This is a genomic window from Ruegeria lacuscaerulensis, from assembly GCF_013033355.1.
Lineage (GTDB): Bacteria > Pseudomonadota > Alphaproteobacteria > Rhodobacterales > Rhodobacteraceae > Ruegeria > Ruegeria lacuscaerulensis_A.
Map to the genome: position 1 here is coordinate 56,788 of NZ_WQDY01000005.1, position 115,343 is coordinate 172,130.

Consider the following 115,343-nt stretch of genomic DNA (forward strand, 5'->3'; position numbering starts at 1 on the left):
TGATGCCCTTGATCTTGAACGCCGTTGCAAGGTTCGCCGAGATGGTCGAGCACATGCATTTCGGCACCGCGAACGGCCCGATCCGCTTGGTCGCGCCGTTCTTCAGTACGGTTTGGTGCGCCGTCAGCATCGCACTGGTCGAGGGGCCACCCGAGCCGGCCACCAGACCTGTGCGCGGGTTTACCACCTGATCTTCGGTCAGACCGGAGTCTGCGATCGCCTGGCTCATCGCGATATGCGCATAAGCCGCTCCGGGACCCATGAAACGCAAGGTGCGCTTGTCCACATGCTCGGTCACGTCGATCTTCAGCGAGCCGGCAATCTGGCTGCGGAAACCGTGTTCGACCATCTGGTCGTTGGCCTCAATGCCGGATTTCCCAGCTTTGAGTGAGGCCAGAACCTCTTGGGCATTGTTCCCGATGGAGGAGACAATCCCCAAACCGGTGACAACTACTCGACGCATATGCGTGCTCCTTATTTCGGGCCGGTCAGGCTCAGGCTTCGGACAGGACGACTTTCATGTCCTTGACGTCGTAAATCATTTCACCGTCCGCTTCGACGATGCCATCCGCCACACCCATGGTCAGGCGGCGCGTCTGGATCGCTTTTTTGAAATCAATTTTGTAAGTCAGCATCTTGCGGTCGGGGCGGACCATGCCGGTCAGCTTGACCTCGCCCACGCCAACAGCCATGCCACGCCCCTGCCAGCCGCGCCAGCCGAGGTTAAAGCCGGTCAGCTGCCACAGGCCATCCAGCCCCAAACAGCCAGGCATGATCGGGTTCCCGGGGAAGTGGCAGTCAAAGAACCACAGGTCCGGAGTAATGTCGAATTCGGCCAAAACATGACCTTTGCCATGCGCGCCACCATCGGCTGAGATATCGGTAATCCGGTCCATCATCAGCATCGGCGGGGCGGGCAACTGCGCGTTACCGGGGCCGAATAATTCGCCACGGGCGCATTTCAGCAGATCATCCTTGTCAAAGCTGCTCGGGAATTGGGCCATTCTTGCCGCCTCTCCTGCCAGGGGTCTGTTCATTCAATCTGGCCTCGTCTAGCACCCGTATGCAAGGTCCTGCAAGAGCGGTGGCCAACATCATGCGGTGTTCTGTCCGTTCTTTGCGAATGAATTTCATTTGAAATTACCTGACTTCAGCACCTATATATACTTCAGCAACAAAACGGTATCGGATTCATGACACCAGAAAGCCAGAGCATAGCCACGAACTGGTTGGTTCACGCCGGACTGCGCCCGACGCGTCAGCGTGTGGCCCTGGCCGAGCTTTTGGTCGGGGACGGAAAGCACCGTCATGTGACGGCGGAAAGCCTGTTTGAATCAGCTAAAAAGAACGGCGATGCCGTGTCTTTAGCGACTGTATACAACACTCTGCGGGCATTCTGCGACGCGGGCGTTCTGCAGGAAATCACTGTAGACGGGTCGAAAAGCTATTTCGACACCAACACGCATGATCACCCGCATTTTTTCTGGGAGGATGAAGGGCGCCTGAGCGATGCACCATCCGAACAGCTTGTGATCCAGCGCCTGCCCGAAGCACCCGAAGGGGTCGAGATCGCTTCGGTCGATGTCGTGATCCGGTTGCGAAAGAAGTAACCTTACGTCGTTAATTCCGACAGGATATCTTGCGCTCTGTCCAAGAGGGTGTCCATTGGACCCGTTCCATGCCGTGCGAGCACGACGGGCTCGGCTGCGAAATCATCGGTGACAGGTCGACTAACAAGTGGCATCCCATCGTAGCTAACTGCAGCGGGGATATTCGCATAGGTCATAGCGACTCCTTCATTGTTTGCGGCCAGGCTGCGTTGGATTTCAAGTGATGCAGCGCGGTGTGCGACCTTGGGTGTCTGCCCAGCTTTGCGAAACAAAGTCAGAAAATGTTGGGCAGAAAGTCCTTCGTCCGACAGGATCAAGGGATACGCCGCGATTTCCTTCAACGAGAGATGCCTGTGCTCCGCAAGCGGATGATCCGGAGACATCACCGCGTTCGGGCATGTGATGCAGAGCGACGTGGTCGTGAACCCGGCATCCAGCGTCAGCCCATAGGTAATCGCAAAGTCGATCTCACCCTGAACTAAGCCTGAGATTAAACCTTGGAAATTATCTACCCGGTAAGTCACATGGACATCTGGAAGGCCCTCTCGCAACAGGCGCAAGGCGCGGGCGAGCAGGAAGGGGGCAAGATCGTCGAAACATCCCAATCGCAAACGAGCCGCTGCAGGCCCCGTGGAGGTTGCGTTTTCCAGTTTCGCGGCGCGCGACAGCAATGCCTCGGCCTGTTCGATGAATGAGCGCCCTTGCGGGGTCAGGGTCATCGCAGCACCGCGCTTTCGTGTGAATAATGGGTGCCCCAGTTGGTCTTCGACCCGTGTTAGGGCGTTGGACAAAGCCGGTTGCGAAACATTCAGATGTTGGGCCGCCGCGGACAGGCCGCCGTATCGTCCAATGGCGCAGACATATTCGTATTGTCTAAGTGAAAGGTATAACATGGCTTTATATTTAGCTTCAAAAGATATGACTTGAACAGAGACCAATGCCATGCGCAGATCACAACGCAATCGGCACGGAGACTGACATGACCCATCCCCTTGTGACGCAAGACATGATCGACACCTATCAGCGCGACGGTGTTGTTCTGATCCGGAGACTGTTTGCCGATTATGTGGAAACCTTGCGCGATGGGGTTGCGGCGAACATGGCTGAGCCTGGCCCATACGCTTCGGACAATAAGAAACAGGGCGAGACCGGACTGTTTTTTGACGATTATTGCAATTGGACGAGGGTCGAACAGTTTCAAGATGTGATCCACAACTCTCCGGCAGCTGAGGTTGCCGCCGATCTGATGCAGTCACAAACTGTTCAGATGTTTCACGACCACGTCCTGGTGAAGGAACCGGGCACATCGATGGCAACGCCGTGGCATCAGGATGGGCCGTATTATTTTGTTGAAGGCCAGCAGACGATCAGTTTCTGGTCGCCGCTTGATCCTGTGACAAAAGCGACCTTGCGCTGCGTGGCCGGATCGCACAAGTGGGAGAAAGAGGTTCTACCGACTCGCTGGGTGTCCGAAGAAGGGTTCTTTCCCGATGAGGGCCAATACATTCCTGTCCCTGACCCGGATGCTGAAGGGATGCGCGTGGTCGAGTTCGAGATGCAGCCAGGTGACGCGGTAGCGTTCAACTATCACACGCTGCACGGCGCGCGCGGGAATCACTCTGACAGCCGCCGTCGTGCGTTTTCACTGCGTCTGGTGGGCGATGACGCGCGCTATGTAGAGCGACCCGGTCGAACCTCACCGCCGTTTCCGGGCCATGACATGGTGCCCGGGCAGCGTCTGCGTGAGGATTGGTTTCCGATGGTGTGGCCACGATAGGGGGCTCTGCCCTCGGCGCGGCGGGACCGCACCTCTCCAGGGATATTTTTGGCCAGATGAAGGTTGGATCAGAACCACTGACCGGATTCGATCAGGCCCAAATCCAGCAATTGGGTCGAGTTCCATTCGAACGCGACCGAGTTCCGCCACTTGAAGCTTGGGATGTCGAAGGTCGACCCGGCGTTTGATTTCAGTGCTTTAGCCGCACGGAATGAGCAGATCGCTGCGGTCAGGTTGTGGTGCCAGGGGCAGGAATACGTGTTATATTCTGGTTCGCTAAAGGTGTGATCGGGCAACAGGCGCAGATTTTTGCGGGGCTTGAACAGGCCAATCCTGTCGATGCGGCGGCGTTCATAGGGGATGTGGTCTTCGAACCTCCAGCGCAAACCACCGGACATGTCCAGCTGGCGCTCTAGCGGCTGACCATCAGGAGTGTGGCGAGTGTGGGCATAGTATCCAATGCGGTCCAGCATAGCACGATCCGGAGCCACTCCGTTGGGGAAAGCCGTAAGGTCATCGGCATACAGATCGACCACATGGGTCAACATCGCATCGCGGCGTTCTTCGGTGTGAAAGGCTAGCATCTCACCGATGGTGCGGGTCTCGCAGAAGGGGAAGAACAGGTATTCGGCGTTGTAGCAGTAATACATCCAATTGGATGGAGCGGCTTCAATCACCTTGTTAATCGTGTCGAAAACGACGGTCCGCGGTGCGCAGGTCAACGCAACCCGGTGAATACGTTTTGTCAATTCCTCCGGCAGTGTGAATTCTGCGGGCATAAAGGCGATCAGATTGGTAAACCCAAGTTTCAGGTGATGGCGTATTGTACTTTCAAGTTCGACATCGTCCTCGGCAAAGATCAGGGCAATCGGCCCCTTTTTCAGCGCATCCGTGCCGGATTGCAGGAAAGAGTTTACAGAGTCGTACTGCATGGCCTGTTCGCGCTCGTCTTGCTGGTGTTTTGGGTCAAAATCGGGTAATCGCGCGGGCATTGCAAGCGGCGTTCGTAAGGTATAGATGACGCCGATCCCGCGAACGCAAAAGGCCCTACCCATGTCGGAACCTAAAAAGCTGTACATCAAGACCTATGGTTGCCAGATGAACGTCTATGACAGCGAACGTATGGCCGAAACGCTCGGCGGTCAGGGATATGTAGAGACAAAAAGCCCCGATGACGCTGATATGATCTTGTTGAACACCTGCCACATTCGTGAAAAGGCCGCTGAAAAGGTCTATTCCGAGTTGGGTCGTTTCAAAGGTCTGAAGGCGGAAAAGCCTGATCTTAAGATCGGGGTGGCCGGTTGTGTTGCACAGGCCGAGGGCGAAGAGATCATGCGCCGTCAGCCTCTGGTCGATCTGGTGGTGGGGCCGCAAAGCTATCACCGTCTGCCCGAGATGGAAGCCAAGACCCGCGAGGGTACCAAGGCGCTGGACACCGATTTCCCGGAAGAAGACAAGTTCGAAAAGCTCAAGAACCGACCCAAAGCCAAGCGCGGTCCCACGGCGTTTTTGACCGTTCAGGAAGGTTGCGACAAATTCTGTGCCTTCTGTGTTGTGCCCTATACCCGCGGGGCCGAAGTCAGCCGCCCGGCGGATCGCATCATCCGCGAGGCGCAGGATCTGGTCGAACGCGGCGTGCGCGAAATCACTTTGCTGGGTCAGAACGTCAACGCCTATCACGGGGCTGGCCCGAACGGTGACACGACGCTGGCGGGGTTGATCTGGGAGTTGAACAAGGTTGACGGGCTGGAACGTATCCGATTCACCACGTCGCACCCCAACGACATGGCCGATGACCTGATCGAAGCGCACGGAACCTGCGACAAGCTGATGCCCTATCTGCACCTGCCGGTTCAGTCGGGCTCGGACCGGATTCTGAAACGGATGAATCGCAGCCACACGGCGGACAGCTATCTGCGCCTGATCGAACGCATCCGTGAAGCACGGCCCGATATCATGATGTCGGGCGACTTCATCGTGGGCTTCCCCGAGGAGACAGAAGAGGACTTTCAGGCCACGTTGGATCTGGTGGAGCAGGTGAGGTACGGGTACGCGTATTCGTTCAAGTATTCGACCCGTCCGGGAACGCCGGCGGCCGAACGGTCTCAGGTTGATCCTGAGGTGGCGGATGACCGCCTACAGCGCCTGCAGGCTGTGATCACCCGTCATCAGCGCGAAATTCAGGATGCCATGGTAGGCCGGAATGTCCGTGTTCTGTTCGAAAAGCCGGGTCGCCTGCCTGGCCAAATGGTCGGAAAATCCGAGTATCTTCATTCGGTTCACGTCTCGGGCGCCAATGTCGAGGTGGGTGAGTTGCGCGACGTTCGCATCACCGCGTCGGGGGCAAATTCGCTTGCGGGCGAGCTGCTCTGAACCTGGCTGAAACTGTGGTGAAAACACCAACGCCTGATTCTGAACCGAAAATTAACACTTGATTTATGACTTCGATCTATGCTCGGAGAAATGCTAGATTTTTTAGGGGTCTAGGGTTCCATACGTATCAGGAGTTCTAGTCTCCTAGGCAGATCAGTGTGTCGAGATGTCGGAGAGTGCGAGTGTTTGAATTGACGGTTCTGAAAAGCTCTGGTTTGCGTCTGTTCTGGGGGCTACTTACTTCCATTGTCTTCGGGTCCTGCGCTTTGGCCGGGAATCCAGAACCTGGTCTCACCGATCCGCCAGTAGTCAACCCCAAGCGTTCTAACGGCGACATAAGTGCATTTTACCTGGGCGTTTCCGGTGGATATTCTCTCGGAGGAACAGATGAGTTTGGGTTGGCAACGCCCGGGGCCACATTTCCCGTTGGAGACTTGGATCTGAAGGGGTCATTCGGCGGTGTTCGCGCAGGTTGGCGTGGAGTGCTTCCTGCGCGAAGTGGGCGCGACTACGTATATGGGCTAGAGATTGGGTACGAGTTCGGCTCGATAGATGATGAAGTCACCACCTCGGTCAATGGCGTGTCTGTTACCGGCGGCTCCGAGGTGTCTGATATATTTTCTGTACGGTTTCGCAGTGGCCTGACGAACAAAAGCGGCAGTATTTTGTATTTTGTGTCTGCTGGTTATGTTCGCGGAGATGTCGAAACGACGAACAGCCTTACGTTTGGCCCGACAGCCCAGTCCTTCCAGGAATCCGACAGCAGGAATGGTTTTTCTGTCAGTATCGGAGCTGAGCATAGCCTGAACGACGATTGGTCGATCACTGGTGAATACGAATATGTTCAGTTTGAGGGCAAGGATGTCGAGTTCGGCAACGGGTTTTCGACTCGTTCGACGCCTGAGTATCGCAGTCTTCGGTTTGGCTTGAACTACACGTTCTGACCTCCTTAAGTCTGGTGGCCTTTGGGCCTGAAGTCGGTTCGATATACTCGAGTGCAATCGGCGGTTTTGTCATTCGTTTGCGAAAATTTGAATCTGTGGCTTGCGCCCACCGGCAATTGTTGTCACGCTCGGGGAGAAACGCCAAGACAGGAGAACGGATTGGCCATCGGTGCCCTTACCCCACCGCAAGATGAAATGCCCCAGCGTGAGGCGTTTGTTGAATTTCCCGACAACCGGTTGTTGATTGATTTGTGCGGCGAATATGACCGTAATCTGACCGACATCGAACAAAAACTCTCGGTGCAGATTGTGCGCCGTGGCAACCAGCTTGTGGTCATGGGCGACGAAGACGCCCAGAAACAAGCGATCGAAGTTTTACAGGCGCTTTATACAAGACTGGAAACTGGCAAGGATGTCGAAGCCGCCGACGTGGATCGCGAATTGCGCATGGGCGGGTCCGAGAAGGGAACGGGAAGTCGCGAAGGTGATCAGCTCGAGATGTTCAAGGGCGGAACGGTCGAGATCAAAACCAGAAAGAAATTGGTCGAACCGCGCACAGATGCCCAAAAAGCCTATGTCCAGTCGCTGTTCAACAATGAACTGGCCTTTGGCATCGGACCAGCGGGTACGGGCAAAACCTATCTGGCTGTCGCTGTTGGTGTGTCGATGTTTATCGGCGGACATGTGGACCGTATAATCCTAAGCCGCCCTGCGGTCGAAGCCGGTGAAAAACTGGGCTATCTGCCGGGTGACATGAAGGACAAGGTCGATCCTTATATGCAACCGCTGTACGATGCGTTGAACGATTTCCTTCCGGGTAAACAGTTGGCCAAGCTGATCGAGGAAAAGCGAATCGAAATTGCGCCCTTGGCATTTATGCGCGGTCGAACTTTGGCAAATGCGTTTGTTGTCTTGGACGAGGCACAGAATGCCACGACTATGCAGATGAAGATGTTCCTGACGCGTTTGGGCGAGGGTAGCCGAATGGTGATCACCGGTGACCGCTCGCAGGTGGATTTGCCGCGCGGGGTTCAGTCAGGTCTGGCCGATGCGGAACGGTTGCTTAAGACGATCCCGAATATCAGCTTCAACTATTTCACGTCGAAAGACGTCGTGCGCCATCCGCTTGTCGCCGCGATCATCGAGGCGTATGAGGCCGACGCGGGCCGTGAAACCTGAGAGGTTTCAGGCTACGATGCCCGGGGCTTTGGACGACAGACATGAACCTTGAACTGACGGTGGAAGACACCCGCTGGCAGGGGCTGGAGCCCTTGGCACGCCGCGCCATTCACGCGGTTATGGACCATTGTAACCTTCAAGAAGACTGTGAAATCAGCCTATTGGCCTGCGACGATGTCCGTATCGCGGATCTGAACGCTGAATTCCGGGAAAAACCCTCGGCGACTAATGTACTGAGTTGGCCTGCCGAAGATTTGGCCGCGGACATCGCAGGTCAGCCGCCGTTATCTCCGACCCCGGATTTTACCGGAGAGACAGCTTTGGGGGATATCGCGATCTCATTTGACACCTGTGCACGTGAAGCGGCTGAGGCAGGAAAAGCCATGGATGATCATGTCACACATCTGATCATTCACGGAATGTTGCATTTGTTGGGATACGATCACATCCGTGACCCGGACGCCACTTTGATGGAGGGGGTCGAAGTCGAGATACTTGGCAAATTGGGTATTGATGACCCATATACTGTTTAATAGGGGCCATTTTGGCCGATCATTTGGAATGGGATAATGGGCGATACAGACGGCAGTTCTATGGCAGCGCAAAGCGCGCAACCAAAGGAAGGCACAGAAAACACCAAAGAGAAAGCTGGGTTTTTCTCTCGAATAGTGGATGCATTCTCGTCGCAAGATGATGAGCAGGTTTCGGACGCCAATGGGCATGAAACCGACAAAACGCAACCACGTGGCATGATCAATCTGCGCAGAATGCGAGTTGAGGATGTTGCGATCCCGACAGCAGAAATCGTGTCGGTCCCATCAACCATAACCAAGGACGAACTTGCGCAGGTATTTCGCGAAAGCGGCCTGTCACGTATCCCGGTCTATGACGGCACTCTGGATACGCCTTTAGGGTTTGTGCATCTCAAGGATTTCGCGCTGACCCATGGGTTTAACGGAACCTCATCCACATTCGACCTAATCTCGATGTTACGCACTTTGCTGTTCGTGCCACCCTCGATGCCAATCGGCGTTCTGATGACAAAAATGCAGACCGAGCGCAGACACATGGCGTTGGTGATCGACGAATATGGGGGCGTCGACGGTTTGGTAACGATCGAAGATTTGATCGAACAGGTTGTAGGCGAAATTGCGGATGAGCATGACGCCGATGAAAGCCAGCTTTGGCTGCAGGAAAAGCCGGGTTGCTATATCGTTCAGGCCCGCGTACCGCTCGAGGATTTCGAGGCCGAGATCGGACGTTCCTTGACCAGCCATGAGGACGTCGACGAAGAGGAAATCGATACCCTGGGCGGGCTTGTCTTCATGCTCTCGGGGCGCGTTCCTGCCCGTGGCGAAGTTGTCTTGCATCCCGAGGGGCCCGAGTTCGAAGTCATAGATGCCGATCCGCGCCGGATCAAAAGACTGCGGGTCATGTTGCCGGATCTCGTTGCATGAACCCTGCCGCGAGGTGGCCATTCTGGATGACTTTTGGTTTGGCAGCGTTTCTGGGCGCCATTGCGGCTTTTGGGCTAGCGCCATTCGGTTATTGGTTTGCAACTGTGGCCGCGCTGCTTGGTCTTGGGCCGTTGTTCGTCACTGCGCCTTCTCGGTCACGCGCGGCCTGGATCGGCTGGGCATTTGCCACCGGGTATTTTGCGCATGCTCTCAGCTGGATTGTCGAGCCCTTTCTGGTCGATGCCGAGCGTCACGCCTGGATGGCGCCATTTGCCCTGATTTTCATGGCCGGAGGGCTCGCGCTATTCTGGACCTGCGCTTTTTGGCTGGTGCGCCGTCCGAGCGCGTCTGCACTTGGTCAGGCTGTCTTGCTTGCATTGGCGGTTTCGCTTGCCGAGGGGGCGCGGGGGTATGTTCTGACGGGATTTCCATGGGCTGGATTGGCGCAAGTATGGGTTGACACTCCGGTGGTCCATGTTCTGGCGTTGATCGGCCCTTATGGGTTGGGCGCCGTGACCTTGTTGGCAACGTTACCTCTCGGGGCGGCGTTGGTGCAGCGCTCAAGGATCGGGGCGGCAGCCACGTTGTCTGTTGGTGCTATCGCGCTGGTAGTGGCTAGTGCGTTGTCTGTGCCTGCAGTGACCTTTACCGGTCATGTTGTCCGGATTGTGCAGCCCAATGCGCCGCAACACCAGAAATGGGACCCTGACTACGCTCCGCTTTTCTTTGCACGACAGTTGGAGTTTTCAGCAGCGCAGCCCCGACCGGATATGATTGTTTGGCCTGAAACGTCTGTCCCGGCTTGGTTGGGTAGCGCGCAACCCTATCTGGATGCAATCGCGGATGCAGCCAAGGGTGTGCCAGTTGTCTTTGGGATACAAAGAGGCGAGGGGCCTCGGATCTACAACTCATTGGTCTATCTGGGCGAAAATGGCCAGCAAGACGCGTTGTATGACAAACATCACCTTGCCCCGTTTGGCGAGTATGTTCCTTTTGGCGATTTAATGGCGCGTTTCGGTGTTTACGGGATGGCGACTACAACGGGACATGGTTTCAGTGCAGGACCAGGGGCCGAACTGTTCGAGGCGGGCAAGCTGGGCAAAGCACTGCCATTGATTTGTTATGAGGCCGTCTTTACGCAAGATGTTCTATCGGCTCCGGCGCGGGCTGATTTTTTGCTTCAGATCACAAATGATGCCTGGTTTGGAACCCGTTCGGGACCATATCAGCACCTTGCGCAGGCGCAGATGCGCGCTGTTGAACAGGGTCTTCCGATGATGCGTGCCGCTAATACCGGTGTGTCCGCCATGATCGACCCGCTGGGTCAGGTGACGCAGTCTTTGGCGCTGGGAAACGCGGGTTTCATAGACGCTGAGCTTCCTGCGCCTTTGGCAGCGACCCTTTATTCCAGGCTTGGCGACTATCCTCTTTTCCTTGCACTGTTTTTCGCGACGATCGCACTGTGGCGACCTGCTCGGCGGACTTGATAGCAATTACTGATTGACGCTTTCAAACTCTGAGCGTATCCCCCATGTGCCCGTCACAACGGCTTCCTGGCGTGATGGGGAAATCTTAATGGAGCACTTTTATGTCCCGACAGAACTATACTTTCACTTCGGAGTCCGTATCCGAAGGGCACCCCGACAAGGTCTGTGACCGGATTTCGGATGCGGTACTTGACGCATTTCTGAACGAAGAACCTGAAGCGCGCGTGGCGTGTGAAACTTTTGCCACGACCAACCGGGTTGTTATTGGTGGCGAAGTCGGTTTGTCGGATCAAGACAAACTTCACGATTACATGGGTCGCATCGACGAGATCGCGCGCGACTGTATCAAGGATATTGGCTACGAGCAGGACAAGTTCCACCACGAAACCGTCGAGGTTACAAACCTGCTGCACGAGCAATCTGCCCACATCGCACAGGGCGTTGATGCCTCGGGCGACAAGGACGAAGGCGCCGGCGATCAGGGGATCATGTTCGGCTACGCTACGACCGAAACGTCTGCGCTGATGCCGGCCCCGATTCAGTATTCCCACGCGATCCTGCGCCGTCTGGCAGAGGTCCGTAAAAACGGCACCGAGCCCGCGCTGGGCCCTGACGCGAAATCGCAACTGTCGGTCGTGTACCGCGATGGCAAGCCTGTGGGGGTCAGCTCGATCGTGTTGTCGACCCAGCACCTGGATGCAGCGCTGTCTTCGGATGATATCCGCGCTATTGTCGAGCCTTATATCCGCGAAACCCTGCCCGAAGGCTGGCTGACGGCCGAGACCGAGTGGCACGTGAACCCAACCGGCAAATTCGTGATTGGCGGCCCCGACGGGGATGCGGGCCTGACCGGCCGTAAAATCATCGTCGACACCTATGGTGGTGCCGCACCTCATGGAGGCGGCGCGTTCTCGGGCAAAGACCCGACCAAGGTGGACCGTTCAGCGGCCTATGCGGCGCGCTATCTGGCCAAGAACGTAGTCGCTGCTGGCATGGCGGAACGCTGCACCATTCAGCTGAGCTATGCGATTGGTGTTTCCAAGCCGCTTTCGATCTATGCCGAGACCTATGGCACAGGTCAGGTTTCCGACGCCGAAATCGAAAAGGCCGTTGGACAGGCGATGGACCTGACACCGCGCGGTATTCGTGAACATCTGCAGATGAACAAGCCGATCTACCAGCGCACTGCAGCTTATGGTCACTTTGGCCGTAAACCCGATGCGGATGGCGGTTTCAGCTGGGAACGCACCGACCTTGTGGACGCGCTGAAAGCGGCGGTCTGATCGGTATCCAAAGGTGCGCCCTGACGGGCGCGCTCTTTTCTGGTGCTTTTTGGGGGCGGCGGGTCTGTTGAGTGGACCGGCCGCCTCTTGCGTCTGTGGTGTCTGCGCAGTATGGGCACGGCCATGAGCACCGAGACACCCCAACGCCCCCGCAGGAACTTTTATGGCCGCTTCAAGGGCAAAACCCTGAAGCCCAGTCAAAAGACGTATCTGAGCGAAGACCTCGATGCGCTGTCCCCCGGTGCGGTCGATTGGGAGAGTAACCCCGAACGCGCGCCGCTGGACCTGCAGGCGCTGTTTGGCGGGCGAGATGTCTGGCTTGAGGTTGGCTTTGGCGGCGGTGAGCATCTGGTGCATCAGGCGGCGAACAACCCCGATATCGGCATCATCGGGGCCGAACCCTACATCAACGGCGTCGCCATGTTGCTGGGCAAGATCCGGCAGGCTGGGGTCGAGAACCTCGCTGTGCATCCTGGCGATGCGCGCGACCTGTTCGATGTTTTGCCCGAGGCCAGCATCTCGCGTGCATTCCTGCTCTATCCCGATCCGTGGCCCAAGACGCGGCACCATCGTCGCCGCTTTGTGACACAGGAACATCTGCAACCGCTGGCGCGGGCGCTGAAACCGGGTTCGATTTTTCGGGTCGCGACTGATATTCCCGACTATGTTCGCCAAACGCTTGAGGAAGTGCCACGCGCCGGGTTCGAGTGGCTGGCCGAGCGCCCGGCTGACTGGCGCGAACCATGGGATGATTGGATTTCCACCCGTTACGAACAGAAGGCTCTGCGCGAAGGGCGCACGCCGCATTACCTGACCTTCCTCCGCACAGGCTGATTGCCGCTGGACCAACCGGCCCCAATTCGCTAAGCGGCTAAGGCACTGATAGCGAAAACAGGAGCCCCCATGTCCGGACACGGCACGCCCATCCCGATGACCTCATATCCCTGCGGTCCGCTGACCGGAACGGCAGAGGTGCCCGGCGACAAGTCGATCTCGCACAGGTCGCTGATTTTGGGCGCGATGGCGGTGGGTGAGACGAAGATTTCCGGCCTGCTGGAAGGTGAGGATGTTCTGGACACTGCCAAGGCCATGCGCGCCTTTGGTGCCGAGGTCACGGATCACGGCGGAGGGGAATGGACCGTGCATGGCGTCGGCGTCGGTGGCTTTGCCGAGCCGGATCAGGTGATTGATTGCGGCAATTCTGGCACGGGTGTGCGGCTGATCATGGGTGCGATGGCTACCTGCCCGATCTCAGCCACGTTTACTGGGGATGCCAGCCTGAACAAGCGTCCCATGGCGCGGGTGACGGACCCGCTGGCGCTGTTTGGGGCGCAATCGGTTGGTCGCTCGGGTGGGCGTTTACCGATGACCATCGTGGGCGCGGCCGAACCCGTTCCGGTACGCTATGAGGTGCCGGTGCCGTCAGCGCAGGTGAAATCTGCTGTGCTGCTGGCAGGTCTGAACGCACCGGGCAAAACTGTTGTCGTTGAAAAAGAGGCCACTCGCGACCATTCGGAACGGATGCTGGCCGGGTTCGGCGCAGAGATCACCGTTGAGGATACAGATGAGGGCCGGGTGATCACCCTGACCGGTCGCCCCGAGTTGAAGCCCCAGGTTATTGCCGTTCCGCGCGACCCGTCCAGCGCGGCGTTTCCGGTTTGCGCAGCGCTGATCACGCCCGGTTCGGATGTGTTGGTGCCGGGCATTGGCCTGAACCCGACCCGCGCGGGGCTGTTTACCACGCTGCGCGAGATGGGCGCGGACCTGACTTATGAAAACGAACGCGAAGAAGGCGGCGAGCCCGTTGCCGATCTGCGGGCGAAATACTCGCCTAACATGAAGGGCATCAACGTGCCGCCGGAACGAGCGGCCTCGATGATTGACGAATACCCGGTGCTGTCCGTGGTTGCGGCCAATGCCACCGGCACCACGATGATGGGCGGCGTGAAAGAGCTGCGCGTCAAGGAAAGCGACCGGATCGACGCAATGGCCCGCGGGTTGCGCGCCAATGGTGTGACCGTGGAAGAGGGTGAAGAATGGTGGTCGGTTGACGGTCTGGGCATCGGAAATGTTCCCGGCGGCGGTACCTGCGAGAGCTTTTTGGATCACCGCATCGCCATGTCCTTCATGGTGATGGGCATGGGTGCGAAAACGCCGGTCTCGGTTGATGATGGCGGCCCGATTGCGACCTCGTTCCCGATTTTTGAACCATTGATGGCGACGCTGGGCGCCAAGGTCGAACGCGCGTGAGTTTCACTGTCGCCATCGACGGTCCAGCAGCGGCGGGGAAGGGCACGATCTCTAAGGCCGTCGCGGCGCATTTCGGCTTTGCCCATCTGGATACAGGGCTGCTATACCGCGCGGTTGGCAGGCGGACGCTTGAGGGGATGGAGCCCATCGCGGCGGCGCAAGCCCTGACCGCCGAGGAATTACAGCAGGGTGATCTGCGTACGGCCGAGATCGCGCAGGCGGCCTCGAAAGTGGCGGTGATCCCCGAGGTCCGCGCGGCTCTGGTCGATTTCCAGCGCGCCTTTGCGCGGCGGGTCGGGGGTGCGGTGCTGGACGGGCGCGATATTGGCACTGTCATTTGCCCCAATGCCGAAGCGAAGTTGTTCGTAACCGCCAGTGCCGAGGTACGGGCCGAGCGGCGTTACCTTGAACTGAGTGCCAAGGGGGCCAATGTCACGCGCGATCAGGTTCTGGCCGATGTGCGCGAACGCGATGCGCGGGATGCAGAACGCAGCACGGCCCCGATGAAACCGGCCGAGGATGCGGTGCAACTGGACACATCGCATCTGAGCATCGAGGACGCTTTGGCGCAGGCCATCGAGCTAATCGAACAGAAAAAGCCCGCGACGCCGTAACGCCGCGAGCTTTCGCTTGGAGGTGGGTTAAAGCTCGCCGACTGCGACGCTTTTGATCTTTGACCATTTGCCATCAGCGGTTTTTGCCGTGCCGGGTACGTCTTTCAAAAACGCGGCGCGGGTTTCGGCATTCAGGAACAGGTACAGCTTGCCGTCGGCGACCAGGTATTGATCCGGATCACCGTCAAATTTCTTGCCAACCGACACCCCGAACGAGCAGAACCCACCATGCTGCGGCAGATAGGCGGCGGGGTTTGCCTCGAACGCGGCAAGGTTCTCGGCGGTGGTGAAATAGTAGGAGGCACCGTCATAGGTGGCCGAATGGTTGGCAAAACCATCAACCGGATTGCCGTCATTGACCAGTGCCACCAGATCGACCCCATGTGCGGCCAGAGGAGCGCCCGCCGCCGAGATACCGTTCGAGACGTTGATTTCATCTGCGGCAAAGGCCGGGGCGGCGATCAGGGGCAGGGTGGCGATCAGAGTGGTCAGAACCAGGGATTTCATTGCGTTTCCTTTCATCATTTAAGCTAGGCGCGGCCGGATTGCCCGCCGCTGAAACAAACCTAGGCGTCAGGAGTTGAACGGACTATGATTGATGAGCTTGAAAACATTGCAGATCGTCCGATACTCGGATCGTTTGGAAGGTTCTCCTCACCAAGCTTTGTTTGGCCAGTGTCGTTTGATCCACATATGTTCAATGGGCAACCTGCAGGAGCGATGCGATGATCCGACTAGCCCTTTTTCTGATAGTTCTGGCCACAGGTCTGGCCGCTCAAGAGGCGCAGGACGCTCCTGAGTTGGAACCGCCCATGACCTATGAGCGGCTAGGAAAAATTCTGTTCGCTTTGGACCCGGAGGCGCTGCCGCAGGGGCCTGGTTTTCAGCTGACGGTCGGGGATACTCCGGTTCTGGTCATCACGGATGTGAACGCCGATCGGATGCGGGCCATGGTGTCGATTAGCAGCGCGGCTGATCTGTCACCCGCGGACCTGCAGCGCATGATGCAGGCGAATTTCGACAGTACGCTAGATGCGCGTTATGCGATCGCCAACGGTACCTTGTGGGCGGCCTATATTCATCCGTTGTCCACGTTGGAAAAAGACCAGCTGATCTCGGGTCTGGCCCAAACGGTTAACATCGCCAAGACATACGGCACCCTCTATTCCGGCGGTGCTGCAGAATTCGGTGGTGGTGACAGTCAGGGCCTACAGCGCGAATTGATTGATGAGCTTTTGAAGAAAGGCGAAGAGATCTGAGGCAGGCGCAACTATGCGCGTTCTGATGCTTGTCTGACACGCCGTTTTGGCGCGCTCAACGCCTATGTCATAGGCTCTGGCCCGGTGCGGGAAAACTGTTATAGTTCCCCAAAATAAAAAGGGGGGAGCAGAGCAGAATGAACAATCGATTGCGCAAAATCACCATTGTGGGTGGCGGTACAGCCGGGTGGATGACCGCACTTATCCTTGAGATGGTGTTGTCCCGGACATCGGCGCCAAAAGATCGACCGCGGATATGTCTGATCGAAAGCCCGAATATCTCGACTGTGGGTGTGGGCGAAGCAACGGTTCCTCGTATGCCGGTGACGCTCCGGCAGGCTGGAATAGCTGAACGGGATTTCTTTCGCGAAACCAACGCTTCCTTCAAGCTGGGTGTGAAGTTCTGCAACTGGAACAAGGACGCCAAAGGTAACCGTATCGATTATATGAACCCATTTGCTCATGGCCAAATGCTGGAAGGGCTTGAAGCGGCCGAGTATTACTTGCGATTTGGCAATGGGGATCGGGATTTCACGCAATCGATCGCTCCGCATGACGATTTGGCCCGTCTCTGCAAAGGCGCGCGACCGCTGGGCGCACCAGAATTCGAGCAGCGATTTGGCTATGCGTATCATCTGGATGCGGTGAAATTCGCAGGGATGCTGACCAGGGTCTGCACCAAGCGCGGTGTCGAGCACATTCAGGATGAGGTCCAGTCGGTTGAATTGGACGAACAAGGCAATGTCAGCCACCTGATGTTAGAGCGTAAAGGTCGCCATGACATCGAGATGGTTGTGGATTGCACCGGGTTCCGTGGGTTAATCATCAATCAGGCTCTGGGTGAGCCGTTCATGGATTACTCGGACTATCTGCCCAATGACCGGGCGATGGCATTGCAGATCGAACATCCTGATCCGGACAAGATCGAGAGTGCAACACGGTCCACGGCCCTGGGGGCCGGTTGGACGTGGCGCGTGCCTTTGTTTAACCGAGTGGGCACCGGCTATGTGTATTCCTCGGCGCATCGCACGGATGATCAGGCGGCGGACGAGTATCTTGAATGGTTGGGCGACAGCGGCAAGGGACTGACGCCGCGCGTTATCCCGATGCGCGTTGGGCGGGTGCGAAACGCCTGGGTAAAGAACTGCGTCGCCATCGGCCTGTCTGGCGGTTTCATCGAACCGTTGGAGAGCACTGCGATCCACATGATCGACCATGCGATCCGCTGGTTTGCCGAACACCTGCCGACGCGTGATATCGAGCCGTCACTACGCGCGCGCTACAACCGGCAGATGGACAAGCTCTATGATGAGGTGCTTGAATTCATTTGTCTGCATTACCGGCTGGGCAACCGCACGGATGATCAATATTGGATCGACGCCCGGACCGAGATGAAAATTCCTGACCGGTTGGCTGAGAACCTTGAGCTTTGGCAGCACCGTTTGCCTATGCAGCACGATGTCGAGTTTGCCACTCTGTTCGACCATCGCGTTTTCCAAACAGTGTTACTAGGCAAACAGGTCTACGACACCGGCTATGGAACTGGTATTCGCGACCGCGTTCGTCCGTTGAAAAAACCGATTTGGTTCCAATGGTGGAAGGGTGCGAAGGTGGATCTGGCTCAGATTCTTAAGTCCATGCCAGATCATAAGACATTGCTACGCGACATTCGCGGTGAATTGGAAAAACCGGCCTTCGGTAAGCCGGCAAGGCCGACAGTGGCGATGCCAGGCGTAAAACCGGCGCCTTTGGCCGTCCAGAACATGCCGAACTTTGCTGAAATTCAAAGCGGCGCAAAGGATTTGCAACTCTTTTAGCAGTACCTTGCGCGGTGCAAAAAAATGTTCAGACCAAACTTGGGGGCAGGGCAAAATCCTGCCCCTTTTCTTTGAAGGGGACACTTGTTGGTCGCGATATGGTATGTAATAACATCACAAATTGTGATGAGGCCAACGGTGCATTTTGAAGATGATACACATTTTAAGCGTGGGACGGTCAGGCGAAGCGGCCGTAACCTGCGCAGTAATCTGAAACGCCGGCGGCGGTGCACGTGCCCGATGCAGGCATACGACTCGTTGCCCTCTGAATTACGCGCCTGGCTGGCAGAAGCGTGCTTGCCCTGGAGCCCTTCCTCGGCCCTGAAAATCTGGAATCGTTCGGGTGGATCGGCAAATGCCGCCGAGGCCTTGTCCCGGCTTGATGCAATCGAGCAGTCCATGTTGAGAAGGGACTCGGTTGTCTGGACGGGCAAAGAATGCGCGTAAGCTGGCAATTAAGGGCTTTGCTCTTGCGCATTGTCTGAAATCGGCCTATACGCGCGCTGTCTTAACACGGGCGGTCAACGTCCGGATGACGTATCTGAGCAGGGCCGGGTTACCTCGGCCCTTTGTGTTTGTGTAGTCAGATGCGCACCGGATTACGCTTGCAAGGCACCATGAAACAAGACCGGCGGAGACAACCGCTCGGCCAGAAAAAACACTTGTAAAGGAAAACACTGCCACATGGCTGATACATCCATGGAGGAATTCGAAGCCCTCCTGAACGAAAGCTTCGAAATGGACACGCCCGAAGAGGGCTCTGTTGTCAAAGGCAAGGTTCTGGCGATCGAAGCCGGCCAGGCCATCATCGACGTAGGCTACAAAATGGAAGGCCGCGTTGATCTGAAAGAATTCGCAAATCCCGGCGAAGCCCCTGAAATCGCTGTTGGTGATGAGGTCGAAGTTTACCTGCGCGCCGCAGAAAACGCCCGTGGCGAAGCCGTTATCTCGCGCGAGATGGCCCGCCGTGAAGAGGCATGGGACCGTCTGGAAAAAGCATATGCCGACGACCAGCGCGTCGAAGGTGCAATCTTTGGCCGCGTCAAAGGTGGCTTCACCGTCGATCTGGGTGGCGCAGTTGCGTTCCTGCCCGGTTCGCAAGTTGACGTGCGCCCCGTGCGCGACGCTGGCCCGCTGATGGGTCTGAAGCAGCCGTTCCAGATTCTGAAAATGGACCGCCGCCGTGGCAACATCGTTGTGTCGCGCCGCGCCATCCTGGAAGAATCGCGTGCCGAACAGCGTGCTGAAGTTATCGGCAACCTGTCCGAAGGTCAGACCGTCGAGGGTGTTGTCAAGAACATCACCGAATACGGTGCATTTGTTGACTTGGGCGGCGTTGACGGCCTGCTGCACGTCACCGACATGGCATGGCGCCGTGTGAACCACCCGTCCGAGATCCTGACGATCGGCGAAACCATCAAGGTTCAGGTCATCAAGATCAACAAAGAGACCCACCGCATCAGCCTGGGCATGAAGCAGCTGCAAGAAGATCCGTGGGATCTGGTTGCTGCGAAATACCCGCTGGGCTCGGTTCATCAGGGTCGCGTCACCAACATCACCGACTACGGCGCGTTCGTCGAGCTGGAAGCCGGTGTCGAAGGTCTGGTGCACGTGTCCGAGATGTCCTGGACCAAGAAAAACGTCCACCCCGGCAAGATCGTTTCGACCAGCCAGGAAGTCGACGTCATGGTTTTGGAAATCGACGGCGCCAAGCGTCGCGTGTCTCTGGGCCTGAAGCAGACTCAGCGCAACCCATGGGAAGTGTTTGCAGAAACGCACCCCGAGGGCACCGAGGTCGAAGGCGAAGTCAAGAACATCACCGAATTCGGTCTGTTCATTGGCCTCGAAGGCGACATCGACGGCATGGTTCACCTGTCGGACCTGTCCTGGGACGAGCGTGGCGAGGATGCGATCCAGAACTACCGCAAAGGCGACATGGTTTCGGCCGTCGTTTCGGAAGTTGACGTCGAAAAAGAGCGTATCTCGCTGTCGATCAAAGCCCTGGGCGGTGACAAGTTTGCCGAAGCCGTGGGCGGCGTGAAGCGTGGTTCGGTCATCACCGTTGAGGTCACCGCGATCGAAGATGGTGGTATCGAGGTGGAATACGAAGGCATGAAGTCCTTCATCCGCCGTTCGGACCTTTCACGTGACCGTGCCGAGCAGCGCCCCGAGCGTTTCAACACTGGCGACAAGGTCGACGTCCGCGTCACCAACGTCGACAGCAAGACCCGCCGTCTGGGCCTGTCGATCAAAGCACGCGAAATCGCCGAAGAGAAAGAGGCCGTGGAACAGTACGGTTCCTCCGACTCGGGCGCGTCGCTGGGCGATATCCTGGGCGCAGCGCTGAAGTCGGGCGACTAAGTCCGGACCTCAGTCCAAACAGTTTTACGGCCCCGTACAAGAGTGCGGGGCCGTTTTTGTTGCGAATCAATATGTTCTGAATTTTGAGCTATATTCACCTGCTGTTCATGCTTAAGGGGGGCAATTCCCGTGAACGGGCAAAAAATCGCGTGACTTTGAGGCAGAATCAAGGCTCAGCAGACAGAGTCAACGTTCCCCCGAACTAAGTTTTTTCCTATACTGTTCAGAATAATAGACATGGTAATCCGGTCGCCTGGGAGGGTAACGCACATGATCCGTTCAGAACTGATTCAAAAAATCGCCGACGAGAACCCGCATCTTTACCAACGCGATGTCGAGCGGATCGTGAATACTGTGTTCGAAGAAGTGACCGATGCCATGGCCCGTGGTGATCGGGTTGAACTGCGTGGCTTTGGAGCGTTTTCGGTCAAACAGCGCGACGCGCGGGTGGGCCGAAACCCCCGTACTGGCGAGACCGTTCAGGTCGAAGAAAAAAGTGTTCCGTTTTTCAAGACTGGCAAGTTGCTAAGGGACCGTTTGAACGGTAAAGCCTAAGGCATGATGCGCTACGTTAGATATGCTTTTTTGGCGATCCTCGCGATCGTTCTGATCTCGGTTTCGCTGGCCAACCGCGAAGCCGTTGAGCTGACACTGATGCCTCAGGCGATTGCCGATCTGATTGGGTTCAATATCAGCACCTCTCTGCCCTTGTTCCTTGTGGTTCTGGGCAGCGTTGTTGCGGGCCTGGTTATCGGGTTCCTCTGGGAATGGCTGCGTGAGCATAAGCACCGTGCAGATGCGTCGGCCAAAACCGGTGAAGTTCGCAAACTTGAACGCGAAGTCAAAAAGCTCAAGAAAAAGCAGAACGAAGGCAAGGATGAGGTCCTCGCCATTCTGGACGAGGCCAGCTAAGCTAACATGTCCGATGTAGCGGTCAAAATTTGCGGCCTGACCGCCGCTGACCAAGTGCGCGCCGCAGCGGACGCAGGCGCGCGGTATCTAGGGTTCAACTTCTTTCCGAAATCACCGCGCTATGTCTCGCCGGAGCAAGCCGCCCAACTAACGGATCACGTCCCTGTCGGTGTGGCAAAAGTGGCCTTGGTGGTAAACGCATCTGATACGTTGCTGGACAGCATTACCGCAGCTGCCCCGTTCGACATGTTACAGCTACACGGGTCGGAAAGCGTAGAACGTGTGCAAGAAGTCAAAGCGCGTTACGGTCTGCCCGTCATAAAGGTGGTTGGCGTGGCCGATGCCAAAGACCTGCAAGCAATAGACACCTACAGTGATGTTGCCGACCAGTTGCTGGTTGATGCCAAGGCCCCTAAAAACGCGGTCTTGCCAGGTGGAAACGGGTTGGCCTTTGATTGGCGTTTGCTGGCTGGGCGTAAATACTGGCGTAAGCCTTGGATGCTGGCCGGTGGCTTGAACCCCGATAACGTGGCCGAGGCGATCCGGATGACCGGTGCACGTCAGGTGGACGTTGCCTCGGGTGTGGAGAGCGCGCCGGGTATCAAGGATGCCGATCTGATGCGTGCCTTTATCGCTGCGGCAAACGCGACCGGTTGACGCGTCTGGCAAAGCATCGAGCGAGTGCGTTTTGCCATGGCAAATCCCGCCGCTACCTCCTATGAACGAAAGGTAAGATGACGGAGACAGCCATGGCCAACGATCTTTTCAATTCCTTCATGTCCGGTCCCGATGAGCAGGGCCGTTTTGGCATCTTCGGCGGACGGTTTGTCAGCGAGACCCTGATGCCGCTGATCCTGTCGCTGGAAGAGGAATACGAGAAGGCCAAAGACGATCCGACTTTCTGGGCCGAGATGGATGATCTGTGGGCGAACTATGTGGGCCGCCCCTCGCCGCTGTATTACGCGGAACGTCTGACCGAACACTTGGGCGGCGCGAAGATTTACCTGAAACGTGATGAGCTGAACCACACCGGTGCGCATAAGATCAACAACGTGCTGGGGCAGATCATTCTGGCGCGCCGTATGGGCAAGACCCGGATCATCGCCGAGACCGGCGCAGGGCAGCACGGCGTGGCCACAGCCACCGTTTGCGCCAAGTTCGGCCTGAAATGCATCGTCTACATGGGCGCCCATGATGTGCAGCGTCAGGCCCCCAACGTGTTCCGTATGCGCCTGCTGGGGGCCGAGGTGATTCCGGTCACGTCCGGCCGAGGCACGCTGAAAGACGCGATGAACGATGCGCTGCGCGACTGGGTGACCAATGTGCGCGACACGTTCTATTGCATCGGCACCGTGGCCGGGCCGCACCCGTACCCGGCGATGGTCCGCGATTTCCAGTCGATCATCGGCAAGGAAGCGAAAGAGCAGATGCAAAAGGCCGAAGGCCGTCTGCCCGACACGATCATTGCCGCCATCGGTGGTGGGTCGAACGCGATGGGCCTGTTCTACCCGTTCCTTGACGACAAATCGGTGAATATCATCGGTGTCGAGGCCGGTGGCAAAGGCGTGAACGAGAAGATGGAGCATTGCGCATCATTGACCGGCGGGCGACCCGGTGTGTTGCACGGCAACCGCACCTATCTGCTGCAAGATGATGATGGGCAGATTCTTGAGGGCTACTCGATCTCTGCCGGTCTGGACTATCCGGGCATCGGGCCCGAGCATTCCTGGCTGCACGACATCGGCCGCGCGCAATATGTGTCGATCACCGACAAAGAGGCGCTGGAGGCGTTCCAGCTGTGCTGCGCCACCGAAGGCATCATCCCCGCGCTGGAGCCCAGCCACGCTCTGGCTCACGTTATGAAAATTGCGCCCGAACTTCCGAAGGATCATCTGATCTGTATGAACATGTGTGGGCGGGGCGATAAGGACGTGCAGACCGTAGCCAAGTATCTGAACTTTGACATGTCGGATACAGAAGGCCGTAGCGCCGACTAAACCCGATTTCGAAAACCAGAAAAGGCGCGCCTGCTTGAGCGCGCCTTTTTTGTCCGACTACCTGCTTAAGCCGTGTTGGAATGCTCTGTCAGAATCGTCAGAGATACGATGTCCAAAGCGCGCTGATGGGTTGCTTCAAGGTGCACTTTGGGCGCACACCCTTCGTCATGGGCCTGTAGAAAACGGCTGGCGCAAAGGCACCAACTGTCTCCGGGGTTGAGACCGGGAAAGTTGAACTCGGGGCGCGGTGTGTTGAGGTCGTTGCCGACATACTTGGAAAAGGCCAAAAACTCGGCCGTCATCACGGCGCAGACCGTATGGCTGCCCTGATCTTCGGGGCACGTATTGCAGGCCCCGTCACGAAAGAACCCGGTCAGAGGGTCTTGGGAGCAGGGGGCCAGAACGCCCCCCAGCACGTTGATGCTGTCCTGTTTTTGCATGGCGACACCCTACAGGCTTTGCGCAATACTGCGAAACATTTCGACATTGGCTTCGTTTACGCCATCGTCGCGGAACTTGCGATCTGCGCCGGTCGTCACGATCAAAACGCCGCGGGGTTGGTCGAAATAGATATACTGACCGTAAACGCCCCGTGCGAGAAACTCGCCCTCATGCGCACCTACCGGAATCCACCATTGGTAGCCATAACCGATCTTCCCGGCCTCGGTCGGAGCGCTGGGCAGGACGGATTCGGCGACCCAATCAGCGGGTACGAGTTGCTGATCGTTGTGCTGCCCATTCTGCAGGATCATTTGACCGAACCGGGCAAAATCCCGAGTTGTGAAGTTCAAGCCACCTAGAACAAAGGCAACCCCGGCACCGTCGGTCACGTAATAGCCGTCGTATTCCAGACCCAGCGGCTGAATGATCTTTTCGGTCAGTAAGTCAGTGACGCTGCGCCCGGTTGCGCCTCGGATCACCATTCCAATCACATGGGTGTCGATCGAGACATACTGCCAGGTCTCACCCGGTTTGGTGAAATTGTCCTGCAGCGAGGCTGCAAAATCGTCCAGCTTTCCACCCAACGCCACGACACGCCCCATACGGTTGATGTCTGACTTGGGGTCAAAATAATCCTCGTTGAATGTGACGCCGCTGGCCATATTCAGCACATTGCGCAGGGTCGCGCCGTCATAGGCCGTGCCCTTCAGTTGAGGGGCGTATTGAACCACCTGATCATCCAACGAGGTGATAGCGCCTTCCTCCAGTAGGATACCGAACAGAGCCGAAAGGTAACTTTTGGCGACCGACCAGGAAATCCGACGGTCTTCCGGCGTGGTGCCCAGGTAATACTCCTCGAACCGGATCTGACCATCCTGCATCACCAGAAGAGACGTCACAGCCCGGTCTTCGATCCACTGATCGGTGCCTTCGGGTAGATCAAAGCCAGTGCCATAGGGCAGGTCCCAGGTGGGGCCGTCACCGCGCGGCAGGTCGACCGTCAGGAACGCCTGTTCCATATGCGAGAAGTTATGGACAATCTTGTCTTCGCTGAATAGCGAATTCACTGCCATAAGTCGCTGAATTTCTTCGCGTTTCCAGAACCCAACAACCACGGCGGCCAGTACCAGCATCAATGTGATGCGCAGCACCCACTTCAACAGCGTTCTCATATGTCTCCTCCCATATGCGTGCTGTATTGGACCGCGCCCCGATGCGATCTGCAATCAGGACGTTACGGCAAGACCTATGAGTCTATTTGAACTTATCCAGCAGTTTTTGCATGGCCGATCGTTCATCGACCTCGGGCTCAGGCGCGGGCTTTGGTGCCGATTGGGACGGTTGAGGCGTTTTTGACGATCTCGGTGGCGCAGTCCGTAGGGCAACCGCATTCATGAACTTGCCGCTTTCGTTATCGACAAGATGCGCGGCCCCATCTGATACGCCGCGCAGCACGTCCTCCAGCCAGTCCGAGTCAGCCTTGGCAAAGTCGCCCAGAACGTAAGGAGAGACCATCTCTTTGCGCCCCGGATGCCCGATCCCTAGTCGCACACGATCATAGGCGGGGCTGATATGTTCGTGGATGGATCGCAGCCCATTGTGACCGGCGTGACCACCGCCCGCCTTGACCCGAACCTTACCGGGAGCGAGGTCAAGCTCATCATGAAAGACGGTCACATCAGTCGAGTCTAATTTGTAGAACCGCATCGCTTCGCCAACAGATTGACCCGAGCGGTTCATGAAAGTCTGCGGCTTGATCAACAGCACTTTTTCGCGACCCAGTCGCCCTTCGGCGATCTCGGCCTGAAACTTGGACTTCCAAGGGCCAAAGCTGTGATCTTGGGAGATCCTGTCTACAGCCATAAAGCCGATATTGTGGCGGTTGCGGGCATATTTCGCCCCCGGATTCCCCAAACCGACGAACAGCTTCATGATCTCGTCCCCGTTGCTTTGCACAAGGTTGATGGCACGGATCGCGACCGGTTTTCCACCCCAACCCTGCAAAAGAAAACGGGGCCCATCCGGACCCCGTTTCCAATCCAGTCACTCTAGCGTCTGGACTTATTCTTCTTCCTGACCGACGACTTCAACCTCGTCTGCGGCCACTTCTTCACCTTCTTCGTCGTCGCTGGTCGACAGACCGGTCGGTGCCGAGATGTTCGCGATCACGAAGTCACGGTCGATGGTGGGCTTGGTGCCTGCAGGTAGATCCACGGCCGAGATGGTGACAACATCGTTGATGTTCAGACCGGTCAGATCAATTGTGATCTTCTCGGGGATGTCACCGGCGGTGCAGACCAGCTCAACCTCAGGACGCACAACAGTCAGAACGCCACCCTTCTTGATGCCGGGGGCTGCTTCTTCGTTGACGAACTCAACGGGGATGAACAGCGCAATCTTGGTGGTCCGACGCAGGCGCATCAGGTCCAGGTGGGTCGGCAGGTCTTTGACAACGTCACGCTGAACGTCGCGGCAGATGACGCGGACGTCCTCGTGGCCTTCAACCTTCAGGTTCCACAGAGTGGACTTGAACCGGCCTGCTTTCAGACGCTTGAACAGTTCGTTGAACGGGATCTTGATTGCCAGTGGGTCTTTGTCGCCACCGAATACAACGCCCGGAACCATGCCTTCGCGGCGGGTCTGACGAGCGGCGCCCTTGCCTGTCCCCGTCCGTTCCAGAGCTACGAGATCAGGAATCTCTCCAGCCATGATAATTCTCCAAATGTTAGGGCGGGCATCCTCCAAGGCTGTATGCCCGCGTGAAGCCGCGTCCTTAGCTTGATTCATCTGTTTTGGAAAGGGGTTTTTACAGGTTCAACCATTTGCGAGGCTCTGCCTCGCGCTCCGAGGTATTTTCAGCCAGATGAAGTGCGGATCCCTTGCTTGATCTGGCCACAAATATCTCGGGGGAGTCGCCCGGAACGGGCGGCGCGGGGGCAGAGCCCCCTGACGCCCTGATCACTTGCGCCAACGTCCGCCGAAATCTTCGGGCACCAATAGATTGTGCCGGCCCAGGTCGGTGACTTTTCTTTCACCACACAGTGCCATGGTTGTGTCGAATTCCTTTTGGATGACGTCCAGCGCGGTGGTCACACCTTTTTGTCCCATCGCCCCCAGACCATAGACAAACGCTCGGCCGATATAGGTGCCTTGCGCACCCAGGGCCACTGCTTTCAAAACGTCCTGACCGGACCGGATGCCGCTGTCCAGATGGACCTCAATATCGCCTCCGACCGCGTCCATGATCTCGGGCAGAACACGGATCGAGCTTAGAGCACCGTCCAGTTGCCGTCCACCGTGATTGGATACCACGATGGCATCAGCCCCAAGTTTGGCCGCCATCCGGGCGTCGTCTGCATCCAGGATACCCTTGAGGATGACCTTGCCGCCCCATTGTTCCATCAGCTTTTCGACTTTTTTCCAGTCGAGGCTGGGGTCGAATTGTTCGGCCGTCCACGCGCCCAGCGACGACGCGTCCGAGATACCGTCCACATGGCCAACGATATTGCCGAATTCCCGCCGTTTGGCGCGCAGCATTTCGATCCCCCAGGACCATTTGGTCATCAGGTTCGCGATGGTTTTGGGGGTCAGCTTTGGCGGCGCGGACAGGCCGTTTTTCAGGTCCTTGTGGCGCTGCCCCAGGATCTGCAGGTCCAGCGTGATGACCAAAGCGGAACACTTGGCGTCTTTGGCCCGTTGGATCAGTCGGCTGACGTAATCCTGATCCTTCATGGTGTAAAGCTGGAACCAGAATGGTGCCGAAGTGTGTTCGGCTACATCTTCTATCGAATTGATGGACATGGTGGACAGAGTGAAAGGCACTCCGAAATCTTCGGCGGCCTTGGCGGCCTTCATCTCTCCGTCTGCGTGTTGCATACCGGTCAGACCAACCGGAGCCAGCGCGACTGGCATTGTCACATCCTGCCCGATCATTTTGGACGCAGTTGACCGCCCAGACATGTCAACAGCCACCCGTTGGCGTAGCCGAATATCTTCGAAATCCGAGCTGTTGTCGCGAAAGGTCTGTTCGGTCCAGCTTCCGCTTTCTGCGTAGTCATAGAACATGCGCGGGACACGCCGTTCATAGATGCGTTTGAGATCTTCAATATTCGTGATGACGGGCATGAGGTCAGCTTTCGAAGGATTGGTATAAATTGTTTACCAATACCCGACCCGCGTCGCAACGCTGCATTTGGTGTTGGTAGGTGACTGGATTGTTCAAAGAAAAACCGCAGCGGCATAGGCCAACTGCGGTTTCAAAGCGATTAAGTGGTCGCAAGCCGTCTCAGGCGGAATGTGCCCCATCTGAGAGCGTCTTGACGAAGTCGAGTACCTCGGCGACGGGCTGGCCCTTTGCGATCTGACTGACGATAGCCGAGCCGACCACTGCGCCGTCTGCCACGCTGGCGATGGCCTTCGATTTTTCGGGTGTATTGATCCCAAACCCAACGATGACCGGCAGGTCGGTTGCGGCCTTAATGCGGGCGACTTCGGGGCCGACATTAGTGGCTTGCGCCTCGGCCGCGCCGGTAATTCCGGTAATCGATACGTAATAGACAAAGCCCGAGGTGTTCTGCAGCACACGGGGCAGGCGTTTGTCATCGGTCGTCGGGGTGGCCAATCGGATGAAGTTTAATCCGGCGGCTTGCGCGGGCAGGCACAGCTCGTCATCTTCTTCTGGCGGAAGGTCGACAACGATCAAGCCATCGATGCCTGCGGACTTTGCGTCCTTCAGGAAGCTGTCGACGCCGCGGCTGTAAATCGGATTGTAGTATCCCATCAGAACGATCGGTGTCGTGTCGTCGGTTTCGCGAAAGCTGCGGGCCAAATCCAGCGTGCGCTGCAAGGTCATACCGCCATCCAACGCGCGTTGTCCGGCGGCCTGAATGGTTGGCCCGTCGGCCATTGGGTCGGTAAAGGGCAAGCCAAGCTCGATCACGTCGACGCCCGCTGCCGGAAGGCCCTTAACGATCTCAAGCGAGGTGTCGAAATCTGGATCTCCGGCCATGATATAGGCAACGAATGCCTTTTTACCTTCGGCCTTGAGGGCGGCGAATTTGGCGTCGATACGGGTCATCTGTGATCCTTGCATTCAGGTTTGATCCTGATGTGCAGAAACTTTGGCCGGAAATCAATCCCGACTGACCAGATTGACCTAGAACCCCAGGTGATAGCGTAGGAGCAGCGCATTCACGCCGGGGTTAAAGCTTTCGGTACTGGCGTTCGATTTGTGAGTGACTGCCAGCGAAATGGCGTTGCCGCTGTCCAAGGTATAGCCAAGACCCAAGAGGCTGCGAATCTGAAAGCCACCACCCAAGTCATTGTCGCCATTAGAGGCGTTAAAATAGCCTGGCATCACACTCAACTCAGCGAACCAGCGATCCGAAAAGGAATAGATGCCCACCAAACCTGCGCCGATATGCGTGTCTCCGTCGGTGTCGACGGTCAGCGCCGCACCCAGACCAGCGCTGAAGCGCGTTGCTTCGTAAAACGGACGGTGCTGGTATTCCAGTGAAAACACGCCCTGATCGTCGCCGTTGCCGTTAGAAAAATCCGCAAAACCCGCGCCAAAGATGACAGATTGGGCCTGTGCCGAGGTTGCAGCCACGAGCAAGGCGACAGAAGTAAGTAACGCTTTCATTGGGTTCTTCGTCAATTAATTGTGTGTGAATTCCTACTTGGGGACCATGACCCGCGCGGTTCAACTCACGCAAGTACAAATACCGTAACGGTTTAGTGAAGCTGCGGTGGCCATCTGCCGGTTGCACCGGTTGGGTTGCGCATTTTCCACAACCTGCCTAGAAGACGCCGTCACATCGCTTCAGGAGGCCGCAATGGGCTTTAAAATGGGAATCGTGGGTCTGCCGAATGTAGGCAAGTCGACTCTGTTCAACGCGCTGACCAAGACTGCCGCGGCACAAGCGGCGAATTTCCCGTTCTGCACCATCGAGCCGAATGTGGGCGACGTGGCCGTGCCGGACGAGCGTTTAGACAAGCTGGCGGCAATTGCGTCCTCGAAGCAAATCATCCCGACGCGCATGACCTTCGTGGACATCGCCGGTCTGGTGAAGGGGGCGTCAAGGGGCGAGGGGCTGGGCAATCAGTTTCTGGCCAATATCCGTGAAACAGACGCGATTGCCCATGTGCTGCGCTGTTTCGAAGACGGTGATGTGACCCATGTGGATGGCCGCGTTGACCCGGTGGCCGACGCCGATACCATTGAGACCGAACTGATGTTGGCCGATCTGGAAAGCATCGAAAAGCGGCGTGCCAATCTGGTGCGCAAGCTGAAGGGCAATGACAAAGAGGCGCAGCAGCAGGACCGCCTGCTGGCCGAGGCGCAGGAGATGCTGGAAAACGGCAAACCCGCACGTCTGGTCGAGGTTACGGCCGAGGACGCCAAGGCGTGGAAGATGCTGCAACTGCTGACCACCAAACCGGTTCTGTATGTCTGCAACGTGTCCGAAGAAGAAGCCGCCGAGGGCAATGAATATTCCGCCAAGGTCGCTGAAATGGCTGCCGCGCAGGGCAATTCTCACGTCATCATCAGCGCCAAGATCGAAGAAGAGATTAGCCTGCTGGAAGCGGACGAAGCCGAAATGTTCCTGAGCGAGATGGGCCTGGAAGAACCCGGCCTCGACCGTCTGATCCGCGTCGGTTACGACCTGCTCAAGCTGGAAACCTATTTCACCGTCGGTCCGAAAGAGGCCCGCGCTTGGACCATCCGCACCGGCACCGCCGCGCCGCAAGCTGCAGGCGTGATCCATGGTGACTTCGAAAAAGGCTTCATCCGCGCCGAAACCATCGCCTATGACGACTATATCGCCGCCAATGGCGAGCAAGGAGCCAAAGAGTCAGGCAAGATGCGCGCCGAGGGCAAGGGCTACATCGTCAAAGATGGCGATGTGATGCACTTCTTGTTTAACAACTAAGCACGTCTGGTAAACGTCTGTATCAGAGCTTTTCGTTCAGGCTGCAATGGCTGATCAGCCACCCGTCGTCAGGTTGCCGGTGCAAAACGTTAAGGGATGTCCCGTGACCGGTCGTCCCTTCACTAAAGTGGACAAGGCACCAGCCGATTTGACCGTCGATGCCGGCCTGAACAACCGTAACGATTTTGTCCTCACCACCTTCCTCAACCCATTCAGCATGGGTCGCTTCGATAGCCTTTCGACCGTTGGCTGCAGGACCGTAGGGCGAAAATAGTTGTGCGTTATCCAGGAAGAACGACGCGCAACCAGTTGCATCTTTTGACCGATAGCAATCAACATACCTGTCATACAATTTCTGAAAAACTTCTACAGCGGTCATCCGAAGCCTCTCCGTGTTGCCCTTGCCATGTATTAGAGGCGAGTTTCTTGAGTGAGACAAGAATGCGTTCAAAGGTATGCTCGCATGCAAACGGTGCTTTTCCCGCAGGTTAATACGGCTAAAGTGGTCGTCGGCCCGTTATTGGAAAACTCGAATATGATCGAAATCCGCGACCTCCAACTCCTTAGCGCCCTTGCGCGGCACCAGCATTTTGCCAAAGCGGCCGAGGAATGCGGGATTTCGCAGCCCGCCTTTTCCATGCGCATCCGCAACCTTGAGGACAGGCTTGGCGTCTCGATCGTCCGCCGTGCCAACCGGTTTCAGGGCCTCACCGAAGAAGGCGAGATGATCGTCCAGCGGGCGCGGCGTATTCTGGATGAGACCAAGGCGCTGGAACAGCAGGTTCAGGCGTCCAAGGGTGAGATCACGGGGACGCTGATCCTGGGCGTGATCCCCACCGCAATTGCCTTTACCGGACGTCTGATCAAACGGTTGCAGCAGGCCCACCCGCGCATCCTGTCGCGGATCGAAACCATGTCGGCCACCGCCATTCAGCACCGGTTGGATGAGGGCAGTCTGGATGCGGGCATCACCTATGGTGACAGCATCGGCACCGATCTGCGGCAGGTTCAGCCCCTGTACGAAGAAACCTATGTGCTGCTGGTTCCTGCGCATATGACTGATGAAACCGGGCCGATCCCGTGGGCGCAGGTGGCTGAGTTTCCGATCAGCCTGCTTGAGCCGCAGATGCAGAACCGGCGTATTCTGGACCGGATTTTCGCTGAACAGGGCCTGCACCCGCATGTGGTGGCCGAAACCAGCGGCTTCACCGCTTCGATGGTCATGGCGCGCGAGGGGTTGGCGGCCACGGTTGTTCCCCGCGTGCTGGTACGGGCGCTGGGCGAGTTGAAGGGGACGAAAGTGCTGCCTCTGGTCGATCCGGTCGTCAGCAAGCCGATTTGCCTCGCCACGCTCAGCCGTGATCCGGAATTGCCAACGGTTGAGGCGCTACGGGCGGTTGTCGCCTCCTTACGGTGATAAGGAGTCGTTATCGTGCGATTGAAATATGCGATTTGACGATATGCTAGTCTGATGAGACACGGGGCCTTAATCGGAGGGCATCATGGCACCATTAGACACCAAGCCATCAGGCGCACCCAAGGGCGTCTGGAAGTCAGGTAAAGGCAAAGGGCGGCACACGCCCAAAGGCCGTCAGTTCACGGATGAGGCGCAGGCTAAAATCGCACGCCTGCTGGGCGACCGCCCGCGCCGCCGCGATCTGCTGATCGAATTCCTGCATTTGATTCAAGACGAACACGGCCATATCAGCGCCGACCACATCGCCGCTCTGGCGGTTGAGATGCGCATCGGTCAGGCCGAGATCTATGAGACCGCCACCTTTTATGCCCATTTCGATGTGGTGAAAGAGGATGATACGCCTCCGCCCGCGCTGACCATCCGTGTCTGTGATTCCCTGTCCTGCGAAATGGCCGGTGCCCAGCAGCTGCAAAAGGCGCTGGAGGACGGTCTGGATGCGTCGGAGGTTCGCGTCGTGCGTGCGCCCTGCATGGGCCGCTGCGATACTGCGCCGGTGCTTGAGATCGGTCACAACCATATCGATCATGCGACCCCCGAAAAGGTGCAGGCTGCGATTGCGGCTGATGACACCCACGCGCATCTGCCCGACTACGAAGCCTTTGCTGCTTATGAGGCGAACGGCGGCTATGCCAAGCTGAAAGAGCTGCGCGACGGTGGCGATTGGGAACAAGTTCAGGAAGACATCCTGTCCTCGGGCCTGCGTGGTCTGGGCGGTGCGGGCTTCCCGTCGGGCAAAAAATGGGGCTTTGTTCGTATGAACGAAGGCACCCGCTATCTGGCCGTGAACGGCGACGAGGGCGAACCCGGCACGTTCAAAGACCGCTACTATCTGGAGCGCACGCCGCATGTCTTCCTTGAGGGCATGCTGATCGCCGCATGGGCGGTTGAGGCCGAGACCTGCTTTATCTACATGCGCGACGAATACCCAGCGGTTCTGGAAATTCTGCGCCGTGAGATTGCCGCGCTGGAACGGGCCGGGATCGTCGCGCCTGGCTATATCGACCTGCGCCGGGGGGCCGGTGCCTATATCTGCGGCGAAGAATCCGCGATGATTGAATCGATCGAGGGCAAAAAGGGCCTGCCGCGTCACCGTCCTCCGTTCGTGGCGCAGGTCGGCGTGTTTAACCGCCCGACCTTGGTGCACAATGTCGAGACGCTGTATTGGGTCACTAAAGTGTGCCGCGAAGGTCCGGAATGCCTTAACAGCACCGAAAAGAACGGTCGTAAAGGCCTGCGCAGCTATTCGGTCTCGGGCCGAGTGGCGAAGCCGGGTGTTTACCTGCTGCCCGCCGGTTCGACCATTCTGGATGTGATCGAAGCTGCCGGTGGTATGGCCGAAGGGCAGACCTTCAAAGCCTATCAGCCGGGCGGTCCATCCTCGGGTCTGTTGCCCGCGTCGATGGATGATATCCCTCTGGATTTCGACACGCTGCAACCGCATGGCACCTTCATCGGGTCCGCTGCCGTGGTCGTTTTGTCCGATCAGGACACGGCCCGCGATGCCGCGCTGAACATGCTGCGGTTCTTCGAGGATGAAAGCTGCGGTCAGTGTACGCCCTGCCGCGCGGGCTGCGAAAAGGCGGTCAAGCTGATGCAGGCCGACAAGTGGGATCAGGATCTGCTGGAAGATCTGTGTCAGGTCATGGGCGACGCCTCGATCTGCGGTCTGGGGCAGGCGGCTCCGAACCCGATCCGCCTTGTCATGAAACACTTCGCTGACGAAATCTGAGGGGAGACAGAGCCATGCTAGACGCAAGCCCAACCAAGACCGTCACCTTCAACCTGAACGGCGAAGATGTCACCGTGCCCGAGGGCTGGACCATCTGGGAAGCCGCCAAGGGGCAGGGGTTCACCATTCCGCACCTGTGCCATAAGCCGCAGCCGGGCTACAAACCCGACGGCAACTGCCGCGCCTGTATGGTCGAGGTGGAGGGCGAACGCACACTGGTCGCTTCGTGCATCCGACCCGCAGCGGATGGTATGGTAGTCAAGACAGACAGCGACCGCGCCGAGAAATCGCGCGCCATGGTCATGGAACTGCTGGTCGCTGACCAGCCGGAGGAGGCACATGACGCGTCCAGCCACTTCTGGGACATGGCCAAGCTGAATGATGTCAGCGACAGCCGGTTCCCGGCGAAAGAGGCCGAGAAAATCCCGCTGCTGGATGACAGCCACGTTGCGATGCGCGTCAATCTGGATGCCTGCATCAACTGCAATCTCTGCGTGCGCGCCTGCCGCGACGTGCAGGTGAACGATGTAATTGGCATGGCCGGTCGTGGCCACACAGCGCAGGTGGTTTTCGACCAGAACGACCCGATGGGCGATTCAACTTGTGTCGCCTGTGGTGAATGCGTTCAGGCTTGCCCGACCGGCGCGCTGATGCCTGCGACCGTGCTGGATGACCAGCAGAAGGGTGACAGCAAAAACTACGACTCTGAGACCGAAAGCGTCTGCCCGTTCTGCGGCGTGGGCTGTAAAGTTTCGCTGAAGGTCAAGGACGGCAAGGTCAAGTATGTCGAAGGCATCAACGGTCCGGCTAACGAAGGTCGCCTGTGCGTCAAAGGCCGGTTCGGCTTTGACTACATCCACCACCCGCACCGTTTGACCAAGCCGCTGATCCGGCGCGAGGACGCACCTGCCAAGGGCTTGAACGTCGATCCTTCGAACTTGTCGACCCATTTCCGCGAAGCGACCTGGGAAGAGGCGATGGATCTGGCCGCGACCAAGCTGAAGGAACTGCGCGACGATGATCCGCGCAATATCGCTGGTTTTGGCTCGGCCAAGTGCACGAATGAAGAAGCCTATCTGTTCCAGAAGTTCATCCGTCAGGGTTTCCGCCACAACAACGTCGACCACTGCACCCGTCTGTGCCACGCGTCGTCGGTGGCCGCGCTGATTGAAAACGTTGGATCGGGTGCGGTTACAGCTGCGTTCAACGACATCAAAGACGCGGATGTGGCGATCATCATCGGGGCCAACCCTATCGAGAACCACCCGGTTGCCGCGACCTATTTCAAGCAGTTTACCAAACGCGGTGGCAAGCTGATCGTAATGGACCCGCGCGGTGTCGGGATGCGCAAGTTCGCCGATGAAATGCTGCAGTTCCGACCGGGAGCGGATGTGTCGATGCTGAACGCGATCATGAACGTGATCGTCGAAGAGGAGCTCTACGACAGCCAATACATCCATCGGTGGACCGAGAACTGGGAGGCTGAAAAAGAACACCTGCGCCAGTTCACGCCCGAAGCGATGGCTCCGATCTGCGGTATTGAACCGGATCAGATCCGCCGAGTGGCCCGTACCTTTGCACAGGCCAAGGCCGGCCTGATCTTCTGGGGCATGGGTGTCAGTCAGCATATCCATGGAACGGATAACTCGCGTTGTCTGATCAGCCTCGCGCTGATGACCGGGAATGTTGGTAAACCGGGCGCGGGTCTGCACCCGTTGCGTGGTCAGAACAACGTTCAGGGCGCCTCGGATGCTGGTCTGATCCCGATGTTCCTGCCGGACTACAAAACGGTCACAGACGACAACATCCGGGCGAAGTTCGCCGATGTTTGGGGATCAGAGGATTTCTCGAACGAAAAGGGTTTGACGGTCACCGAAATCATCGACCAGATTTACGCCGGAAATATCAGGGGCATGTATATTCTGGGCGAAAATCCGGCCATGTCTGACCCGGACGTGAACCATGCCCGCGCAGCGCTGGCAAAGCTGGACCTGATGATCGTTCAGGACATCTTCCTGACCGAGACGGCAAACTACGCCGATATCATTCTGCCGGCCTCGGCGCTTTATGAAAAGAACGGCACCGTGTCGAACACCAACCGTCAGGTGCAGCGTGTGCGCCCGGCTGTCGCTCCTCCGGGTGAGGCGCGTGAAGACTGGGCGATCACTGTGGAATTGGCGCAGCGCATCGGTCTCAACTGGGATTACACGGATGTGTCTCAGGTCTTTGCTGAGATGAAGCTGACCATGGAGTCGCTGGACAACATCACGTGGGAACGTCTGGAAAACGAAACTATCACCTACCCGTCCCTGTCCGAAACCGATCCGGGTCAGTCCATCGTGTTCGGCGACGGATTCCCCCGGGCTGATGGCAAAGCCAAATTCACGCCCGCCAGCGTCATCCCGCCGGATGAGGCCCCAGATGCCGAATATCCGATGATCGCCACAACAGGTCGTCAGCTGGAACATTGGCACACCGGGTCGATGACCCGCCGGTCCAACGTTCTGGATGCCGTCGAGCCCGAGGCGAACTGTTCGATGAACCCGCGGACCCTCAAACTGATGGGGATTGAGCCGGGTGAGACGATCCGCCTGACCACCCGGCGCGGCTCGATCGACATTATGGTGCGCGCCGACCGGGCGATTGCCGAGGATATGGTGTTCATTCCGTTTGCCTATGTTGAGGCAGCAGCGAATATCCTGACCAACTCGGCCATCGACCCGTATGGCAAGATCCCCGAGTTCAAGTTCTCGGCCATCAGGGTTGAAAAGATAGAAGACGCCATCGCGGCGGAATAACCGACCACCACTCATGTTGGAAAGGCGGCCCTTGCGGGTCGCCTTTTTCTTTTCTTGACAGAGATTTATTGACGGCCAAACCTGTCACCACTTTTGGTGGTGGAGGGTTCCATGGCGCGCCGCTTTGTCGATTTGTCCGTTCCGCTGGAAACCGGGATCATATCCGACCCGCCGATCATGCTGCCTGAAATCGAATACTTGACCCATGACCAGACTGCAGAACAGGTCATGTCTTTCTTTCCCGGTTTGACAAAGGATGATCTTCCGGGCGGTGAGGGCTGGGCCATAGAACGTTTGCAGATCGCGACCCATAACGGCACTCATCTGGATGCGCCGTACCATCATCACTCGACCATGAATCGAGGAGAACGCGCGATCACGATCGACGAGGTGCCGCTGGAATGGTGCATGAATCCCGGTGTGAAACTGGATTTCCGCCATTTTGATGATGGCTATGTGGTGACGGCCGCAGATGTCGAGGCCGAATTGAAACGCATCGGCCATACGGTGCGGCCATTGGATATCGTGGTCGTCAACACGTCCGCAGGCACGCATTATGGGCAACCTGATTATCTGATGAAAGGTTGCGGCATGGGCCGCGCAGCAACGCTGTATCTGACCGAGCGCGGTGTACGCGTCACCGGCACCGACGCCTGGAGCTGGGATGCACCTTTTGCCCTGACCGCTCAGGAATACGCCGAGACACAGGATGCCTCAATTATCTGGGAAGGCCACCGTGCTTCGATAGACATTGGGTATTGCCACATGGAAAAACTGACCAATCTGGAAAGCCTGCCGCCGACCGGTTTCGAAATCTCGTGTTTTCCGTTCAAGATCAAAGGCGCTTCGGCGGGATTCACGCGCGCCGTCGCCATATTCGAGGATGATGCAGATGACTGAACCATTGGGCGGCCATGATGGTCCCTATGACGCACCTATCGAAATTCACGGATTCAAGGTTCTGCCGGAATGGATCGACTATAATGGCCACATGAATGTGGGCTATTACGGAGTGGCATTTGATATGGCGCTGGAACGGTTGATGGTTGATCATCTGGGACTGGGCGAAGTTCAGGTCAGCGCGTTGGGGCAGGGGCCTTACGTCCTGCAATCGCAAATGTCTTTCCTGCGCGAAGTTCTCGAAGGTCAGTCGTTGACCTTTCGCTTTCGCATGTTGGATGCCGATCACAAACGCGGGCATTATTTTGCCCAGATGCTTTCGGCTTCAGGCGAGGTGTGCGCTACACAAGAAGCGCTTTTCATGAATGTCAGCCATACAACAGGTCGATCTGTTGCGTATCCAGATTGGGCTGCAGCCCGGTTGGCGCGGATGGCGCGTGATCATGCAGAGCTTGAGCCGGCGCCTCAGATCGGTCAACCGATTGCGATCCGGCGTCAGTAATTGCGTTCAAAGAACACACCCAGCCCAGTCTCGCCCCGGCCATCGACAGTGCCCCGGACGGTGAAGTTGTCGGTGACGTCAAGGTTCAGGTTCACTTCGGTGTCGCCTTCTGTGTTGACGGTGAAATCGGTGTAGAGGTTGTCGCTCAGGTAAGCGCCCGCGCCCAAGCGTCCCGCTCCGCCTTCCGTCGCGCCTATATCGACCGTGTCTACCCCTGTGCTGTCACGCAGCCCCTTGGTGGCATCACCACCTGCGCCGCTAAGTTGTGCCAGCGACGCCGCCATCTGGGCAATCACAAAGGGCGACAGTTCCGAGAACCGGTTGCCGAACAACAACATGGCCAGAGCCTCTTCGGCGGGGCGTTCCGGGTCAGAGAATACGTCGACTTCGGGTGAATCCAGCGGCCCGGCGATTTCGATCGTAGCAGTACCGTCCGAGGTGCTGGTTGAAGATTCGAACTCGATATACGGTGTGAGGTCGCCTTGCAGCGTTACGATACCCTTGGTCAACGCCAATCGACGCCCCAGAATATCAAAGTGACCGCGGATCAATTCTATCTGCCCTGACGGGATGACGGATGATGTGGTCCCGCCGATAAACAGCCGCCCACCCAGTTCCGCGTTCACGCCGCGACCGCGCACAAAGACCTCTTTCGGGGCCAGCAATGCGATATCCAAAGCAATGCGCGAGTCGCTTTGTGTGGTCTCTTCGTCCTTAACCAGACCGGCGCGTTCCCGTGTCAGCAGTTCTGCAGCACTTTCGCCAACATGCTGGATGTCGGGGATCGCAGCCGCCCCTACCGCGCCAGAGGCGGCTGCTAGGTTGATGTTTGTTTCAACGAAATTGATCTGCCCTGAAGCCGAGCTGTTTCCTGCCAACGCCCCGGTCATGGCAATTTGTCCAGCCAGTGTGGTCTCATACAAAAGCTGGTCCGTCAGAACCAGGTTATTCAAAGTCGTTACGATATTCGCGTTGAAGGGCGGGGTCAGGTCAACCGGCCCGGCGACCGAGAACGATCCGCCGGCGCGGGTGCCGCCGGAAATGGAAACCGTTGCTCGGCTTTGCGACAGATCGACTGACCCGCTGATGCCAGTGATTGTTTGCGCGGCGCCCGGAATGGCCAGCGATGTGCCAGAGGTGGTGATCGACCCGCTAAGGGCATCAAGCGCTGGCTTGCCCTTAAGAGTAACGTCATACCGGGCAGTTCCGTCGATTTTATTGGGTGAAATGAACAGGTTGGCAATTCCTATGTTCAAACCGCCCACAGCCTTCAGATCCGCTTCACCCGTACTTTCGTCAAACGTACCCGAAACGTCGCTGTTAATCTGCGCGGGGCCTTCGGCGCTGGTGTCGATGGTCCAGATGCCACTTTTGCGTTGCGCAGTTCCCGTGGCAGCGATGGTGCCGGGGAAGTCGGGTGCAAATCGTTCAATGCGATTGAGCTTGGCGTCAAATTCCACATCTGCGTCGCCGTCTGTTTCGACTGTCCCTTTGAGATTGGCATAAGAACTGTCAGGCCCGCTTAAATTTGCAGTTCCTTCCAACCCGGTCCGAGTTGGTGCCACGTTGCCTTCCAAAGTCAGGGGGCCAGACAGAGTCCGGGTCACACGGGCGACGTCGTCCAGTGTCACCGAGTAATCCAGCCCTCCGGCCTCGCGCGAGACCTTGCCCGAGGCGTTTGCAGAGATTGCCGTTCCTGTCAGTCGGAACGTGCGAACATCCAGACCCTCGTCGCCATTTTCAGCGTCTATGGTCAGGGTTGTACGCCCCTCAATCAGCTTGTCGAGCACCTCGATCCCGGCCCGAATGTTGTTGGCGTCCACGTTCCCTTGAACGTCAAAAGCGCGCGCGGCGAGGTCGCCGCTGCCCTGTAGGTTGGCGTTCACCGATCCGGCCAGATCTTGCCCGGCCAGTCCCGAAAAAAGCGACAGGTCAGGCACGGTCAAACGCGCCTGACCCTGGCCCGAGGGTTCTTCGGTCAGGTCATTTATCGTGGCCTGAACCTGCGCGCTCAGGGCTTGGGCGTTGATTGTTGCGCTTCGTATATCAATGGCATCTGCGGTCCGAGCACCATCCCACTGGATTGTAGTCTGACCGGTCAACAGGGGATCAATATCCGCCATGCCCGTTCGTATGTTCCGACCGACGACATTGGCGGTGCCGTCAAACTCCAACGTTTGTACTGTCCCCGTGCCGCTGACTTCTGCCCGTACAGAGCCCCCCAGCTCACGCTGGGCCAAGCCCGAGAACACCGACAAGTCCGCCGCATTTACCCGCGCTTGCCCGTCGATGGTCAGATTGCCATCGGGTGTGGTCACATCGCCGCTTGCCTGAGCCTGCGCAGCTTCGCTGTTCAGATCGAAGGCGCGGATAGTAATGCCGTCTGAATCACGTTTGGCATCCAGCGTGATTGTCGTTTCGCCAGTGATCACCGGGTCGATGTCGTCGCGCCCGGTTGACAGGTCGCTGCCCTCGACAGCCAGCTTGCCGTCAAAGCTGCCTTCCAGTGGCGATCCCGACCCATCAATTCTGGCCGAGACCCGCCCCCCAAGGTCCATCTGTGCGAGGTCCGAAAATCGGGCCAAGTCAGACGCTTCGAGCGTAGCTGAACCGTCCACGTTCAAACCGCTGTTCAGGCCATCGACCAAAGCATCCAGCGCAAGCGTATAATCCGATCCGACCAGTTCGAACCCCGATAGGTTCAGCGACTGATCACTGCCATAGTCAAACTGGCCGTCCAGCGTGATGCGTTGGCCGATGGCCGTGTTCAAAGCAGGATCAGTCAAATCAACACCGGTGACGCTGGCTTGAAGGTCGCCACTTACTGACAGGGTTTCGGCCTGATCCAGAACTCCTTGCGCCGTAATCCGGGCGTTTTGCAGGTTGGCTTGAGGGGATTTAAAGCCGTTCGCCGTCAGGCTCAGGTCCCAAAGGTTGCCGTTTTTCTGATCGAAAAGTGCGGAAATTTGTGCGGCCTGAAGGGATGTATCCCCGCCCGCCACAGGCAGGATCACAGCCTGACCGTCTGGCGGCGTGATACGTCCCTGCAAAGCCGCAAGTGCCAGTGTTCCGCCTTGGGCCAGTTGCAACTCGCCCTTCAAGTCCAACGCTTGCGTGGTCAGTTCCAGGTCTGAGACATCCAGCGCCCCTTCGGGTTTGGTTTGGCCGTTTACGAAAAGTCGTGTCTGGGTGCCAAAGAACGGATCGATATCGGCTGATAGAAATGGGGTCAGATCACCACTGAGGTCGGTGGTAAACGCAATGCCTTCTGATGCTCCTTCGGTGGCCGCGCGCAGGCGAATCTGACCGGTCAGGCGTTGCTGGTTGTCGCTGCTCAGGCCGATATCGGCGCTGAAATCCGTCAGCGGGCCGGACCCTTTGGCGGATAATCCGATAGGTGGGCTGTCGGGAATGTTCAGGGCGGTAGAAATCAGACCGCCGGATGCTTCGGTCACATTCAGATCAAGGGTGATCTCGCTGGTGGCGTTCTGGAACCCGGCGGTCAGAGTGATTTCGTCGCCCGCGCGGTCCAGCCGGGTGATATCGAGATTGGTGTCCAACGTTCCGTCGGCCAGGGAAAGATTGCCGGTAACCGAAAGGTCCGCAGCCACGCCTATCAACGGCTCACCCAGGGAAATCTCGTCTATACGAATTTCGCCGATCTCGATGGAAACGGGCAGTTCAGGAAGTTGAAATGGCTGAGTTTCGGCAGAAGGTGCAGGTTCGTCCGGTGCGGTTGTCGCGCCGGGCGCGCGAGCGATGTCGATTTCCTGCGCTGTCAACGCGTTAACCGAGAATCTGCCTCGGATCAGCGCCAGGCGGTTCCAGTCCAGTTGCGCGTCCTTGATGGTCAACCAGACGCCTTCATCATCCGCGACTGTGATTTCCTCTATTGTGGCGCGCGCGCTCAGTGCGCCTTGCAGACCCTTGACCGTAACGTTCTGATTGTCACCTGACAGCGTGTCTTGCAGGAAATTCTCAAGCATACTGCCACCGCTGTCTTCCTCCGCGGCCAGAGGAGGGGCATAGAGGACCAGCGTGGCGGTCAGGACTGTGTATGAATATCGCCTTATCAAAATGCCTGTCCGATCCCGATGTAGAACTGCAGCCCATCGCCGGTGTCGCCCTGAACGGGAACGGCGAGGTCAAGACGCAATGGGCCAAAGCCACCCAAATCGTATCTGACGCCTAGACCTGCGCCAGAATGGGACGCTGCGGCGCTGGTGACGAATGAGGACGAATCCACCACGCCGTAATCATAGAACCCGACCAGCGATATCGCATCGTTTATCTTGCCCCTGATTTCTCCGGAGAGTCCAAGGAAGGATTTGCCGCCGGCAATTTCGTCTCCGACCGGAATGCCGAGGCTTTCGAACGGTTGCCCACGTACGGTGCCGGCGCCACCGGAAAAAAACAGGAAGTCTGGGGTAACTGCGTTCAGTGACGGCCCCAGGACTGAACCCGCTTGCACCCGCCCAGCAAGTACAATGCGCCCGCCAGTTCCCAGGCTGGTATAGGTGCGCGCGTCAGCAAAGAACCTGATGCCGGTCTCAGTTTCTGAAATTCCCAGAAAGGGCATGATCTGTGCGTCCAGATAAAACCCTTTCGTCGCACTGACCTTGCTGTCGCGCTGATCCCACTCGGTGCGGGTGGGGACAATAAAGTATCGGAACTTGCGCCCGTCGCCGAACGCGTCATCCGCGTCGGACCATTGAAACCCGGCCGAAGCTTCGGCGTATAGCCGATCCGAGAAAGTACGTCGCGCACCATACGCCAGCGATGTTATAGTAACGTTGTAATTGTCGGTGTTGCGGCGTTCCAGCAGGGCGTTCCAGAACGTGTTGTCATCTGGTCCCAGCCGATCTGGCTGGTCCAGTCGAAGACCGATGCGCCCGTCCAGATCCTCGGCGCCGCCGATATTGCGCAGCGCTGCTTCGAACCGCAGCCGTTCTGCCCGCCGAAACACGTTGCGATGGGTCCAGGTTGCGGTCAGATCGATCCCATCCCGAGAGGCGATCTCGAATCCGAAAGTCAGGCGGCGTTTGGGCAGATCTTCGAAATAGGCGTCGAAATCCAGCGTGCCATCAGGGTTCGGGGTCTCGCGTTCTTCAAGCGCGACAACGTTAAAAGTTCCGGTCCTGCGCAGACGGGTCCCGACCTTTTGGATGTCCTCGGGGGAATAAACCTCGCCCTCTGGGAAACCCGCGATCTTTTCGATCGACGAGTGTTTCACATCCGTATCGCCCGAGATGATCATTTTCCCGAACGTCAAGCGCGGCCCCGGAGCCAGATCAATCTGAGCGTCCAACTGGGCCTGCGCGTGTCGGGCGATGACTCTTTGACCTTGAATATCGGCTTTGGCATGGCCTGCATTGCGCCAGCCTTGAACCCCTGCGGAACCGGCACGCTGAATCGCCCCGGTGGTGGCCAGTTCGCCGATCGCGAATTCTTCGGGCAGGACGGTCTGTGGGGCCAAAGGCTGTACGATCGCTTCACCAAACCGGAACTTAGGTCCGGTCTGCACAGTGATGGCGGCGCGGTTGATCTGCGTCGGTACGCTCAGGGAACTCAGTTCGGCCGCTTCCTGACCGTCCAGCTTGATGCTGACGACCGGGCTGAAATACCCCTCGTCGTATAGAATCTGAACAATGGTCCGATAATCCGACAACGCGGCCGATAAAATTTCCAGCGGTGTGCCCAGTCCGCGCGACTCGGCGGTGGCAACGGATGAGGTCTCTTCAAGACGCTCGATCAGAGCTTTGGGCGCGCCTGGAGCGGTCAGAGTTGTCTCTAGCGCAATTAGCGAAGTGGGCAGAACCGCAGCCAGCAGGCCAAACAGGCAAGTTCTCACACAAGCGCGCGGTCCGGTCTTCTGCATCAATTGGCCTCAACTGCCCCAAGTTGAAATCAGTTTTCGCCGTCATGGAAGAAGCGGCGCTTCATGACATTCATGTTAGAGCATTCATCGCCGGTCAGGGGGAAAAATAATCGAAACAGACCAGAAATTAGCGGGTTGTGTGATCAGAGAGTCGCTGGATCAGGACCCCACACTGCGGAACCAGCGAATGATGGCTTCGCGATCTTCGGGTTCCATATAAGTGACGTTGGCTGGAGGCATGGCGTGGCTGACACCAGCCTGCAAGTAGATTTGCCTGGCGTTGCGGGCAATGTCGCCTTCGGTTTCAAGCAAAACGCCCTTCGGAGCCCATTGGATACCCTCCCAGACCGGTTCGCGCGCGTGGCACATAGAGCATCTTCCCAGAACGACGTCATGTGCCTCCTCAAAACCCTCTGCCGCGGCGAATTTCTGTTCATATCGCGTAAGGGGTTGCGCTTCGGCATCTTCCACAGGTTTGTACATCGGCGCAGTCGACAGCCACATGATCCCAATGAAAAGCAGCGCTGTGGCCAGCCATGTCCACGTCGGGTTTCCAGCGCGTGCGTGGCGCGTGTTGAAATAGTGCCGGATGGTAACGCCCATCAGGAAAACCAACGACGCAATGATCCAGTTATATTGAGTCGCAAAGGCCAGCGGGTAATGGTTCGACAGCATCAGAAATACAACAGGAAGCGTCAGGTAGTTGTTGTGCGTCGACCGCAGCTTGGCGATCTTGCCGTATTTCGGGTCCGGCGTTCGGCCATTCTTCAGATCATCGACCACGATGCGCTGGTTGGGCATGATGATGAAGAACACATTCGCTGTCATGATCGTTGCGGTGAACGCCCCCAGATGCAGCATCATCGCGCGGCCCGTGAAAATCTGGTTGTATGCCCAGCCCATCGCCACCAGCAGCGCGAACAACAGCACCATCAGCAGGGTGGGACGCTGCCCCAGCTTGGATTTGCATAAAAAGTCATAGATCAGCCAACCCACAGTCAGCGAAGCCGCCGAAATCGCAATGCCCTGCCACAGCGCCAGATCGGCCTTTTGCGCATCAATCAGATACAGCTCTCCGCCGACCCAATAGACGATCATCAGCAGCGCCGCGCCGCTCAGCCAGGTGGCATAGCTTTCCCATTTGAACCAGGTCAGGTGATCGGGCATCCGCTCAGGCGCGACCAGATATTTCTGGATGTGATAGAAGCCGCCGCCATGTACCTGCCACTCCTCACCATCTGCCGGGCCTGAAATGTCGCGGTTCAGGCCAAGGTCCAGTGCGATGAAGTAAAAAGACGATCCGATCCAGGCAATGGCGGTGATCACGTGCAACCAGCGCACGGCGAATGCCATCCAATCCCAGAACACGGCAAATTCGAACATGTGGGGTCTCTCCGATTGGTTAGGGCCACACTAGGCAAACCGCTTTTTATTCGGTATTCCCGTATATTGCCAAACTGTATCAAAAAAAACGATAAGATGTCCTATCTCGACAATATCCGAACCTTCGTCCGCGTCTATGATTTAGGCAGTATGTCTGCAGCTGGTCGGGATTTGCGTATTTCCCCAGCGGTGACTTCGGCGCGGATATCGCAACTTGAAGATCACCTAGGCGTGCGCCTGTTCCAGCGCACCACACGCAACCTTTCCCCAACCGAGCAGGGCCGGGCGTTCTATCCAGGCGCAGTGGCCGTTCTTGACGCAGTGGATGAAGCCGAGGCGCAGGTGGTGCATCTGACCGAAGCACCGCGCGGGTCACTTTTCGTTGCTGCTCCGTTAGGGGTGGGGCGGCGATTGTTGGCCCCGCATGTGCCTGATTTCCTGTCAGAATACCCCGAGATTGACGTTCGGCTGCGTTTAACGGATCGATCGGTTGACCTGACGACTGAAGGCTTGGATCTGGCGTTCTTTATTGGTCAGCCCGAAGACAGCACATTGCGTATCCGCAAGATCGCAGACTGCCCGCGTGTTCTGTGCGCCGCGCCGGAATATGTCTCTCGACGGGGGATGCCGCGCACCGGTGCTGATCTTGTTTCGGACAAACATGAATGCCTGAACCTGCGGTTTCCGGGCGCGACCGAGTTCCAGTGGCTGCTGGAAACGCAAGACGGTCCTCGGCGGTTTGCGGTTTCCGGACGGTTCGAATGCGACGATGGCGACGTTCTGACGGATTGGGCCTTGTCTGGGCAGGGTATTGCAATGAAACCGGTGTTCGAAGTCGCCGAACACCTGAAATCAGGTCAACTTGTTCCAGTTGCGGTCGAGACGCCCCCGGTCGCGGTGCAAATGGCCTGCCTGTACACGCATAGGCGCCATCAGGACCCGAAGGCACGTCTGTTTATGGATTTTATGATCGCGAGAATTGGTAAGATCGTCAACGCGTTGGGCGAAGGGGGTTGATTGGGGCTCCCGCCACTGTTCGCGCCCTTCGGGCGCTGCACAGCGTTGGGCCCGGCGCTGCGGCATGGCCGCAGCGTGGGAACGCCCTTGAGTTGCGGAACGCCTAGATCAGGAGAAACCGCGCCGTACCTGAAAGGTGCGGCGCCCGGCCCAACGGGAGGAACCCGGCAGGGTGATCGACGGGCGGGAGGGGACCTGCGTTAACTGCCGCGATAGGTCGAATAGCCAAAAGGTGAAAGCAGCAGCGGTACGTGATAGTGCGCATCAGGATCTGACATGCCGAAACGTATTGGGATCTTGTCCAGAAACAGCGGATCTTCTGCCGATTGCCCCGTTGTGCGCAGATAATCGCCAGCGTCAAACACCAATTCGTATGTACCGATCGCAAAGGCGTCCTTTGGCAAAATGGGACTATCCGTTCGGCCATCAGCGTTTGTTGTCATCTGGGCGAGGATATGGCGCGCCTCACCCGCTACGCTGTAGAGCGTGATGCTCAACCCTTGGGCCGGACAGCCGCGCGCGGTGTCCAGAACGTGCGTTGTCAGATAGCCTGCCACGGCATTCTCCTGTGATCTGCAATTTGCTTTGCCACAGTCTGGCGCAAAGTTCTAAAATATGGAAATGCCAAAAGAACCGGAAACTGCGTTCGGATTAGTTTGATAATCATCCGGCTGTTTCTGGGCTATGGCTGAGGACAAACAAAAGAACGGACACCCATATGCAGCCCCCTCGTTATCCTCGCGACATGATCGGATACGGTTTGACACCGCCCGATGCTCAATGGCCCGACGGTGCCAAGATCGCGGTTCAAATCGTGCTGAATTACGAAGAAGGCGGGGAAAACAACATACTTCACGGCGATGCGGCCTCCGAAGCTTTTCTGTCTGAAATCGTCGGGGCCGCGCAATGGCCGGGTCAGCGGCATTGGAACATGGAGTCGATTTACGAATACGGCGCACGCGCCGGGTTCTGGCGGTTGCACCGGCTTATGAAAGACCTGCCAATTACGGTCTATGGTGTCGCGACCGCGCTGGCCCGGTCCCCAGACCAAGTTGCTGCAATGAAGTCTGCGGGATGGGAGATCGCCAGCCACGGTCTGAAATGGGTTGAGCACAAGGATATGCCCGAAGCAGAGGAACGCGCCCAGATTACCGAAGCGATCCGCCTGCATACCGAAGTCGTCGGCCATCGTCCGCGCGGCTGGTACACGGGGCGCTGTTCCGAGAATACGGTTCGATTGGTCGCTGAAGAGGGCGGGTTTGACTATGTCGCTGACACCTATGCAGATGATCTTCCCTACTGGATCCACGCAGGCGAAAGGGATCAGCTGATCGTTCCATATACCTTGGATTGCAACGACATGCGCTTTGCCACCCCACAGGGTTTTAACGCGGGCGACCAGTTTTATTCCTATCTCAAGGACAGTTTCGACGCGCTCTATGCCGAAGGCCAAGAGGGCGCGCCCAAGATGTTGTCAATCGGGCTGCATTGCAGGCTGATCGGGCGTCCCGGCCGGGTTATGGCGCTGAAACGGTTTCTCGACTATGCGCAGAGTTTTGAGGACGTATGGTTCGCGACCCGCCTGCAAATCGCACAGCATTGGGCCGCACATCACCCGCCGAGCCGCCATCCGAAACCGTCCCAGATGGACCGCGCAACATTCGTCGGAACTTATGGCGGCATCTTTGAACATTCGGCCTGGATTGCCGAGCGCGCGTTCGAGTTGGAGCTTGGCCGGGCTCATGACACTGCGGGTGGATTGCACAATGCGCTGACGCGAATGTTCCGGTCTGCCTCGGATCACGAAAGACTGAGCGTTCTGACCGCGCACCCGGATTTGGCCGGCAAACTGGCGCAGGCGAAACGTCTGACACAGGAAAGCACGTCTGAACAAGCATCAGCCGGGTTGGATGCGTTGACAGACGCCGAGCGCGCGGCGTTTACGGACCTGAATACTCGTTACACCGAGACGTTTGGGTTCCCTTTCATCATCGCGGTGCGGGATCACGACAAAGCCTCGATCCTGCAGGCGTTTCAGCGGCGGATTGAGCAGGATCGCGAAACGGAATTCCGCGAAGCCTGCCGTCAGGTTGAACGCATTGCCGAGTTTCGGCTGCGGGATGTTCTTCCGTCATGATGCAGATCGTCGCCCGTCCGCTGACCGCTCAAGCCTTTGCGCCGTACGGAGATGTTATTGAGGTTGCGGGTCAGCCAGACAAAATCATAAACCAAGGACAATGCGGCCGTTTCCATGACCGTGCCCAGATGGATTTCGTTGATGGACGCGCGGGTATCAGCTTGTTTAACGCTAATCCGCGCGCTTTCCCCTATGTGTTGGATATGGTCGAGCGGCATCCCGAAGGCAGCCAAGCCTTTATACCGATGACACATCAACCGTTTCTGGTCGTGGTCGCACCAAATGCCAATGGAATGCCCTGCCAGCCCGTTGCCTTCCTGACGTCACCCGGTCAGGTCGTAAACTATCATAGGGGCACTTGGCATGGTGTTTTAACGCCGCTGCATGGTCCGGGTCTGTTCGCGGTTGTTGACCGCATCGGTGCCGGGGCGAACCTTGAAGAACACTGGTTCGACACGCCCTATGAAATTGTCGCCCGCTGACGTCGCCAATCAGCGGCCAACCATCAGTCGGGCGACATCCAGCATCCGGGCCGAGAAACCCCATTCGTTGTCGTACCAGCCAAAGACGCGGACCTGATGTTCGCCGATCTGCCGCGTCTCTGGGCCTGCGATGACAAGCGACTCGGGGCGGGTCCGCAAATCGGACGACACCAAGGGCTCGTCCGTCCAACCCAGAACAGGAGATTGCGCAACGGCCTGACGCAGGTTGGCCTCGAACAAATCCGCAGACACCGGGTGTTCAAGAGTCACGATCAGATCAACCGCCGAGACGCTGGCCGTGGGAACCCGCACCGCTGCGCCCGAGACGCGACCGGCCAGATGGGGCAGAACCTCGTCAATCAGGTGCATGGCGCTGGTGGTGGTGGGAACCATCGAAAGTGCGCCCGCGCGGGATCGGGCCAGATCTCCGCGTGGTGCGTCCACCATTGGCTGGCTGTTCGTATAACAGTGGATGGTCGTCATGTGGCCCGATACCAGGCCACCGATCCCATCCAGAACCTTGACCAAAGGCGCCAGACCGTTCGTCGTGCACGAGGCGTTCGACACGATGCGCGCATCGCCCAGCCGGTCTTCGTTTGCCCCCAGTACAACGGTAACCTCGGTCGCCGGAGACGGGCCGGAAATCAACACTTTCCTCGCACCCGCCGTCAGGCCCTGGCTGGCGACATCTGATGTGCGTGCAACGCCCGTGCAGTCCATCAGGACATCGACGCCGGTCAGATCCACACGAGACAGATCCGCACTGTGGGTCAGCGGTATCGCCATCCCGTCGACGATCAATTCGTCAGCAGAGTGTTTAACATCGCCCGCATAGGGACCGAATGTGCTGTCGTATTTGAACAGGTAGGTGCAGGTTTCCAGCGGTGCAATGTCGTTGATCAGCACCAGCTGGATACCACTGTCCTGCGGCATGGCCAGAAGCTGCCGCAGGATCGTGCGGCCGATCCGGCCGAATCCGTTAATCGCAAGTTTCATGCGCAAGCTATGGCAGCGGGTTGCGCCGACCTCAATGCCCGTTTCGCCTTGGGGTCAGTTGCAACTGACCTGCGAAAAGAACTGGCCCGAGATATTCTGGTACATGCTGCCTCGGATGGGAGTGCACCCGGTGGCCTGCTGGATCGCTGCGATGGCCTGCAGGGTGCGCAGGCGCGGCGGCGGCCCAAACGGGTTGAGGTTGTTGTTGTCCCGCGTCGCGCGATACACGACCGGAGCATCCGAGACCTGCGTGATCGCCCAGGTCCGGCTGAAGACCGAAACCGATTTGGTCGGTTCCTTGGCGACCACAGGGGTCGCGTTAATAGCCGTAAGGCCGATGACGGCGGCCAGCGCCAACATTGATCCACGCAGTACCATTGAACAATCTCCAGTGCTAAAAACTGCGGGTATTTCATCAGATTCAACCGGTCCTGTGAAGCCCCGAGCCCAAGAAACCCACCGGAAACTCAGCGTTTAGACAGGGTTAGGGGCATGTGACGGTTCACATCCTTGTAAAGAAGATAACGAAACCGTCCCGGTCCACCGGCATAACAGGCTTGCGGGCAGAAAGCGCGCAACCACATATAGTCGCCGGCTTCGACCTCGACCCAGTCCTGATTCAGCCGATAGACGGCTTTACCTTCAAGCACGTAAAGCCCGTGTTCCATCACATGGGTTTCGGCAAACGGGATCACGCCGCCCGGCTCGAACGTGACGATGTTGACATGCATGTCGTGGCGCAGGTCTTGCGGATCGGCGAAACGGGTTGTGGCCCAACGCCCCTCGGTACCGGGCATCGGGGTTGGGGCGATGTCGCGTTCATTGGTGATGATCGGATCAGGGGCGGGCAGGCCGGGAACGGCTTCATAAGCTTTGCGGATCCAGTGAAACCGGGCAATATCTTCGCCGCGATTGTGCAGGGTCCATTCGGACCCGGCTGGGATATAGGCATAACCCCCTGTCTCCAACACATGAACGTTGCCGTTCAGCGTCAGGGTTGCCGAGCCTTCGACCACGAACACTACGGCCTGTGCGTTCGGGTCGGTTTCGGGGCGGTCGCTGCCACCACCGGGCTGAACCTCCATGATATATTGCGAGAATGTTTCGGCAAAACCACTCAGCGGGCGGGACAGAACCCAAAGCCGGGTGTCCTGCCAAAAAGGCAGGTAACTGGTGACGATGTCACGCATCGTCCCTTTGGGGATCACCGCATAGGCGTCAGTAAACATGGCGCGGTCAGTCAAAAGCTGGTCTTGTCCGGGATGTCCGCCTGACGGCGCATAATAGGTGGGCTGTGCCATTTGATGCCTCTGGTTCAGGTTTCTCGCACTATGGGGGGATTAGACAGGCGCTTATAGCGGCGCGATCGCAATAGGTTTGTTCGGGAATATTTGAAGGTTGAAACCTCTCGGGGTTGGCCATGCGGGTTCACATGTCTATCCTTGAATGAAAGTGCATTTCAGAATTGTGAGGCCCCATGAATTCTCTTTTCTCTCTTACAGCAGCAGGCGCTGTGATAATTGGCCTCAGCGTTACTGCGCAGGCCAAGCCATTGTCGCGGATCATCGCAGAATCGGGGTTGAGCCCGGACGATTTCACACTGCTGACGGCCGCGGCAGACGGATTGTTTCAGGGCAGTACGCCACAGGTTGGTTCAGAAGCTACGTGGGCCAGCACGGAAACCGACGCAAAGGGTACCGTCACCGTGCGGGATGTCCGCGGCAATTGCGTGCATTTGCAGCACTTGATTGAACCGGCCAATACCGATCAGATACGTGAGGTCAGAACGCGACGTTGCCGCGACGCGGGCGGCAATTGGATTCTCACGCCTTAAAGAGCGCTAGTATCCGCGCGCCCGGTCCACTTCGTGCAACAAGGGCGCGCCACTGTTGAGGCGCTCGAAATTCTCGGCCACATCGCGCAGAGCGTCGCCCAGATGCCAGCCAGAAACGTGCGGGGTGATTGTTACACCCGGATGTGTCCACAAAGGGCTGTCTGCGGGTAAGGGTTCGGTTCGGGTGACGTCCAGAACGGCACGACCGGGCCTTCCCTGATCCAAAGCCGTGATCAACGCGGCCTCGTCAATCAAATCTCCGCGTCCGGCATTCAGCAACTGGCTGCCGGGCTTCATGGCCGCCAGCATATCGGGTCCGAACAAGCCGACCGTTTGCGGGGTCGATGGCAGAATGGCACAGACATGGTCACATGCAGACAACAGATCGGGCAGGGCGTCCTCGCCATGCAGGCATGTGACACCGTCGATCTGCTTGGGTGAGCGACTCCAGCCCATGACCTGAAACCCTACCGCACGCAGCATCTTTGCGCTGCGGGCACCAATATGACCCAAACCCAGCACTCCGACCACAGTGTCTGGCGAATAGAGCGGCGCCTTCGGGGACCATTCCGATCGGTACTGCGCAGCCTCGTGGAAGGGCATGTTGCGCTGTTGACGCAGGATATAGGCCACGAACCACTCGGCGATGCCTTGCGCAGGCGCGTCAGGTTTCAGGCGCGTAACACGCACATGGTCGGGCAGGTTGGGGTTGCCGACAATCGTTTCGACGCCTGCGCCCAGTTTTTGCACAAGCTGCAGATTGGGCAGGCGGGCAAGTTGATCATCGCTGAGTCCTGCCAATGCGATCATTGTAATGTCGCTGGGGTCTCCGATCGTGGCGGGGGTGCGTACGTCCAGACCGGGCTTCAGTGCCCGAACATCCCGCGCGATATCGCTGTCGCTCATCCAATCGGACAGACCTGTCTCTATCAACAATGCCATTTTAACCTCCCCCGAACAGTTTGATTGACTTGACGTCCCGTCCTAGCTGGACATCTTGACGGCAGCTAAGTCATTCTCGGGCCAAAGGTAAAGCCCGGTCTCCGGGTCGGAGGAGGAAAACCCATGAACATGTCATTCGGCCTGCGTGATGAGAACGCTCAACTGTTACAACGTGTGGCAGACATGATCCGCGATGAGATCATGCCGCTGGAGGCAGAGTATCACGCAGAGATCGGCAAAGGGGATCGTTGGCAATATACAGAACGTCAGGCCGAAATCCTTGAGGGCCTGAAGGCAAAGGCCAAGGCTGCGGGGCTTTGGAATTTCTGGCTGACAGACAGCGACAAAGGGTTTGGTCTTTCCACCGTGGAATACGCCTATTTCGCCGAAGAGATGGGCAAGACCCCATTGGGCGCCGAAGTCTTCAATTGTTCCGCCCCGGATACCGGCAACATGGAGGTCTTCGAACGCTACGGGACCGAAAAGATGAAGGAACAGTGGCTGAAACCGCTGCTCGAAGGTGAAATCCGCTCGGCCTATCTGATGACCGAACCGGATGTGGCCTCGTCGGATGCGACGAATGTGTCGATGTCTTGCGTGCGGGACGGCGATGACTATGTCCTGAACGGCGAAAAATGGTGGTCGTCGGGGGCCGGTGATCCGCGATGCAAGGTCTATATCGTGATGGTCAAAACCGCCGGGGAAGAGCAGCCTAAACACCAGCGGCAGTCGATGATCGTCGTGCCGGCCGACACACCGGGGGTCGAAATTCTGCGCCCGATGGAGGTCTATGGCCATGACGACGCGCCGCATGGGCATATGCATATCCGGTTCACCAACGTGCGCGTTCCGGCTGAAAATATACTGTTGGGTGAGGGGCGTGGCTTCGAAATCGCTCAGGGTCGCCTTGGGCCGGGGCGTATTCACCATTGCATGCGCGCCATCGGGCAGGCCGAAAGCGCGCTGGATCAGATGTGCAAACGGTCCCTGCAACGCGAGGCGTTCGGTAAGAAGCTGGCCCAGCTTGGGGCGAATTTCGACATCATCGCCGAATGCCGGATGGAGATTGAGATGGCGCGCCTGCTGTGCCTCAAGGCTGCGTGGTACATGGATCAGGGCGATGCACGCGCGGCAGCACCGTGGATCAGCCAGATCAAGGTTGTGGCCCCGCGCGTAGCCTTAAAGGTGATTGACGAGGCGGTGCAGATGTTTGGTGCGCAAGGGATCAGTCAGGACACACCGCTTGCCACGGCCTGGACCCATGTGCGGACGTTGCGGTTGGCCGATGGGCCCGATGCGGTGCACCGCCGTCAGGTCGCGCGGGCTGAGCTGAAGAAACACACGCAGGAAAAAGTCTGAGCAAGGCCATGTTTTCCAATCCGGACGTGAGGGCGCAATCCTATTTCCACATTCGACAGGACGGTGCGTTTGTGGGCAATGACCCCGCGCGCGGCCCGTGGTCGGCCGTGCACTGTCATGCCGGGCCGGTCAGTGGGTTGGTCGTGCGTGCGGCGGAGACCGAAGTCGGGCCCGAGAAGATGTTAACCCGGCTGACAGTGGATTTATTGCGGCCATTGCCTTTGGCCGGATTGCGAGTCGCTGCCGAAACCACGCGCCATACAAAGACATTGGCGACAACGCGGGTGACCGTGCACGATTTGGATGACACGCTTTGCGCTGTTGCAACGACGATGCATCTGGTGCGCCGTGATCTTGGGCCAGTGCCAAACGTGACGATGCAGCCCCCTCGGTTGGATGATGCGGTAACGGGTCCCTTTCCGATTGGCGAAACACGTCACAACCTGCCGGGCTTCGCCAACCATTCGGACATTCTGTATCCCAAAGGCGGAAATCAGGCAGCCGGTCCAAAAACCGTTTGGATGCGCACGCCGCCGCTTTTGGCCGATGAGGCACAGTCGCCGATACAGGCCCTGTGTCCGCTGGCAGATTGCGGGAATGGTATCTCGTGGAACGCGCCCACCACCGAGATGGGGTTCATGAACACCGACCTGACAGTGCAAGTTCACCGCGAGCCGGTCTCGGACTGGTTGGCGTCAGAGTCACTGTGCCATTGGCAACCCTCGGGCATCGGGATGTCTCAGTCCGTACTTTATGACACAGAAGGTCCGGTCGCGACGGCGCTGCAAACGCTTGTCTTATTTCCGCCGGATTAAACAGTTGGCCGGATTCTGCGTGCTTTCTCAAAAGTGCGTTGTCGCTGCGGGGCCGAAACCCTATCTTTCTCACATGCGCTGGATATTGACCCTTTTCACCTTTTGCTTGCCGGTCCCGGTCTTGGCTCATCCCCATGTGTTCATCGACACGGGGCTGGAGTTCATCGTCGATGACGCAGGCAATCTGACACATGTGCGGGTAACCTGGGCTTATGATGAGCTGTATTCGCTTTTCGAGCTTGAGGACAGAAAACTTGATCAGGATGGCGACGGTATTCTGAGCGAGAGCGAACAGGCCTTTCTGGCCGGGTTCGACGCGCAGTGGATCGAAGGGTATAACGGCGATCTGGTGGTGCGTGCAGATGGCCAGATCATCCCTCTGTCGGGTCCGATGGAACCTACTGCCACCACTGATAACGGCCGCATTGTCTCGACCCACCTGAGGGCGGTTGAGGGCGAACCGGTCGCAGCGGCGGCTTTGTCAGCCAAGGCGTTCGATGAAACCTACTACACAGCATATGAGGTTACGCGCCCGGTAACAGTGTCCAGTAAGCTGACGTGCCAGATAGAGCGGACGGATCCCGATATTGACGGCCAGCTCGCCCAGATGCGGGCGTTCCTGCTGACCCTTGATGCCAATTATGATCTTGAGGAGAACGACATCCCGCTGGTTGGTGAAAGCTTTGCGACCGAGATCCGCGTTTCATGTCCAAGTACCTGATTATCCCTGTCCTCCTGTCGTTTGGCCTGCTGCTGTGGTTCTGGGGCAGCGGAGGATTTGACAGCCTTGCTGCCTGGGCCGCTGGCGAACAGCGCGAGTTCCAGAACCAGATCGCCCGATCCCTGCGCGCCGCCCGCGCGGAACAACCCGAAGCTGTCGCGACCCTTTTAACTGTTTGTTTCGCTTACGGATTTTTCCACGCCGTAGGCCCGGGTCACGGCAAAGTCTTGATCGGAGGGTACGGGCTGGGGCGCAAGGTGGCCTTTTGGCGTTTGTCCGCGATCAGCGTGCTGTCCAGTTTGGGGCAGGCCGTCACTGCAGTGGTTCTGGTGTATGCCGGGGTTCTGGTGTTCCAGATGTCGCGGGACAGTTTGGTTGGCACAACCGAGCAGGTCATGGCGCCCGTAAGCTATGGCGCCATCGCTGCAATTGGCCTTTGGCTGGTGTTCCGGGCGTTACGCAGTTTCGCCAGGCGGTACCGGGCGGATCGGACACAGATGCATCATCACCATCATCATCATGACGGCCACGATCATCATCACGGTCATGACCACGAGGTTTGTTCGGATTGCGGGCATCGGCACGGTCCGACGGCGGAAGAAGTTGCGCAGATCGGGAATTGGAAAGAGGCTGCCCTGCTGATTGTGGGCATCGCTGCGCGTCCCTGCACCGGGGCGCTATTTGTGTTGATCCTGACGTGGCAAATGGGCATCGCGATGGTTGGAATCGCCGGTGCTTTTGCAATGGCACTGGGCACGGCGACAGTGACAACACTGGTCGGTTGGACCTCATTTGGTTTGCGCGGCGGGTTGCTGGCCTCGGCCTCGGCCACCCGCTTTGCGCAGGTTCTGGCGCCAACGATCGAACTCGTCGCGGGTCTGGTGATCGCCGTTATTGCCAGCGGGCTGCTGCTGCGCGCGATTTAGTCGAATACCGGCTGAGGATATCCAACCCGCGCCAGGTACAGACCTTGCGGCGGACAAACTGGCCCGCAGGCGGCGCGGTTCTGGGCCGCAAGCGCGTCTTGCACATCCTCAGGTGTCCAAGCGCCTGCGCCGACCCTTTCTAAAGTGCCAACAAAGCTGCGCACCTGATTGTGCAGAAAAGAGCGGGCGCGAACGTGGAAATGCGCCTCTGGGCCCGAGAACCCGTCGGTTTGTTCCACCCGCAATTCATCCAGTGTTTTGACCGGGCTGGCCGCCTGACAGATCGAGGACCGGAAGGTGGTAAAATCATGCCGCCCAATCAGCGTATCCGCACCGGCCTGCATCGCCTGCACGTCCAAGCGATGATTGATCTGCCAAACCTGCCCAGCATCATGTGTGGCTGGCGCACGACGCATCAGGATACGGAACAGGTACTGCCGTTCGACCGCCGAAAACCGGGCGTGCCAGTCGTCATCGACCTGCGCCGCCTGCACAATCGCCACAGGGTGGGGTTTAAGGTGATAATTCAATGCTTCGGATAGACGGAACGGATCCCAGTCCTTGATCAGATCACAATGGGCGACCTGTCCCAGTGCGTGAACGCCTGCATCGGTGCGGCCGGCAGCTGCGATGGTATGCGCGCCGGGTTGGATGCGCGACAGGGCCTCTTCGATCGCCCCTTGCACGGATGGCTGATCCTTTTGCCGCTGCCATCCGGCAAACGGCTCTCCTTGGTATTCGACTTTCAACGCGTATCTTGGCATGGGCCGCTGGTAGCGCGACGCGCCGCCACGGGCAAGAGCGGGAAAGCGCTGGCATGTCAGGCGGTGGCTACCTATCTTGAGCGAAACAATAAAAGCGGGGCGACGGTTTGGTCATCTCTTCCCTGGCAGACAGTGTGGTACGCGGCGTCGAGTCCGTGGGCGATACCGTGTCAGAAGCCTTTTTTGAGCCAGTGATCCGGCTGGGCGTGACCGGTTTGGCGCGGTCCGGCAAAACGGTATTTATCACGTCACTGGTGGCAAACCTGCTGGACCGTGGGCGAATGCCCGGATTGGTGGCGCAGCAAGAGGGGCGGATCAATGCGGTTTACCTGCAGCCGCAGCCCGACGACACCGTGCCTCGGTTCGATTATGAAAACCACCTTGCGGCGTTGACCGGGCCTCAGCCACACTGGCCAGACAGCACCCGCGCCGTGTCCGAGTTGCGCTTGTCCTTCAAAGCACGTCCATCCGGGCTTTTGTCGGGTTTGCAGGGACCACGCACTGTGCATCTGGATATTGTCGACTATCCGGGTGAATGGCTGCTGGATCTGGCTTTGTTGGACAAAACCTATGAGGCTTGGTCGGCAGAGACGCTCGAACGCATTACCGCGCGTCCACAGGCTGCCACTTTTCTCACTCAGGCTAATGCTGCCGATCCGGCGGACATGCATGACGAACCCACCGCTCAGGCGCTTGCGAAAGCGTTTGCAGAGTATCTGAACGCGGCCCGTGATGCGGGGTTCTATGATTGCACACCGGGGCGTTTTTTGTTGCCCGGTGACCTGGCTGGTTCGCCGGTGTTGACATTCGCGCCGCTGCCGGTTGATCGACCTGCGCCCCGGCGCAGCCTGCACCGCGAAATGGCCAGAAGGTTCGAGGCATATAAGTCGCAGGTCGTTAAGCCGTTCTTTCGGGATCACTTCGCGCGGATCGACCGGCAGGTCGTTCTGGTGGATGCGCTGGGCGCGATTCATAAGGGTCCGCAAGCGGTCGAAGATATGCGCCGCGCGATGGCTGATATCCTGTCCGCATTCCGTCCCGGCCGAAACGCTTGGCTAAGCCGTTTGCTGCTTGGAAAACGGGTCGAGCGTATTCTGTTTGCCGCCACCAAGGCCGACCACTTGCACCACCAACAACATCAACGTCTGACCCATATCATGGAGGCGCTAATTCGTGACGCCCGCGACAGGGCCAGCTTTGCCGGGGCGGATACGACGGCCTTATCGATGGCCTCATTGCGCGCGACAACCGAGGAAATGCGTTTGCATGATGGGGTAGAATTGCCCTGCGTTCGAGGAACGTTGATGGATGGCAAACAGGCGGCGTTTTATCCGGGCGAATTGCCGGATGACCCTTTGAAACTGTTGGGGGCGGCGCGCAATGGGGCCGAAGGTTGGCTTGACGCCGAATACGGCTTCATGTCCTTCGCCCCCGCCAAATTGACTCTGCGCCCCGGAGATGGACCGCCCCATATTAGGCTGGATCGCGCAGCGCAGTTTCTGATCGGAGATCGCCTGTGATCGCAACTCTGCGCCCGGCTCGCAGCACCGATGCCGGTGCGACCGGAGAGATTCTGCACGGTTTCGCGCGCGAGAACGGCTGGATGCCAGAGCTACACACTCAGGCCGAGACCATCGCGTTCTGTGGCCGTATGATAGATCAGGATTGGGTCACAGTGGCTGAACTGGACGCCCGCGTGGTGGGTTTTCTGGCTTTGAACGGGACGGAAATCCATTCCTTGTACCTGAAACCCTCTGCCCGACGGCAAGGCATCGGACGACACCTGCTGGACCATGCCAAATCCCGGCGCACGCAGCTTTCGCTGTTCGCGTTTCAAGCCAATCTGCCTGCGCGGCGGTTCTACGAACATAACGGGTTTATCGAAGTTGCGCGTAGCGATGGGGCCGATAACGATGAAAACCTGCCGGACATTAAATATGTCTGGATACGAGAGGGGGCAGAAAATGGCTAAAGGTCCCGTGCTGATCGACCTCGAAGCGGACGAGCCCACTGTGGACGTGGCGAAGGCGCCTCCGGTGCCTGAGATCGGGCAACCTCAAGGGCAGGCGATGCAGGGCGCGGTCCGGCTTGCAGCTCGCAGGCCCTCGCGGCTGGCGCGTTGGTTCTGGGGGCTTGCCTTAGCTGCTGTTGGCGCAGTTGTGTCCATCGCGGCGTGGGACTTTATGAACGGGCTTTTGCTGCGTGCGCCGGTTTTGGGATGGGTCGTGACGGGGCTTTTTGCAGCGCTGGTGTTGGTCGCCCTGATCATCGCGCTGCGTGAATTGGCGGCAATCGCACGTTTGTCTCGTGTTGAAGGGATAAGGCAAGCGGCGGACACAGCGCTGGCCGAGGATGATCTGGCACAGGCACGCGCGGTTACGACCAAGCTTATTGCTTTTTACAAGGGTCGGGATGAAACCAAATGGGGTCGTGACAAGCTGACCGAACGTATGGGGGAACAGTTCGACGCCTCGGGGCTGCTGACCTTGGCCGAAGATGAATTGCTTGCCCCATTGGACGCCGCCGCCAGCCGCGAGGTCGAAGCGGCCGCCCGTCAGGTGGCCACTGTTACGGCCCTGGTGCCTTTGGCGTTGGCAGATGTCGCCACCGCTTTGGCTGCGTCGCTTCGGATGATCCGGCGCGTTGCTGAAATCTATGGCGGTCGCGCCGGGTTTCTGGGGAGTTGGCGGCTGACCCGTGCGGTTTTTGTTCATCTGGTCGCAACCGGAGCAGTCGCGGTTGGCGATGACCTGCTGGAGCCCGTTTTGGGTGGCTCGGTTCTTAGCAAACTGTCCAGAAGATTCGGCGAAGGTCTGGTCAATGGGGCCCTCAGTGCCCGTGTCGGTGTGGCCGCAATGGAGGTTTGTCGGCCTTTGCCCTTCTCTGACCGTCACAAACCCTCGACAAGGGGAATGATCAAGCGGGCCTTGGCGGGGTTGTTTTCCAAAACTTGACCTGCCGCAAGGTGCTGACGTCCACTGGATGGCATACCAGACCCGGAGCCAGCCATGACCGAGCACGGACACAGCCAACAGGAAATAGCCGAACGTATCAACGCGCCACCCGGCCGCGGCGTGCTGCGCGATGTCGTTTATGGGGGCATCGACGGATCAGTGACCACCTTTGCGATCGTGGCCGGGGTTGCTGGGGCTGGCCTTTCTCCGTTCATTATCGTGGCGTTGGGGCTGGCCAATGTTTTGGCAGATGGCTTCTCGATGGCGGCGGGCAATTACTCTGGCACAAAAGCTGAATTGGACAACATTCGCCGCATCCGCGCGATCGAGGAACGGCATATCCACCTGTACCCCGACGGCGAGCGAGAGGAAGTGCGCGAGATTTTGGCGCAGAAAGGTCTGTCGGGGCGGGTGCTGGACGAGGCGACCGACGCAATCACTGCAAACCGCGACAACTGGATCGATCTGATGATCGAAGGGGAATACGGGCTGGGCAGTGTCGACCCTCATCCTCTCAAGGCTGCGATGGCGACCTTTTGGGCATTCCTGATCGCGGGGATGGTGCCGCTGTTGCCCTTCCTCGCCGGGGTGGATCAGGCTTTTACCATTTCCGCCTGGATGACGATGGCCGTGTTTTTTGCCATCGGTGCACTCAAAAGCCGGTGGTCGCTGGCACCTTGGTGGCGATCCGGGGGCGAGACGTTGTTGATCGGTGGTGCTGCTGCCTTGATCGCGTATCTAGTCGGGTCGCTGTTTCATCCTTGACGGGCTAGATTGATCCAGCTTGGCGCAGGTGGTTGTTGAAGGTAACAAAAATAAACTCGGGCCTTTCATTGCCTGTCCAGCAACTACTTTAATTGCGGGTTTCCGGCGATTGCGGTGGTGCAGATCATCTTCGGGCAGTTAATCCCGCGCCTCACGTCTGGCTGCATTTAGCCGTGAGTTATACCTGCGAACTGGCGGATTTTCTGACTGTTGCCCAACGGGCGTCTCGGGTAGCCTGACGGTGAACCCAACCGGAGAGCCCATTGGAATCCTTGCTTGTTCTTGTTGGATTGATCGTGCTGGCCATCCCGGTAGGCATCGTTTTTCTGATTGTAAGTCACACCCGCCTGCGCCGTCGGGTTGAGCAGTTAGAGCAGGATCTTCGCGCGCTGGGTGGGGATGTTTCCAAAACCAGCGATGCACCACCCCGACCCGAACCGCGCAAGCCGACCGAAAAACCGGACAAAGCGCTGAAACCCGCCCCGTGGTCCAAGGCGCAGACACCCCAACCCGCTGCCGAGCAGACACCACTTGCCGCCGTAGTGTTTCGTGAGGACCGGTTTACCGCGCTTTCGACCTGGTTGCGAGAGAACTGGTTTTATGTGGTGTCCGCCCTTTCACTGGCGTTGGCAGGGATATTCTTGGTTCAATACGGTGTCGAAAATGGGATGTTGCCTCCGTCCGCCCGTGTGATTGCCGCGTTGAGTTTCGGTGTGGTGTTGATCGTGGCCGGAGAAGTGATCCGCCGCAGGTTTGGAGATGATGAAGCCTCGGCCACCGCATATTTGCCCTCGGTTTTCTCGGGCGCCGGTCTGGTTACCCTGTTCGGAGGTATTCTGGCTGCTAGGCAGCTCTACGACTTGATCGGCCCCGAAAGCGCGTTGATTGCAATGGTCGTTGTTGCCCTGTTGGGATTGATCCTTGGCTGGTTCCACGGCCCCTTGCTGGCTGCTGTCGGTCTGATCGGGGCCTTTGCAGCCCCCTTTGTTGTTGGCGGCACGTCCAAGGATCCGGGCTGGCTATATGCCTATTTCTTTGTGATCGCCGTTTTGGGATTGGGGATCGACACAGTGCGCCGCTGGGCGTGGATATCCGTCCTGACTCTGTTTGGTGCCTATGCCGCTTGCCTGCTGCTGGTGCTGTCCTCACCGCTGACAGAACCGTATTACCTGATCTGCGCCACAGCGTTGGCCGTGATTTCCATTGCCATACCAATTCGGCGTGTCTGGCCCGATCATGAGGGCGCGATGATCAGCCAGATCATCAGTCGCAAAACGGGCGATGCATGGCCCGAATTTCCCACGCGGGTTGCCTTTGGCGCGGTCGCCGTTAGTTCCGCGATTCTTTCGGTGCATTGGGCTGATAGCCCGGCGGAGTTCTGGCTGGGCGTTACCTTGCTGGCGGGGCTGGCGCTTGGATTGATGCTGTGGGGTAGGCGGGCGGAGGCATTGCAGGATGCGACGATATTGCCAGCGCTGGGCCTTGTCTGGTTCGTTCTGATGCATGGCTGGGATAACGGCATCGTTCTGCGCCACTTCGCTGAGACCTATGCCGCAACCGCCGAAGCGGACTACCCCTGGGTGGTCACAGTCTTGATCATTGTGGGTGGGGTGATTTCCGTCACTGCGGTCTGGCGCTCGATGCATGCGCACAAATATGCGGCCGGGTGGGCTGGCGCAGCTGCGGTCTTTGCGCCTGCGTTGGCCATCGCTCTTGAGGTCGGCTGGCACCCTGCGACTGTGATCGGAGCCTACCCGTGGGCACTGCATTGTATCGCATTGGGTGCGTTGATGGTTATCTTTGCCGAGCGTTTTTCGCGCGTTGACGGAGATCAACGGATGCGCGCGTCGCTGGCGACGCTCTCGGCTTTATCCTGTTTGACCTTTGCCTGCGTCATTGTCCTGAGTTCTGCGGCGCTGACCATTGCTCTGGTCGCGATGGTAGTCGTGGCCGCCGCGCTGGATCGCAAATTCAACCTGCCGCCGATGAGCTGGTTCATCTGGGCTGGTGTCTTCACGGTCACGGTGCGGCTGGTGTTGAACCCGGGGCTTGACTGGGCCGGTTCCGCCGCGATCCTTGAAATGACGTTGGTCTACGCAGTCGCAACCCTTGGTTTCCTGTCGGGTTGGTTGCTGATCCGCTCACTGAATCGGCCTGTTGCAACTCTATTGCTAGAGAGCGCCACCTGGGCCACCGGGGGTATATTGCTGTCTTTGCTGCTGGAACGCTGGTTGCAGAATTTTGGCGAGGGCAACGCCACTAATAGCCACTGGGGGCTGGGCTTACTGGCGATAATCTGGTTGCTTCTGGCCTTTGCGCAGGTTCAGCGGTTCGAACTGGGCGGAAAGCTGAACTATGCTCGCTATTTGCTTGCGGCGTTTTTTGCTGGGCATGGTCTTTTCCGATTGGTTCAGGCGTTGGTTGATGCGAACCCGTTGCTTAACAAAGTTGCGTCACCGGTTCTGGGTCTGCCGTTATTGAACACGCTTGCGGTCGCTTACTTGTTGCCTGCACTGGCAATTGGGCTCTCGGTCTGGAGGATTCATGCGACTCCGCTGTGGCTGAAGCGCGCCAGTTGGGGCTTGAGCGGTGGATTGACGGCTGTCTGGTTAGGGCTGATGATCCGTCATGTTTGGCAGGGCGCGGCCGGCATGTATGAGGGCAACGGCGTGACCCAGCCCGAGCTTTACACTTACACCATTGCTCTTCTGGTAATCGGGGCGGTGGTTTTCTACCAGTCGCTGGCGCGCCGATCCGACCTGATGCGCAAAGCCGGGCTGGCGGTGATTGGGCTGGCGGTGGCCAAGGTGTTCCTGATCGATATCGCCGGGCTTGGCGGACTGATCCGGGTGTTTTCGTTGCTGGCTTTAGGGTTGGCTTTGGCGGGTCTGGCGTGGCTTAACCGCTGGGCGCAGTTGCGCCATTCGCCGCATGCGCCGGAACCTCTGGACCATTGAGGGCGGGCGTCCTATAAGCGCGGCCATGTATGACCGGATGGCCATCATTATTCGAATTATATCCCCGGCGCTCTGACATCCTGAGACGCCGGGCAAAGGTGTTTGAGACCTCGCACCGACCGCTTCGATCCACACGACCAGATCATCCAAAGGACGCCCCCAATGTGCGCCGAAACACCTGATTACAAAGACACGCTGAACCTGCCCAAAACCGATTTCCCCATGCGCGCTGGCCTGCCCAAGCGCGAGCCCGCATGGCTGGAGCGTTGGGAAACCATCGGCGTCTATGACCGCCTGCGCGAGAAGGAAGGCCGCACGCCCTTTACTTTGCACGATGGCCCTCCCTATGCGAACGGCCACCTGCATATCGGACACGCGCTGAATAAAACCATCAAGGACATGATCGTGCGGAGCCATCAGATGATGGGCCACGACGCGCGTTATGTTCCCGGCTGGGACTGCCACGGCTTGCCCATCGAGTGGAAGATCGAAGAGCAATACCGCAAGAAGGGCAAGAACAAGGACGAGGTGAACGTCGTCGATTTTCGTCAGGAATGCCGCAAGTTCGCCGAGGGCTGGATCGATATCCAGCGCGACGAGTTCAAGCGCCTTGGCATCACCGGCAACTGGGCCGATCCCTATATCACCATGGACTACCACGCCGAGGCCGTGATCGCCGATGAGTTCATGAAGTTCCTGATGAACGGCACGCTCTATCAGGGATCGAAACCCGTGATGTGGTCGCCGGTTGAAAAGACCGCTCTGGCCGAGGCCGAGGTCGAGTATCACGACAAGGAAAGCTTCACAATCTGGGTCAAGTTCAAGGTTGTGAATGCGGGCGATCTGGATGATGCGTTTGTGGTGATCTGGACGACGACTCCATGGACCATGCCGTCGAACAAGGCGGTCGTGTACGGCAAGGATATCTCGTATGGCCTCTACGAAGTCGTCGGAGCGCCCGAGGAATGCTGGGCCGCTGTGGGTGACAAGTTCCTGCTGGCCGATAATCTGGCCGCTGATGTGCTAGGCCGTGCCCGTTTGAACGACGACCAGTGGACCCGTGTCCGCGACGTGACCACGGATGACCTGGCAGGTGTGCAACTGACCCACCCGCTGGCCGGGGCCGAGGGCGGCAATGGCGAATGGGATGACATCCGCGATTTTCGTGCCGCTGAGTTCGTGACTGATACCGAAGGGACCGGCTTCGTCCACTGTGCGCCGTCGCACGGGATGGAGGAATTCGAACTTTATCGCGATCTTGGGATGCTGGAACAGGTCATCACCTATAACGTGATGGATGATGGCAGCTTCCGCGCTGATCTGCCGTTTTTTGGCGGCAAGTACATTCTGTCCCGCAAAGGCGGTGAGGGTGACGCCAACAAGGCCGTGATCGACAAGCTCGCCGAGGTCGGCGGGCTGCTGGCGCGTGGCAAGATCAAGCACAGCTATCCGCATTCCTGGCGCTCGAAGGCTCCGATCATCTATCGCAACACGCCGCAGTGGTTTGCGTCCGTGGACCGTAAGCTGGATGACGGCATGGGTGAGATGGGGGATACCATCCGCGAACGTGCCCTGCGCTCGATCGATGAATTGGTGAAATGGACCCCGCAGACCGGCCGTAACCGCCTGTATTCCATGATCGAAGCGCGCCCGGACTGGGTTCTGTCCCGCCAGCGCGCCTGGGGTGTTCCTCTGACCTGTTTCACCAAGAAGGGCGCCCTGCCCACCGACGCGGACTACCTGCTGCGTAACGCCGATCTGAACGCGCGCATCAAGGCTGCGTTCGAAGAAAACGGTGCGGATATCTGGTACACCGATGGGTTCAAGGAACAGATGCTAGACGGCATCGCCAACCCGGTTGACTACGATCAGGTGTTCGACGTGCTGGACGTTTGGTTCGACTCTGGCTCGACTCACGCCTTTGTTCTGCGCGACCGCGAGGACGGGACCGAGGATGGTATCGCCGACGTTTATATGGAAGGCACCGACCAGCATCGCGGGTGGTTCCATTCGTCCATGCTGCAGGCTTGTGGCACCAAGGGCCGTGCGCCCTATCGCAACGTGGTGACTCATGGCTTTACGCTGGATGCCAAGGGCAACAAGATGTCCAAATCGCTGGGCAACACCATCGTGCCCGAAGAGGTCATCAAGCAATACGGCGCTGATATCCTGCGTCTGTGGGTGGCGCAGACCGACTATACCGCCGACCAGCGGATCGGGCCGGAAATCCTGAAGGGCACCGCCGACAGCTATCGCCGTCTGCGCAACACCATGCGGTTCATGCTGGGCTCGCTGGCTGATTTCACCGAGGCCGACCGGGTTGCGCCCGAAGACATGCCGCGCCTGGAGCGTTGGGTGCTGAGCCGTCTGGCCGATCTGGATGAACAGGTCCGCAAAGGCTATGCCGCCTTCGATTTCCAGGGTGTGTTCAGCGCCGTGTTCACCTTTGCCACGGTCGATTTGTCCTCGTTCTATTTCGACGTACGCAAGGATGCGCTCTATTGCGATGGCGACAACCTGCGTCGCCGTTCGGCCCGAACTGTGCTGGATATCCTCTTCCACCGCCTGACCACATGGCTGGCCCCGGTTCTGGTCTTCACCATGGAAGAGGTCTGGCTGGAGCGGTTCCCGGGCGATGACAGTTCCGTCCATCTGGTAGATTTCCCGGACACGCCCGCCGATTGGCGACATGCCGAGCTTGAGGCCGCCATGGCCAAGGTGCGCCGCGTGCGCCGTGCCGTGACCGCTGCGCTGGAAATCCAGCGTCAGGACAAAGTGATCGGGTCCAGCCTTGAGGCTGCTCCGATTGTGTATGTCGAGGATCAGGAGACCCGCGATCTGCTGGCCACGTTTGATGTAGACGACATGTGCATCACCTCAGGCCTGACAGTCAGTGGTGATCCTGCTCCGGCAGAGGCTTTCCGTGTGCCCGAGATCGAGGGCGTTGCAGTGGTGTTCGAAAAGGCTGAAGGCGAGAAATGTCAGCGGTGCTGGAAGATCTTGCCGGATGTGGGTCTTCATGCCCATGCGGGTGTCTGCGGTCGCTGTGACGAGGCGTTGGCGTAACGTCTCTGGCTTTGGAGTTTTGCGAGGCTCTGCCTCGCGCTCCGAGGTATTTATGGCCAGATGAAGGGGCGGATCGCTCTGATTGGGGTTGCGGGTTTGGCGAAACATCTGCAACCCTTTTTCTATGCCGATGATTGCCGTTGATACTCAGTTTGGCCGCCTTGGGGTTGAGGAAACCGATGGGGCGCTGACGCGTCTGGTTTGGGACGGGGTGGATGACGGGCCGGTCACGCCTTTGTTGCGTGAGGCTGCGGCGCAATTGCGGGCCTATGACCGGGGGCAGTTGGACCGGTTTGATCTGCCATACCACATCGCCGGATCGAAGTTTCAGCGGCAGGTTTGCGACCTGATGTTTGCCATTCCGCTGGGTGAAACGCGGACCTATGGCGAGATCGCCAAAGAGCTGGGCCAGCCGCCGCAACCCGTAGGACAAGCCTGCGGAGCCAATCCAATTCCCGTTATCATCCCGTGCCATCGGGTGTTGGCGGCAAACGGGCTGGGCGGGTTCTCGGGCGAGGGCGGTGTGGAGACCAAGGTCGCCTTACTGCGACACGAACGGGCGGCGGGTTTGCTGATCTGAGGAGCGGATTTCTGTTGCAATCCCGTTGCTTGAAGCTCAATTTATCTCATATTGAGAACTCAAGGGATCAAAGATCATGACAGCTCATACAGACCCTGCCGCTCGTAAGAAGGCCATTATTGACCGCCTGATGTCGTTGGAAGAACAGGAACTGGCAACCGCTCAGGCCCATTACGATGCGTTCATGAAAGAGTCGCAGCTGGATGATCGCGAAGGACATGACAAGGACGACATTGCGGCCTCTCGGGAAAGTGCGGATCTGGCGGCGGCGTTTGATGCGCCGGTTCAGGCGCATCACGCCAAGATCGACGTGATCGAGAACACCGATTTCAGTGTGACTGATACAGTCAAGCCCGGAGCCGTGGTCAAGTTCAACAATCGGCGCTTTGTCGTCTGTGTATCGACCACGCGGTTCGAGGTTGAGGGCAAGACCTATATGGGCATCTCAACCCAAAGCCCGATTTATCTTACGATGACGGGGCTGCAAGAAGGCGACGTTTTCACCCATAATGGCACCGAGTTCGAGGTGCAGGAGGTTCTTTAACTCTTGCGCTGGGGGATCACCTGCTGGGCGATCCCTGCAAACACCAGGTAGAGGCTGGTGATCACGAGCCCCCAGTGTGCCCAGCTTTCGGGGTGGAAATCGACCCAGGCGGCCCAGCCTGCGAAGAAGGTCCAGGCAAGCGCCATCGGGAGGGTCAAATTGCGCCAGCGCTCGGTGCGGACCGGGTGGACGAATTTCAGCGGCAGGAACATCGCCAGCGACAGCAGCGAGACCAGCAGCAGGATCACCCAGAAATTCGGCTCGAGCGCGAAGATCACGATGACGAACATATTCCAGCAGCCGGGAAAGCCGGAGAACGAGTTATCCTTGGTCTTCATCCGCGTATCCGCGAAATACATGGCGCTGGCAAAGGTGATGACGATGATGGCGAACCACCCGGTCCAACCGTCCATCAGTCCGGATTTAAACAGGGCGAAGGCGGGGATGAAAACATATGTCAGGTAATCGATGATCAGATCCAGCAGAACACCATCGAATTCAGGCGCATTGTGCTTGACGTGGTAATGCCGCGCCAAAGGGCCGTCGATTCCATCCACGATGAAAGACACAACCAGCCACAGATACATCAGGCTCCACTTTTCCTCGACGGCGGCCAGCATGGCGAGCATGGCAAAAACTGCACCGGTTGCAGTGAAAAGATGAACGGATAGAGCTTTGAATCTGAGTGTCATTCGCGTGTCATGTACGAAGCGTGCCCAAGATGCAAAGCAAAAAGCCGGGACATGCGAAAATGCATTGCGTCATGCCTTGGGATGGGTGCGGTCGTACACCTCCATCAGGCGGGTTGTGTCGACGGCGGTATAGGCCTGTGTGGTTGAAAGTGAGGCATGACCCAGCAATTCTTGTATCGCGCGCAGGTCCCCTCCAGCGGACAAAAGGTGGGTTGCAAAGCTGTGCCGCATGGCGTGCGGGGTCGCCGTGGCCGGTAGCCCAAGTTGCTGACGGGCTTTTGCCATAACCGCCTGAATGGCGCGAGGGTTCAGCGCCCCACCCCGCACACCGCGAAACAGAGGTTTGTCTTTGGCCAGCGGATGCGGACACAGGGTCGCGTAACGATCGACGGCCGCCCGTGCGGCAGGCAAGACCGGCACGATCCGTTCTTTGTTGCCTTTGCCGACGATTCGCAGCGATTGGGGTAGAGGAGCGTCGGCACCAGTCAGGGAAAGGGCTTCGGAAATCCGTAGGCCGCAGCCATAAAGCAAGGTGACTACGGCCGCATCGCGGGCCGAAATCCAATCGCTGGTCGATTGCAGCTCGACTGTTTCTATCAAGGCGCGGGCGGCGTCTTCGGCCACGGGGCGGGGTAGCTTTTGGGTGAATTTGGGGGCACGCGTTGACAAAACGGCTGTCGGCTCGAACCCTTCCCGTTCCGCCAGCCAGCGATAAAAGGTTTTAACTGCAGATAGCTTGCGCGCCAAGGACCTTGCGCCGACGCCGGAACTGCGCTGATCGGCCATCCAGGCGCGCATGTCGGATACTGTAATTCGCGCCAAAGCGGCCAGCCCCTGGCGTTCGCTGTGGTGCAGAGTCATGAACGACAAGAATTCGGCCACGTCGCTGCGATAGGCGGCCTGCGTATTTTCCGAGCGCCCGGACAGGGCCACAAGTCCCTCAAGCCAATGCTGCAACGCGTCGCGGCAGGCCGGAGAGATCAGGCTCATGACAGCCAGTTGCGCATTGAACGTTCGAACACGCCGGCGAAAAAGGTCAGCAGATCTGTTCCCAGTTGCGGAGTGAAATGGTTGGGGTCCTTCGCGCTCATGATAATCATGCCCGGCAGGCGACCCTCGCCAAGATCCAGTCTCATGCACGCCTCAGAGCGCAGGTGGTCGGCTTGCTCGCCGAATATGCGGTGGGTGGGATGAATGACTTCACGTAACACGACCTCACGTGCGGGGCCGCTGCGGTCGAATGTCAGGTAGTTGTCGACAAAACCGGGTTCGACAACGGCCAATGCACCGCCCAGTTTCTCGATAGCCGGGTCTTGCTGCAGGGCAGTGGTTTCCAGCACCAGAGTGATGCGATCAACGCGCAATATCTCGGCCACATCCGTACCGAGCGTGCGCAGGAAGTCTTCGAACCCTGTGGGCTCCAGCAGGCGCAAGATTGCGCGGTGGACCTGATTGGTGCCTGCAAGGTTTTCGTAAGCGGCGGCGATCACCGAACGGTGCGTGTCTTCAAGCCGATCCAGTCGTGCTTCGAGACGTTGCATGGCGATGCCACGCAGGTCGATGATGTTGTCTCCGCGCGCCCGTTCGTTGGCGGCGACAAGCGCCTGCATCAGGTCCTTGTCGTCGAGAACTGCGTCAGGCTCGGCCAGAATCGCCTCGCGGAGAGTGTCCTTGAGTTTGGTATTGCTGCTCATGTCCCGTCCGGTCTTTTTTATGTTTTGCCGCCTTATAGCACGGCTGGACCGATTTGCCTTGGGAAAAGTGAGCTTGCGGAAGGATTTCCCGGCTTTTGCGCAACGGGGGGCCTCTCCCAACTGCAAGAACCTGATCTGTGATCAGGGCTGGCAGTTGGGCCGGGCGCGGTGCCTTGCGGCACCGCGCGGCAGTGTCAAGGATCAGAGGATTTTCTGACCGGTTTTGGCCCAGTCGGCCAGGAAGGTTTCAAGCCCCTTGTCGGTCAGCGGGTGATCGGCCAGTTTCTTGATTACGGCAGGCGGAGCGGTGATCACGTCGGCGCCGATGCGGGCGCTGTCTGTTACGTGGTTCACGGTGCGGATGGATGCGGCTAGAATTTCGGTCTCGAACCCGTAATTGTCATAAATCTGACGGATATCGGCGATCAGGTCCATGCCGTCGAGGTTGATATCGTCCAGACGTCCGATAAAGGGCGAGATGAAGGTCGCACCTGCCTTGGCGGCGAGCAGCGCCTGATTGGCCGAAAAGCAGAGCGTCACGTTGACCATCTGGCCTTCGTCAGACAGGGTTTTACAGGTTTTCAGCCCTGCCCATGTCAGCGGAACTTTCACGGCGATGTTCGGCGCGATCTGGGCCAGCTTGCGGCCTTCGGCGATCATGTCGTCGGCTTCGGTGGCGACGACTTCGGCGGATACGGGGCCGTCGACCAGATCACAGATCTCTTTGGTGACTTCCAGAATGTCACGACCTGATTTCAGGATCAGCGAGGGGTTGGTGGTCACACCGTCCACCATGCCCAGATCGTTCAGTTCGGCGATGGCGTCGATCTCGGCTGTGTCTACGAAGAATTTCATGAGGGCAGTCCTTTGATGGGTTGGCCTTGGTCGCGGATGGCTTTACCCCAATAACACCGATGCTGAAACCCCCGACCCGAGGAGATGCGGTGAGCGCGCAGGAGTATTTCGACCAGGGTGAGCTGGTGGCTGTGCTGACCACACAGCCCTTGGACCGGACGCTGGACTATAAAGCGCCCGAGGGCGGGTGTTTTCTGGGCGCGTTTGTCGAGGTGCCGCTGGGCCCGCGCAAGGTACTGGGTGTGGTTTGGGGGCCGGGGCAGGGCGGTTTTGATCTGGCCAAGGCGCGATCCGTGATCCGGGTGCTTGAAGTCGCGCCGATGCGGGAAGAGATGCGGCTGTTTCTTGGGAAAGTGGCCGATTACACGCTGACGCCGATGCCTGCGATGCTGCGGCTGGCAACCCGCGCGCCGGGGTTGGGCGATCCGCCGTCGATGCGAAAAATCTATCGTTTGGGGGATGCCGAACCCGACCGTATGACCGACGCGCGGACCCGTGTGCTTGAGGTCCTGCGCGACTATGGCGGGTTGGCGTTCACGTTGAAGGAACTGGCCGAGCAGGCGGGGGTGACGTCCTCGGTCGTCAAGGGCTTGGTCAAGCAAGGCGCAGTGCGCGAGGAAGACAGCCCACGTGATTTGCCCTATCCGCGACTGGACCCAGACTTGCCGGGCAAGACGCTGACCGGGGATCAGGCCGACGCTGTCGCGCGCTTGCAGGCCGGGCAACGGTCCGGCGACTATGGCACGACACTACTGAAGGGCGTCACCGGCTCGGGCAAGACCGAGGTTTACCTAGAGGCCGTCGCCGAAGCCCTGCGCATGGGGCGGCAGGCGCTGGTTCTGTTGCCCGAGATCGCCCTGACCGCCGAATTCCTGACGCGGGTCGAGGCGCGGTTTGGTGCGCGGCCTGCTGAATGGCACTCGGGTGCCACCATGACCGAACGCCGCCGGGTCTGGCGCATGGTCGGGCAGGGGGAAGCGCAACTGGTGGTCGGTGCGCGTTCGGCGCTGTTTCTTCCGTTTCGCGATCTGGGGCTGGTGGTGGTCGATGAGGAACACGACACCTCTTATAAACAGGAAGACGGGGTGCACTACAGCGCGCGGGATATGGCGGTGCTGCGGGCCTCGATCTGCGGGGGACGCGTGATTCTGGCCAGCGCGACGCCATCGCTGGAAAGCTGGGCCAATGCCGAGGCCGGAAAATATGAGCGGCTGGACCTGACCTCGCGCTTTGGGGCGGCAGTGCTGCCGGAGATGAAGCCCATCGACATGCGGACCGAGCAGATGCAGCCGGGGACGTGGATTTCGCCGTCGCTGCGGCAGGCAGTGCGGCAACGGATCGAACGCAGGGAACAGTCACTGCTTTTCATCAACCGCCGTGGCTATGCGCCGGTGACGCTTTGCCGGGCGTGCGGTGAACAGATCGCCTGTGATCATTGCGACGCGCGGATGGTTGAGCACCGGTTCCTGAAACGCCTGATGTGCCACCAATGCGGTGAGACCAAGCCGATGCCCGACACCTGCCCGTCCTGCGGGGTCGAAGGCAAGCTGGCCCCGGTCGGCCCCGGGATCGAACGGCTGGCCGAAGAGGCGGAGGCGACCTTCCCCGAGGCCAAGATCGCAATGCTGAGTTCCGATCTGTTCGGCTCGGCCCGCGCTTTGAAGGCCAAGATCGAAGAAATTGCCGAGGGCGACGCGGATATTGTCATCGGTACGCAGCTGGTGGCCAAGGGGCACAACTTTCCAAAGCTGACTTTGGTAGGAGTGATTGATGCCGACCTGTCGCTGCACGGGGCCGACCTGCGGGCAGCGGAGCGCACATTCCAGCTTATGCGGCAGGTTGCAGGCCGGGCGGGACGGGCGGATAAGCCGGGGCAGGCGCTGTTGCAGACGTTTCAACCTGAACACCCGGTGATCCGCGCCATTCTGTCAGGCGATGAAGAAGGGTTCTGGAAGGCCGAGGCCGCCGGGCGTCAGGCCGCAGGCGTCCCGCCCTATGGGCGCATGGCCGGGATCGTGCTGTCCGGGCCCGAGGTCGGTCCGGTTTTCGACATCGGCAACGCGATGGCACGCAACGATGCGCCGCTACGCGCCATAGATGCCCAAGTCTTCGGACCTGCGCCCGCGCCAATAGCACGAATACGCGGGCGGCACCGTGTACGCCTGCTGGTCAAAGCCCCCAAAGGCGCGCCGATTCAGGATGCTATCGCCCGCTGGATTGCGCCCCTGCGTCTGAAGGGCGATATCCGCCTGACCGTCGATATCGACCCGCAGAGTTTTTACTGAGCTCTGCACCGGTGCAGACCGCCTGTGCGTCTGCCCCCTCGCCAAACCGAAAAAATGAGCGTAGAGCGGTGTCATGCTGAAACCCATGCCGCTCTCTGATGCGCAGAGCCTTCCGTTCTGGCGCCGTCCCATAACGCTCTTGTTCATGATGGCGTTGATGATGCCCATTGCGTTCAACGCGTGGAGCGCGCTGCTGAACAATTTCGTCATCGAAGTGGCGAATTTCGACGGAGCGGATATTGGTCTGCTGCACACCGTTCGCGAAATTCCGGGCTTTCTGGCCGTTGGTGTGATTGCGGTGATCATCTTTATCCGCGAGCAAGTGCTGGCGATGATCTCGCTAATGATGCTGGGCGTTGCGACGGCGATCACGGCGTGGTTCCCCAGCCTTGGCGGGCTGCTGTTTGTGACCTTGTTCAGCTCGATCGGGTTTCACTATTACGAGACGGTAAACCAGTCGCTGCAGCTGCAATGGTTGCCCAAGGATCGCGCACCGCAGGTGTTGGGCTGGCTGGTGGCCATGGGTTCAGCGGCGACGGCAGTGGTTTACGGTTTGATCGTGCTGACATGGGACCGGTTCGATCTGTCCTATAACCTCGTGTTCATGGCGGCAGGCGGCGTGACGGCCCTGTTGGCGCTGTTCTGCCTGCTGGCTTACCCGCAATTCGATGCGCCGACGCCGCAGACCAAGAAACTGATCCTGCGCAAACGCTATTGGCTGTATTACGCCCTGCAATTCATGGCCGGTGCCCGGCGGCAGATCTTTGTCGTCTTCGCAGGCTTCATGATGGTCGAGAAATTTGGGTTCGAGGTGCATGAGCTGACCAGCCTGTATCTGATCAATCTGGTGATCAACATGGCCGCCGCTCCGATGCTGGGCAAAGCCGTGTCCGTGTTCGGCGAGCGCCGCACGCTGATCTTTGAATATGCCGGTCTGGCCATCGTGTTCGCGGCCTATGGCGGCATCTATTGGTTTGGCTGGGGCGTGGTGCTGGCCGCGATCCTTTACGTGATCGACCACGTGCTGTTCGCGCTGGCATTGGCGCTGAAAACCTATTTCCAGAAAATCGCCGACCCTGCCGATATCGCACCAACCGCAGCCGTGGCGTTCACGATCAACCACATTGCCGCTGTATTCTTGCCTGCGTTGCTGGGTTTGCTGTGGGTGGTCTCGCCCGGCGCGGTGTTTACGCTGGCGGCAGCGATGGCGATGATCTCGCTGGCCTTGTCGTTGCTGATCCCGCGCCACCCCGAGCCGGGCAATGAAACCATCCTGTCAAAATACGCCCCGGCCCCTGCGGAATAAGCCAGCGCTTGACCTTGCCTGCCCGGCGGCCTAGGCGCAGGGGAAACCCAAACAGGAGGCCCCCATGCCCACATTCACCGCGCTGACCACTCTGATGGGCAAGAAAGCCGCCGAAGGCTTGGGCGAAGCAATGGAGCGTCTGGAACCGGAACCCACCGGCGTTGGTGTGTTCGAGGTCGAGGATGGCTCGGGCCTGTGGGAAGTTGGTGGCTATTTCACCGAAACCCCGGATGAAACCGCGCTGGCCGTTCTGGCCGCCGCATTCGAGGCCAAGCCCTTTGTTGTCTCGGAACTGCCCGAAACCGATTGGGTCGCTCATGTGCGCCGCGAACTCGCCCCGGTCGAGGCCGGGCGGTTCTTTGTCTATGGCAGCCACGACGCGGACAAACTGCCCGAAGGCCGCATCCCTTTGCTGATCGAGGCCGCGATGGCTTTTGGCACCGGGCACCACGGGACGACGCTGGGGTGCCTCAAGGCGCTGGATCATCTGCTGAATGAGGGGGTCGAGGCGACGAAGGTGGCCGATATCGGCTGCGGCACCGCTGTTCTGGCCATGGCCGCAGCGCGGGTATGGCGGGGTGATATCATCGCCAGCGATATTGACCAGGTGGCCGTCGATGTGGCCGAGGCGAACTTGAAAGCCAATGGCATGGCCGGACAGGTGCAGTGTGTCGAGGCGGCGGGGTTCGACCATCCCGACCTGAAAGCGCATGCGCCCTACGATCTGATTTTTGCCAACATCCTGAAAGGCCCTCTAGTCGCGTTGGCACCCGAGATCGGGGCGAATCTGAACGCTGGCGGGTATGCGATTCTATCTGGAATTCTGAACGAACAGGCCGATGATGTGGTCTCGGTTTATTCTCAAAACGAGTTCAATCTCACCCAAAGATCCCAGATTGGCGAGTGGACGACGCTAATCTTAAGCAAACAGGGCTAAATTCGGGCCATTTACAGGAGTTTTGTGGATTCCTGCCACTTTTTTGGCGCAATCTCTTTTTACCGTTCAAGCATGGATATCGGGGGCGGTTTGTGGAGGCTGCCATGACTGGAAAACAACTGGAATTTGATCAGCGCATTCATCGCCTGAACAAAAAGCACGCAAAACTCAGCCGAGGCTATCGCGCGACGATGCGCAAAGATGGTCTTGTCGTTATGAGGCCGCAGCGTGTTCAGTCGGCTGTGCCGTTCAAAGTTCTTGTGATGGCTTTTTTGGGCTTTGTCGCATTCAAAACTTTCTTGCTTACGAGCTTAGGTTCTGGCGGGTATCAGTATCGCGTGGACAGCCTTGCCGAAGGCACTCAGGTCGAAAAAGCTGGTGCGTGGATCATGCAGATTGATCCGCTTTCTTCGTTTCTCTCAACTCAGGTCGCCAAATATTTGCCCTGAGTTTCGTCTGCTCTGACGAAAAACGCCGCGCATAGATGAATGCGCGGCGTTCTTCTTTGCCCCCGAGGGAGAAAGGGGCTTGTGAGTGGTGGGGGTATGCTAATCCCTACCGGCGGCCTTCTGCCACGACGTCGATGTCGCCCCGGCACAGACCGATATCTTCCAGTTCGCGATCTGTCAGACCGCTCAGCGCATTACGGGTCATGCGGGCGTCATTCCATTCGATAACGGCGTTTGCGGCCGATGCAAAAATTCCGCCGATACGGCCAGCAGGGCCGAATGAGCCAGTGGTGGCGCGGGTGGTATCCAGTGCAGCCATATCCTGTTTCCTTCTGGTTAGAGTTCCATGAGTGTCATTCGATTTGACGGGCATTTAGGGATGTCGTTCTGACACTGCAAGTGATGAAAACGCATGTGTCCTATGCGTTTTTTGCAAGTCTCGGAATTTGTGAAAACCCCTTAATATTATGGCCATTTTACGGTCATAAAACATGTCGAAAACAGGCTTTCCGCTGTCGTAAATTGACTGATTTGTCGGTGGCGAAACAAGTCTGTCGTTTTTAGCCCGCCCGTCAATTCGCTTGGAAAATGTTCACGCTTCGTGCTAACCCGTAAGAAAGATCACAAAAACCCGAGCAGGCTGGGGCACAACATGCGGATTTTGGGCATTGATCCGGGGCTACGAACCCTGGGATGGGGCGTCATCGAATCGCATGGCAGCCGCCTGAGCCATGTGGCCAACGGGCTGTGCAAATCGGATGGGGATGATTTGGGTGAGCGGCTGTTGTCTCTGCACAACCAGATTGTCGAGGTGATCGCCGAACACGCACCCGATCAAGCCGCGATCGAGCAGACTTTCGTGAACAAGGATGGCGCTGGAACGCTGAAACTGGGTCAGGCGCGCGGGGTTGCCCTGCTTACTCTGGCGCAGGCGGGGTTGCCAGTAGGGGAATACGCGCCGAACCGGGTTAAGAAAACGGTGGTAGGTGTCGGGCACGCCGAGAAAGAGCAGGTCTTGCACATGGTAAAGCTGCAGCTGCCCGGGTGTCAGCCCAAAGGCGCGGATGCGGCAGATGCGCTAGCGATTGCGATCTGTCATTCCTATTACGGCACAGCGCCGCAGGCGCGGATGAAAGAGGTGCGGGCATGATCGGAAAACTCACAGGGAGGCTGGATTACCGCGCGGCAGATCACATCCTGATCGACGTGCGCGGGGTTGGGTACATCGTCTATTGCTCGGACCGGACCATGGCGGCCTTGCCGGGTGTGGGTGAGGCGGTCTCGATCTATACGGACATGGTCGTGCGCGAAGACCTGATGCAATTGTATGGGTTCTTGTCTTTGGTCGAAAAGGAATGGCATCGGCTGCTGTGTTCCGTTCAGGGCGTGGGGGCTAAAGTGTCTTTGGCAATCTTATCGGCGCTAGGCCCGGATGGCGTCAGCCGCGCGATTGCCTTGGGCGATTGGGGCGCGGTCAAGGCGGCCAAGGGCGTGGGGCCGAAGACGGCGCAGCGCATCGTTCTGGATCTGAAAGACAAAGCGCCGGGTGTGATGGCCATGGGCGGCACTGTGACCGAAGCGATGGATGGCCCTGCGCTGGAAACGGTCGAATTGGTTGAGCCCACGCCTGCGCCGAAACGCGCGGCGAAACCAGCCTCGGGCAATGCGGCGGCCTCGGCGGGTGCATTGTCGGCGCTGTCCAATCTGGGGTACGGCCCGTCCGAGGCGGCCTCGGCCGTGGCCGAAGCGGCCGCCAGCCTGCCGGATGTGGGCGAGGCCGAGTTGATCCGGGCGGCGTTGAAACTGCTGGCTCCGAAAGGCTGAATGAATGACTGACGCCGATCCAACCCTGCGCCCTGACCCTTTGCCCGAGGACAACGATCGCGCCCTGCGTCCTCAGGGATTGGATGAATTCATCGGTCAGGCTGAAGCACGCGCCAATCTGCGCATCTTCATCCAATCGGCCCGTCAGCGGGGCGAGGCGATGGACCATACGCTGTTTCATGGCCCTCCGGGCCTTGGCAAGACGACGCTGGCACAGATCATGGCGCGCGAGCTGGGGGTGAATTTCCGCATGACCTCTGGCCCGGTGCTGGCCAAGGCGGGTGATCTGGCGGCGATCCTGACCAATCTGGAGTCACGCGACGTTCTATTTATCGACGAAATCCACCGCCTGAATCCCGCCGTCGAAGAGGTTCTGTACCCGGCGATGGAGGATTTTGAGCTGGATCTGGTGATCGGTGAAGGCCCCGCCGCTCGGACCGTTCGGATTGAGTTGCAGCCCTTTACTCTGGTCGGAGCGACCACGCGAATGGGTCTGCTGACCACGCCCTTGCGTGACCGCTTTGGCATCCCGACAAGGCTGCAATTCTACACGGTCGATGAACTGCACGAGATTGTCACCCGTAATGCTCGCAAGCTGGGCGCCCCAGCAGATGACGCAGGCGCGCGTGAAATCGCGCGCCGGTCGCGCGGCACGCCGCGCATCGCGGGGCGGTTGCTGCGTCGGGTGGTGGACTTCGCCATCGTCGAAGGCGACGGGCGGATCACGCAGGAACTGGCCGACGGCGCGCTGACCCGTTTGGGCGTGGACAATCTGGGGCTGGACGGTGCGGATCGGCGCTATCTCAAGCTAATTGCCGAAAATTACGCTGGGGGACCGGTGGGGATCGAAACGCTCTCGGCGGCGCTGTCGGAAAGTCGGGACTCGCTGGAAGAGGTGATCGAGCCCTATTTGCTGCAACAAGGGCTGATCCAGCGCACACCGCGCGGGCGGATGCTGGCGCAAAAGGCGTGGACGCATTTGGGTATGGCCGCGCCCAAGGGGCAAAGCGATCTGTTTGGTTGAAGCCTGAGACCAGAACTTTTATGGGTGCGCCATGGCAACCACCCAGTGTCGAGGATTGCGTGTGACCCCTGAAGACATACAAACACTGTTCACCCGCGAAAGCGGAGAGTTCCTGTTCGCCCGCTGGGGGCGCCCAATCGTCCCGATCGTTTTTGGGGTGCAGGACGATACGCTCGCCACCGTCAAAGGCGCGTTTGAGGCGGTTGTAACCTTGGCCGGGCACAAGATGGCCGAAACCGACCCCGAGTTGGGCGCAAACTGCATGGTCTTCTTTTTCCGCGACTGGAAGGAGTTGCTGGAGGTTCCCGATCTGGACCGCCTCATCCCCGACCTTGCGCCTTTGGTGGATCGACTGATCTCGGCAGATGCCAATCAATACCGCGTTTTCCGGTTCGAAGAGGATGGTGCAATTCGGGCGGCGTTTGTCTTTCTGCGCATGGACAATGAGCTGTCGAAAGTTCCGGCTGAAACCCTGGCGCTTAGCCAGGTGGTGCAGACAATACTGCTTTGGTCTGACACCGCTTTTCGGGCGCAATCACCGTTGGCTGTGGCTGGTGAAACAACAGTGTTGCGCCCCGATGTCGCCGCGTTGATCCGGGCCGCTTACGACCCCGTGTTGCCAGGGGCAACGCAAGATTCTGCACATGCTTTACGATTGTTCGCGCGTCTGCAAGCAAGCCACTAGGTCGAACCTCAGGGGATTTTGCTGTGGAACGCTGACAGCAATGCGGTCTCGTCGGTGAAAAAGGCTTCCTCTCCCACCAGATCGGTGACGCCGTACCTGTCCAGTTCCGCGCGCACCTTTGGTGAGACAAGCAAGAACACCAACCGAATGCCCTGTGCGTCCAGCACCCGGTCCATGTCGCGCAACGTGAAACCGGCGGAGAAGTCCACGTCATCTACGGCCGATGCTTCAAGGCAGAACCAGCGTATATCGTTTTGTGGGTCCGACGTGATCGCCCGGATCTCATCTGCAAGCCGTTGCGTGTTGGCATAATACAGGCTGTGGGAAAAACGATAGATCACCAGTCCGGGGTCAAACTGGTTGGGGCGCTCGATGGATTTGGCGCGCCAGCCTTCGCCTGTTTCATTGCGCACGAACACGGTGTTTCTGGGGTGATAGCCGCGTCGCGTATGGTCGATCAGGGATAGGGCCATCGCCAGAATGATCCCTTGTTCGACTCCAACTAGCACCACAACTGCAGCGGTTGCCACTGCGATCCAGAATTCGGACCGTGCCTGGCGATAGATCGCAATCAGACCCTTTACGTCGATCAGTTTGAGTCCGATCAGAAACACGATTGCAGACAGGGCGGCGTTAGGCAGATACGCCAGTGGACCGGTCAGGAACAGAATGACAATAAGCACGATCAGCACGGTGGTCAGCTGCGCAATCTGACTGCGACCACCCGCGCTTGCGACCATTTCGGTTTTTGTGGGGCTGCCGTTAACCACAAAAGTCCCGCTGAACGCAGCGCCAATATTGGCCAGACTCAACCCGATCAAATCAGTGTTTTCGTTGAAGCGCTCTTCATACCGGGCAGCGTACGCGCGCGAGGTTGCTGCGCTTTGTGCCAGGATGACAACAAAGATCGAAATGGCCGTCGGCAGCAATTGTTTGAACAGGTTCCAGCTCCAGTCGACATTTGGAATGGACAAGGAGGGCAAACCGCTGGGAACAGGGCCAAGCACTGCAATTCCTGATGCGCTGAGTTGGAACGCCCAACTGCACAGGATGACGCCGATAATGGCGATCAAAGGCCCCGGAATTTTGTTCGACAAGCGTTTGCAGCCGACGACGATGACTAAAACAGCAGCGGATACCAGTAGCGTACCGGAACTGATCTGATCAATCTGTTGCACGGCATCTGCCAGCTTTGCGATTGTGCCATGTCCGGAAGTCTCGATCCCCAATAAGCCGGGGAGTTCACCGCACGCGACCTGGATACCGACGCCGGTAAGGAATCCAACAAGCACCGTTCTGGACAAGAAATCCGCAAGAAAACCTAAGCCGATAACTCGGGCAACTATCAGCAATACCCCGGCCATCAACGCCAGGAGTGAGGCAAGGGCCAGATATTCGTTGGATCCCGAAACCGCCATGCCCGCCAGCGCCGAAGCCGTAATTGCCGCCGTCGCTGAATCTGCGCCCACGACCAAATGCCGCGAAGATCCGAAGATTGCGAACAGCGCCATCGGTATAAGGATAGTGTACAGGCCAGTCACGATCGGAGTGCCTGCGATTTTGGTGTATCCCATCACCTCAGGGATCGCGAGGCAGGCAAAAGTCAGCCCTGCCAGAACCTCGGCCGGCAGTCTGGGCAGGTTCAGCGGCAGAATGCCCTGAAAAATCGGTAGCGCCCTGTTTTCTCGGCCTTTACCTGCCACGTTGCCCCCTATGCAATGTCGGTTTCTTGAGTGAGAGTGTATCGGGAGGAGCGTTGGAATACGAGCATCTGTACCTGATCACGAAAATTAACAGGTCTTGGGGATTGCAGGTGGCACGGCGGACATGCATCTGTTTGGAGTGGGGGATGCCCCGTTTGTTCAGAAGTCCTTATGTGGCCGGAATTCAGATCATGACCCAAGATTCAGACGCGTTGAAAAAGCACATTTTCCCGATCCGGGTTTATTATGAAGACACCGATATGGGCGGCGTGGTCTACCACGCGAACTATCTGAAATACATCGAACGTGCCCGGTCAGACTATGTACGCAATATTGGTAACGACCAGAACGCGATGCGGGATGCTGGCATCGTCTGGGTCGTGCGAAAAATCGAAGCTGAATACCTGGCCACAGCCAAATTCGATGATGAACTGCAGATCGAAACCTGGATCACGGCACTTTCGGGTGCCAGATTAACGATGGCACAGCGCGTGACGCGAGGGGAAACCGAGGTATTCACTGCCTCGGTCACGGCAGTTTGCATGAATGGGCAGGGCAAACCGGTGCGTCTTCCGGCAGAGATTCGCGCATTGATGTAACAATTTTGACCGCCCGGGTGGTTCTGTTGGCTTTTCATACCCAACTGCGTTAGCGTTCATCAAAACAAGGCCAAAGAAACGGCCGTCAGGCAAAAACTAAAGAGCAGGTTCATGGAAGCTGAAACGCTGGCGCTGGCGCAGGAGATCGACTTCTCCATGTGGGGGCTGTATGCCCGCGCGACCTTTATCGTCAAACTGGTGATGCTGATGCTGATCGGTGCGTCGGTTTGGTCTTGGGGTATTATCATTCAGAAAATCATCAACTATCGGGCCGCCCGGCGCGAGGCGCAGGTGTTTGATGAGGCGTTCTGGTCCGGAAACCCCCTGGATGAGTTGTTCGAGCAGATCGGCACACAGCCTGACGGCAGTTCGGAAAAGATTTTCGCCTCGGGTATGATCGAGTGGCGTCGCTCGCATCGTACAGATGGCGGGTTGATCGCCGGCGCAACGGCCCGGATCGACCGATCGATGGATGTGGCCATCGCGAAAGAGGCTGAGACTCTGCAAAAGGGTTTGCCTGTCTTGGCAACGGTAGGTTCGACCGCACCCTTTATCGGCCTGTTCGGAACTGTTTGGGGCATCATGAACGCCTTTATCGAGATTGCCGAACAACAAAACACCAATCTGGCGGTTGTGGCCCCCGGTATCGCCGAGGCTTTGCTGGCGACCGGTCTGGGCCTGTTAGCCGCGATACCGGCGGTGATTTTCTACAACAAACTCAGCGCGGACAGTGATCGGATCGTGGGTGGCTACGAGGCGTTTGCCGACGAGTTCGCCACCATCCTGTCGCGCCAGTTGGACAGCTAAGTTGGGTGCGGCGGTTCAGCAAAGCTCGGGCGGGAATGGGCGCAGACGCGGACGGCGTCGCGGTCGTGCACAGCCCATGGCCGAGATTAACGTGACCCCGTTTGTGGACGTCATGCTGGTGCTGCTGATCATCTTCATGGTGGCCGCACCTTTGTTGACGGTCGGGGTGCCGGTGGATCTGCCCAAGACCGCGGCAAGCGCATTGCCCGGTGACAACGAAGAACCCTTGACCGTGACGCTGACCGCTGATGGGCAAGTGCAGATCCAGACTACTGACATTCAGCGTGAAGAATTGATTGGCAGATTGCGCGCCATCGCGTCCGAGCGCAGCAGTGACCGCGTGTTCTTGCGGGCGGATGGCTCGATCCCTTATGCGCAGGTGATGCAGGTAATGGGTGCGTTGAATGCGGGCGGGTTTTCCAATGTCGGGCTTGTGACTGACACCGGCGGCCCGACGCTTGACGAAGGTGGAGAGTGAGGCGGCACGGTGGATACCGGCACCAAGATCTCGGCGATTGCCCATGTCAGTCTGATCGGATGGGCCTTATTCGGCGGCACGTTCCGGTCCGAACCCTTGCCTATGGCCGTACAGGATGTCTCTGTGATTTCGGCTGAGCAATTTGCGGCAATGACCGCCCAACGGGACGCGCCCGAAGTGGCCACCCCGGCCGCTTTGCAGCAACCCGAAGCTCCGGTCGAAGATGCAACGCCCCCCGCACAGGTCGAAGAAGAGCAGCCGGTGCCAGAGGTATCGGAACCGGCTGAGCCGGAGCCTGATACGGTTCCGGAAGCGGTTGAGCCCCCTCCTGAACCAGTTGTGATAGAACAACCCCCGACGCTTGAGCCTCCCGAGCCGGACGTAGTTGCCTTGCCAACACCGCCGGGACCCGAAGCACAGCCGCGCCCTGCGGACAGGGTTGCGCCCGAGCCCGTCGCGCCGCCTCCGCCCGAGGCCGCACCGGATGATATCGAAACACCCGCTGTGTCTTTGGACGAAGGCGCCGAGGTTCAGCAGGAACAGCAGGATCAAACCGCCCCCGAAGAGGCGACAGATGAGATCGTGACCGAGGCCGAGGAAGCCAAGGAATACGCGCCCCGCAGTTCTCCGCGTCCGCAGGTTCGGCCAAACCGACCGACCCCTCCGGCGCAGCCCGAGGTGGCGGAAGCGCCTGAAGCCGAGCCCGAGACGCCTGCACCCCAGCCTGCGGATGAAAGCGCCATCGAGGACGCGTTGGCTGAAGCTTTGGGGCAGGGCAACGAACCCTCGGGCCCGCCACTGACCAGCGGTGAGAAAGATGCGATGCGTTTGGCAGTGTCCAAGTGTTGGAATGTAGGGTCGTTGTCGACCGACGCGTTGCAGACTGTGGTCGTCGTCGGGTTTTCACTCACGCCGGATGGCAATGTGGTGGGCGGCAGCTTGCGCCTGATCGAGAGTTCCGCCGGATCTTCCGGCGCTTCAAGACAGGCCTACGAAGCCGCCCGGCGTGCTATCTTGCGCTGTGGAGCCAGAGGATATGACCTGCCTGCTGACAAGTATGAGCATTGGCAGGATATTGAGATTACATTCAATCCCGAGAGGATGCGGATCAAATGATGAGATTTCTGACCAGTCTGTTGCTTGGCTTGACGCTTTTGACAGCGCCGGTTTATGCCCAGAACGGACCGCTGCGCTTGGAACTGGATCAGGGTATCATCGAACCCTTGCCCTTCGCGGTGCCCAGTTTCGTGCCCGACAGTCCCGCTGCGGCTCAGTACGCGCAGGATATCACGCGGGTTGTCGCAGCGGACCTCACCGGCACCGGGCTGTTCCGCGAAATCTCATCCGATGCGTTTATCAGCCGGGTCAGCAGCTTTGAAGCTCCGCTGCAATTTGCCGACTGGAAGGCGATCAATGCCGAGGCACTTGTGACCGGGGCGGTGAATGTTTCGGGCAATCGGCTGACGGTCCGCTTCCGGGTCTGGGACGTTTTCTCCGGGCAGGAACTTGGTAACGGCTTGCAGTTCGCAGGCACTACAGATGGCTGGCGGCGCATGGCGCATAAGGTGGCCGATCAGGTCTATAGTCGCGTGACGGGTGAGGGCGGTTACTTCGACAGCCGAGTGGCCTTTGTGTCGGAAAGCGGTCCCAAGAATCAGCGGCTTAAACGTCTGGCGATCATGGACTACGATGGTGCCAACGTGCAGTACCTGACCGACAGTGCAGCCATCGTGCTGGCCCCGCGCTTTTCGCCGACGGGCGACCGGTTGCTTTATACCAGCTATGAAACCGGCCAGCCGCGCATCTATGTGCTGGATGTGGACCGTGTCCGCCGCACCGAGCTGAACACGCCCGGCGGCACGATGAGCTTTTCGCCGCGCTTCTCGCCGGATGGACGCTCGATTGTCTATTCGCTGATTCAAGGGGGGAATACCGATCTTTGGAAGATGGATCTGGCCTCGGGGCAAAGCGTGCGTTTGACTAACACGCCGGCGATTGAGACCGCGCCCAGCTATTCGCCAGATGGGTCGCAAATCGTGTTCGAAAGCGACCGCTCGGGCACGCCGCAACTGTATATCATGCCCGCAAATGGGGGTGAGGCGACGCGGATCAGTTTCGGTCAGGGGCGTTATGGCACGCCGGTCTGGTCTCCGCGCGGCGATCTGATCGCGTTTACCAAGCAGAACAAAGGCCGGTTCCATATCGGCGTGATGCGCACCGATGGCAGTGAGGAACGGCTGCTGACCTCGTCTTTTCTGGACGAAGGGCCGACATGGTCGCCCAATGGCCGGGTGATCATGTTTACCCGCGAAACCCAAGGGGCGAGCGGTCGGGCGACTTTGTATTCGGTGGATATTTCGGGCCGGAACCTGCGCCCGGTGCGCACGCCGGATGGTGGCAGCGATCCGTCCTGGGGGCCTTTGCAGAATTGATCGCGGGGGCGGTCGGAAAAGTTCACAAGAAACCCGCGCTGTGATACACAGGCGGCAATAAACAGATAAAACAACGAGGCACTTGAAATGAACGTATTGGGCAAAGTGGTAGCAGTGGGTGCGCTTGGCATTCTGGCTGCCTGTACCAGCAACGATCCATCCGATTTGGGCGGGGGCTTTGGCAATGGCGCGAATGGTGGTGGATTGGCGGCTGGGTCACCAAGTGATCCGCGCTCACCTGCCTATTTCCAGCAGACCGTCGGCGATCGTGTGTTGTTTGCGGTCGATCAATCAACGCTGACACCGCAGGCGCAGACTGTTTTGCAAGGGCAGGCGGATTGGTTGCTGGCAAACCCGGATTTCGTGGCGAACATAGAAGGTCACGCGGATGAACAAGGCACCCGTGAATATAACCTCGCACTGGGCGCACGCCGGGCGAATGCAGCACGGGAATATCTGATCTCGCGCGGGGTGGCAGGCAATCGCTTGACTACGGTCAGCTTTGGCAAAGAACGCCCAATCGAGATTTGCAGCACCGAGGAATGCTATTCCAAGAACCGCCGTGCGGTTACTGTGCTGACCGGGTCAACACTGGGGTAAGGCGATGAAAGTTGCAGGATGGGTTCTGGCGGCGGTTCTGACCACCGCCAGCGTGGCGCAAGCGCAAGATCAGCAAACTCTGGCGGATATCCGGCAAGAACTGACTGTGTTGCATGTGGAAATCCAGCGTCTGAAGCGCGAGTTTTCGACAACGGGCTCTCCGGCACCGAACCTGTCCGGCAGTTCGATATTGGAGCGTGTGGACGCGATCGAGGCCGAGTTGCAGCGCCTGACCCGTCAGACCGAGCAGTTGAACCAGCGGGTGCAGAATATCGTCACCGACGGCACCAACCGCATTGGCGATCTGGAGTTCCGTCTGGTCGAACTGGAAGGCGGTGACCTGAGCGCGCTAGGAGAGACCTCGAGCCTTGGAGGGGACACCGAGATTGCTACCGCGGCCCCGACCTCGCCCAGCGCACCGGTTGCGATTGATCAGGGAGAGCTGGCAATCGGTGAACGGGCGGATTTTGATGCTGCGGCGCAAGCATTGGCTGAAGGTAGTTTCCAAGCAGCGGCCGATCAATTTGCCAATTTTGACGTCTCTTACCCGGGCAGCCCACTGGCGCCTGAAGCCAATCTGAAGCGCGGGCACGCGCTTGAGGGCCTGGGCGACACGCGTGAAGCTGCGCGTGCTTTCCTGGCCAGCTTTACCGGCGACTCCGAAGGCGCATTTGCGCCTGAAGCGTTGTTTGAACTTGGCTCGGCCCTTGGGCGTCTTGGGCAGCGGGATCAGGCGTGCATCACGCTTGGGGAAGTCGGGGTGCGGTTTCCCGCCTCTTCTGCAGCGACTAGCGCAACGCAGGAAATGACCTCGCTGGGCTGTCCTTGAGCGAACTTGCCGACAGGTTACGATCCGAGCTTCGTGCAGGTTTGCCTGAACGGTTGCCTTCTCGACTAGGTGTTGCCGTATCGGGCGGAGGCGACTCGGTCGCCTTGTTGCATCTGATGAATGATCTCGCTCATGCCGAAGGTATTGAACTGCGTGCGGCGACAGTAAACCACCATCTGCGCGCGGAAGCAGCGACCGAGGCGCTGTGGGTTTCGGACCACGCAAAGTCTATGGGTGTGTCGCATGACATTCTGGAGTGGCACGGTTGGAAAAAATCGGGAAACCTTCAGGATCAAGCGCGTCGCGCACGGTACGATTTGCTGACGGACTGGGCGCGGCGAAACCAGATCGGTGCGGTTGCTTTGGGTCATACTGCGGATGATCAGGCCGAGACCTTTCTGATGCGTTTGGGTCGCGCGGCAGGTGTTACCGGTCTGTCCGGCATGTCGACTGTTCGCAATCGTGACGGGTTTGTCCTATTGCGTCCGATGCTGAAGATCACCCGGCAGACCCTGCGGGAATACCTGACCGAGATCGGGGTCGAATGGATCGAAGATCCTTCGAATCAGGATCGTCGTTTTGATCGTGTCAAAGCCCGTGATGGGTTGGCCGGGCTTGGCGAAATCGGCATAACGGTCGAGTCTTTGGCACGGGTTGCTGATAATCTTGCACAAGCCCGTGATGCCTTGGATCACTTTACGCAGGAATCCGCTGCCAAGGTGTTGGTTCCGGTGTCCGGTGATGTCTGTTTGGATCGCGAGGGCTTTGACGCTCTGCCCCAAGAGATTCAGCGCCGTTTGTTGATTGGCTGCATCCGATGGATTGCGGGAGGTGACTACCCGCCGCGCCAATCAGCGGTAGATGTCGCCCTTCATGCGATCAAACAGGGAAACGGGGCAACACTAGGGGGCTGTGTTCTTGTTACAAAAGCGCAGAAAACATGGATTTGTCGAGAACTAAACGCGATTTCGTACGAAACATGCGATCCCGACCAGACTTGGGATAAACGCTGGATTCTGTCCGGCCCCTCCGGAAGCGATTTGCAAGTAAAACCACTTGGTGAACATGGCATCGCGCAGGTTTCAGGTTGGCGTGATCTTGGAAAACCACGTGCGGCTTTAGTCGCCTCGCCCGCGATTTGGCACAAAGATGTGTTAATTTCGGCCCCATTGGCCGGTTTTGGCAACGGATGGCGCGCAGAAATCGTGTCGAAATGGCCCGACTTTCACTCTTCGTTTTTATCGCATTGAACCTGCTTGAATCCTCTCTATTTTAAGAAGCAACCCGGCGGACACGCATCCGCCGAAATCTTTTGGGAGATTTTCCTTGGGCAACGCTCGTAACATCGCCTTCTGGGTCGTTCTGTTTTTGCTGATCCTTGCACTGTTCAATTTGTTCAGCGGACCGGGTGGAACGCTTCAGAGCAATGAAAGAACCTATTCCGATTTCGTGGCCGCCGCGCAGAGCGGTGAAGTCAAAAACGTTACGCTGGATGGTGAACAGATTCGCTATACCACGCAAAGCGGCGCAAATTATGTGACCATCAAGCCAGCTGACGCCGAAGTCACAAAACTGCTGATCGATGAAAACATCCCTGTGCAGGCGGTCAAACAGCAGCAGTCGGGTTTCCAGTCCTTCCTGATTACTCTGCTGCCGTTCCTGCTGTTGATCGGCGTCTGGGTCTACTTCATGAACCGGATGCAGGGCGGCGGCAAAGGCGGCGCGATGGGCTTTGGCAAGTCCAAGGCTAAGATGCTGACCGAAAAACATGGCCGCGTGACCTTTGACGACGTGGCCGGTATCGACGAGGCCAAGGAAGAGCTGGAAGAGATCGTAGAATTCCTGCGCAACCCGCAGAAGTTCAGCCGTCTGGGCGGCAAGATCCCAAAAGGCGCGCTGCTAGTTGGCCCTCCGGGTACTGGTAAGACACTGTTGGCCCGTGCGATTGCAGGTGAGGCAGGCGTGCCCTTCTTCACCATCTCAGGCTCGGACTTTGTCGAGATGTTCGTGGGTGTTGGTGCGTCCCGTGTGCGCGACATGTTCGAACAGGCCAAGAAAAACGCACCTTGTATCGTGTTTATCGACGAGATTGACGCCGTGGGCCGCCATCGTGGTGCCGGTTATGGCGGCGGGAATGACGAACGCGAACAGACGCTCAACCAATTGCTGGTCGAGATGGACGGGTTCGAGGCCAACGAAGGTGTTATCATTCTGGCGGCTACCAACCGTAAGGACGTGTTGGACCCCGCGCTGCTGCGTCCGGGCCGGTTTGACCGCAACGTGACCGTCGGCAACCCGGACATCAAAGGCCGGGAGAAGATCTTGGGCGTGCATGCGCGCAAGACGCCTCTGGGCCCCGATGTCGATCTGCGCATCATCGCGCGGGGGACACCGGGTTTCTCGGGTGCCGATCTGGCGAACCTGGTGAATGAGGCCGCTCTGATGGCCGCGCGTGTGGGCCGCCGCTTTGTCACCATGGAAGACTTCGAGAACGCCAAAGACAAGGTGATGATGGGGGCCGAGCGTCGCAGCATGGTGCTGACGCAGGACCAGAAGGAAAAGACGGCCTATCACGAATCCGGTCACGCTGTGGTTGGTCTGGAACTGCCACTGTGCGACCCGGTCTATAAGGCGACGATCATTCCGCGCGGTGGTGCGCTGGGTATGGTTGTGTCGCTGCCGGAAATGGATCGCCTGAACTATCACCGCGATGAGTGCGAGCAAAAGCTGGCCATGACTATGGCCGGTAAAGCCGCCGAGGTCATCAAATACGGTGAGGATCATGTCTCGAACGGCCCCGCCGGGGACATCATGCAGGCCAGTCAATTGGCGCGCGCGATGGTGATGCGCTGGGGCATGTCAGACAAGGTCGGCAATATCGACTATGCCGAAGCGCATGAGGGCTATCAGGGTAACACCGCAGGTTTCTCGGTCTCGGCCCATACCAAAGAGCTGATCGAGGAAGAGGTAAAGCGCCTGATCCAGCAAGGGTATGAGCGCGCTCACCAAATCCTGACCGACAAGAACGAGGAATGGGAGCGTCTGGCCCAAGGTCTGCTGGAGTATGAGACCCTGACCGGCGATGAGATCAAGCGCGTCATGAACGGTGACAAACCAACCGAAGATGATGACGAAAGTGACAAGCCGGACGAAGGCAGCGCACCCAGCGTGACGGCTATCCCAAAGACCAAGGTCAAAAAATCTCCACCCGATGGCGGGATGGAGCCGGAACCGACGGCATAATTCAAAAACCCGGGCTAAGACCCGGGTTTTTCTTTTCTTTCCCGGGTGCCTGCATTCTAGTAGCGGCTGGAACAGAGCGAAGGAGAGAGACGATGCCGGTCTTGCGCAAAACGGAATTCACGGCCGAAGTTGTCTGGCTTGGTCAGGTGCCGACTGGGGCCTCCATCAGGGCCGAGGCCGCGGCCTCATTGTCTCTTGGGTTCGCGGGGGTTGCAGGAGAGCGACACGAGGGGGAAAACCGCGCGTCCTGCGTGCGCATGACAAACATCTATCCCAAGGGCACGGAAATCCGAAATGTACGGCAGCTCTCGGTGTTGTCCCAAGAGGAAATGCAGGAAACTGCGGTCGAGATGGGGCTGGACACGCTTAATCCGTCCTATCTTGGGGTCAGTATCCTGTTGAAGGGTATCCCCGATTTCACCCATGTGCCTCCGTCATCGCGCCTGCAAGGGCCGGATGGAGTAACGATCACGATCGACATGGAGAACCGCCCCTGTGTGATACCGGGACGCGAGGTCGAAGCCGATCTGCCCGGTCACGGTGCCGCTTTCAAGCCTGCCGCGCAGGGAAGGCGCGGTGTGACGGCTTGGGTCGAACGCCCCGGAGTTCTGAGCTTGGGTGATTCCCTGACGTTGTTTGTTCCCGATCAGCGCGCTTGGGCACCTTAAGACACAGGCTTTCCGATGCGAAACGATCAAAGTTACGTGACGCCACCCTGTAAGTGACGCTACGCCGTTTCAAGACATGATTATGTCGGAATCCACATCTATCGCCACGGTACACGACGGTATGGGTTGACCAGCGCCGACGCCCTGCGTCGGTTTTGCACGGCATTCAATCAGGGACCCTGCCCAATGAGCTATAAATCCGACATCGAAATCGCCCGCGAAGCGAATAAGAAGCCGATTCAGGAAATCGGTGCCAAGATCGGCATCGACTCTGCCGATCTGCTGCCTTACGGCCATGATAAGGCCAAGGTCAGCCAGGACTTCATCAACTCGGTTCAAGACCGCGAAGACGGCAAGCTGATCCTTGTCACCGCGATCAACCCGACCCCTGCGGGTGAAGGCAAGACCACCACCACCGTTGGTCTGGGCGACGGTCTGAACCGCATTGGCAAGAACGCGATGATCTGTATCCGCGAAGCCTCGCTGGGCCCGAACTTCGGCATGAAGGGCGGCGCTGCGGGTGGCGGTTACGCACAGGTTGTTCCGATGGAAGAGATGAACCTGCACTTCACCGGTGACTTCCATGCCATCACATCGGCCCACTCGCTGCTGTCGGCGATGATCGACAACCACATCTATTGGGGTAACGAGTGCGACATCGACATTCGCCGCGTTGCATGGCGTCGTGTGGTCGACATGAACGACCGCGCGCTGCGTCAGATCACTGCCTCGCTGGGTGGCGTGTCGAACGGTTTCCCGCGCGAAGCAGGCTTTGACATCACCGTTGCGTCCGAAGTTATGGCGATCCTGTGCCTGGCCAACGACCTGAAAGACCTGGAAAAGCGTCTGGGCGACATCATCGTTGCTTACCGCCGCGACAAGACCCCGGTTTACTGCCGCGACATCAAGGCCGAAGGCGCAATGACCGTACTGCTGAAAGACGCAATGCAGCCGAACCTGGTGCAGACACTGGAAAACAACCCGGCCTTCGTCCATGGCGGCCCCTTCGCGAACATCGCGCACGGCTGTAACTCGGTCATCGCGACCAAGACCGCGCTGAAAGTGGCTGACTATGTCGTCACCGAAGCAGGTTTTGGGGCCGACCTGGGTGCCGAGAAGTTCATGAACATCAAGTGCCGCAAGGCGGGAATTGCCCCGTCTGCAGTGGTGCTGGTTGCCACCGTACGCGCGATGAAGATGAACGGCGGCGTCGCCAAGGCTGACTTGGGCGCAGAAAACGTCGATGCGGTTCAGTCCGGCTGCGCTAACCTGGGTCGCCACATTGAGAACGTGAAGTCCTTTGGCGTGCCGGTTGTTGTGGCCATCAACCACTTTGTCACCGACACCGATGCCGAAGTTGATGCGGTCAAGAAATACTGCGCCGATCACGGGGTCGAGGCGGTACTGTCGCGTCACTGGGAACTGGGCTCGGAAGGCTCGGCACCGCTGGCCGAAAAAGTCGTGGAAATCGTCGAAGGTGGCACTGCTAACTTCGCGCCGATCTACCCCGATGACATGCCGCTGTTCGAGAAGGTTGAAACCATCGCCAAGCGCATCTACCGCGCCGATGAGGTTCTGGCCGACAACAAGATCCGCAACCAACTGCGCGAGTGGGAAGACGCGGGCTATGGCAACCTGCCGGTCTGCATGGCGAAAACCCAGTACTCGTTCTCGACCGATCCGACCCTGCGCGGTGCGCCCACAGGCCACTCGGTCCCGGTGCGTGAAGTCCGCCTGTCCGCTGGTGCCGGCTTCATCGTGGTTGTCTGCGGCGAGATCATGACCATGCCCGGTCTGCCCCGCAAACCGGCCGCGGAAACCATCTGCCTTAACGACGCAGGCGAGATCGAGGGCTTGTTCTAAGCCCCCAAATAAGACATCTCGTGGTCCGGGGATATCCCCGGGCCATGAGGAGACGAACATGCCCACTCTGACACCTCCGCAGGACTGTCATTCAATGCAGGAACTGCGGGTTCAGATCGACAAGCTGGACCGCCAACTGATCGAGATGTTGGTGATGCGTGCGGGATATATCGACCGCGCCTCGCAGTTGAAACCTGCCGAGGGGCTGCCCGCCCGCATCCCGGACCGTGTCGAGGAAGTGGTGCAGCGCGTGCGCGCAAGTTCGGACGATCTGGGTATGGACCCGGACCTGGCCGAACGGCTGTGGCGCATATTGATTGATTGGTCGATCGCACGCGAGGAACGTGTGCTCGGCGCCGACTGATCGGGCGTTTCAGGCGCCTGATCCGTTTTTGATAGAAGGGATGACAGGATGGTAGCCGAGGTTATCGACGGTAAAGCTTTTGCGGCGAAAGTGCGCGCGCAGGTGGCTGATCAGGTTGCAAAGCTGAAAGAGCAAAGTGGTATCACGCCCGGTCTGGCAGTGGTTCTGGTTGGTGAAGACCCGGCCAGCCAGGTCTATGTGCGCTCGAAAGGCAAACAGACCGTCGAGGTCGGCATGAACTCGTACGAGCATAAGCTTGATGCCGAGACCTCGGAAGAAGACCTGCTGGCGCTGATCGACAAGCTGAACAACGACCCCGCCGTGCACGGTATTCTGGTGCAGTTGCCTCTGCCCAAACACCTGAACGAAGATCTGGTGATCAACTCGATCGACCCGGCCAAGGATGTGGACGGCTTCCATATCTCGAACGTGGGTCTGCTGGGGACGGGCCAGAAATCGATGGTGCCCTGCACGCCGCTGGGTTGTCTGATGATGCTGCGCGATTATCACGGCTCGCTATCGGGGATGGACGCGGTGGTGATTGGCCGTTCGAATATCGTGGGCAAGCCGATGGCACAGTTGCTGCTGGGTGACAGCTGTACCGTGACCATCGCGCATTCGCGCACCAAGGACTTGCCAGACGTTGTGCGCCGGGCCGACATCGTCGTCGCCGCCGTTGGCCGCCCCGAAATGGTGCCGGGCGACTGGATCAAAGAAGGCGCAACCGTAATCGACGTAGGCATCAACCGGATTGAGCGTGACGGTAAGAACAAGCTGGTCGGTGACGTGGATTATGCCAGTGCGGCCGAGCGTGCAGGCGCAATCACCCCGGTTCCGGGCGGTGTCGGTCCGATGACCATCGCCTGCCTGCTGGCCAACACCCTGACCGCCTGCTGCCGTGCAAACAGCCTGCCGGAACCTGAAGGGCTGACCGTCTAGCGCGTACGATCCGCGCAAACCAAAGAATGCGACGGGCCGGGAGTGGAAACACTTACCGGCCCGATTGTTTCACGGAACAATCAACGAAACTTAATCTGGCAGGGTTTGAATATGGCGAGAACGATGATAAACCTATGATCTCAGCGAGTTAGGCGCTTGAGTGTCATGCTCGACTGGAAACAGGAGAGAGTATCTGAGCTGTCATGCCGAATAAACTAAGCTCATTGGTTGCCGAGTTTACGATGCGCCGGGTGGTTGCCGGTGCGATTTTCCTGCCCTTAATGGCCATTGCATTTCAACCGTTCCAGAATATGGATCTGAGCTTTTCCTTGCGCCTGATATTTTGGGCCGGGGTCACAGCCTTGGCTTTGGGGGTGACATGGGCGGCGCGACAACTGCTGAAGAAATGGTTCGCTGAAACCTCTTTCACGGGGTGGGATCTTGCTTTTACGTTTGTTGCTTTTGCGCTGTTCGTTCCTTCGCTGTGGTTGATGACCTTGCTTGTCTTCTCGGCTGGTGGGCAGCAGGCACCAGACGTCCTGTCAGTGGTATCTTACGGAGCTTTGTTTACGACCGGGCTGTTGATCATCCGGCGGGCTCCGGTTCAGTCAGCTACGGATCTTGACATCGACCGCTTTGCGCCACGACTTTACAGGCGATTGCCGCAAGAGTTCACGGGGCAGGTTCTGCGTCTGGCAGTCCGGGATCATTCCGTTGACGTCGTCACCACCGAGGGGCTTTTCACCATCCGATCAAGGTTTACCGATGCCATTGCCGAGATGGAGCCCGAGCGTGGGCATTGCACCCACCGCTCGCACTGGGTGGTCGACGCTGCTGTGACCGGGATTGAAAAGAGTCACGGAAAAACGTTTCTACGCCTGACAAATGGCGAACTGGTCCCAGTCAGTCGCAAGTACAAACCCATACTTGAAAAAGACGGCGTAATCTAAACGCCTCAGCGAGGCATCGGGATCATCTGCGGGGATTGGCCCGTTAGAATCGCCATAGCGCGGTCGCTCATTAGTCCTTTTAGCGCCTCGTCAGAGCTGTATAGACCGCCGGTGTATGTACCATACGCGGGCAACACTAGGCGCGTTTCGTCGAACAGAAACGCAGCACGCGTGATTGTTCGTCCGCGCAGCCGGAACCGTGCCTTGGGGTGGTAGTGACCTGAAACCTCTGCTTGACCGTCCGGTAGGGCTATGTGTCGGAACACAAGCGATCGCAGCTTGCGCTCAGCCAGATGGGTGCCACCCAATTCGACCGGGCCGGGGTCGTGGTTGCCTTCGATCCAAATCCAGGTCCGACCGGCTTGCAACGCCGCGATTTGCAGCTTTTCCCGATTTCCAAGGGCCGAGGCCGCATCTAGGTCGTCAAAGCTGTCACCAAGGCAAATCACTGTGGTTGCTTTGGTGTATTCTACATCGTTTGCTAACCGTACCAGCGTGTCCAGCGTGTCGTAGGGCGGTAGTGAAGCGCCTCCTCGCCGTGCGATGCGTTCTGCCTTTCCCAGATGCAAATCCGACACGCATAGAAGGCTTTCTTCCGGCCACCACAAAGCCCCGGTTCCAAGTGCGCGCAGGTCATGACCGGCGAAGGAAAACGACAATTCGTTCATGGTACGTTCTTTGCTTGTTTACGCGCCCGAGGCAAGTGATTCCAAGCCCGCCTCTTGCAGCAAACGCGCGCTCTCTTCGGCCAGCAGGCGCTCTTCGGCTGATCCTTTGACTGGGACCTTTCCAACCTCAAGAAACAGCGGTGCCGCAAGGGGCGACACCCGGTTCAGCCGTTTCAAGTCAATTTGGTCGCCGATACGCGCTATCATGGCTTCGATCCGTCCGAAGTCGACCAGGCCTCGCATGGCTTCTTCACGGGTAATTTGCATCAGCAGGTGATCGGGGTCGTATTTCAGCAATGTGTCGTACAAAATATCCGAAGAAAACGTTGCCTGACGACCGCTTTTGCGTTGTCCGCCCGTGTTGCGTTCGATTAGCCCTGCAATGGTGGCCGAGGCCCGGAAGGTCCGCTTCATCACCGCGTTCCCGGCCAACCAAGTCTCAAGCCCATTGCGCAGTGCCTCTAGTTGAAACAGTGGGCGGGGGTCCGTTACGGCATCCAACCCCCAAATCAACGTTGCGTAGTCGGTCGCGACAAAGCCCAAGGGGGCAAGGCCGGTTTCTTCCATCCGTTTCGTCAGCAATAAGCCCAGTGTTTGCTGCGCGTTGCGACCCGCAAAACCGTAGACGCAGAGGTGTTCGCGCCCATTATCGGGAAAGCTTTCGATTAGCAGCCTGTCGCGGTTGGGCAGGCGCGAGACCTGCCGCTGGAGCGTCAGCCACTCGGTCGTATGCGCGGGCAGTTGCGGCCAGTCGGGTTGCGCGAACATGCGCAGAATACGATCGCTCAACTGGGTTGAGGTGGCAAATTTGGTGCCCGAGAAGGTGGCGATCTTAGGCTTTTTGTCTGCGCGGCGGCTGACCTCGACCGTCATCTCGCGCAGCCCCTCATATCGCACGATCTGACCGCCGATCAGAAAGGTATCGCCGGGGGTGAGCGAGGCTGCAAAGGCTTCTTCAACCTCGCCCAGTGGCTTGCCGCCCCGGCTGCGTTTCAGGCGCACTTTCAGCGTATCGGTGTCCTGAATTGTGCCCAGATTCATGCGGATACGCTGCGCGGCACGGGGGTCACGCAGTTGCCACAGACCGTCAGGGCGCTGTTGCAGCCGCTGCCAGCGGTCATAGGCGCGCAGGGCGTAGCCGCCGGTGGCGCAAAACTCCAGACAATCATCGAACTGCATGCGGCTGAGATCGGCGAAAGGCCCGGCGGTTGTCATTTCGGAATAGAGCGTATCCGCATCAAACGGCCCCGCCGCCGCCGCGATCAGGATATGTTGGCACAGCACGTCACGGGGGCCTGCGCCGCGTGGCTCTCCGTCCAGATCATGCGCGCGGGCGGCCTCAAGCGCTGCGACGCATTCTACCACCTCGAACCGGTTGGCCGGCACCAGTAGGGCCTTGGAGGGCGCGTTGTATCGGTGATTGGCCCGCCCGATCCGCTGGACCAGCCGTTTGACGTTCTTCGGCGCACCGATCTGGATCACAAGGTCCACGTCGCCCCAATCGATGCCCAGATCAAGGCTGCCGGTGCAGACGATGGCGCGCAGATCGCCGCGCACCATGGCGGCTTCGACCCGCTCGCGCTGTTGCCGGTCAAGGCTGCCGTGATGGATACCGATAGGCAACGCATCGTCATTGGCCAGCCAGAGATTGTGAAAGAAAATCTCGGCTTGCGCGCGGGTGTTGTGAAAGATCAGCGTGGTCTTGTGCTGTTTGATCTGCTCCAGCACAGCGGGGATGGCATATGCGGCACCGCCCCCGGCCCAAGGCGGCAGCTCCTGCGTTTCCAGCATCCGAATGTCGGGGTCCGGACCTGGATCGGCCTGCACGATCAGGCAGGGGTCAGGGTGGCGTGCCAGAAAGCGCGCGATGGCCTGCGGGTCTTCGACCGTGGCCGACAGACCCACCCGGCGCAGATCAGGGCACAATGATTGCAAACGCGCAAGCGCCAGCATCAACTGATCACCGCGCTTGCTTTCGGCCAGCGCGTGAATTTCGTCGATGATCACCCGCTGCACCCCCGCGAACATGCGCGGCGCGTCCTCATACGAGGTCAGCAGAGCAAGACTTTCCGGCGTCGTCAGCAGGATATGCGGAGGGTCCACCCGCTGACGTTTCTTCTGCGTGGCCGAGGTGTCGCCAGTGCGGTCCTCGATCCGAATGGGCAGGCCCATTTCGTCAGCAGGGCCGCGCAGGTTGCGGCGGATATCGGCGGCCAGCGCTTTTAGGGGCGAAACATAGATCGTGTGCAGACCGCTATGCGCGCCATCGGCCAACTGCGCCAGTGTCGGCAGAAATCCGGCCATGGTCTTACCCCCACCCGTCGGCGCAATCAGCAGCGTCGCCGGATCGGCAGCCCGGTCGAACATTTGTCGCTGATGAGGGTGGATCGACCAACCTTTGGCGGTGAACCAGTCGGTGATCCGGGCGGGAATCTGCGTCATGGGCGCAGACTACCTGCCCGGCATCGAAATGACAGTGGCTTAGTGAACGATCTTTTCTTCGCGCACGAACATGTTGGCCCATGCGCGGTCGATCAGGTCGGGGCTCATCTGATAGGGGATGCCTTCGAATTCACAGATTGAGATCATCTGGTCGATCAGGAAGATCGGCTGATAGTTTGCATAGATATTGTTGATGGTCGGGTATTTTACCTTCAGCAGATGAACCAGCGCGGCCTCATCCAGCGGCATCCCGCGTTTGCGCGCCACCATTGCAAAGATTTTCAGGAAGTTTTCCTGGTTCGGCCCGTCGATCTTGATCTTGAAGAAAATCCGGCGCAGGGCCGCTTGGTCGAAGATTTCATTCGGGTGGAAGTTGGTCGAGAAGATGACCAGCGTGTCAAAAGGCACCTCGAATTTCTCACCTGACTGCAGGCCAAGGATATCCTTGCTTTCCTCCAGCGGGACAATCCAGCGGTTGATCAGTGCCTGCGGAGGCTCGGCCTGACGTCCAAGGTCGTCCACGATAAAGATGCCGCCCGTCGATTTAAGCTGCAGTGGCGCCTGATAGGTCCGCGCAGTGGGGTTGTAGACCAAGTCCAGCATGCTGAGCGACAGTTCACCACCGGTCACAACGGTGGGGCGCTCGCATTGTACATAGCGTGAATCGAACCGTTTGCGGCGGCGTAGGCTGTTGGGGTCGTCGGCCTCTTGCTCGATGGCTGTGTGAACGATCGGATCATAAACGGTGATCACCTGACCGGCATATTCAATTGCGCGCGGGACATAGACATTGTCGCCAAGCGCGTCACGAATACCGTTTGAGATGGACGACTTACCGTTGCCCGGAGGACCATACATCAGGATCGAACGGCCTGCGCTTACTGCAGGTCCAAGGTGATCCAAAAGACTGTCGGGCAGAACCAGATGCCCCATTGCCCCGGTTAGCTGGTCGCGGGTGACCTGAATGTTTCGGATGGATTGGCGTTTGACCTGTTCGCGGTAGACATCCAATGGAACCGGCATGGCACCGAAATATTCCGACTGGCTGAGCGCGTCCAGTGCACGGGCTTTACCTGCATCTGTCAACTGATAGCCCATCTCGTTGCCGCTGTTGGCGTTCAGGGTACCTGTCGCCTCGATCAGTTTCTGTTCGCGCGAGATATCGATCAGTTCTTGAGTCACCGAGCCCGGCAGGCAGATCGCTTCCGCCACTTCCGAGACCGTATCAACGTTCTTGCGAAAAATGGTTTTCAACAAAATGTCCCGCATCATCACGATGGGCAATTGCATTTCGCCCAAGCCTTTGGGGGCAGGGGGGGCCATTACCGAGGTCGTCTGCATATTCATGAGGGGTGCTCATCCATCCAGTATTCACGCCATTGGCCCACTCGGGCCGCTTGCGAAAAATCTGGTCCCGCTTTGTGGCATCACCAAGGCGGGGACAAGGCGGAGTAATGATAGTTTACGAGCCGTAAACAGTCCCAAGGATCAGGTAGATGGCGAGGCTGCCGCCAAGTGCAAATCCCATGGGAAACTGTTTGTCGCGGGACCAACTTTCCCAATTAGGTGCGATAGCGCGCATAGCAGTGTTTTTGGCCAGCCTGTGCGTTACAAACGCTGCGAGCGTTGTGGACATTAGAATGAACATCATCGTCACATAATCGCCGCCCCAAACGAACGCGGAAGCAGCCGCAATAAATTTGGCGTCGCCCGCTCCCATGACCCCGGCGGCGTTGGCAAGAATGCCTATTACTAAAGCGACAAGAATGTGCAGCAACTGCCAAAGGTAGGGCGGAAGCGTTACCGCAAAGGGGCCGATCCAGCCTTCGGACCAATCGGTCGTCCATGGCGGGATGACGATCAGACCGACAAAGGCAAATACTCCGGCCAAGGCAATAACCGCGTGGTTCTTGATCAACATGTCGCGCATATCGGTGAACGCGACATAAAAGCAGATCGGCAGAACGAAAGGCAAAAACCACCCCGCCGCGGCTGCCGGAATTTGCATCAACTTAGGCTTCCTCGAGCGCGCGCAACGAGCGGACGGCTTCTTCGAAATGTTGCGGATGCGTGGCAATCGCTTCGCGGAACAGGTTCTTTGCAGTTGTTACATCGCCCTGTTTGACCGCGGAAATGCCCATAGTATTCAACAGCATGGCCCGTTCGGCCTGTGTCAGCGGCACGACCGGCATGCTGTAATTGCCTTGCGCCGCGCGGGCAAGAACGAGGTTGTTTTTGGCTGTGAACAGAGACTTGTCCTGTCGAATGGCTTCAGCGAACAAGCGCTCGGCTTCTTCATATTGACCGCGTGTCAGTTTGGAATAGCCCCAGTTGTTCATCACGCCGCCAGGCCGCGTGGTCAGGCCAATCGCCGTTTCATAGAATTGATCCGCCCGTTTCCAGTCCTGGTTTGAGTCGGCGACAACAGCCTCCAACCGATACCTTTTGAAGGTCTCGAAAGTCGGCGGAACGGAATCCAGTACTTTTTTCGCCTCGGTCCAGTTTCCCGCGCGAACCAGTGCGTCGGCATATTCGACCCGATCAACACTGGCCGAGCCCTTCATGGTGGTCACTTTTTTCCAGGCGGCTGCTGCCTCGGTGGTGCGCTTTGCCCGCGCCAACGAAATCGCCAACCCTCTTTGCAGGTCAATGCGACCGGGATTCTTGGCTGCAGCACCCTGAAAATAGGTGACGGCCTCATTAGGATCGGCTGCTGTTAGCAACACTTCGTTCAGGTTGGTTTCGTCGATAACGTTCACTTCCTGAAACGTCTTTTCGACCTTTTCTTCCTCGGTTTCTTTCGCGCAGGCGGACAGGATCAGCCCGCACGTCACCAATGACATAATCAAGAATTGTTGGCGCATTTTTGCGTCCCTTACTGCTCTTGCCTGTTTTCCTGAAGCTTGCGAAGCTTGAATTGCCCGTCGCCTTGTTGCTCCAGCGTGTATTCTTGTTCTTCGACGTCAGTATTATCAGAATTTTCCATTTTTGCGAGTGCTAAGCGCAGATTGTCCCGAATTGCGTCACTTTCGCCATTGTCTAACGCAAAAGCCCGTCGAAACACCTGAGCCGCCTCTGGATACTCGCCTTTCTCCATCAGAATGACGCCCAGATTGTTCCATGCAACCGGCCAGTCGGGTTCCTCGGAAACAGCGCGACGCAGCAGAGTTTCGGCGGGCTTCAACTGGCGCAATCCCAGGTTGGCAGTGCCCATGGCAGCCATGATTTCGGCGGTCATGCCCTGGTTCAGCGCGGCGCGGGCAAAGGAATCCAGTGCCAAGTCATACTCGCCGGCCCGCAGCAGTCGGTTCCCGACCACCAAAGGATCCTGACCTTGGCCTTGTGGATCAATGCCCGGAGCATCCAAATCACCAGACAGGTTTTCTGTGCAAGAGGCCACCATGGCACATACCATGGCGGCCCCGATCACGTGGCGAATCCTTGGCCGGACACACCTGAGTGTTGAAATCATAAGGCTATCAGCCCCCTGGATTACCGCCTGCAAACTCTGCGATACCTTTTGCCGAAGGTCCAACCAGAATGACCAGCAACGGCGGCACCGTCAGCATCATTGTGGCAAGTGTCATTTTCGTTGGCAACTTGTTAGCAGCTTCTTCTGCACGCATCACGCGTTTGTCACGCATTTCGCCGGCATAAACACGTAGGGCTTCGGCAATCGAAGTACCGAATGTGGCCGATTGGATCATAACGGTCACAAATGAACTGACGTCCTGAACGCCGCAACGTGTTCCGAAATCCCGAAGAACAGTGTCCTTGTCCTTACCAGCTTTCATTTCGTGGGCTACAACCTCGAATTCCTGCGCAATGTCGGGATAGGAAGCCTTCATCTCAGCCGCGACGCGCACGATAGCCTGATCCAAAGACTGGCCTGCCTCAACACAGACAAGCATCAGGTCAAGGGTATCAGGAAAACCGGCGACAATGGCTTCTTCGCGTTCTGCTACACGGCGGGTGATCCAATACCGTGGAAGGAAGTATAAGGCGATGGCGGGGAAACCAATGCGGATCGCCATTTGTTGGCCGGTAAACTCGTTGTCCCCAGCCAAAACGGTCACCAACATCACGCCGATCGCGATACCGACCATCCCCAAAGCAAACTGGGCGAAGTGAAAGAACCGTACCGCGTCCTTAGAGTGATATCCCGCCTGCCGCAGTTTAAGCTGCATCGCTGACAGCTCTTCCTGGTTCTGCGGTTCCAGGAACGTAGAAAACTTTTCCAGCTGTTCGTTGCGGCCGGCATTGCGCAGGCGATCCTGCTTGCCCTTTTTCGTTTTCTTCGGAGCTGCCGTTGAACGCTGTAGCTTTTTCAACGGATCTTCTGGTTGGTTCATCATCAAAGGAACCGCGACCAGGATCATGATCAGGCCGAGGACACCGACGACAATAAGCGGACCGAACTGCCCAAGGTTTTCAGTCAGTAAGGTGTTGATTTGGGTAAAAAATTCCATGTCGCTGCCCTCAGACCTTAATGTTTGTCAAAATGCGCATGACGATCAGGTTCAACGTCAGCATGATGCCGACAAAGAAGCAGGCCGGAATGAACCACGGATGGTCAATCACCTCGTCATAATAACCGGGGTCTTTCACAAGGATGAAGACAAGACAGAAGACAGGGAAACCTGACAGGAACTTGCCCGACCATTTGGCCTCGGCAGTGATGGCCTTGACCCTTCGGAACAGGCGGAAACGAGCGCGGATCACCTGTGCCAGACCGGCCAGAATTTCCGCCAGGTTACCACCGGATTGCTGTTGGATGCCGACCGCAACAGACAAGAAGCGAAGGTCCTGCATGTCCAGCCGCTGCGCCAGGTCTTTCAGCGCTTCGCCGACGTCACGGCCATAGGCGCACTCATCTGCGATGACGCCAAACTCGGTTGCCAGGGGATCTTGAACTTCATTTGCAACAATCTGGATCGAGGATACAAACGGATTGCCCACCCGCAAAGAACGAACCATCAGCTCTACTGCGTCGGGCAGTTGTTCCTCTAGCAAAGCCATCCTTTTCGAAGCTTTATGATTGACCCAAGCATAAACGCCACCGACACCGATAGCGATCGAGATGGCTATCCTCAGAAATGTTGCAGTGGCGGTGCCGATGCTGAGCCCAACAAAGGCGAAAGCAGAAACCAGCACCATTATCATGATCAATTGGCGTGGCGAGAACGCAATCGCAGCCTTCTGCGCCTTATCCGCGAGCAGTGAATAAAGCGGGATGGACTGCGTTTGCATGTGCTGCTGCATCTCTTTACGCAGCTGCTCAAGCACTTGTTCTCGGCCGACGCCTTTGTCCAACATGTCCAAACGCCGGTTTACGCGGCTGTTCAGGCTGATGGATTTGCCGAATGCGACCAGATAAATACCTTCGACCAGAGCCAGAACGGCGACGAAGATCACGACATATATGAGAGCCTCAATAGGCAGTTGCATCTCAGGTTCTCCTTACACCGTAGTTGGTTCATAGATGGCGGCGGGTAGGTCAAAGCCCCACAACCGGAAGCGTTCGGAATAGTGGCTGCGCACGCCGGTGGCCGTGAAATGGCCTATAATCTTGTTGTCGGGTGTAAGTCCAACACGCTGAAATCTAAAGATTTCTTGCATTGAGATAACATCACCTTCCATGCCCGTGATCTCGGTGATCGAGGTCATCCGACGTGAACCATCCTGCAGACGGCTGGCCTGTACAATCAGGTTCACAGCGCTTGAGATCTGGCTGCGGACCGCTTTGATCGGCATTTCGATACCTGCCATTGCGATCATGTTTTCCAAACGCGAAATGCCATCACGAGCCGAGTTGGCGTGGATTGTCGTCATCGAACCATCGTGGCCAGTGTTCATGGCCTGCAACATGTCGATCACCTCGGCGCCACGCGTCTCACCCACGATGATGCGGTCGGGACGCATACGCAGGGCGTTCTTCAGACAGTCGCGCGGGCTGACTTCGCCTTTGCCTTCCACGTTTGGTGGGCGGCTTTCCATCCGGCCCACGTGGGTCTGTTGCAACTGAAGTTCCGCCGTATCCTCGATGGTCAGGATGCGTTCGGCATCGTCGATAAAGCTGGACAGAGCGTTCAGCGTGGTCGTTTTACCAGAACCCGTACCACCCGAAACGATCACGTTCAGGCGTGTCGACACCGCAGCTTGCAAATAGGCGGCCATTTCTTCGGTGAACGCACCAAAATTGACCAGGTCGTCGATGCCAAGTTTGTCCTTTTTGAACTTACGAATGGACACCAACGAGCCATCAACCGCAATCGGCGGCACCATGGCGTTGAAACGCGACCCATCTGCCAAGCGGGCGTCAACATAAGGGTTGGATTCATCAACACGGCGACCCACAGCGGATACGATCTTGTCGATGATCCGCATCAGGTGCTTTTCGTCCTTGAAGGTGATGTCGCTGATTTCCAGCTTACCGGCACGCTCCACAAAAATCTGCTGCGGACCGTTCACCAAGATATCGTTGACCGTGTCGTCTTGCAGCAAGGTCTCAAGCGGGCCAAGACCGGTAACTTCGTCATAAAGCTCTTTGTTCAGTTGGAAACGATCGTCCCGATTCAGAACAATGTTCTTGGTCTCAAGGACTTCACTCGCAATGGCACTGATTTCTGAGCGAAGGTCGGATTCGTTGGCGTTTTCCAGTGCAGCAAGGTTCAGGTTTTCAAGTAGTTCACGGTGCAACTCGATCTTGATCTCGCTCAACCGCTCTTTGCGCTTGCGCTCGCGATCGGATGCTGTCGGCTCAGCGGCCTTTTTTGCCACAGGCTTGCGGATCATCGCGTTTGCTGTGGGTGCCTGTGGGGCTGCAGAGGTGGGCGTTGTCGCCTTGACCTCGGCCTGAACAGGCTGCGCTTCGGGCTGTTTTTTGTATCTTGAAAACACGGCGGTTCCCCTTTCGGACCTGTCTTACGCAGCTTCTGCGTCGCTGCTGCCAAGGCTGTGGAGCGATTTTGCCAGCTTTGCGATTTCACGGCGCAGTGGGTTTTTGGCGGCTGAACTTGCCAGCGGTAAACCATGGTCACCGCTTTGCATGACGGGTTTTCCCCCGTCCGGCAGTTGCAGGTCGATGGATATTCCAAGGCTTTCACCCATCCGCTTGACGCGGCTTTTCCCGTTCAGATCGGTAAACTTCGGAGCTCGGTTCAACGCGAAACGCAGTTTGTTGAACGGTAGCTCTTCCGCTTGAAGAGCGCGCTTCAGACGCAGGGCGTTTTGTGCCGAGCGCATGTCGAGTTCGATGACTGCAAAATACACATGGGCCGCTTGCAGGATGGTCTCGGACCATTGCACCAAAGTCGACGGCATGTCGACAATCACGTAGTCAAAATGCTTGCGCGCAGTGTCAATAACGCGCTGGATATCTTCCGGAGTGATCAGATCCAACGGCACCATGTCAGACGGCGCGGTCAGAACCTCCATCTTGTCCTCGTAGGACTGCAGCGCCTGAGAGAACATGTCGTCATCCATGGACGCCGTGTCAGACAGCATTTCGAACACTGTTTCTCGGCGCGGTAGATCCAGGTAAGTCGAGACCGTACCAAACTGTAGATCCAGGTCGATCAGGCATACCTTGGGAGAAGTCTTGTCCGATGTGGTCGCAAGTTCCCAAGCCAGGTTCACGGCCATGGTGGTAGATCCGACTCCACCGGCCAATCCGTGAACCACAAACAAGGCACCTTCCTTTGATGCCCCTTGGGGCAGAGACACGGCCGTTTCCTGTGTCACAACCGCGGGATCAGGTTTGTTCATACGCGCAATGGCTTCCTGCAACTCACCTTCTGGAAGCGGGTAGGGGACGAATTCATCAGCGCCTTTCCGCAAGAGTTGGTGCAACGCTGCAGGAGTCACGTCCTCGGCGATCAGAACCACTTTGATCCTCTTTTCCTTCGCGCGAGAGATGATTTCACCCATCATGGTCAGGTCATCTTCGTCCTCACCATCAATAGCTAGGGCCACGAATTCTAAACTGTCGGCTTCAGGCTGGCCGAAAAACGCAAGAGCTTCTGCAAATCCCAGGTCGCCCCAACGCTCACCCAGTGCCGCTTCCATATCTTCAATCAGCAGATCAAAGTTCTGGACGTCACGACTGATCGTGCAGGCCAGAATGGCGTTGTTGTCTTCGTTTGTCGTGGCGTTCGTCATTAACAAAATCCTCGTCCAGAGGGCAGCAAACCGCGACGAACCGTTCAGGTTTGCCTCGGCGAGCTGATGCCCGGTTGCGGCTTTTTTTGCCGCACTACACCCAATTGTTGAGAATTTGGCTTGGAACTTAGGCGAGAATGGGGCGCAAAAGAACCAATTGTTGGGAATTGGGCGACGATGTCGCCCAATTCGCGTTATTATTACTCAGATGCCTCGGCGGCGTCTGTGTCTACGATGAAGCTCTCGGTTGTCGCGCTTTCAACGTATTCGCGGTAGATGACTTCCGCGTACTTGCCGTCAAGCAACTGAGGTTTGCGATCTACAAAGCCAGACACTTCTGTAATCGTACGGCGGTTGCGTCGATCCCTATTCGGCGTGTCGATCAGAGGCTGCGTTTTACCGAAGGAAACAACAGCTTCTAGCCGTGACCGCGAAATACCCTGCCGTGTCAGGAACGCGACCGCAGCATTGGCGCGACGCTGGCCTAGGCTTTGGTTATACGACTGAGAGCCGACTCGGTCCGTATGGCCGTAAACGCGGAAGCGCGCTTCGGGGAACTGCTTGATCCAATCGGCTTGCCGTAACAGTACACGCTGTGCGTTTGCATCAAGCTGTGCGCTGTCGAACGCAAAGTTGATCTGCGTTGGCACTTCCGCCGCGAACCTGCGACCCAGGATCTGAGCATAGGTGAGTTCACCTGTCAGAACCTGCTGGTTGTTCAGAGTTGCATTTCCGAAGGCACCTTGGTCGACTTCATATCCGGCCTCACGCGTACAAGCGGCGACAGCGACCGAAAGACCCAGTGCTATAATCCACTTCTGCATTGGTCCTATCCTCCTAATCATTCCAGGATGTAGCCGTAGGAGCTACCAAAATCCTGTTTGGCGACTTCAGACGCACCACCTGATCCTAAACGTTCGGTGCGTGCTGTCTTGCCGTTGATGAACAGATCAAACTCGCTTGGGGGCTTGACCCGGTCGGTCGGCAGAGCCAGCGCTTCACCACGTGTCGGCGAGACCAGATGCGCGGTGACGATCACGACGAGTTCCGTTTGCTGGCGCTGGTATTCAGCACTGCGGAACAGCGCACCCAGTACGGGAACATCGCCGAGCCACGGAACCTGATTGTTCAAGTCGCTGAAGTCATCCTGAATAAGCCCCGCAATCGCAAAGCTCTCACCATCCCGCAGCTCAACCGTGGTTCTGGTCCGACGGGTGATAAAGGACGGTACGTTGTTACCCGCAATCGTGAAGTCCGAGCTGTTGTCGATTGCCGACACTGACGTACCCATTTCCAGGTTGATCAAGTCGCCGTCCACAACGCGCGGAACAAACAGGATCTGAACACCAAATGCTCGGTATTCAATCGCGATGTTGCCGTCATCCGCGGGAACCGGGATCGGAACTTCGCCACCAGCAAGGAATTCTGCTTCCTGACCCGACAGCGCGGACAGGTTCGGTTCCGCAAGGCTACGCGCCAAACCTTTAGCTTCGAGCGCTTCCAGCAACAAGCGAACCTGTGTGGAGCCTGCGCCAAAACCGAACAGGATCGCACCTGTGTTGGTTTGTTGCAGAGGAATGTTATTATTCAACGCGTTAGCCAAAGCACCGGCAGAGTTAAGTGTGTTGAAACCCCCGGTTACGTCGCTTCCTCCAAAGCCCAGCGACGCCGTCAGGCTTTTTGCCACTGATCGGCTCATTTCGGCAAAGCGCACTTTCAGCATGACTTGCTGGACGCCGCCGACCGACATCAGGTTGGAAACACGCTCGGGCGCGTAGCGCTCGGCCAGTTCCAATGCCCGCGCCAGTTTGGCTGAGCTAGAGATGGTGCCCGACAGTACAATACCGTCATTTGCGGTCCGCACTTCGATCGGCTCATTCGGCAGGATCTGCCGCAGCCGCTCTTTGAATTCGGATACATCCGGGGAAACCCGAACGCGCACGTTGGCCAGCAAATTGCCAGCACCGTCGAACAATGTCAGAGTGGTCAGACCGGGCGCCTTGCCCAATACATAAATGGTACGGTCCGAAAGCGACGAAATATCAGCGATTCCCGCGTTGGCAATGCTGAGTTCGGCAAACGGTTCCTCACTCTCAACAACAATTGCGCGGTTCATCGGGACGTCCAGCGTTTCCGCTGTGCCCTTCTTTACCACACGAAGATTTTGAGCCCAGGCGGCATCGCCGATGGAACTCACTACAAGCGTCAACCCCAGAAGGGTTGCGCTAATCCAAGAATGTATTTTCATGTGACCTGCCTCTCCGATCACGCCTCGTTTTAGGGCTAATGCCTTATGTGCAATAACACTGCGTCAATTGCTAATTTATTGCAATAATCAATGGTTTCTGGAATTTTCCTTATGTGGACAATTCGCAACAACCAAAATGAAACAAGCCGCGCTGGGTGCGCGGCTTGTGACAGTAAATCCCTGATTTAACGTTAGTTTGTACAGGGAATTTGACTCTGAACAATTTCTGCACCACGCCGGATATTGGTGTAGCACTTGCGCTCTTCCACCTTTGCCTCGACAGGCGCGGCTTCCTTGATTCCCAATAGCTTTCGCTGATCAACCTCAATCGCGCTGGCGACCGTTTCGTCCTGAACACCCACCAAGGCCAGAGACATCCGTCCGGTGTTTTGTGCCTGCGCCAAAGACGCAATCTGTTCAGGCGTTGCGGCCACGGTCACAGTACGCGCGATGCTCGCGCCCGTCAGATCAGACCCTGCCGTTTGGTCGACGGCAATCAGTTCGACGTTGGTTTGGATCAGGCGCGTGATTTCACCACCTTCACCCGCAAGGGCCCCTGAAACTGAACCAGTCCAGTAAACATCGACATTGTCACCTGGACGCAAAAAGCCGGATACTCCTGACGCAACGTCGACTCTGATAGCAAAGGCGCGCATTCCCTTTTGGAGGCGCGAGGTCAATCCAGCAGATTCTCCAGGTTTGGTGACCTTGACTTCCAGCAGAGCCTCATTTTTCTCCATGGCTCTCAGAATATACCTGTCGCCTTTTGCGTCTTCGGGAAACAATGTGGCCAGTTCCTGGAAGGTACCTTCTGGAAGCGCGTCTTCAGGCCATTTGACAAGTCGGACATCCTCTTGAACCAGGCGCTCTCCGTATTTCAACGGGCGGTTCGATACAAAAACGTCCACGGTGGCGATGTTGGTGGCATTTGCCATCGCGTCTTGCGCGGCTTTTTTCTCTCGTTCAAGCTGGGCTTGAGTTTGTGCGATGTAGTCTTGCGCCAGATAAACAGCGCCACCGGCCAAAGCGACCCCGACAATCAGGACAAGTCCAAATACTGCGCGCATTTGCGTACCCTCGTATTTTTCTGTTTTGGTTTTGCTGCCGTCATGCGCAGCTAATCTCAATCACAGCTATCGACGAATTGTGTCGAAAAGGGGGACAATCTTTGATTTTTTTTTCGTCCGTGCCAAATCATGAGTTTGGTCACCGACTGATGAGTCAGTAGGTGATATTGAATTCAGGTTTATGAACTTCCATCGATGAAAGCGCAGTTCCTGTTTCCGAATCAACGTGTTGAATCGGATCTGAAAGGTTCAGGAAAATGATTGACCCAAAACCAACCAAGCCGGCCGTTAGAACCACCCAATCAACGGTAACGGCCCCATCTTCGTCTGCAGAAAAGTTTGCAATTCTGTGCATCATGAGAGACCCAACTTAAAAAGAAAGTTTATAAAAAAAGGGCCACGCTTTGAAACCGTGGCCCCCTTCAAGTACGTTAAGTACTAAACTTAGCTTTGCGGTGTGATGGTGGTCACCGGAGTCGAAACTGCAGTACCCGACAGCGCGCCTTCGACGGTGTTCGCCAGCTGGTTGGTACCTTCACCAACCTGGGTGTAAGCAACTGCTGCCAGGCCAACGATGGCTGCGGTCAGAACAACCCAGTCAACTGTTACTGCGCCGTCTTCGTCTTTGCGGAAGTTCTTGATGAACTTGATCATGTTACGTCCCTCCTAAAGGATCAAAAAAGTCAATTAAACCTTGGCGTCTTTCAGAGCTTTCTCTCTCAGTCCGCTCTCGACCGTCTCGGTATGGCATTATGTTTGACGGTCAGGCGTGGCAGGAATTGGGCCAAATCACATTTTTTTTCGCGGAAGTTTAACTTTTTCGCAGGAGTTTAGGTAACGCATTGAAAATAAATAAATAAAAAATCAAAAAACGTATTTCGACCTCACTGTTCCGATGTAATTTTACGGCAAATGAGGCGAAAATGCCCCAATTCACGTTGTTTTTATGGCTTTGAACGCAGATTCTTGGTTCAAATCAGTCAAAAGATAAAATTCATGAGGCGGGCAAAATGAATCTGCGGGACGCAATACTCTGCGCCGGTGCGGTGGCAATGCTGTTAACAGGGCCGGGCTCTGTTGTTGCTCAGACAATTGAACCACGTGGCGTTTATAAAAGGGTGAAGCCGCCGAAACCTGGGTCGCGGCCCAAGATCACCGTGCAGATATCGCCAGAGGAACACGCAGCCCGACCTTCGGCGCCCAGCACTGGTGCGGACCTGCAAGAATCCGAGATTATTACACGTACACGAGTCGCGCCGCCGAGCTTGCCGGGCGGGGCCGACAAACCCGCCGGATCCTATACGGCTTTTTGGGAAGAAGTGTCGCCCGCGCTAGATCAAGCCGGCGCAGGACGTCTGGATCAAGCGATACAGGCATTGGCAGCCGTCAACGTGTCCTCTCCGCGATTGCAGACTTTGCAGAACATCGCTCAGCAACAGGGGGTCGACATCCTGCGTTCGACAGTTGGTACGAATGTTTCGCCTGCGCTGGTGTTGGCCGTGATATCGGTTGAATCTGCTGGCCGGGCTGACGCGGTCAGCCACGCGGGTGCTCAGGGGTTGATGCAATTGATGCCAGCAACGGCAAGGCGGTTTGGCGTTGAGGACAGCTTCCATCCCGGCCAGAACATCTCGGGCGGGGTGAAGTATTTAAACTGGTTGATGGAGGAGTTCGGAAACGACCCGATCCTTGTGTTGGCTGGTTATAATGCAGGTGAAGGGGCCGTCCGCAAACATGGGGGCGTACCGCCCTATAAAGAGACGCGCAACTACGTGCCCAAAGTGCTTGCCGCGTTTCAGGTCGCGCGGGCTTTGTGTCTGACCCCTCCGCAGCTCATCTCGGACGGGTGCGTTTTTCAGACGGCAAACTAAATAGGCCCACGCAGGTTGGTGGGCCTTCTTTGGTTCAGGCGACGATTGTCGCCTCGGTGGCGGCGCGCATCTCGTCTTCGCTGACGCCATCGGCCAGTTCGACGATGCGCAGGCCGCCTTCAACCACGTCCAACACGCCCAGGTTGGTGATGATGCGATCGACCACACCCTGACCGGTTAGGGGCAGGGTGCATTCTTTCAGCACTTTCGAGTCGCCGTGTTTGTTGGTGTGATCCATAACGACGATCACGCGGCCTACGCCAGCCACCAGATCCATCGCGCCGCCCATGCCTTTGACCAGCTTGCCTGGGATCATCCAGTTGGCCAGATCGCCTTTCTCGTCCACCTCCATCGCGCCCAGAATGGCCGCTGCGATCTTGCCGCCGCGGATCATGGCGAATGAGGTTGCACTGTCGAAATAAGCGGTGCGAGACAGTTCGGTTATCGTCTGCTTACCCGCATTGATCAGGTCGGGGTCTTCCTCGCCCTCAAAAGGGAAGGGGCCCATGCCCAGCATTCCGTTCTCGGATTGCAGTGTAATGTCCTTGTCACCCACATAGTTTGCCACCAGCGTCGGGATACCGATGCCGAGGTTCACATACATACCGTCTTCCAGCTCATCCGCCGCGCGGGCGGCCATCTGATTACGATCCCAAGGCATTATGCGTCCTCCTTCTTGCGGGTGGTGCGCTGTTCGATGCGCTTTTCGTGGCTGCCCTGAATGATGCGGTGCACATAGATGCCGGGCAGGTGGATGCTGTCGGGGTCCAACGACCCGGTGGGCACGATCTCTTCGACTTCGACCACACAGACTTTGCCACATGTGGCCGCTGGCACGTTGAAATTACGAGCTGTCTTGCGGAACACCAGATTGCCGGTCTCGTCCGCCTTCCACGCTTTGACGATGGCGAGGTCGGCAAAGATGCCTTCCTCCATGATATATGTCTCGCCGTTGAAGTCCTTATGCTCTTTGCCCTCGGCGATCACGGTGCCTACGCCTGTCTTGGTGTAGAAACCGGGAATACCCGCGCCACCTGCGCGCATCCGCTCGGCCAGCGTGCCTTGCGGGTTGAACTCTAGTTCCAGCTCGCCACTGAGATACTGACGCATGAACTCGGCGTTTTCTCCGACATACGAGCTGATCATCTTCTTGACCTGACGGGTCTGCAGCAGAATGCCGATCCCAAAATCGTCGACGCCCGCATTGTTCGAGGCAAAGGTCAGATCCTTCGCGCCCGAGGCTTTGATCGCCTCAAGCAGAAGTTCCGGGATGCCGCACAGGCCAAACCCGCCCGCTGCGATCAACTTGCCATCCGAGATCACTCCGTCGAGCGCCTCAGAGGCATTGGCATAGATTTTCTTCATGGAAAACTCCCCCAATGACATGGTGTTGGGCGAGTTGTGCCGCCACGTCACGGGGAAGTCAATGAAACCAAGGGGGTGGTGGTATTTCTACCTATTCCGCCTTGTTGGTCGTCTTTTTGGCGGCTGCGGTTTTCTTTGGCGCGGCTTTCTTCTTGGGGGTAGCCTTCTTCTTGGTGCCTTTCTTGGCCGCGCGTTCGTTGACCAGTTCGATGGCCATTTCCTGCGTCACGTCTTCGGGCTTGATGTCCTTGGGAATGGTCGCGTTGACCTTTTCCCATTTCACATAAGGCCCATAGCGCCCGTCCAGCACCTGCATCACACCGCCATCGGGGTGATCACCCAGCTCTTTCAGCGGCTTGGCCGCCGCCCGCCGTCCACGCCCCGGATTGGCGCGTTTTTCAGCCAGCATCTCAACCGCGCGGTTCATACCAATTTCAAAGACGTCATTGGGGTCTTTGAGGTTCGCGTAGACCGGCTTAGCCTCTTCCGGCATCTGGTGCATGATATACGGCCCGAACCGCCCGAAATTCGAGCTGATCATGCCGCCCTCGGGGTGTTCACCGATCTGGCGGGGCAGGGACAGCAGGGTCAGTGCCTTGTCCAGATCCATGTCGTCCTTGCTCCAGCCGCGAGGCAGGGACGCACGGGGCGGTTTCTTGTTCTCGGGCGTGGGTTCGCCGCGCTGGACATAAGGCCCGAACCGACCGGATTTCAACCAGATCTCATCGCCCGCATCTTCGCCCAGCAGACGTTCGTCGCCCTCGGCCCCTTCGCCTGCGATGGGGCGGGTATAGGTGCATTCGGGATAGTTGCCACAGCCCACAAACCCGCCGGTGCGCGAGGTTTTCAGGTGCAGTTGTCCCACGCCGCATTTCGGACAAACGCGCGGGTCGGACCCATCCTCACGCGGTGGATACAGCTGGGGCGCCAATGCCTCATCCAGCTTGTCTAGCACTTCGGAAATCCGCAGCTCGGATGTCTCACCAATCGCGGCCGAGAAATCACGCCAGAACTTGCCTAACAGGTCCTTGTAGTCGCGGTCGCCCGCGCTGACATCGTCTAGTTCACCCTCCAGATTGGCGGTGAACTCATAGCCCACATACTGCCGGAAGAAATTCAGCAAAAAGATCGTAACGATCCGGCCCTTTTCCTCGGGGATCAGCCGGTTCTTGTCCTTGCGCACATATTCGCGGTCCTGAATCGTGGTCACGATGCTGGCATAGGTGGACGGACGCCCGATCCCTAGCTCCTCCATCCGTTTGACCAACGTGGCCTCGGTATAGCGCGGGGGTGGCTGCGTGTGGTGTTGCAGGGCCAGCACGGCTTCATTCTCGGCCAGCACGGCCTGTTTGTCGTCGCTGGTGGCCTTGACGAATTGATCCTTCAGTGAGGTCTTGGCGAACCGCGCCGGATCGCCTTGCGTGATCTGCGGCAGGCGCTTGTCGTCGTCATCGGCCACGTCGTCGCGGCCTTCCTCATAGACGCGCATGAATCCGTCGAACATGACCACCTGACCAGTGGCGCGCAGGCCGACCTGACCGTCATCGCTGCCGATCTCGACCGTGGTGCGTTCCAGCCGTGCGGCGGCCATCTGACAGGCAATGGTGCGTTTCCAGATCAGATCATAAAGCTTGCGCTGATCCTCATCGGTGACCTTCAGGTCGCTGGCATCGCGGGTCATATCCGTGGGGCGGATACATTCGTGCGCTTCCTGCGCGTTCTTGGCCTTGTTTTTATAGATGCGCGGGCTGTCGGGCACGTAATCCGCGCCATAGCGGTCGGTGATTGTATCGCGGGTGGCGGCCACGGCCTCGGGGGCCATGTCGATGCCGTCGGTCCGCATATAAGTGATGTAACCCGCTTCATACAGGCGCTGCGCCACCTGCATCGCGTGACGCGCGCCCATGCCGAACTTGCGGCTGGCTTCTTGCTGCAGGGTCGAGGTCATGAATGGCGCGCTGGGGTTCCGAGCCGCCGGTTTCGCCTCGACCGAGGTTACGGTTAGCGCGCGGCTGGTGATCGCCTGAACGGCCAGCTCCGCCTGCGTAGCGTTCTTCAGATCATGCTTGTCCAGCTT

110 protein-coding genes and 1 riboswitch (2 of these 111 only partly in view) are annotated in these 115,343 nt (G+C 58.1%); of the genes, 65 read left to right on the plus strand and 45 right to left on the minus strand.

What is annotated here, in order from left to right; translation table 11 throughout:
* Together fabB and fabA are read right to left on the minus strand one after the other, a co-directional pair.
* Positions 1-463, minus strand: partial view of a beta-ketoacyl-ACP synthase I gene (gene fabB, locus GOW48_RS10825; protein ID WP_170753627.1) — the beginning only. Its footprint begins 767 nt before the window's first position; the window shows 463 of its 1,230 coding nt (coding positions 1-463); it begins with the start codon at positions 461-463; its stop codon lies beyond the left edge, outside the window.
* Between the two features lie 31 nt (positions 464-494).
* Positions 495-1,004, minus strand: coding sequence for a bifunctional 3-hydroxydecanoyl-ACP dehydratase/trans-2-decenoyl-ACP isomerase (gene fabA / locus GOW48_RS10830; protein ID WP_170326986.1), 510 nt, complete (start codon positions 1,002-1,004; stop codon positions 495-497).
* 189 nt (positions 1,005-1,193) lie between these two features.
* Here fabA and irrA point away from each other — a divergent pair, with 189 nt between their 5' ends.
* Positions 1,194-1,610 carry an iron response transcriptional regulator IrrA gene (gene irrA, locus GOW48_RS10835; protein WP_170354845.1) on the plus strand — a complete coding sequence of 139 codons (417 nt, stop codon included), beginning with the start codon at positions 1,194-1,196 and terminating at the stop codon, positions 1,608-1,610.
* 2 nt (positions 1,611-1,612) lie between these two features.
* On the opposite strand, the gene GOW48_RS10840 is transcribed toward irrA, so the two are convergent.
* Positions 1,613-2,503: a LysR family transcriptional regulator gene (locus GOW48_RS10840; RefSeq protein WP_170753630.1), complete on the minus strand. Its 891-nt coding sequence runs from the start codon at positions 2,501-2,503 to the stop codon at positions 1,613-1,615.
* Between the two features lie 86 nt (positions 2,504-2,589).
* On the opposite strand from GOW48_RS10840, the gene GOW48_RS10845 reads away from it, so the two are divergent.
* Entirely contained in the window at positions 2,590-3,387 is a 798-nt protein-coding gene (locus GOW48_RS10845) for a phytanoyl-CoA dioxygenase family protein (protein WP_170753632.1), read from the plus strand.
* 68 nt (positions 3,388-3,455) lie between these two features.
* On the opposite strand, the gene GOW48_RS10850 is transcribed toward GOW48_RS10845, so the two are convergent.
* Positions 3,456-4,319 carry a hypothetical protein gene (locus GOW48_RS10850; RefSeq protein ID WP_170753945.1) on the minus strand — a complete coding sequence of 288 codons (864 nt, stop codon included), beginning with the start codon at positions 4,317-4,319 and terminating at the stop codon, positions 3,456-3,458.
* Between the two features lie 121 nt (positions 4,320-4,440).
* Here GOW48_RS10850 and miaB point away from each other — a divergent pair, with 121 nt between their 5' ends.
* From miaB to cmk, 10 genes are all read left to right on the plus strand, one after another.
* Positions 4,441-5,760, plus strand: coding sequence for a tRNA (N6-isopentenyl adenosine(37)-C2)-methylthiotransferase MiaB (gene miaB, locus GOW48_RS10855; protein WP_170753633.1), 1,320 nt, complete (start codon positions 4,441-4,443; stop codon positions 5,758-5,760).
* A 182-nt stretch (positions 5,761-5,942) separates the two neighbouring features.
* Positions 5,943-6,704 (plus strand): outer membrane protein, encoded by a 762-nt coding sequence (locus GOW48_RS10860; RefSeq protein WP_170753635.1) that lies wholly within the window; start codon positions 5,943-5,945, stop codon positions 6,702-6,704.
* 159 nt (positions 6,705-6,863) lie between these two features.
* Positions 6,864-7,883 carry a PhoH family protein gene (locus tag GOW48_RS10865; RefSeq protein WP_170354849.1) on the plus strand — a complete coding sequence of 340 codons (1,020 nt, stop codon included), beginning with the start codon at positions 6,864-6,866 and terminating at the stop codon, positions 7,881-7,883.
* 41 nt (positions 7,884-7,924) lie between these two features.
* Positions 7,925-8,416, plus strand: coding sequence for an rRNA maturation RNase YbeY (ybeY, locus tag GOW48_RS10870; protein ID WP_170753637.1), 492 nt, complete (start codon positions 7,925-7,927; stop codon positions 8,414-8,416).
* 36 nt (positions 8,417-8,452) lie between these two features.
* Positions 8,453-9,340, plus strand: a complete 888-nt coding sequence (locus GOW48_RS10875) for a hemolysin family protein (RefSeq protein WP_170753639.1) — start codon at positions 8,453-8,455, stop codon at positions 9,338-9,340.
* A 26-nt stretch (positions 9,341-9,366) separates the two neighbouring features.
* Positions 9,367-10,827 carry an apolipoprotein N-acyltransferase gene (gene lnt, locus GOW48_RS10880; protein ID WP_234899452.1) on the plus strand — a complete coding sequence of 487 codons (1,461 nt, stop codon included), beginning with the start codon at positions 9,367-9,369 and terminating at the stop codon, positions 10,825-10,827.
* Positions 10,828-10,874: 47 nt separating this feature from the next.
* A riboswitch (SAM-SAH riboswitch) is annotated at positions 10,875-10,923 on the plus strand.
* Between the two features lie 5 nt (positions 10,924-10,928).
* A complete protein-coding gene (gene metK / locus GOW48_RS10885) occupies positions 10,929-12,110 on the plus strand; it encodes a methionine adenosyltransferase (RefSeq protein ID WP_170753643.1) in 1,182 nt (393 codons plus the stop codon).
* A gap of 123 nt (positions 12,111-12,233) precedes the next feature.
* A complete protein-coding gene (gene trmB, locus GOW48_RS10890) occupies positions 12,234-12,944 on the plus strand; it encodes a tRNA (guanine(46)-N(7))-methyltransferase TrmB (protein ID WP_170354854.1) in 711 nt (236 codons plus the stop codon).
* A gap of 69 nt (positions 12,945-13,013) precedes the next feature.
* On the plus strand, positions 13,014-14,360 hold the full coding sequence (aroA, locus tag GOW48_RS10895; protein ID WP_170753645.1) for a 3-phosphoshikimate 1-carboxyvinyltransferase: 1,347 nt from the start codon (positions 13,014-13,016) through the stop codon (positions 14,358-14,360).
* A complete protein-coding gene (cmk, locus tag GOW48_RS10900; RefSeq protein WP_170753647.1) occupies positions 14,357-14,974 on the plus strand; it encodes a (d)CMP kinase in 618 nt (205 codons plus the stop codon). The genes aroA and cmk overlap by 4 nt, the downstream gene beginning before the upstream one ends.
* Positions 14,975-15,001: 27 nt before the next feature.
* Here cmk and GOW48_RS10905 read toward each other — a convergent pair whose 3' ends face one another.
* Positions 15,002-15,481, minus strand: coding sequence for a YHS domain-containing (seleno)protein (locus GOW48_RS10905; protein WP_170753648.1), 480 nt, complete (start codon positions 15,479-15,481; stop codon positions 15,002-15,004).
* 218 nt (positions 15,482-15,699) lie between these two features.
* Between GOW48_RS10905 and GOW48_RS10910 the strand changes: the two genes are divergently transcribed.
* From GOW48_RS10910 to trpB, 8 genes are all read left to right on the plus strand, one after another.
* Positions 15,700-16,233 (plus strand): hypothetical protein, encoded by a 534-nt coding sequence (locus GOW48_RS10910; protein ID WP_170354858.1) that lies wholly within the window; start codon positions 15,700-15,702, stop codon positions 16,231-16,233.
* Between the two features lie 137 nt (positions 16,234-16,370).
* Positions 16,371-18,050 (plus strand): tryptophan halogenase family protein, encoded by a 1,680-nt coding sequence (locus tag GOW48_RS10915; protein ID WP_170354859.1) that lies wholly within the window; start codon positions 16,371-16,373, stop codon positions 18,048-18,050.
* Positions 18,051-18,176: 126 nt separating this feature from the next.
* The gene (locus GOW48_RS22630) at positions 18,177-18,497 is read left to right on the plus strand and encodes a DUF6525 family protein (RefSeq protein WP_269149597.1); all 321 of its coding nucleotides are present in this window, start codon (positions 18,177-18,179) and stop codon (positions 18,495-18,497) included.
* Positions 18,498-18,734: 237 nt separating this feature from the next.
* Complete coding sequence (gene rpsA, locus GOW48_RS10925) at positions 18,735-20,411, plus strand: 30S ribosomal protein S1 (RefSeq protein WP_170354861.1); 1,677 nt, start codon at positions 18,735-18,737, stop codon at positions 20,409-20,411.
* Positions 20,412-20,681: 270 nt separating this feature from the next.
* Positions 20,682-20,966 (plus strand): integration host factor subunit beta, encoded by a 285-nt coding sequence (ihfB, locus tag GOW48_RS10930; RefSeq protein WP_170354862.1) that lies wholly within the window; start codon positions 20,682-20,684, stop codon positions 20,964-20,966.
* Positions 20,967-20,972: 6 nt separating this feature from the next.
* The gene (locus GOW48_RS10935) at positions 20,973-21,323 is read left to right on the plus strand and encodes a lipopolysaccharide assembly protein LapA domain-containing protein (RefSeq protein WP_170355059.1); all 351 of its coding nucleotides are present in this window, start codon (positions 20,973-20,975) and stop codon (positions 21,321-21,323) included.
* A 6-nt stretch (positions 21,324-21,329) separates the two neighbouring features.
* Positions 21,330-21,980 (plus strand): phosphoribosylanthranilate isomerase, encoded by a 651-nt coding sequence (locus GOW48_RS10940; protein ID WP_170753650.1) that lies wholly within the window; start codon positions 21,330-21,332, stop codon positions 21,978-21,980.
* Between the two features lie 92 nt (positions 21,981-22,072).
* Complete coding sequence (gene trpB / locus GOW48_RS10945) at positions 22,073-23,320, plus strand: tryptophan synthase subunit beta (RefSeq protein WP_170753652.1); 1,248 nt, start codon at positions 22,073-22,075, stop codon at positions 23,318-23,320.
* Between the two features lie 65 nt (positions 23,321-23,385).
* Here trpB and GOW48_RS10950 read toward each other — a convergent pair whose 3' ends face one another.
* From GOW48_RS10950 to GOW48_RS10980, 7 genes are all read right to left on the minus strand, one after another.
* On the minus strand, positions 23,386-23,760 hold the full coding sequence (locus GOW48_RS10950) for a DUF2237 family protein (protein WP_170753654.1): 375 nt from the start codon (positions 23,758-23,760) through the stop codon (positions 23,386-23,388).
* A 9-nt stretch (positions 23,761-23,769) separates the two neighbouring features.
* Positions 23,770-24,933, minus strand: coding sequence for a serine hydrolase domain-containing protein (locus GOW48_RS10955; RefSeq protein WP_170753656.1), 1,164 nt, complete (start codon positions 24,931-24,933; stop codon positions 23,770-23,772).
* Between the two features lie 82 nt (positions 24,934-25,015).
* Positions 25,016-25,693, minus strand: a complete 678-nt coding sequence (gene pth / locus GOW48_RS10960) for an aminoacyl-tRNA hydrolase (RefSeq protein WP_170753658.1) — start codon at positions 25,691-25,693, stop codon at positions 25,016-25,018.
* 129 nt (positions 25,694-25,822) lie between these two features.
* A complete protein-coding gene (locus GOW48_RS10965) occupies positions 25,823-26,470 on the minus strand; it encodes a 50S ribosomal protein L25/general stress protein Ctc (RefSeq protein WP_170354868.1) in 648 nt (215 codons plus the stop codon).
* Positions 26,471-26,719: 249 nt separating this feature from the next.
* Positions 26,720-27,886: an alpha-hydroxy acid oxidase gene (locus GOW48_RS10970; protein ID WP_170354869.1), complete on the minus strand. Its 1,167-nt coding sequence runs from the start codon at positions 27,884-27,886 to the stop codon at positions 26,720-26,722.
* 160 nt (positions 27,887-28,046) lie between these two features.
* On the minus strand, positions 28,047-28,838 hold the full coding sequence (trpA, locus tag GOW48_RS10975) for a tryptophan synthase subunit alpha (RefSeq protein WP_170753947.1): 792 nt from the start codon (positions 28,836-28,838) through the stop codon (positions 28,047-28,049).
* Positions 28,839-28,916: 78 nt separating this feature from the next.
* Positions 28,917-29,402: an acyloxyacyl hydrolase gene (locus GOW48_RS10980; RefSeq protein WP_170753660.1), complete on the minus strand. Its 486-nt coding sequence runs from the start codon at positions 29,400-29,402 to the stop codon at positions 28,917-28,919.
* A gap of 193 nt (positions 29,403-29,595) precedes the next feature.
* Here GOW48_RS10980 and ychF point away from each other — a divergent pair, with 193 nt between their 5' ends.
* Positions 29,596-30,693 (plus strand): redox-regulated ATPase YchF, encoded by a 1,098-nt coding sequence (gene ychF, locus GOW48_RS10985; RefSeq protein WP_170753662.1) that lies wholly within the window; start codon positions 29,596-29,598, stop codon positions 30,691-30,693.
* Positions 30,694-30,715: 22 nt separating this feature from the next.
* Here ychF and GOW48_RS10990 read toward each other — a convergent pair whose 3' ends face one another.
* Positions 30,716-31,072, minus strand: coding sequence for a YybH family protein (locus tag GOW48_RS10990; protein WP_170753664.1), 357 nt, complete (start codon positions 31,070-31,072; stop codon positions 30,716-30,718).
* A gap of 156 nt (positions 31,073-31,228) precedes the next feature.
* On the opposite strand from GOW48_RS10990, the gene GOW48_RS10995 reads away from it, so the two are divergent.
* The 5 genes from GOW48_RS10995 (at position 31,229) to GOW48_RS11015 (ending at position 38,099) form a co-directional block, all read left to right on the plus strand.
* Positions 31,229-32,110: a LysR family transcriptional regulator gene (locus GOW48_RS10995; RefSeq protein WP_170753949.1), complete on the plus strand. Its 882-nt coding sequence runs from the start codon at positions 31,229-31,231 to the stop codon at positions 32,108-32,110.
* A gap of 85 nt (positions 32,111-32,195) precedes the next feature.
* On the plus strand, positions 32,196-33,899 hold the full coding sequence (locus tag GOW48_RS11000; RefSeq protein WP_170753666.1) for an NAD(P)H-dependent oxidoreductase subunit E: 1,704 nt from the start codon (positions 32,196-32,198) through the stop codon (positions 33,897-33,899).
* Between the two features lie 14 nt (positions 33,900-33,913).
* On the plus strand, positions 33,914-36,697 hold the full coding sequence (gene fdhF / locus GOW48_RS11005; protein ID WP_170753668.1) for a formate dehydrogenase subunit alpha: 2,784 nt from the start codon (positions 33,914-33,916) through the stop codon (positions 36,695-36,697).
* 111 nt (positions 36,698-36,808) lie between these two features.
* On the plus strand, positions 36,809-37,597 hold the full coding sequence (locus GOW48_RS11010) for a cyclase family protein (protein WP_170753670.1): 789 nt from the start codon (positions 36,809-36,811) through the stop codon (positions 37,595-37,597).
* On the plus strand, positions 37,590-38,099 hold the full coding sequence (locus GOW48_RS11015) for a thioesterase family protein (protein WP_234899451.1): 510 nt from the start codon (positions 37,590-37,592) through the stop codon (positions 38,097-38,099). Before GOW48_RS11010 ends, GOW48_RS11015 begins: the two co-directional genes overlap by 8 nt.
* On the opposite strand, the gene GOW48_RS11020 is transcribed toward GOW48_RS11015, so the two are convergent.
* The 3 genes from GOW48_RS11020 to GOW48_RS11030 form a co-directional block, all read right to left on the minus strand.
* Entirely contained in the window at positions 38,093-42,175 is a 4,083-nt protein-coding gene (locus GOW48_RS11020; protein ID WP_234899450.1) for a translocation/assembly module TamB domain-containing protein, read from the minus strand. The two genes, GOW48_RS11015 and GOW48_RS11020, sit on opposite strands and share 7 nt — an antisense overlap.
* Positions 42,172-43,977, minus strand: coding sequence for an autotransporter assembly complex protein TamA (locus tag GOW48_RS11025; RefSeq protein WP_170753674.1), 1,806 nt, complete (start codon positions 43,975-43,977; stop codon positions 42,172-42,174). Before GOW48_RS11025 ends, GOW48_RS11020 begins: the two co-directional genes overlap by 4 nt.
* 159 nt (positions 43,978-44,136) lie before the next feature.
* Complete coding sequence (locus tag GOW48_RS11030) at positions 44,137-45,360, minus strand: urate hydroxylase PuuD (RefSeq protein ID WP_170753676.1); 1,224 nt, start codon at positions 45,358-45,360, stop codon at positions 44,137-44,139.
* A 96-nt stretch (positions 45,361-45,456) separates the two neighbouring features.
* Between GOW48_RS11030 and GOW48_RS11035 the strand changes: the two genes are divergently transcribed.
* Positions 45,457-46,377, plus strand: coding sequence for a LysR family transcriptional regulator (locus tag GOW48_RS11035; RefSeq protein ID WP_170354880.1), 921 nt, complete (start codon positions 45,457-45,459; stop codon positions 46,375-46,377).
* Positions 46,378-46,577: 200 nt separating this feature from the next.
* Here GOW48_RS11035 and uraH read toward each other — a convergent pair whose 3' ends face one another.
* The gene (uraH, locus tag GOW48_RS11040) at positions 46,578-46,934 is read right to left on the minus strand and encodes a hydroxyisourate hydrolase (RefSeq protein ID WP_170753678.1); all 357 of its coding nucleotides are present in this window, start codon (positions 46,932-46,934) and stop codon (positions 46,578-46,580) included.
* A gap of 161 nt (positions 46,935-47,095) precedes the next feature.
* On the opposite strand from uraH, the gene puuE reads away from it, so the two are divergent.
* Together puuE and GOW48_RS11050 are read left to right on the plus strand one after the other, a co-directional pair.
* Complete coding sequence (gene puuE / locus GOW48_RS11045) at positions 47,096-48,514, plus strand: allantoinase PuuE (protein WP_170753680.1); 1,419 nt, start codon at positions 47,096-47,098, stop codon at positions 48,512-48,514.
* On the plus strand, positions 48,511-48,996 hold the full coding sequence (locus tag GOW48_RS11050) for an ureidoglycolate lyase (protein ID WP_170753682.1): 486 nt from the start codon (positions 48,511-48,513) through the stop codon (positions 48,994-48,996). Before puuE ends, GOW48_RS11050 begins: the two co-directional genes overlap by 4 nt.
* Positions 48,997-49,005: 9 nt before the next feature.
* Here the strand turns inward: GOW48_RS11050 and GOW48_RS11055 are convergent, their stop codons facing one another.
* The 3 genes from GOW48_RS11055 to GOW48_RS11065 form a co-directional block, all read right to left on the minus strand.
* Positions 49,006-49,992 (minus strand): type I glyceraldehyde-3-phosphate dehydrogenase, encoded by a 987-nt coding sequence (locus tag GOW48_RS11055; RefSeq protein ID WP_170753684.1) that lies wholly within the window; start codon positions 49,990-49,992, stop codon positions 49,006-49,008.
* A 54-nt stretch (positions 49,993-50,046) separates the two neighbouring features.
* Positions 50,047-50,370 (minus strand): hypothetical protein, encoded by a 324-nt coding sequence (locus GOW48_RS11060; RefSeq protein WP_170354885.1) that lies wholly within the window; start codon positions 50,368-50,370, stop codon positions 50,047-50,049.
* A gap of 89 nt (positions 50,371-50,459) precedes the next feature.
* Positions 50,460-51,293: a bifunctional allantoicase/(S)-ureidoglycine aminohydrolase gene (locus tag GOW48_RS11065; RefSeq protein WP_170753685.1), complete on the minus strand. Its 834-nt coding sequence runs from the start codon at positions 51,291-51,293 to the stop codon at positions 50,460-50,462.
* A gap of 176 nt (positions 51,294-51,469) precedes the next feature.
* On the opposite strand from GOW48_RS11065, the gene GOW48_RS11070 reads away from it, so the two are divergent.
* Positions 51,470-51,826: a hypothetical protein gene (locus GOW48_RS11070; RefSeq protein ID WP_170753687.1), complete on the plus strand. Its 357-nt coding sequence runs from the start codon at positions 51,470-51,472 to the stop codon at positions 51,824-51,826.
* 6 nt (positions 51,827-51,832) lie between these two features.
* Here the strand turns inward: GOW48_RS11070 and GOW48_RS11075 are convergent, their stop codons facing one another.
* Positions 51,833-52,768 carry a 2-hydroxyacid dehydrogenase gene (locus GOW48_RS11075; protein WP_170753689.1) on the minus strand — a complete coding sequence of 312 codons (936 nt, stop codon included), beginning with the start codon at positions 52,766-52,768 and terminating at the stop codon, positions 51,833-51,835.
* Positions 52,769-52,891: 123 nt separating this feature from the next.
* On the opposite strand from GOW48_RS11075, the gene GOW48_RS11080 reads away from it, so the two are divergent.
* From GOW48_RS11080 to GOW48_RS11095, 4 genes are read left to right on the plus strand one after another with little or no spacing between them, the layout of a single operon-like run.
* Positions 52,892-54,127, plus strand: a complete 1,236-nt coding sequence (locus GOW48_RS11080) for an acyl-CoA dehydrogenase family protein (protein ID WP_170354889.1) — start codon at positions 52,892-52,894, stop codon at positions 54,125-54,127.
* A gap of 8 nt (positions 54,128-54,135) precedes the next feature.
* Positions 54,136-54,942: a thioesterase family protein gene (locus GOW48_RS11085; RefSeq protein ID WP_170753691.1), complete on the plus strand. Its 807-nt coding sequence runs from the start codon at positions 54,136-54,138 to the stop codon at positions 54,940-54,942.
* A gap of 19 nt (positions 54,943-54,961) precedes the next feature.
* Positions 54,962-55,663 (plus strand): DUF1007 family protein, encoded by a 702-nt coding sequence (locus GOW48_RS11090; RefSeq protein WP_331251870.1) that lies wholly within the window; start codon positions 54,962-54,964, stop codon positions 55,661-55,663.
* Positions 55,648-56,589: a nickel/cobalt transporter gene (locus tag GOW48_RS11095; RefSeq protein ID WP_170753695.1), complete on the plus strand. Its 942-nt coding sequence runs from the start codon at positions 55,648-55,650 to the stop codon at positions 56,587-56,589. The genes GOW48_RS11090 and GOW48_RS11095 overlap by 16 nt, the downstream gene beginning before the upstream one ends.
* On the opposite strand, the gene truA is transcribed toward GOW48_RS11095, so the two are convergent.
* Positions 56,586-57,353 (minus strand): tRNA pseudouridine(38-40) synthase TruA, encoded by a 768-nt coding sequence (gene truA, locus GOW48_RS11100; protein ID WP_170753697.1) that lies wholly within the window; start codon positions 57,351-57,353, stop codon positions 56,586-56,588. The genes GOW48_RS11095 and truA overlap by 4 nt on opposite strands.
* Positions 57,354-57,460: 107 nt before the next feature.
* Here truA and GOW48_RS11105 point away from each other — a divergent pair, with 107 nt between their 5' ends.
* From GOW48_RS11105 to GOW48_RS11140, 8 genes are all read left to right on the plus strand, one after another.
* Complete coding sequence (locus tag GOW48_RS11105) at positions 57,461-58,873, plus strand: YcjX family GTP-binding protein (RefSeq protein ID WP_170753700.1); 1,413 nt, start codon at positions 57,461-57,463, stop codon at positions 58,871-58,873.
* The gene (locus tag GOW48_RS11110) at positions 58,870-59,325 is read left to right on the plus strand and encodes a GNAT family N-acetyltransferase (RefSeq protein ID WP_170753701.1); all 456 of its coding nucleotides are present in this window, start codon (positions 58,870-58,872) and stop codon (positions 59,323-59,325) included. Before GOW48_RS11105 ends, GOW48_RS11110 begins: the two co-directional genes overlap by 4 nt.
* Positions 59,318-60,307 (plus strand): YcjF family protein, encoded by a 990-nt coding sequence (locus tag GOW48_RS11115; protein ID WP_170753703.1) that lies wholly within the window; start codon positions 59,318-59,320, stop codon positions 60,305-60,307. Before GOW48_RS11110 ends, GOW48_RS11115 begins: the two co-directional genes overlap by 8 nt.
* 54 nt (positions 60,308-60,361) lie before the next feature.
* Positions 60,362-61,072, plus strand: a complete 711-nt coding sequence (locus GOW48_RS11120) for a VIT1/CCC1 transporter family protein (RefSeq protein WP_170753705.1) — start codon at positions 60,362-60,364, stop codon at positions 61,070-61,072.
* Positions 61,073-61,335: 263 nt separating this feature from the next.
* Positions 61,336-64,029: a DUF2339 domain-containing protein gene (locus GOW48_RS11125; RefSeq protein WP_170753707.1), complete on the plus strand. Its 2,694-nt coding sequence runs from the start codon at positions 61,336-61,338 to the stop codon at positions 64,027-64,029.
* A gap of 162 nt (positions 64,030-64,191) precedes the next feature.
* On the plus strand, positions 64,192-67,095 hold the full coding sequence (ileS, locus tag GOW48_RS11130) for an isoleucine--tRNA ligase (RefSeq protein WP_170753709.1): 2,904 nt from the start codon (positions 64,192-64,194) through the stop codon (positions 67,093-67,095).
* A 124-nt stretch (positions 67,096-67,219) separates the two neighbouring features.
* Positions 67,220-67,675 carry a methylated-DNA--[protein]-cysteine S-methyltransferase gene (locus GOW48_RS11135; protein ID WP_170354900.1) on the plus strand — a complete coding sequence of 152 codons (456 nt, stop codon included), beginning with the start codon at positions 67,220-67,222 and terminating at the stop codon, positions 67,673-67,675.
* 76 nt (positions 67,676-67,751) lie between these two features.
* The gene (locus GOW48_RS11140) at positions 67,752-68,219 is read left to right on the plus strand and encodes a hypothetical protein (RefSeq protein WP_170354901.1); all 468 of its coding nucleotides are present in this window, start codon (positions 67,752-67,754) and stop codon (positions 68,217-68,219) included.
* Here GOW48_RS11140 and GOW48_RS11145 read toward each other — a convergent pair.
* From GOW48_RS11145 to fsa, 4 genes are all read right to left on the minus strand, one after another.
* Positions 68,216-68,911 (minus strand): CDP-alcohol phosphatidyltransferase family protein, encoded by a 696-nt coding sequence (locus GOW48_RS11145; RefSeq protein WP_170354902.1) that lies wholly within the window; start codon positions 68,909-68,911, stop codon positions 68,216-68,218. The genes GOW48_RS11140 and GOW48_RS11145 overlap by 4 nt on opposite strands.
* Before the next feature lie 69 nt (positions 68,912-68,980).
* On the minus strand, positions 68,981-69,901 hold the full coding sequence (locus GOW48_RS11150) for a tyrosine recombinase XerC (protein WP_170753711.1): 921 nt from the start codon (positions 69,899-69,901) through the stop codon (positions 68,981-68,983).
* Positions 69,898-70,605, minus strand: a complete 708-nt coding sequence (locus GOW48_RS11155) for a DUF484 family protein (RefSeq protein ID WP_170354904.1) — start codon at positions 70,603-70,605, stop codon at positions 69,898-69,900. Before GOW48_RS11155 ends, GOW48_RS11150 begins: the two co-directional genes overlap by 4 nt.
* A gap of 201 nt (positions 70,606-70,806) precedes the next feature.
* Positions 70,807-71,460, minus strand: a complete 654-nt coding sequence (gene fsa, locus GOW48_RS11160; RefSeq protein WP_170354905.1) for a fructose-6-phosphate aldolase — start codon at positions 71,458-71,460, stop codon at positions 70,807-70,809.
* A 59-nt stretch (positions 71,461-71,519) separates the two neighbouring features.
* On the opposite strand from fsa, the gene GOW48_RS11165 reads away from it, so the two are divergent.
* The 4 genes from GOW48_RS11165 to GOW48_RS11180 all read left to right on the plus strand — a co-directional run bounded on the left by GOW48_RS11165 (position 71,520) and on the right by GOW48_RS11180 (position 76,437).
* Positions 71,520-73,745 carry a primosomal protein N' gene (locus GOW48_RS11165; RefSeq protein WP_174821878.1) on the plus strand — a complete coding sequence of 742 codons (2,226 nt, stop codon included), beginning with the start codon at positions 71,520-71,522 and terminating at the stop codon, positions 73,743-73,745.
* Positions 73,746-73,818: 73 nt separating this feature from the next.
* On the plus strand, positions 73,819-75,051 hold the full coding sequence (locus tag GOW48_RS11170; RefSeq protein ID WP_170753713.1) for an MFS transporter: 1,233 nt from the start codon (positions 73,819-73,821) through the stop codon (positions 75,049-75,051).
* A 64-nt stretch (positions 75,052-75,115) separates the two neighbouring features.
* Positions 75,116-75,988: a 50S ribosomal protein L11 methyltransferase gene (locus GOW48_RS11175; RefSeq protein WP_170753715.1), complete on the plus strand. Its 873-nt coding sequence runs from the start codon at positions 75,116-75,118 to the stop codon at positions 75,986-75,988.
* Positions 75,955-76,437: a hypothetical protein gene (locus GOW48_RS11180; RefSeq protein WP_234899449.1), complete on the plus strand. Its 483-nt coding sequence runs from the start codon at positions 75,955-75,957 to the stop codon at positions 76,435-76,437. The genes GOW48_RS11175 and GOW48_RS11180 overlap by 34 nt, the downstream gene beginning before the upstream one ends.
* Before the next feature lie 106 nt (positions 76,438-76,543).
* On the opposite strand, the gene GOW48_RS11185 is transcribed toward GOW48_RS11180, so the two are convergent.
* Positions 76,544-76,756, minus strand: a complete 213-nt coding sequence (locus GOW48_RS11185; protein WP_170753718.1) for a DUF1127 domain-containing protein — start codon at positions 76,754-76,756, stop codon at positions 76,544-76,546.
* 333 nt (positions 76,757-77,089) lie between these two features.
* Between GOW48_RS11185 and ruvC the strand changes: the two genes are divergently transcribed.
* The 4 genes from ruvC to GOW48_RS11205 are packed head-to-tail and all read left to right on the plus strand — an operon-like array spanning position 77,090 to position 79,970.
* Positions 77,090-77,587, plus strand: a complete 498-nt coding sequence (gene ruvC / locus GOW48_RS11190) for a crossover junction endodeoxyribonuclease RuvC (RefSeq protein WP_170354909.1) — start codon at positions 77,090-77,092, stop codon at positions 77,585-77,587.
* On the plus strand, positions 77,584-78,261 hold the full coding sequence (ruvA, locus tag GOW48_RS11195) for a Holliday junction branch migration protein RuvA (RefSeq protein ID WP_170753720.1): 678 nt from the start codon (positions 77,584-77,586) through the stop codon (positions 78,259-78,261). Before ruvC ends, ruvA begins: the two co-directional genes overlap by 4 nt.
* Positions 78,262-78,265: 4 nt before the next feature.
* Positions 78,266-79,285 carry a Holliday junction branch migration DNA helicase RuvB gene (gene ruvB, locus GOW48_RS11200; RefSeq protein ID WP_170354911.1) on the plus strand — a complete coding sequence of 340 codons (1,020 nt, stop codon included), beginning with the start codon at positions 78,266-78,268 and terminating at the stop codon, positions 79,283-79,285.
* 31 nt (positions 79,286-79,316) lie between these two features.
* Complete coding sequence (locus GOW48_RS11205) at positions 79,317-79,970, plus strand: hypothetical protein (RefSeq protein WP_174821879.1); 654 nt, start codon at positions 79,317-79,319, stop codon at positions 79,968-79,970.
* Between the two features lie 8 nt (positions 79,971-79,978).
* Here the strand turns inward: GOW48_RS11205 and GOW48_RS11210 are convergent, their stop codons facing one another.
* Positions 79,979-81,673 carry a SulP family inorganic anion transporter gene (locus GOW48_RS11210; protein ID WP_170753722.1) on the minus strand — a complete coding sequence of 565 codons (1,695 nt, stop codon included), beginning with the start codon at positions 81,671-81,673 and terminating at the stop codon, positions 79,979-79,981.
* Positions 81,674-81,864: 191 nt separating this feature from the next.
* Between GOW48_RS11210 and ybgC the strand changes: the two genes are divergently transcribed.
* From ybgC to GOW48_RS11280, 14 genes are all read left to right on the plus strand, one after another.
* Positions 81,865-82,272 carry a tol-pal system-associated acyl-CoA thioesterase gene (gene ybgC / locus GOW48_RS11215; RefSeq protein ID WP_170753724.1) on the plus strand — a complete coding sequence of 136 codons (408 nt, stop codon included), beginning with the start codon at positions 81,865-81,867 and terminating at the stop codon, positions 82,270-82,272.
* A 111-nt stretch (positions 82,273-82,383) separates the two neighbouring features.
* On the plus strand, positions 82,384-83,079 hold the full coding sequence (tolQ, locus tag GOW48_RS11220) for a protein TolQ (RefSeq protein WP_170354913.1): 696 nt from the start codon (positions 82,384-82,386) through the stop codon (positions 83,077-83,079).
* Position 83,080: 1 nt separating this feature from the next.
* Complete coding sequence (gene tolR, locus GOW48_RS11225) at positions 83,081-83,557, plus strand: protein TolR (protein WP_170753725.1); 477 nt, start codon at positions 83,081-83,083, stop codon at positions 83,555-83,557.
* A 9-nt stretch (positions 83,558-83,566) separates the two neighbouring features.
* Positions 83,567-84,673, plus strand: coding sequence for an energy transducer TonB (locus GOW48_RS11230; protein ID WP_170753727.1), 1,107 nt, complete (start codon positions 83,567-83,569; stop codon positions 84,671-84,673).
* A complete protein-coding gene (gene tolB, locus GOW48_RS11235) occupies positions 84,670-85,989 on the plus strand; it encodes a Tol-Pal system beta propeller repeat protein TolB (RefSeq protein ID WP_170753729.1) in 1,320 nt (439 codons plus the stop codon). Before GOW48_RS11230 ends, tolB begins: the two co-directional genes overlap by 4 nt.
* Positions 85,990-86,076: 87 nt before the next feature.
* The gene (gene pal, locus GOW48_RS11240; RefSeq protein WP_170753731.1) at positions 86,077-86,589 is read left to right on the plus strand and encodes a peptidoglycan-associated lipoprotein Pal; all 513 of its coding nucleotides are present in this window, start codon (positions 86,077-86,079) and stop codon (positions 86,587-86,589) included.
* A 4-nt stretch (positions 86,590-86,593) separates the two neighbouring features.
* The gene (gene ybgF, locus GOW48_RS11245; RefSeq protein ID WP_170753733.1) at positions 86,594-87,418 is read left to right on the plus strand and encodes a tol-pal system protein YbgF; all 825 of its coding nucleotides are present in this window, start codon (positions 86,594-86,596) and stop codon (positions 87,416-87,418) included.
* Entirely contained in the window at positions 87,415-88,668 is a 1,254-nt protein-coding gene (gene tilS / locus GOW48_RS11250; RefSeq protein ID WP_170753735.1) for a tRNA lysidine(34) synthetase TilS, read from the plus strand. Before ybgF ends, tilS begins: the two co-directional genes overlap by 4 nt.
* Positions 88,669-88,744: 76 nt before the next feature.
* A complete protein-coding gene (gene ftsH / locus GOW48_RS11255) occupies positions 88,745-90,661 on the plus strand; it encodes an ATP-dependent zinc metalloprotease FtsH (RefSeq protein WP_170354920.1) in 1,917 nt (638 codons plus the stop codon).
* Between the two features lie 92 nt (positions 90,662-90,753).
* Entirely contained in the window at positions 90,754-91,329 is a 576-nt protein-coding gene (locus GOW48_RS11260; protein ID WP_170753737.1) for an MOSC domain-containing protein, read from the plus strand.
* A 186-nt stretch (positions 91,330-91,515) separates the two neighbouring features.
* Positions 91,516-93,192, plus strand: a complete 1,677-nt coding sequence (locus GOW48_RS11265; protein WP_170753739.1) for a formate--tetrahydrofolate ligase — start codon at positions 91,516-91,518, stop codon at positions 93,190-93,192.
* Between the two features lie 58 nt (positions 93,193-93,250).
* On the plus strand, positions 93,251-93,556 hold the full coding sequence (locus GOW48_RS11270) for a chorismate mutase (protein ID WP_170354923.1): 306 nt from the start codon (positions 93,251-93,253) through the stop codon (positions 93,554-93,556).
* A gap of 48 nt (positions 93,557-93,604) precedes the next feature.
* Positions 93,605-94,495, plus strand: coding sequence for a bifunctional methylenetetrahydrofolate dehydrogenase/methenyltetrahydrofolate cyclohydrolase FolD (folD, locus tag GOW48_RS11275; RefSeq protein WP_170753741.1), 891 nt, complete (start codon positions 93,605-93,607; stop codon positions 94,493-94,495).
* 203 nt (positions 94,496-94,698) lie between these two features.
* Positions 94,699-95,445, plus strand: coding sequence for a LytTR family DNA-binding domain-containing protein (locus GOW48_RS11280; protein WP_170753743.1), 747 nt, complete (start codon positions 94,699-94,701; stop codon positions 95,443-95,445).
* A 5-nt stretch (positions 95,446-95,450) separates the two neighbouring features.
* On the opposite strand, the gene pdeM is transcribed toward GOW48_RS11280, so the two are convergent.
* The 14 genes from pdeM to GOW48_RS11355 all read right to left on the minus strand — a co-directional run bounded on the left by pdeM (position 95,451) and on the right by GOW48_RS11355 (position 110,684).
* Complete coding sequence (gene pdeM / locus GOW48_RS11285; RefSeq protein WP_170753745.1) at positions 95,451-96,113, minus strand: ligase-associated DNA damage response endonuclease PdeM; 663 nt, start codon at positions 96,111-96,113, stop codon at positions 95,451-95,453.
* An 18-nt stretch (positions 96,114-96,131) separates the two neighbouring features.
* Positions 96,132-98,555, minus strand: coding sequence for a ligase-associated DNA damage response DEXH box helicase (locus tag GOW48_RS11290; RefSeq protein WP_170753746.1), 2,424 nt, complete (start codon positions 98,553-98,555; stop codon positions 96,132-96,134).
* A gap of 39 nt (positions 98,556-98,594) precedes the next feature.
* On the minus strand, positions 98,595-99,902 hold the full coding sequence (locus GOW48_RS11295; RefSeq protein WP_170724506.1) for an ATPase: 1,308 nt from the start codon (positions 99,900-99,902) through the stop codon (positions 98,595-98,597).
* Positions 99,903-100,017: 115 nt separating this feature from the next.
* On the minus strand, positions 100,018-100,563 hold the full coding sequence (locus tag GOW48_RS11300; protein ID WP_170753747.1) for a prepilin peptidase: 546 nt from the start codon (positions 100,561-100,563) through the stop codon (positions 100,018-100,020).
* Between the two features lie 4 nt (positions 100,564-100,567).
* A complete protein-coding gene (locus tag GOW48_RS11305; protein WP_170753748.1) occupies positions 100,568-101,419 on the minus strand; it encodes a tetratricopeptide repeat protein in 852 nt (283 codons plus the stop codon).
* An 11-nt stretch (positions 101,420-101,430) separates the two neighbouring features.
* Complete coding sequence (locus GOW48_RS11310) at positions 101,431-101,985, minus strand: tetratricopeptide repeat protein (protein ID WP_331251794.1); 555 nt, start codon at positions 101,983-101,985, stop codon at positions 101,431-101,433.
* A gap of 49 nt (positions 101,986-102,034) precedes the next feature.
* Positions 102,035-103,024: a type II secretion system F family protein gene (locus tag GOW48_RS11315; protein ID WP_170753749.1), complete on the minus strand. Its 990-nt coding sequence runs from the start codon at positions 103,022-103,024 to the stop codon at positions 102,035-102,037.
* A 10-nt stretch (positions 103,025-103,034) separates the two neighbouring features.
* Complete coding sequence (locus tag GOW48_RS11320; RefSeq protein WP_170354932.1) at positions 103,035-104,003, minus strand: type II secretion system F family protein; 969 nt, start codon at positions 104,001-104,003, stop codon at positions 103,035-103,037.
* Between the two features lie 12 nt (positions 104,004-104,015).
* Positions 104,016-105,455, minus strand: coding sequence for a CpaF family protein (locus tag GOW48_RS11325; protein ID WP_170753750.1), 1,440 nt, complete (start codon positions 105,453-105,455; stop codon positions 104,016-104,018).
* Between the two features lie 24 nt (positions 105,456-105,479).
* Complete coding sequence (locus GOW48_RS11330; RefSeq protein ID WP_170354934.1) at positions 105,480-106,715, minus strand: AAA family ATPase; 1,236 nt, start codon at positions 106,713-106,715, stop codon at positions 105,480-105,482.
* 200 nt (positions 106,716-106,915) lie between these two features.
* Entirely contained in the window at positions 106,916-107,539 is a 624-nt protein-coding gene (locus GOW48_RS11335) for an OmpA family protein (RefSeq protein WP_170753751.1), read from the minus strand.
* 17 nt (positions 107,540-107,556) lie between these two features.
* Positions 107,557-108,963, minus strand: a complete 1,407-nt coding sequence (locus GOW48_RS11340) for a type II and III secretion system protein family protein (RefSeq protein ID WP_170753755.1) — start codon at positions 108,961-108,963, stop codon at positions 107,557-107,559.
* Between the two features lie 191 nt (positions 108,964-109,154).
* Positions 109,155-110,030 carry a Flp pilus assembly protein CpaB gene (gene cpaB, locus GOW48_RS11345; protein ID WP_170753757.1) on the minus strand — a complete coding sequence of 292 codons (876 nt, stop codon included), beginning with the start codon at positions 110,028-110,030 and terminating at the stop codon, positions 109,155-109,157.
* A 444-nt stretch (positions 110,031-110,474) separates the two neighbouring features.
* On the minus strand, positions 110,475-110,684 hold the full coding sequence (locus tag GOW48_RS11355) for a Flp family type IVb pilin (RefSeq protein WP_170354939.1): 210 nt from the start codon (positions 110,682-110,684) through the stop codon (positions 110,475-110,477).
* Positions 110,685-111,040: 356 nt separating this feature from the next.
* On the opposite strand from GOW48_RS11355, the gene GOW48_RS11360 reads away from it, so the two are divergent.
* Entirely contained in the window at positions 111,041-111,901 is an 861-nt protein-coding gene (locus GOW48_RS11360; protein WP_170753761.1) for a lytic transglycosylase domain-containing protein, read from the plus strand.
* A 34-nt stretch (positions 111,902-111,935) separates the two neighbouring features.
* On the opposite strand, the gene GOW48_RS11365 is transcribed toward GOW48_RS11360, so the two are convergent.
* From GOW48_RS11365 to topA, 3 genes are all read right to left on the minus strand, one after another.
* Entirely contained in the window at positions 111,936-112,562 is a 627-nt protein-coding gene (locus GOW48_RS11365) for a 3-oxoacid CoA-transferase subunit B (RefSeq protein WP_170354941.1), read from the minus strand.
* Positions 112,562-113,266 (minus strand): CoA transferase subunit A, encoded by a 705-nt coding sequence (locus GOW48_RS11370; protein ID WP_170753763.1) that lies wholly within the window; start codon positions 113,264-113,266, stop codon positions 112,562-112,564. The genes GOW48_RS11365 and GOW48_RS11370 overlap by 1 nt, the downstream gene beginning before the upstream one ends.
* A gap of 91 nt (positions 113,267-113,357) precedes the next feature.
* Positions 113,358-115,343 carry the 3' portion of a type I DNA topoisomerase gene (gene topA, locus GOW48_RS11375; RefSeq protein ID WP_170753765.1) on the minus strand. It continues 654 nt past the right edge of the window, so only the last 1,986 of its 2,640 coding nucleotides appear in the window; its start codon lies beyond the right edge, outside the window; the stop codon is at positions 113,358-113,360.

Bases quoted from the DNA above. Each gene is read 5' to 3' on its own strand.
- fabA (WP_170326986.1), bottom strand. From the start codon at position 1,004: ATGGCCCAATTCCCGAGCAGCTTTGACAAGGATGATCTGCTGAAATGC.
- irrA (WP_170354845.1), top strand. From the start codon at position 1,194: ATGACACCAGAAAGCCAGAGCATAGCCACGAACTGGTTGGTTCACGCC.
- GOW48_RS10840 (WP_170753630.1), bottom strand. From the start codon at position 2,503: ATGTTATACCTTTCACTTAGACAATACGAATATGTCTGCGCCATTGGA.
- GOW48_RS10845 (WP_170753632.1), top strand. From the start codon at position 2,590: ATGACCCATCCCCTTGTGACGCAAGACATGATCGACACCTATCAGCGC.
- GOW48_RS10850 (WP_170753945.1), bottom strand. From the start codon at position 4,319: ATGCAGTACGACTCTGTAAACTCTTTCCTGCAATCCGGCACGGATGCG.
- miaB (WP_170753633.1), top strand. From the start codon at position 4,441: ATGTCGGAACCTAAAAAGCTGTACATCAAGACCTATGGTTGCCAGATG.
- ybeY (WP_170753637.1), top strand. From the start codon at position 7,925: ATGAACCTTGAACTGACGGTGGAAGACACCCGCTGGCAGGGGCTGGAG.
- GOW48_RS10875 (WP_170753639.1), top strand. From the start codon at position 8,453: ATGGGCGATACAGACGGCAGTTCTATGGCAGCGCAAAGCGCGCAACCA.
- lnt (WP_234899452.1), top strand. From the start codon at position 9,367: ATGACTTTTGGTTTGGCAGCGTTTCTGGGCGCCATTGCGGCTTTTGGG.
- metK (WP_170753643.1), top strand. From the start codon at position 10,929: ATGTCCCGACAGAACTATACTTTCACTTCGGAGTCCGTATCCGAAGGG.
- trmB (WP_170354854.1), top strand. From the start codon at position 12,234: ATGAGCACCGAGACACCCCAACGCCCCCGCAGGAACTTTTATGGCCGC.
- aroA (WP_170753645.1), top strand. From the start codon at position 13,014: ATGTCCGGACACGGCACGCCCATCCCGATGACCTCATATCCCTGCGGT.
- GOW48_RS10905 (WP_170753648.1), bottom strand. From the start codon at position 15,481: ATGAAATCCCTGGTTCTGACCACTCTGATCGCCACCCTGCCCCTGATC.
- GOW48_RS10910 (WP_170354858.1), top strand. From the start codon at position 15,700: ATGATCCGACTAGCCCTTTTTCTGATAGTTCTGGCCACAGGTCTGGCC.
- GOW48_RS10915 (WP_170354859.1), top strand. From the start codon at position 16,371: ATGAACAATCGATTGCGCAAAATCACCATTGTGGGTGGCGGTACAGCC.
- GOW48_RS22630 (WP_269149597.1), top strand. From the start codon at position 18,177: ATGAGGCCAACGGTGCATTTTGAAGATGATACACATTTTAAGCGTGGG.
- rpsA (WP_170354861.1), top strand. From the start codon at position 18,735: ATGGCTGATACATCCATGGAGGAATTCGAAGCCCTCCTGAACGAAAGC.
- ihfB (WP_170354862.1), top strand. From the start codon at position 20,682: ATGATCCGTTCAGAACTGATTCAAAAAATCGCCGACGAGAACCCGCAT.
- GOW48_RS10935 (WP_170355059.1), top strand. From the start codon at position 20,973: ATGCGCTACGTTAGATATGCTTTTTTGGCGATCCTCGCGATCGTTCTG.
- GOW48_RS10940 (WP_170753650.1), top strand. From the start codon at position 21,330: ATGTCCGATGTAGCGGTCAAAATTTGCGGCCTGACCGCCGCTGACCAA.
- trpB (WP_170753652.1), top strand. From the start codon at position 22,073: ATGGCCAACGATCTTTTCAATTCCTTCATGTCCGGTCCCGATGAGCAG.
- GOW48_RS10950 (WP_170753654.1), bottom strand. From the start codon at position 23,760: ATGCAAAAACAGGACAGCATCAACGTGCTGGGGGGCGTTCTGGCCCCC.
- GOW48_RS10955 (WP_170753656.1), bottom strand. From the start codon at position 24,933: ATGAGAACGCTGTTGAAGTGGGTGCTGCGCATCACATTGATGCTGGTA.
- pth (WP_170753658.1), bottom strand. From the start codon at position 25,693: ATGAAGCTGTTCGTCGGTTTGGGGAATCCGGGGGCGAAATATGCCCGC.
- GOW48_RS10965 (WP_170354868.1), bottom strand. From the start codon at position 26,470: ATGGCTGGAGAGATTCCTGATCTCGTAGCTCTGGAACGGACGGGGACA.
- GOW48_RS10970 (WP_170354869.1), bottom strand. From the start codon at position 27,886: ATGCCCGTCATCACGAATATTGAAGATCTCAAACGCATCTATGAACGG.
- trpA (WP_170753947.1), bottom strand. From the start codon at position 28,838: ATGACCCGTATCGACGCCAAATTCGCCGCCCTCAAGGCCGAAGGTAAA.
- GOW48_RS10980 (WP_170753660.1), bottom strand. From the start codon at position 29,402: ATGAAAGCGTTACTTACTTCTGTCGCCTTGCTCGTGGCTGCAACCTCG.
- ychF (WP_170753662.1), top strand. From the start codon at position 29,596: ATGGGCTTTAAAATGGGAATCGTGGGTCTGCCGAATGTAGGCAAGTCG.
- GOW48_RS10990 (WP_170753664.1), bottom strand. From the start codon at position 31,072: ATGACCGCTGTAGAAGTTTTTCAGAAATTGTATGACAGGTATGTTGAT.
- GOW48_RS10995 (WP_170753949.1), top strand. From the start codon at position 31,229: ATGATCGAAATCCGCGACCTCCAACTCCTTAGCGCCCTTGCGCGGCAC.
- GOW48_RS11000 (WP_170753666.1), top strand. From the start codon at position 32,196: ATGGCACCATTAGACACCAAGCCATCAGGCGCACCCAAGGGCGTCTGG.
- fdhF (WP_170753668.1), top strand. From the start codon at position 33,914: ATGCTAGACGCAAGCCCAACCAAGACCGTCACCTTCAACCTGAACGGC.
- GOW48_RS11010 (WP_170753670.1), top strand. From the start codon at position 36,809: ATGGCGCGCCGCTTTGTCGATTTGTCCGTTCCGCTGGAAACCGGGATC.
- GOW48_RS11015 (WP_234899451.1), top strand. From the start codon at position 37,590: ATGACTGAACCATTGGGCGGCCATGATGGTCCCTATGACGCACCTATC.
- GOW48_RS11025 (WP_170753674.1), bottom strand. From the start codon at position 43,977: ATGCAGAAGACCGGACCGCGCGCTTGTGTGAGAACTTGCCTGTTTGGC.
- GOW48_RS11030 (WP_170753676.1), bottom strand. From the start codon at position 45,360: ATGTTCGAATTTGCCGTGTTCTGGGATTGGATGGCATTCGCCGTGCGC.
- GOW48_RS11035 (WP_170354880.1), top strand. From the start codon at position 45,457: ATGTCCTATCTCGACAATATCCGAACCTTCGTCCGCGTCTATGATTTA.
- puuE (WP_170753680.1), top strand. From the start codon at position 47,096: ATGCAGCCCCCTCGTTATCCTCGCGACATGATCGGATACGGTTTGACA.
- GOW48_RS11050 (WP_170753682.1), top strand. From the start codon at position 48,511: ATGATGCAGATCGTCGCCCGTCCGCTGACCGCTCAAGCCTTTGCGCCG.
- GOW48_RS11055 (WP_170753684.1), bottom strand. From the start codon at position 49,992: ATGAAACTTGCGATTAACGGATTCGGCCGGATCGGCCGCACGATCCTG.
- GOW48_RS11060 (WP_170354885.1), bottom strand. From the start codon at position 50,370: ATGGTACTGCGTGGATCAATGTTGGCGCTGGCCGCCGTCATCGGCCTT.
- GOW48_RS11065 (WP_170753685.1), bottom strand. From the start codon at position 51,293: ATGGCACAGCCCACCTATTATGCGCCGTCAGGCGGACATCCCGGACAA.
- GOW48_RS11070 (WP_170753687.1), top strand. From the start codon at position 51,470: ATGAATTCTCTTTTCTCTCTTACAGCAGCAGGCGCTGTGATAATTGGC.
- GOW48_RS11075 (WP_170753689.1), bottom strand. From the start codon at position 52,768: ATGGCATTGTTGATAGAGACAGGTCTGTCCGATTGGATGAGCGACAGC.
- GOW48_RS11080 (WP_170354889.1), top strand. From the start codon at position 52,892: ATGAACATGTCATTCGGCCTGCGTGATGAGAACGCTCAACTGTTACAA.
- GOW48_RS11085 (WP_170753691.1), top strand. From the start codon at position 54,136: ATGTTTTCCAATCCGGACGTGAGGGCGCAATCCTATTTCCACATTCGA.
- GOW48_RS11095 (WP_170753695.1), top strand. From the start codon at position 55,648: ATGTCCAAGTACCTGATTATCCCTGTCCTCCTGTCGTTTGGCCTGCTG.
- truA (WP_170753697.1), bottom strand. From the start codon at position 57,353: ATGCCAAGATACGCGTTGAAAGTCGAATACCAAGGAGAGCCGTTTGCC.
- GOW48_RS11115 (WP_170753703.1), top strand. From the start codon at position 59,318: ATGGCTAAAGGTCCCGTGCTGATCGACCTCGAAGCGGACGAGCCCACT.
- GOW48_RS11120 (WP_170753705.1), top strand. From the start codon at position 60,362: ATGACCGAGCACGGACACAGCCAACAGGAAATAGCCGAACGTATCAAC.
- ileS (WP_170753709.1), top strand. From the start codon at position 64,192: ATGTGCGCCGAAACACCTGATTACAAAGACACGCTGAACCTGCCCAAA.
- GOW48_RS11135 (WP_170354900.1), top strand. From the start codon at position 67,220: ATGCCGATGATTGCCGTTGATACTCAGTTTGGCCGCCTTGGGGTTGAG.
- GOW48_RS11140 (WP_170354901.1), top strand. From the start codon at position 67,752: ATGACAGCTCATACAGACCCTGCCGCTCGTAAGAAGGCCATTATTGAC.
- GOW48_RS11145 (WP_170354902.1), bottom strand. From the start codon at position 68,911: ATGACACTCAGATTCAAAGCTCTATCCGTTCATCTTTTCACTGCAACC.
- GOW48_RS11150 (WP_170753711.1), bottom strand. From the start codon at position 69,901: ATGAGCCTGATCTCTCCGGCCTGCCGCGACGCGTTGCAGCATTGGCTT.
- GOW48_RS11155 (WP_170354904.1), bottom strand. From the start codon at position 70,605: ATGAGCAGCAATACCAAACTCAAGGACACTCTCCGCGAGGCGATTCTG.
- fsa (WP_170354905.1), bottom strand. From the start codon at position 71,460: ATGAAATTCTTCGTAGACACAGCCGAGATCGACGCCATCGCCGAACTG.
- GOW48_RS11165 (WP_174821878.1), top strand. From the start codon at position 71,520: ATGCTGAAACCCCCGACCCGAGGAGATGCGGTGAGCGCGCAGGAGTAT.
- GOW48_RS11170 (WP_170753713.1), top strand. From the start codon at position 73,819: ATGCTGAAACCCATGCCGCTCTCTGATGCGCAGAGCCTTCCGTTCTGG.
- GOW48_RS11175 (WP_170753715.1), top strand. From the start codon at position 75,116: ATGCCCACATTCACCGCGCTGACCACTCTGATGGGCAAGAAAGCCGCC.
- GOW48_RS11185 (WP_170753718.1), bottom strand. From the start codon at position 76,756: ATGGCTGCACTGGATACCACCCGCGCCACCACTGGCTCATTCGGCCCT.
- ruvC (WP_170354909.1), top strand. From the start codon at position 77,090: ATGCGGATTTTGGGCATTGATCCGGGGCTACGAACCCTGGGATGGGGC.
- ruvA (WP_170753720.1), top strand. From the start codon at position 77,584: ATGATCGGAAAACTCACAGGGAGGCTGGATTACCGCGCGGCAGATCAC.
- ruvB (WP_170354911.1), top strand. From the start codon at position 78,266: ATGACTGACGCCGATCCAACCCTGCGCCCTGACCCTTTGCCCGAGGAC.
- GOW48_RS11205 (WP_174821879.1), top strand. From the start codon at position 79,317: ATGGCAACCACCCAGTGTCGAGGATTGCGTGTGACCCCTGAAGACATA.
- ybgC (WP_170753724.1), top strand. From the start codon at position 81,865: ATGACCCAAGATTCAGACGCGTTGAAAAAGCACATTTTCCCGATCCGG.
- tolQ (WP_170354913.1), top strand. From the start codon at position 82,384: ATGGAAGCTGAAACGCTGGCGCTGGCGCAGGAGATCGACTTCTCCATG.
- tolB (WP_170753729.1), top strand. From the start codon at position 84,670: ATGATGAGATTTCTGACCAGTCTGTTGCTTGGCTTGACGCTTTTGACA.
- pal (WP_170753731.1), top strand. From the start codon at position 86,077: ATGAACGTATTGGGCAAAGTGGTAGCAGTGGGTGCGCTTGGCATTCTG.
- ybgF (WP_170753733.1), top strand. From the start codon at position 86,594: ATGAAAGTTGCAGGATGGGTTCTGGCGGCGGTTCTGACCACCGCCAGC.
- GOW48_RS11260 (WP_170753737.1), top strand. From the start codon at position 90,754: ATGCCGGTCTTGCGCAAAACGGAATTCACGGCCGAAGTTGTCTGGCTT.
- GOW48_RS11265 (WP_170753739.1), top strand. From the start codon at position 91,516: ATGAGCTATAAATCCGACATCGAAATCGCCCGCGAAGCGAATAAGAAG.
- GOW48_RS11270 (WP_170354923.1), top strand. From the start codon at position 93,251: ATGCCCACTCTGACACCTCCGCAGGACTGTCATTCAATGCAGGAACTG.
- folD (WP_170753741.1), top strand. From the start codon at position 93,605: ATGGTAGCCGAGGTTATCGACGGTAAAGCTTTTGCGGCGAAAGTGCGC.
- GOW48_RS11280 (WP_170753743.1), top strand. From the start codon at position 94,699: ATGCCGAATAAACTAAGCTCATTGGTTGCCGAGTTTACGATGCGCCGG.
- pdeM (WP_170753745.1), bottom strand. From the start codon at position 96,113: ATGAACGAATTGTCGTTTTCCTTCGCCGGTCATGACCTGCGCGCACTT.
- GOW48_RS11290 (WP_170753746.1), bottom strand. From the start codon at position 98,555: ATGACGCAGATTCCCGCCCGGATCACCGACTGGTTCACCGCCAAAGGT.
- GOW48_RS11295 (WP_170724506.1), bottom strand. From the start codon at position 99,902: ATGAATATGCAGACGACCTCGGTAATGGCCCCCCCTGCCCCCAAAGGC.
- GOW48_RS11300 (WP_170753747.1), bottom strand. From the start codon at position 100,563: ATGCAAATTCCGGCAGCCGCGGCGGGGTGGTTTTTGCCTTTCGTTCTG.
- GOW48_RS11305 (WP_170753748.1), bottom strand. From the start codon at position 101,419: ATGCGCCAACAATTCTTGATTATGTCATTGGTGACGTGCGGGCTGATC.
- GOW48_RS11315 (WP_170753749.1), bottom strand. From the start codon at position 103,024: ATGGAATTTTTTACCCAAATCAACACCTTACTGACTGAAAACCTTGGG.
- GOW48_RS11320 (WP_170354932.1), bottom strand. From the start codon at position 104,003: ATGCAACTGCCTATTGAGGCTCTCATATATGTCGTGATCTTCGTCGCC.
- GOW48_RS11330 (WP_170354934.1), bottom strand. From the start codon at position 106,715: ATGACGAACGCCACGACAAACGAAGACAACAACGCCATTCTGGCCTGC.
- GOW48_RS11335 (WP_170753751.1), bottom strand. From the start codon at position 107,539: ATGCAGAAGTGGATTATAGCACTGGGTCTTTCGGTCGCTGTCGCCGCT.
- GOW48_RS11340 (WP_170753755.1), bottom strand. From the start codon at position 108,963: ATGAAAATACATTCTTGGATTAGCGCAACCCTTCTGGGGTTGACGCTT.
- cpaB (WP_170753757.1), bottom strand. From the start codon at position 110,030: ATGCGCGCAGTATTTGGACTTGTCCTGATTGTCGGGGTCGCTTTGGCC.
- GOW48_RS11355 (WP_170354939.1), bottom strand. From the start codon at position 110,684: ATGATCAAGTTCATCAAGAACTTCCGCAAAGACGAAGACGGCGCAGTA.
- GOW48_RS11360 (WP_170753761.1), top strand. From the start codon at position 111,041: ATGAATCTGCGGGACGCAATACTCTGCGCCGGTGCGGTGGCAATGCTG.
- GOW48_RS11365 (WP_170354941.1), bottom strand. From the start codon at position 112,562: ATGCCTTGGGATCGTAATCAGATGGCCGCCCGCGCGGCGGATGAGCTG.
- GOW48_RS11370 (WP_170753763.1), bottom strand. From the start codon at position 113,266: ATGAAGAAAATCTATGCCAATGCCTCTGAGGCGCTCGACGGAGTGATC.